The organism is Paenibacillus sp. JJ-100, from assembly GCF_948329825.1.
Classification (GTDB): Bacteria; Bacillota; Bacilli; order Paenibacillales; family Paenibacillaceae; genus Paenibacillus.
The window spans coordinates 1,051,777-1,167,119 of the sequence record NZ_CAOJCM010000002.1 but is presented as its reverse complement, the minus strand read 5'-3'; the positions used below and the strand labels follow the sequence as shown (position 1 = coordinate 1,167,119).

The window sequence follows — 115,343 nt, the reverse complement described above, 5'->3', positions numbered from 1 at the left end:
ATTGCGTAAAAGGAATTCATTCATGTCGAGTAGGATAGAAATAACCTGTGTATAGAATTTGAGCTAATAAAATGTATACCAATAAGCTGTCCCCGGTTCGTGCCGGAGACAGCTTATTTAGCGTTTAACTTCGCCAACTCCCGTATCTTCATACAACGCTAGAGTCTGGCTAGCCATGACTGGAGGAGATGAACGGGGCATCACCACCTGCATGACGCTTGCGATATTCTCCAGGGGTCAGCCCGTATCGACGCTTGAACATGCGAATGAATGAGTTAACATTCTGATAACCGACTTGTGCGGCAATGTCTTGAATTCGCAGATCCACATTCACAAGCAGTTCTTTGGCCCGCTCAATCCGCAGATTATTCAGGTATTCGCTGAAATTGATGTTTGTCTTTTCCTTAAAAATACTGGAGAGGTACCCTGGTGTTAAATTCAATTTGTCCGCGACGAGGTTCAGATTAATATCTTCCCCATAATGATGATCCAGATAGTCCAGTGCAAAGCTGATGACCGGATCACGGGTTTCCAGCTGACTGCGAACAGCCGCAAGGACGGGCTGAACCAGTTCCTGAAGCGATTCCCTGTATTGCTGCACGGAATGAAAATCGCCGAATGCCTCTCCGGGAGGAGAAGAGTGAAGTTTGACCTCAATGTGTTTTAGATTCAGCTTCATCACCGTTTTGCCGATTTGTTCCACCGCGCCAAGAGCAAAGGTGCGGAAGTCTTCTGCGGCCGCATCCTTGTGTTGCAATTGCTCCAATTGTCGATCAAGCCAGGCGAGAACAGCATCCTCCTTACCGGATTGCAGTAGGTTGAACAGCTCCTCTCCATAGGTGACCTTCACATGAAAGGCATTCGATGAAGAAGCACGTGGTTCCACAATAACCTGCGTCTCCGCATTCAGTCTGCGTTCTTTCAACAGCATGGACAGATTACTGTACGCATCGGTGAATGGAATTTCCCCCGAATATACTGGACTTACCGCGATGGTAAGATAGAGGGATTCTTCGGTAGCGAGCAATTCCTTCAATGTATCCAGTGCTTGTAGTATGCCGCTCTGCGGACCGGGATCAAACAGCAGCAGAAGCAGCTGATCCTGCTCAGGTTGAAGTGCGACACAGTTGTTTTTATTGCTGGTGAACAGGCCCTGAATCAGCTTCCACAATAACAACGTATATTGCCCTAATTCATCCGGCGGAGACTTGAAGCTGACCTTGAACAAAATGGAGACGTAGGGCTGTTCGGGTTGACGGACCTCTTCAAGATCTGCCAGATAGGAGCTAAGGGGGATATTCTTCACTCTATGGGTATAGGCATACTGGCGTATCAAAGAGTTTTTCTGCGCCATGTCACTTTGAATGTAGCGGTTATTCTCTAGTATGGAGCTCAGGCGCTCACCGATGATGGCGAATTCCTTTACACTGTTCAACTTATCTACCCCGCTGTCCAAATTCCGGTCAAGCGCGGCAATAAGGCGCTGAAGCGGTTGGTTTAATCGCAGACTGAAAAATAGGGAGGAGAGCACGCTAATTAGAATAGCAGCACCGAGCAGGACGGCCAGCAGGAGCTGCATACCGCGCATTTCCGCAGCAATTACCGCAGCTTGGGTAACCCGGACATAGGTGAACCCGGTTTGCTTCCCTTTTTCATAAAAGTAGTACTCATCTCCAATGCGTTCATATCTGCCTCCATCTTCTGGAAGCTGCGTGTGCTGGATATCCCCCTCCTTTGTGGTGAATAGCAGGCGTCCCTCTTTATCTAGAATGTAGAACGGATTATTGCCGGCATCGCCATACGTATCCTGCATATGCTGGGGGTTCAGCATCACAATGCCATACACCTCTTCGTAAGGAATGGCTTTCATCATGATGGGCATCAGTTGCCCGAGAGAACGGGAGGAATGGACGGTGTTTTCTGTAAAATTTGCGGCAGGCATCACTTTCAGGAACTGATTGTTCATCGTTTGAGTTCTCCAATAATCAGGAGGATATTCCTTACTATAGTAGTATTTCCCGAACATATCGCTGGCACTGCTAAGACCTTCCTTCTCCAGCACATAGTCTTCGTGTTTGAAATAAAGAATGAAATTGTCTATATGCAAAAAAGGATTGGTGTACAGCGTGGATAGGTCTGACTTGACCTCAGCGGGAAGATCGTACCGGCGGTTCTCCTTAAGATGGCTCAACATGCCCAAGTTAGCTGTCCAGGTATCCGATTGCGTGAGGGCCAAAATCATATTCTGGGTCAACCGGAAATGGTTCTCATATCCCTCGACGGTCTGGGCAAGGCCCAGTTCATTCTGTCTGACCATCTCCTGAAAGACCTTTTTGCTTAAGTACAGATGAGAGAACAGGTTAAATGAAGCCAGAATCAGGATGACACTGAGGAAGCTCAGCATTAGCTTGACAAACAGTCTGTTTAGCTCGAATTTGCTGATAAGCAGTCCCTTCACATGACATACCCCCTTGGATACAGCCGCAGAACATTTGGTCTAATCCTATCATAGCGGCATAAATCTGACACAAACAATATACACTTTTACTGATTTATACGCGGATATTTGGAAAATAAGCCTATGGGCGAAATGTTATATAACATGTAGATAGCGCTTTCTAAACCATATTGGCTATAATTCGGAGACTTACCCCGGAATTCGAGGGTAAGTTAGCTGACATAGAAGGGGCTTGATAAACATTTCAGCAAAAAGGGGGGCATGCGGATGGCTGGTGCTGACTTGATGCAAACCAAACTGCAACAGGAAGTGAACCAATCGCTTCATTGGAGGCCACGGATGATTAGAATCTGGAACAAGAACAAGGCGCTATGGCTGCTATTCCTGCCATGTCTTCTGTATTACCTGATCTTCCGGTACGCGCCGATGTTTGGTCTTGTCATCACGTTTAAGGATTACAATCTGTTTAAAGGGATATGGGCTAGCGATTGGGTGGGGTTCAAATATTACCAGATGTTTCTGGAGAATCCTGACTTTTGGCCCCTGATGAAGAACACGTTCTTACTGGGACTGTATAAGCTGGTGTTCGGCTTCCCGGCCCCGATCCTCCTCGCGATCCTGCTGAATGAGGTACGCAAGGCCGCATTCAAGCGTTTTGTACAGACGGTCAGCTATCTGCCGCATTTTATCTCCAATGTCATTGTAGTGAGTATGGTAATTATGTTCCTCTCCCCAACCGGAGGGCTGATTAACAATCTGCTGGCAGGGATCGGTATCGCACCGATCAATTTCATGAACGAGCCAGGGCTGTTTCGGGGCATTTATGTTCTGTCCGAAATCTGGCAGCACATCGGCTGGGAGACTATTATTTATCTGGCTGCTCTAACAGCCATTGACCCACAATTGTATGAAGCCGCGGATATGGACGGAGCAAGCCGATTACGCAAAATCTGGCATGTCACATTACCCGGTATCGCACCCGCAATTGTTATTACGTTGATTCTGAATATTGGCAAAGTGCTGGAGATTGGCTTCGAGAAGGTCTTCCTGATGCAGAATCCGGCGATCTATGATACGGCAGATATCATCAGCACTTATGTTTACAGAGTCGGTATGGTTCAGGGGAATTTCAGCTATGGGGCCTCCATTGATTTGTTCATGGGAGTCATCAGTCTGATCTTCATATACACAGCCAACTTACTCAGCCGCCGATTCAGTGAGACTAGTCTATGGTAGAAAGAGGTGTGAGCGTGAAGTCACTCCAGTTTTCCTGGTTTAACATTGTGACCTCCCTGATCCTTTTGCTCGTTGTGGTGGTTACACTCTATCCGTTCCTTCATATGCTGGCCGTCTCCCTCAGCAGCAATGCCAACGTCATCCAAAACAATATATCTTTCTGGCCCAAAGGGTTCAATCTGAGCATGTACAAACTCGTCCTGGGAGATCCTCAGATCTGGATGGCTTACCGAAATACACTGCTATACACCGTGCTTGGCACATTCATATCAATGGTGGTCACCTCGACAGGAGCTTACGCATTGTCGAGAAAGGACATGGCACTGCGCAATACGTTCACTGTATTGATTGTCATTACGATGTTCTTCAGCGGCGGGATGATTCCCACCTTCCTCGTCGTTCGTTCTCTGGGGCTCGTGGATACCATATGGGGGATGGTTCTCCCGGGGGCAGTCAGCACTTGGAACCTGATTCTGATGCGGACATTCTTCTCAGGCATCCCCAAAGAGCTGGAGGAATCAGGCCGTATGGACGGTCTGAATGATATAGGCATCTTTATTCGTATTATCGTGCCGCTGTCCAAGGCATCCTTCGCCACGATTGCCCTGTTCTATGCCGTGGGCATGTGGAACAACTTCATCTTTCCGCTGCTCTATCTAAGGTCACCCGACTTGTTTCCGCTCCAGGTGCTGCTGCGTAATCTAGTGCTGGCTGGCAGTGCAAGCTCAGGTGATGTAACGTCCATTGGTGGAGATAATCTGGTGGTTGAGGAATCGCTCAAGTATGCGACCATCATGGTCTCAACTCTGCCGATCCTGGTCATCTATCCGTTTGTACAGAAGTACTTCGTTAAGGGTGCCATGATTGGTGCTGTCAAAGGCTAGAGGCATACAAATAATGCACCGCAAATTCAGAGTAAGGGAGAGACGTTTATGGGCAAATGGAGATCGGTATTACTTCCTCTGCTGATTGCAGTAACAATGGTGGGCGGGTGTAGTGGTAGCAAAGGTGCATCTCCACAAGTGGATGACCCGGAAGGCAATGCCGGAAGTTCCGCGGGAACGGGGAAGACATTCACCGCACTGCTGTACAACAATCCCACGTTCCCTTATTCCAAGAGTTGGCCCATCTGGGACTGGCTGAAGGAAAAGACTGGCGTCACGCTGGAGGTGCAGACACCTTCCGGCAAGCTGGATGAGAGCCTGAACCTTGCGATTGCCTCCAAAACGCTGCCTGATCTGATGTATATGCCCAGTCACAAGGATTCCAACAAGTTTGGTCAGCAAGGTGCGCTGGTGGATCTGATGGAGCACATGGACAACATGCCGAATCTGAAGGCATGGATGAAGCAATACCCCGAGGAAGCGAAGGCTGTCTTGTCCGCCGACGGTAAAATGTATATGTTCCCCAATCAGGGGTTCGGCGAGACGAACCGCATGATCTGGATGTATCGCAAAGATGTTTTTGACAAAGAAGGAATTCAAGTTCCAAAGACCTATGAAGAGTTGCATGCGGCACTTAAGAAACTGAAGGAGAAGTATCCGGACAGTTATCCGCTCTCGATCCGCTACGGCCAGATTCCGGATGAGATGAATTCGAATATGACAGTGAACTATGGAACCGGTGAGGGGGCCTATTATGATTTTGACCAGAAAGAATGGCGTTATGGACCGATCGAAGACAACTATAAGTCGATGGTGGGGATGTGGAAAAGTTTCTATGACGAAGGACTGATTCCACCCGACTTCTTATCCCTGCAAACCAAGCAGTGGCAAGATATGGTATCAACTGGACGATCGTTTGTGACCATTGATTATATCAGCCGGATCGACTTCTTCAATAATGCGATGCAACAGGAAAATCCCGAGTTCAACATGCAGTTTATGGCGCCTCCGGCCGGCATTTCAGGCGGCAAACAGCTGAATCCATATTTCCATTATATGGAAGGTGGGTTAACGTTGGCCTCCACCTCCAAACACATAGATGATGTGATGAAGTATATGGACTTTTTCTATTCCGAGGAAGGACGTACGCTCAGCAGTTGGGGTGTTGAGGGGGAGACCTATGTAAAGGAAGGGGACACGATCAAGTTCAAACCAGCGTATAACGATGTGATTGAAATGCGCAAGCAGACCGGGCTTCAGACCAGCGGAACCTATACCTGGATTGATTTTAACGCCCATTTGTCGCTGTTCTCGGATGACCTGAAGCATGCCTATGAGGAAGCGGTGAAGTATGATCCTCCCGCAATGCAACCAAGACCAGCTTTTACGGAAGTGGAAAATGAGATCATCTCTATTACTGGGCAGGCGATTAAGAAGCATCGCGATGAGAGCTTTGCCAAATTCGTCACCGGCTCCCGAAGTTTGGCGGATTGGGAGAAGTATGTGGGGGAACTTAACAATCTTGGCGTAGATCAATTGCTGAACACCTACAAGGAAGCATATGACCGTGTTCAAAATATCCAACTGGGCGCGAAATGAGCGAATGGACGGCTAAGGAATCCTAGACCATTATAGAATGGCAAAAGGAGGCTTCGCTTATGAAAAAGCTGCATCTGCGTGTATGTTCCGGCTTCAGATTAGGTATGGTTCTGTTCGTGTGTATGTTAGCTATTGGAATGCTCCCTGGCAAGGCAGAAGCAGCTGGTTCAATCTCGCTGGATGCGCCTGTGGGTGGGTATCAGTCGGACGGAGGGGTAGTGGAGATTGGGGGCAGTTATACCGACCTGTACGACATCCGCTTGTTTGTGGACGGAAAGGCTCAATTCGAAGTGGTATTGAATGACCCAGATGGGGATGATAGCGGCACTTGGTCCTATATGCTGGATACCTCGGATTATAACGGGACGGTGGAACTGGTGGTTCGTGGTCTGGATACGTCCACCCGTTACGGAGTGTGGGGTGTGCCTGCGATCCTCACGGTGAATAACCCGGGCGGTGCTGTGCCTGTGGTAACCATTACGGGACCATCCGAGGGCGTGTCGCTTAGCGGTCAGGTGGATGTCGCGATCGAGACCAGCTCGCCAACTCCGGTCTCGCTGGTCGAGGTTCGCGTGAATAGTGGGCCATGGGAAGATGCTGTTCAGCAAGGCTCTTCATATATGTACACCTGGGATACGACCGGGCTTGGCGACCGTACGGTCAGTCTGGAGGCCCGAGCGACTAATGCGTCGGAGCGATACGGCTATAGCCCGACGGTGTACGCTCAGGTTGGAGACGGGACGCAGGAACCTGCTGTGTCCCTCCCAGAACAGGACCGAGCCATGTGGATCTGGGAACCGGAGAGTTACAAGTTGCTGCTGAACCCCGGTTCACGTCAGGTGCTGGAGGCATTCCTTACGGATACACAGACATTCGGCCAAAATCCAGTCAAGACGTTGTATCTTGCCATTGGCAGTTATGCCGGTTACAACGCGCTGGAAGAGCAGAAGGAGGAGCTGCGTTCGTTCATGAGCTGGGCTCACAGCAAAAATCTGCAAGTGCATGCACTCATTGCTGGGGGCACTTCTCCAGCCTACATGGGTGCATACGAGAAATATCACAGCCATGCAGTACGGGAGATGGAGAAGGTGATCAATTACAATCTTGTAGCGGGTGATATGGAGAAGTTCGACGGCATTAATGTGGATATTGAGCCTTATATCTCCCCGGAATTTAGAGATCCAAGCCGATTTTTACAGAAGGAGTACCTGGATGTTCTGCAAAAGATGATTGATCGCCGGGATGTCGCGGGTATCCGGCTGCCGTTCGGTCCTGCGGTGCCCAAGTGGTACGACACTTCGGAACAAGGAGCAAATGTCGTTTGGAATGGCTCCAGTAAGTGGCTGTCTGAACATGTTCAGGATATCTCCGACTATATCTCGATTATGGATTACCGGGATACGGCGGATGGCTCTGCTGGCATTATTGCCGGAGCTGCGGGAGAACTAGCATACGCCGATCAGATCGGCAAGCCGAATTCCGTAGTGATTGGTGTGGAAACGCTGGATATCGCGAATAGTGGCGATCCGGAGATGATTACCTTCTGGGAGGAAGGACGCAACCATATGGAAGCGGAGCTGGATAAGGTTTATGCAACATACGGGCATAACAGTTCCTTCGGAGGTATTGCTGTGCATCACTATGATTCCTACCGGGCACTTCCTTCTTATTGGGGACCGGGCGGTGTATTTTGGACAGCACCGGATGACCAGGAAGCCCCTTCAGCACTTCCGGGAGCTCCGTCCTTGGAGGCTACCGATTATCAGACTGTACAGCTGAATTATGGAATGGCTTCGGATAACATGGAGGTGGAACGTTACTTGATTTATCGGAGTAACGTTCAAGGTTTTACGCCTGTCGCTGCTGATATCGTCGGATTCGCCCGCGGCCTGAATTACCAGGACAAGGGGCTTCTACCGGAAACGACATATTACTACCGTATTGCAGCCCGAGATTTGAGGGGCAACATTGGACCACTGTCCGATGAAGTGTCAGTGACGACGGGAAGTACCACACTGAAACCGATGGTTGTAACGGACATGAATCTGGTCTATGACGGAACTAAGGTATCCGTCACCCTGAAGGTCAGGGATTCAGACACAGGCGCCGTATTACCGGGAGTAAACGTGGAGGGGCGATTCACTTATGCGGGGGGACGTTACATCGGCGGGATCACTGGAACAGATGGAAGTATAACGCTTGACTCGGAAGCAGTCGAGCCGGGAAGACAGGTTGGTTTTGAACCACGCAGAATTCGTTACAACGGTTATTACTATGCAGGAGGGCATGATCTTCCTCATGCGACGCTGCTGATGCTGAATGCCAACCATTGAAGAAGCGTGGCGAGAAGCAGTCACGATGAGGAAATGGAGGAGGAGAACTAATGAATACAAATGGCATGATGAAGCCGCTGAAGACCCACTTCGTTGAGCGTATGTCTGTACGTGTATATGATGATCGAGGTCAGATGGGCGCCGCCGCCGCCGTGGCGGTTGGTGCCCGATTAAGGCAGTTACTTCAGGATTCCGAGCGCCAGGTGCGGATCGTGTTCGCTGCTGCTCCTTCGCAAAACGAATTGTATGAGGGGCTGGTCCGAGAGCAAGGCATCGACTGGTCGCGAGTCTGTGCCTTTCATATGGATGAATACATTGGGCTGGCCGATACGGCCCCCCAGCGCTTCGGCCAATATTTAACGGAACGGTTATTCAGCCGGGTACAGCCTGGACGGGTAGAACTGTTGGATGGGTTACACGATGTGGATCAGGAGTGTCGAAGATATGGAGACATGTTACGTGAAGCTCCTATTGATATCGTCTGTCTCGGAATCGGGGAAAATGGACACATTGCTTTCAATGATCCACCTGTAGCCGATTTTGAAGACCTGCTGGATGTTAAAGTGGTAAAACTGGATGAAGCCTGCCGACGTCAGCAAGTAAACGATGGTTGTTTTGCCCGACTGGATGACGTACCTGAACGGGCGTTGACCCTGACTGTACCAGCGCTTATGGCTGGAAGGGAATTGTTTGTGATCGTGCCAGGTGCATCCAAGCGCAGTGCGCTCACTGCAGCTTTACATGATCCAATCAGCACGGTATGTCCGGCCACTATTCTCCGTACACATCCAGGAATTACAATGTTCACGGACCGGGAAGCTTACGGATTGTGAGTGTGCCGTTGATTGGAAGGCACTACCGGACCGGGGGACCTATTGAGGTGGGCGTCAGAGATGGGCGGATCACGACCATTACTGCCGTTGCTGAGCTTGAAGTATCATCTCTCGCGAAGCCACTTCCATGGATTGCACCCGGACTCGTGGATTTGCAGGTGAATGGTGGATGGGGTCTGGATCTGAATGCGGCTCCGCTGAGTTCTAAAACGGTGTTGAAACTGACACGGCTACTGCAAAAACAGGGCGTTACAAGTTATTGCCCAACATTGATTACGAACAGCCCGATCCGGCTAGCTAAGGCCGCTTCTGCTATTGCGGAAGCTGTTCGGCTGTACCCGGATGTGGCTGATGGGGTTGCAGGCATTCATCTGGAAGGCCCCTTCCTCTCCCCAGAGGATGGCCCACGCGGTGCGCACCCGAGGGAGTATATTATTCCCCCGGATTGGGAGGTCTTTTGCTGCTTGCAGGAAGCTGCTGAAGGGTTGATCCGCATCATTACCCTTTCCCCAGAGTGGCCGGATGCGGCTTCGTTTATCGCCAAATGCTGCGAATCGGGCATACTTGTCTCCATTGGTCATACGGCGGCAACGCCTGAGCAGATCAGGGAAGCGATAGCCGCAGGGGCAGTAATGTCCACGCATCTGGGTAACGGAACACATCTGACGCTTCCGCGCCATCCCAATTATCTGTGGGAACAGCTTGCAGCCGATGAGTTATATGGCTGTATGATTGCCGATGGACACCATCTTCCTCCATCCGTGCTTACCGTGATTCTCCGGATGAAGAGAAATCGCGCCATACTGGTCAGCGATGCCGTATCCCTGAGCGGCATGCCGCCAGGTTCCCATCGCCTGCATATCGGCGGTGATGTAGTACTGACGGCGGAAGGCCGATTGCACCTTGCGGGTCAGCCACAACTTCTGGCTGGCTCGGCGATGATGCTCCCAGATCAGGTAAGGTATCTCGTGGAAACGGGACTGACCGGCCTTGCCGATGCCTGGGATTGTGCCTCGGCACATCCGGCCGAATTGCTTGGGCTTGAACAGGCCAGAGGACTTGAGATCGGTGCACCTGCGGATGTGGTTAGCTTCCACATGAAGGATGGAAAGTGGAGTGTGTTGCAGTGCTGGAAGAATGGCCAGATCAGACCATAGAGCTATGAATAGGAGGAGAGCGATGCAGAGCTTGATACCACAACCGAAGCAGATTGTAGCAACTGGGGAAGGAACCTTGCGGCTGAATGAAAAGGTGAGAATAAGTCTTTACATGGAGCAAGATGATCCAAGATTGGAGATGCATTGCCGCCGTGCATTTCCGAACATGGAATATACACAATTTCGAATAGACAGAGGTTATTTACTAGTCGTTGAACGTCTTCTCGGGCAGGAGATGCAGCAGATAGTCGATGAGGTTCATAAAGTCCAAGATGCTCATGCAGTTGATGAAGCCCAAGGAGCTCCTAAAGGTCAAGAAGCCCAAGAAGATTATGAAACCCAAGCAGCCCAAACAATTCATGAAGCATCTGAAGCCAGGGGAGTACAAGAAAAGGGGGTGGTCGTCTCTGATATTAGTTCTTTGATCGGTAAAGACGATGCAGACCCTGCAGGGCTTGACGGACGCCCACAAGGGTATCGGCTAGATGTATCGCCCCAAAGAGCTGAGGTCTACGCGTTGGATGGGGCAGGTCTATTTTACGGATTGCAAACATTAATACAATTGCGCGGATCGGATGGAGCTATCCCGGCTGTAGCGATAACAGATTGGCCTGATACGGCTGTGCGGGCAATGAATTTGGATTTACGCCAGACGTTCTCGAAGCCTGAACTGTTGATTGAATACGTGGCGGAATTTGCACGATATAAGACGAATGCGATTCTGATTGAATATGAGGATAAATTTCCATTCCGGGCGCATCCCGAGTTGGCACATCCGAAGCATGCGTTAAAGCTATCACAGCTTGAAGAGCTGAAGCGCAATGCCCATGAACATTTTATAGAGATTATTCCGCTCCAGCAGAGCTTTGGACATCTGGAATATGTATTGCGTCACGAAGCTTGGCGGCACCTTCGAGAGACAGAGCATTCTACTGGGGAGATCTGCCCATCCCATCCGGAATCCTATAGCTTAATTACCACGCTCCTCGGAGAGATGATCGATGCCCACCCTCAATCGCGTTATATTCATCTCGGTTGTGATGAGGTCTATAGTTTATGCGAATGTGAACGCTGCAAAGTCGAATTTGATGGCGTACGGGAAAGAGTCTTTATCGCTTTTTTGAATCGCCTGATTGCTTTTACGGTAGAACGGGGGAAACAGCCCATCTTCTGGCACGATATGCTGGATAAATGTCCAGCAGAGGAACTTGCTCAACTCGATCAGAGAAGTGTGGCCATGATTTGGATCTACAATGGGCGTAATATCAAAGCGGAAGTTACTTCGCATGCGGATAAGTTCAGGGCGCTAGGCATCGAGGTTATGGGTGCTCCAGCAGTTCGCAGCTTTGACTGGGCAGAGCATCAGAATTATCCGGTGCTGCTGAACCGGACGGACAATCTGATCCAATGGGCAGAGACAGCCGACAAGCTAGATATGGACTGCGTGGTTGCCACCAACTGGACGGGGCCTTTCAGTCTCGGTGTTCCATATGGTATTTTCGAAACAACTTGGTACCCGATGTTGCTGCATGCGGATCTGACCTGGAATCGTAAGGCGGATGTCTCGACCTTTATAGACCGATTTTTGGAGCAGTTTCATGGCATTGATCCGGTTACCGGGCATCAAATTCTCGGCCATTACAAGGTGGAAGACTATTATGATGTGATCTGGAAGCTAATAGACGAAGTACGTGAACATAAGGAAGAAGCAGAACTGATTGCCATTATGCATGATTTTGAGGTGGCGACAGATCGTTCACGGGCTATTCACAAGTACGCCTACCGCTGGGAGCTATTTCCCGGAGACGATGCGGAGTGGCGGTCACTCCAGAACAATTATACAAGAAACCGTCGTGGGCGCGAGGATGTCCTACCCCGTATGAGGGATGCGGTGGGGCGTTACCAGCCCTGTGATATGGCGGAGCATTTTGTGAAATCCAGATTCTATCTGCATGATTATCTGGAGCGTACGCTTTATCATGAGCTGGGGCTGAGTACAGCCTATTCAGAAGCCGATCTGGCGGTACTGAGTCTGGAAGATAAAGTAGCTATGATGTGTGTAGTAGGCACACCAACTACTAGAGCCGAGCCGGAGTTTCGCGGCAGAATGGAACATCACCGGTTCGGAGGAATCGGTATCTTTCCGCATAATGTCGAAAGTGAGCAGCAGACACTTGCACTGCTGGGCGAAGTACAGAACATAGCCGGAGATCATGGAAGGACTTTGCCTTATTACGTTTCGGTAGATGAAGAGGGTGGCACCCTATCCAAATTCAAAAGCTTCTTTCCTTATATCCCTGGAAACCGGGCTGTCGGGTTAAGTGAAGACCCTGAGGTCGCCCGCTTGCTCGGGAAAGTCATCGGCAGTCAGCTGCATTCGCTTGGCATTCCGATGAACTGGGCACCTGTGCTGGATGTGAACACGAATATAGATAACCCCGTAGTCGGTGTGCGCTCCTTCGGCGAGGATCCGCAGCTGGTCGCCCAATTCGGCCGTGCATATATTCAGGGAATGCATGAAGTAGGTATCGCTGTGACGGCTAAGCATTTTCCCGGTCACGGGCAAGTGAGCGGAGATTCTCATATCGTTTTGCCGGAATGTGAGCTCACGTTGGAACAGTTGATGGAAGGGCCTCTGCTCCCCTTCATGGAGGCGATTGAAGCAGGGGCAGATTCAATCATGATGGGGCATCTGGTATATCCAAACATTCCGAAATCTGGTGGCCTTCCGGCTTCACTCAGCCCTTATTTTGTTTCGGAGTTGCTAAGGGGAGAGTTAGGCTATGCGGGGGTGATCTGCACGGATGATATTGAGATGGGGGCCATCCGTAATCATTTTAGCCCGGAAGAAGTGGGAGTGTTGGCTGTTCAGGCGGGAAACGATATGATCCTGATGTGTCATACGCCGGAGTTTCAGAGTCAGGTTATGGCAGGAATCTTGGCGGCTGTACGGGATGGACGAATCAACGAGGCGCGTATTGATGAATCGGTTCTTCGTATCCAGCAGTTATATGATAAATTCCAGCAGTATCGAGAGACTGCGCAGCCGATTCCCAGAGAGCAGTGGGAGGAGGCAGCACTGCGGCTGGCTCGTCAGACTGTGAAAATCAACCGAGATCCGCAGGGCCTGCTGCCGCTCAAAGCTTCCCTGAATTATCTGCTGATATTACCGGAGCAGGAGCAGCTAACCCAGGCCGATAATAGTGGCTCTGCTGAGATTAGACTGGCCTCCTTGTTGATGGATACAGGCGTCACTGTGGAGACACGCTATTGCACAATGAAACCTGATGCGGAAGAGATTGCATCACTGGTACTACAGGCTTCTACTGCGGACATCGTTATCCAGGGAACGCTTAATGCTCATCTGTTCACTGAGCAACTGGCACTAGCTGAGAAGCTTGCTGCGGTTAAGCCAGTATTGAATTTGGTGCTGCGCAATCCCTATGATGACGGGGTTCTGCCGCAGACAGCTGGAAGCATACTGCTGTGTTCCACCTCCGACTTTTCTCTGCGGGCACTGGTGGAGCGGTTAACAGCTCCCCAGTGACTTGTCGGTAATTTTGTATGTAATAAACTGCTCAACAGGGAAATAAATATATTCAAAAACACAAAAAGCCCGCACATTAGCGGGCTTTTCCCCGATCGTAAATTATATATTATTCACAGGTCGTTATTGGATGTCTCTATAAGCATGGTGGCACTCCGATTAAGCTGGATGTGAAGTCCATTTTATTATCTGAAGACGAAGTAAATTGAAAGGTCAGGATCAGTATAACGTTGCTTTGCCTGTCTTATATCTCGGCTGCTGCTTGCATCAGTGCATAGATTTTACGTGTAGTATTCACATTTCGGACCGTCATGTACGAATAGATCTTGGACCCAACCAGCTTGTTCATACCGCTTCTGGATGCTTCCTCTCTGCTGACCGAGTACAGAAGGGCACCAGGTACATAGATGATCTCACCGACCCCTGATTTTAGAGGGATCTTCTCCAGCACGTCAACATCGTTAATCTCATCCCACAAAAAGAGAACATCACTTTTGGCCTGATCATTATTGCTCCAATCAGAAGGCAAGGCTTGCATAAGCTTATGCATTTCTTCTAAATTACGCACCAATACTTTAATGTTTAAGCCAAAATCAGCGGCAATCGCTTGTTCCAGCAGTTCAGCTAACTCGGTGTGGGCATTGTTTCGTTCCTGATGATCAGCGAAGATGATATTACCGGAATGGATGTAGGTAACGACTTTCTGCATACCAGCCTGTTCAAAGGTTTCCTTGAGCTGTTTCATGTCCAATTTGTTCTTGCCGCCCACATTAATGCCACGCAGCAAAGCGACGTAAATCATGGATATTTCCTCCGTCCCGAGTTTAGATGACACTTCCAAACGTCAGCTTTCATTTATATGGACAAGTACTCTAGAAGACGTGCGGTGTGTTCCTGTCCAAGCAGCTCCTCTAGTTTTGGCTGTATTTGGATAAGGTATTCCGGTTTCGTCTCGAACGTCTCTTCGTCCTTCACCTCACCTGCGAATAAGCGTGCATGTTCAATCAGGATCCCGATAGCCGTAAAAAAGTCTGCCAGGGAATCCGCAGCGAGCGCCGGTTCTCCGCCCTCAAATGCAACATAGACAGGAGAATCTGGCTCTCCAGCATCGACAATCACGGGATCATCATTCAGATTAGCGATCACAATATGATGTGACGGCCATGTGTCGGATTCGTCGTAAGGTTCCTGCATACCGATCCAGCGGAACCCGAGCTGCTGACGATGCAGATGTTCTGGAGCAGGGAAGAAGAGCAGAGCGGCATCGCCGATTTCAACTGCTGCACTTTTCATTTTGAGCGTCCCTTCCGCTTTGGCATCAATCATCTCGTAGTGACTATACAGATATTGAAGCTCTGGTGAAAGGGGGATGCGCTTGTCCACTTCCGGTTGAACGGGATGTTTGCGAGGTCGAAGATCATGATTGGAGAAAAGTCCGTTTGCTTCATTGTATAAGTCTTGCTGTTCAATAAAATAAGATAAAGCCGTATTCAACGATTGCATTATCCTTCAGTCCTCCTGTTCAAGTATAGCTTTTATATTACATCAGGATGGCAGAAGCTTACACCCTCTACATACGGGTTCTTGTATAATTTAGCAAAAACGCATGCAGCAATACACAAAAACGAAAAAGTAATTATTTTTAACCCAATTCTCAACATTTTCCGCTATAATGTTCTGATAACTAATGATCTCTCTGAGAGGTGAGTGAAATGACTGTTGATGTTCTAGTGCGCAACAATGTGAAAATTTTGGGAAATGGTACCCAGACGATCGTATTTGCCCATGGCTTCGGCTGTGATCAGGATATGTGGCGATATATCGTACCTGCTTTTTTAGAACAATACCGTATTGTGCTCTTTGATTATGTAGGTTCCGGCGAATCTCAAATTAACGATTATGATGCTCTTAAATATAATAAGCTGAGCGGTTATGCACAGGATGTGCTGGAGATTATGGAAGCGCTGAAACTTCGAGATGTCATTTTTGTTGGTCATTCCGTTAGTAGCATGATCGGCATGCTTGCCTCCATCCAGGCACCACATTATTTCAAAAATATCATCATGCTTGGGCCCTCACCGCGTTATATTAACGATCTGCCCCATTATTATGGTGGATTTGAACGACAGGATATTGATGAACTGCTGGAGATGATGCAATTAAACTTTATCGGCTGGGCAAGTTATTTGGCCCCTATTGCGATGCAAAATCCGGAACGAAAAGATTTGACAGAGGAACTGGAAAAAAGCTTCTGCTCCCGTGATCCACACATCGCCCGCCAATTTGCCGAAGTGACGTTCCTGTCCGATTGTCGGATTGAGCTGGAACAAGTGTCAGTGCCCACTTTGATTTTGCAGTGCTCGGATGACATTGTTGCGCCTGTGGAGGTCGGGAATTATCTGCATTCCCACTTGAAGAACAGCAGGCTGCAGCAGATGGATGCCAGAGGGCATTATCCTCACCTAAGTCAGCCGGAAGAGACCATTCAATTCATCAAAGACTATCTGGATAGTGCTTAATTTGCAGAGGAGAGGCTGTTTTCGATGGACAATCAGTTAGATACAGCACCTTGTGGATACTTTTCGATATCAGACTCGGGTGTGATCCTGTCAGTAAATCAGACTTTTCTGAACATGATCGGGCAAGAACGGGAAGAATTGATGGGCAAGCACATTGAATCCACGATGTCGGTTACGAATAAAGTCTTTTTTCATACTTATTTTTATCCGTATATTCAGCTGTACGGTTATGTGGACGAGATGTATTTTTCCTTCCGCAATAATGAGCGACAGGATGTACCGGTATTGCTCAATGGGGTGCGCCAGAAAAGAGATGGGCAACATGTTATCGATTGTGTTGCGGTGATTATGCGTAAACGAATCGAGCATGAAAAAGACATTCTCAACACAAAAACCAAGCTGGAGGAGTTATATCAGGCAACACAAGAAGCGAATATGGAGCTAGAGCGACTGCATGAAGAATATAAAATCAAAGAGCAGGCGCTCATGAAAGTAAATGAACAGTTGGAGATGATGGCTTCCACAGATTTGTTGACAGGTCTGAAAAATCGTCGATTTTTTCAGGAGAGTATGGCAGACAATCTGTCCCTTTATCACCGAGAACAGCGTGAATTCTCACTGCTAGTCCTGGACATTGATCACTTTAAACGCATTAACGATACCTATGGACATCCCATTGGTGATCTGGTGTTAGGCAATCTGGCCGGACTACTTCAATCGATATCACGGGAATCGGATGTGGTGGCACGTTATGGTGGCGAAGAGTTTGTTATCATACTGGTGAATTGCGGAGAGCAGCAGGCTATCGACACGGCAGAACGATATCGTGCGCAAGTCGCTTCGGCAGACTGGGGAGAATATCAAGTCACGGTGAGTATTGGTGTATCAACAGTCTCGGCAACAGATACGGAGCAAACTATGTTTCAAAAGGCGGATGATGCATTGTATGCGTCCAAGACCAGCGGACGAAATCGGGTTACCCATGCCTCCCAATTAATTCAACGTTAACTATACTCAAGCTGCTAGGTATGAACCGGAGATAGGATCTGGTGTAATTTTAATCAAACGATAACTAGAGGGCATGACTTCCCTCTTAAATAAGGATCAGCAGGAGAATGAATCACTTGCTTGATCCTTTTTTGTTCTCCAGCCGATATGGAAACCATCGATCCTTTCATTTGATTGGCATAATTAACCATGGTAAGCTTTTTAGAAGGTAGGACAGAAGAGAGGAGCCTCGAAATAGATGAACAAGTTATCTGTTAGCGAATTAATCGACCGGGAAAATCATGCTTGGGGGGAACTGAGAGAGCTTTTGGATCAGGGAGAAAATACATATACTTATGTCCCGGCCCAACCAGAACGGGGAGGAGAAGCGCTATATGAGCTTCAAGTGAGTACCCGCTCCTATCTGGGAGCGGTTGTATACGAGACTCAGGGCATAGTAGTAGATCACGGATGGATTACCCTGCTGGGAGCAGGCGGGGAGAGTGTGTATGGGGGTGTAACCAGCTGGAATGGCTTGGGTGCTGAACCCTCGGTAGAAGCATTGCCGGGTATGATGGTCATTGCGTACGATGTTGCCGGAGGTTTTTTTGCGCTGGACACCGGTAAATATGGTGGTACGGGACAGGTTCATTATTATGCGCCTGATGCATTAGAATGGGAGTCGACAGAACTTTCATATTCAGAGTTTATGACTTGGCTGGCTGAAGGGGATCTGCACCAATTTTACGAAACTTTTCGCTGGCAAGGCTGGCAGGAAGATATGGCACAGCTGGACCGAGGTCAAGTGTTTGCCTATTATCCACCGCTATGGACGAAGGAAGGTAGCGGAGAGAGCAGTAGTAAGGCACCAGTTCACATTGTCGAAGCCTGGAAGATGGCGTTGGAAGCGAAGTGAGCTGAAGCTGGGCTGAAGTTAACCCTGATCCACAATTACCGCCTTCCATTTATTTGCGGCCCTGCTCCAAGCGCGGTCAGCACATGCATAAATTTCATCAAATGATAGCAACAAGTAGAAAAAAAGCTCGCAAACAGGTGCGGGCCTTTTTTTACATAAGTTGATCCTTAGTTGAATCTTTAATTTGTACCCAGGAGCTATAATGCCAGCAGTTCGCTTTATGAGCGACCAGTTGGTACAGAAGTTACATTGCGCTTTGCTAGTGAAGCAGCTTTGCTGTGCCATAAGGTCAGTCCAAGTGAAATGATACATACGAACAACAGACAACCATATACTACGTGGTAGGCTTCTTTGACAGATATACCCGGTATGGCGTGAAGAAGTAGACCGCATACGGCGACAGACACCGAACCGCCGAAAAACTGGATCAACTGCAGTAAGCCCATACCCGAGCCGATCTGGTGTTTAGGCAGTACACGTGAGGCTTCATTGTTCAGGGAGGCCATGGAGGCGGATAGTGCCGGAGAGAAGAACAGATAACCCCCAGTGATGATCAGAGCCGACCAGTCCAGTCCTAGCATGAACAGCACAAGTACAGCGGCAATCATACCCTGTCCGATCAGCATAAACCGCATATTGCCGTAACGATCAATCCATCGACCTACATAACGGGTACAGAAGGCGGAGATGATCGCTCCCGGAGCAATCAGCAGGCCAATCGCAAGGGCAGAACGATGATACAGATCGGCTAGCACTAACGGCATAAGGAATAGATTCCCGAGATTGACCACCAGCACACAGAAACCAATGATGATCAACCGGGTGAAACCTGGTGTCCGAAACACATGTGGATTCACAAAAGGCGTGCGTGCTCTGCGAATATATAGGATATGTGCCGCCAAAGATGCGAACCCGATGACAATCCATACCCATGATCGTTGCGTAATTGCGACGAGCAAGGTGGTCGCATTAATAATGGTGAGTACTGCACCGATGAGGTCAAATGGCTGTTCTTTATTCGCCGTTTCCCGTGGTAAAAAATAGAGCAGTACAGGCAGGGCTAGCAGCACCAGCACGGTAATTGCAAACAACCCGTTCCAGCCCATGTACTCGCTGATTAGTCCGCCAACAATAGGACCCAGACCAAAGGCCATCGCACTACCGGACGAGATGAGTGCCAGAGCTGCACCGCGACGTTCCACCGGAATATAACGGCTCGCTATGACCAGACCAAGGCCAGCCATAACTCCTGCCCCTGCCGATTGTAAAATTCGTGTCGTGAGTAGCAAGGCAAAGTTGTGTGCAAACAAACCTAGCAAGGACGAGCAACCGAGAATAAGTAATCCAACGGTGAGCAGTTTACGAATAGGAATGCGGTCGGACAATCGACTGTAAATCACCGTAGAAAGGGCATATCCGATAGAGTAACTGGAGATTACCCAAGAGCCGAGGTCAGATGTGATCTGTAGATCATGGATAATGACAGGCAACGAAACGTTAAACATGGTGGTGTTCATGACCACGATGAAGAGACAGCACGTCCAGAGTGGCATCACAATTTTTTCTTTCATGTAACCATTCCTGTCTTATATAGAGTATCCTAAAATATATATAGGATTTGGCTTTATCCGAGTTGGGGACAAGACAATGTTTTATTTTACACCCCATATGTATATATGGCAATATTGTTATATTCATCTGAGTTACTACATAACAGACGTAGACAGGCTTACACAAGTTTGAACCAAATACCACATTAGCACAGCGGCACAATACTCCAGACAGAAGCAGTACCACAACAGCACCACAACAGCACCACAACAGCACCACAACAGCACCACAACAGCACCACAACATGATCTTACGATGAAGGAGATTAGTTCTATGAATCCAGTTCTATTACAATCCCACAGTGTGTTCCCAACCCTTGATATGACGAGGACTGCTGCATTTTATGAACAAAAATTGAAGTTTCGGGTCGTTGAATATTTAGATGTTGCAGAGCCTCATGTCTGCCTGTATCGTGATTGCACCGAGATTATTTTAACCCAGAGTAATGGTCAGAAAGTCATCCCGAATCGAGAATTGTATGGCTATGGATACGATGCATATTTCATAACGAAACAGCAAGCAGAGCTGGAACAGGAATGTATCGATTCCGGTGTAACGATTGTTCGTTCCTTCCACCATTCCGATTATAATAACAAAGAATTTGTTATTGAGGATATTGATGGACGATGGATTGCCTTTGGAATCAAGCAGGAGGATTAGAAGCAAGGTTCAGGTATAGAAGCAAGCTGGAAGCACGAAAAGATCTTATCTATTTTGATGTAAAAATAAACATGATAAACAAGCAGCGCCTTCCAAAAGAGGGCGCTGCTTGTTTATCTAATCTATATTGCATAAGGAAGCATATGTCTGCATCCTTCCATAACTATGCCGGCACGGACTGTTTGCCGCGATTGCGAATCCATTTGATGATATCCATCAGGATGACGGCGCCGAGCGCGAGTCCGCCTGCGATTAGGAATTCATCCCAGCCAAACGTATCCGGGATGGCAAAGATACCGCGAATACCTGGAATCAGTGTAATTCCGTAGAGGCAGAGACAGACGACGATCGAACCAAGCACCAGCTTGTTGGTCAGGAAACCGACCTGCAAGATGGTCTGTGTGTTGGAGCGTGCTGCAAAAGTTTGCAGACTCCGTGCCAGAATGAGAGTGGTGAATGCCATAGCGACACTGATCTCTTCCGAGATACCGAGTCCGATATACTGGGACACGATTACCGCAGCACCGATTAGCACCCCTCGGGTAATAACGGCCTGCAACGTTCCGCCTGCAAAGATACCTTCGTTAATGTCTCGCGGTTTACGCTGCATCACATCCGGTTCAGCCTTCTCTGTACCAAGCGCAATGGCTGGTAGGGAGTCATTAACCAGATTGATAAACAGCAGCTGTAGCGCTGTGAACGGATTGACCCAGCCGACAACCAGTGCGAAGAGGATGGCGATAATGGCGCCGAGATTACCGGCGAACAGATAGGCGATAGCCTTTTTAATATTATCAAACACCATCCGTCCAACACTGACTGCATTCACGATGGATACAAAGTTATCATCCGTCAGGATCATGGCTGCCGCATCTTTGGCGACATCCGTTCCACTGCCCATCGCTACGCCGATGTCCGCCTGTTTCAGTGCAGGTGCATCGTTGACGCCATCCCCGGTCATGGCTGCAATTTTACCTTTTCGCTGCCAAGCACGAACGATTCGGATTTTATTCTCAGGTGAAACCCTGGCATAGACGGAGATGTGTTCGAGCTTCTCATCCAGCTCCTCATCCGTCATCTTATCGAGCTCAGCACCGGTAATCGCAAGATCATCTTTCTCCGCCAGCCCGATATCAATACCGATCGCCTGAGCGGTAGTTTTGTGGTCACCAGTGATCATAATGGTGCGAATACCCGCCTTCTTCGACTCCTCAATGGAGCTGTAGACTGCTTCGCGCGGTGGATCAATCATGGCGGTCAGACCTACTAATATAAGATCGGATTCGTCCTCAGGAGTAACCTCTTTTTTGTCATCAAACCGTTTGTACGCGTAAGCCAAAACCCGAAAAGCACGTTTGGAGAATGCTTCATTTTTCTCTTCAAACTGCGCTCGAATCTCGGGGGTCAGCGGCTGCACCTCACCATGAATAAATACATGAGTACAGCGACTGAACAACACATCGGGGCCGCCCTTGGTCAGCAACGCCGTTTGTCCCTCAAAGGTATGAACTGTACTCATGAGCTTGCGATCCGAGTCAAAAGGAAGCTCCGCTTCCCGTGGAAACTGGTCACGAATTTCATTGTAATCTTTGTTCACACTGTTGCTGAACGCAATGAGCGCGACCTCGGTAGGATCACCAAGTGCCTTGCCTTCCTGGTTGATGTTGGAATCATTGCAGAGCACGGCAATATGTAACAATCGACGTTCCTCTTCTGACCATTCGGCTGGATCATCAGGGAATTCGTCTTTGGTGCCATGAGGAATGTAATAATCTACGACAGTCATTTTGTTTTGCGTAAGGGTACCCGTTTTGTCCGTGCAGATAATACTCGCTGACCCTAAGGCCTCTACTGCAGGTAATCTGCGGATAATCGCATGTTGCTTGGCCATCTTGCTGGTGCCCAGAGACAGTACAATGGTAACGATCGATGAGAGAGCTTCCGGGATCGCAGCTACAGCAACGGCTACAGCGAACATTAGTGCGTTGACGAGTGATGGGCCAATATTTTCAGTGCCTTCTGTCAGCCACACACGTCCAGTTTCAATGGCGAAAATAAGAATGGACAGGCCCAGGATGAAGAAGCCCAGCTTTTTGCTGAATGATTCCAGTTTGCGCTGAAGCGGTGTTTCTTTGGCTTCCGCATTTTCAATCAATTCTGCGATTTTTCCAATTTCAGTTTGCAGGGCTGTACCTGTGATCACCATGGTGCCCCGGCCATACACAACGAGCGATCCGCTAAATGCCATATTGCGACGATCCCCAATTCCCGCTTCTTCATGGATGGCGTCGGCATGTTTCTCCGCAGCTTCAGATTCTCCCGTCAACATGCCTTCATTTATTTTCAGACTGCCGGATTCCAGAATGCGACCATCTGCAGGCACGTAATCTCCTGCATCCAGAAGTACGATATCGCCAGGAACAAGTTCCCTTGCAGGGAGTGTCTGTTTCTGCCCATCCCGGATGACCTTGGCTTCTGGAGCGGACATCTGCCGGAGGGCATCTAGTGAGCTTTCTGCCTTCTTGGTCTGGACTACGCTGATAACCGCGTTAAGCAGGATGACGAGAAATATGATTAAGGATTCGATCACATGTCCAAGCACAATCTGCACAGCAGCGGCGATGAGTAACACGATGACCATGGGATCTTTGAAATTTTCAAGAAACAATCTCCAGATGGGAGTAGCATCTTTCCCTTTTAACTCGTTATACCCTACAGTTTCTAATCTTTTTTTGGCTTCGGATGTGGACAGTCCACGTTCGGAACTCTGAACTTCCTGCAATACTTCCTCTGTGTTGTGTTTGTAATGTTGCAATGGACCAGCTCCTTGATATTGATTTATATATGTATTACCCGGGCGGACGGAAATTAGAATCGCCAAGGATGTTATTATTCTAACATCATATATAGTTTAGCGACAGATTAGGAAGTATGCGTAGTCTATGTCATTATTTATAATTCCGGTGATACTTATGCGCAGAGGCAGCATCACTGGAATTAAAGTTTTGACTTTTTGCGGTATAAGCTCAGCCTCATTGTCTGAATGAAGTCCAAAAAGGGATAATATGGATATTTGTTTGTTAAACTGTGTGTAAAATCACAATTACCATCCTCCAGCTCTGTTACGCTATTTTCTAATCAAGAGCTAATCTGGTTTGGAGGGAATTGGATATGTTTTGTTATCAATGTGAACAAACACCGAGCGGTGGATGTAAAGTCATAGGGGTATGTGGTAAAAATGAGACCATTGCTAGCTTGCAGGATACGATGATTTTTGCATTGAAAGGGATTGCCGCTTACGCAACACATGCACGTCAGTTAGGATATACCGATCCTGAGGTGGACCGGATAACACATGAAGCTTTATATATGACGCTTACGAATTCGAATTTCAATCAGCAAGAACATTTGGAGATGGCCATGAAAGTTGGAAATGCCGCCATTCGTATCATGGATGTACTGGATCGTGCCCATACGGATCGCTTTGGGATTCCACAGCCAATTACGGTGAGTCAGAATCGAATCGAGGGTCAATGTATCGTGGTTACAGGGCACAATCTATATGCACTGGAGGAGTTGCTGCGTCAGACCGAAGGCAAAGGTATCAATATCTACACTCACTCCGAAATGCTGCCGGCCCATGGTTATCCCGCATTGAAAAAGTATGCTCATCTGAAAGGGAATATCGGTAAAGCCTGGTACGATCAGCGTAGACTGTTTGAAGAGTTTCCGGGTGCCATTCTGGCAACCACCAACTGCGTCATGCCAATCAAAGGCACATATGCAGATCGTTTCTTTTCCTATGAAGTAGCTGGTTTGGAAGGAGTAACGAAGATTATTGGAGAAGACTTCTCACCTCTAATTGAGCATGCGTTATCACTGCCTTCGGCAAATGTACAATCTGAGCAGGTGTTAACGACAGGGTATCACCATGAGACGGTAATTGGACTTGCACCAGAGATTATCCAAGCGGTCAAAGACGGACATATCCGTCGTTTCTTCGTGATTGCGGGTTGTGACGCACCAGGCAAGGGCGGTAACTATTACCGGGAACTCGCTACGTCTCTACCGAATGACACCGTTATTCTCACCACGTCCTGTGGTAAGTTCCGTTTCAATGATGTAGATTACGGTACTGTAGGAGACACGGGAATTCCACGGTATATCGACCTGGGACAATGCAACAACTCAGGTTCAACCGTAAAAATTGCGATGGCCTTGGCAGATGCTTTTGGTTGTAGCGTGAATGAACTTCCTGTAAGTATCGTGCTGTCTTGGTTTGAACAAAAAGCGGTAGCGATTCTGCTCGGACTATTCAGCCTCGGCATTCAGGATATCCGGATTGGTCCTAAACCACCTGAATTTATCTCAGAAGGTGTGTTGGAAGTGCTTGTAGATCTGTTCGGGTTAAAACTGATTACGACCGCAGAAGAAGACCTGAACGCCATGCTTGCTCTGTCTTAAGTTATTAGTAACTATTGAAATTCTAATTCAAAATGTATCGGCACAAAAGGAACAGAAGTGTCTGTTCATTGGTGAGATCCCCTTCTAGTTGATAAGAGAAAAAGACATCTTTAACGATGGCTTCATCTTGTCAAATGAAGGGGATTTTTTGTGATTAATATAAACATTTTGGTAGGATTTTTTTTATTCAAGAAGAAGCGTAACGAGAGGAATAGAAAGGGGTTGCACCGTAAAATAAGTCTCTGAAAATTATAAAGGGATAGGTCTATATGCCTTGTATAAATAAACATGAAAAGTATGTAAATTTGGTTATTTTACCCTATTGAAGTTTATTGGTGGAAATGTGTATATAGATTAAGATACATCACAAAACACGGGATTACCCCATCATTAAGGAGATTATTTGTATGTTTAACAAAGAAATTGAGGAATGGTTAAGACTAGCTGGAGGTAAGGAGAATGTTACAAGGATAGAGCAAAGTTTGGATTCAACAATACTGATCTTGAAAGATCGAACGCAAATGGATCTGTCGTTGCTCGCCTCAACAACTGTAGAAGCAGATGTACAGTTCACTGGTGAACAATGCCGTTTGAATATAAAAGATGTTTCCGGTTCTATCTATAACACGATGCAGGAGTTGAAGATTGGAGACGGTGTAGAGTCCAAGCTAGAAGGGTCTACATCTAAGAGGAAGAAAAGATCCTCCCCGATTCGGTTCGTGTCTGATATATTCATACCTTTGATGCCTATCATTCTGGGTGCAGGGGTTTTAAAAATTATACTAGCATTAATTTATTTTATTGATTCTTTAAGCTCAGAGTCATCTACCCTAATGGAGAGCCAGACCTTTACGATCTTTAGAATTATTGGAGACAGTGCTTTCTATCTGATTCCAGTATTGGCCGCTGTCAGCACGGCTCGCCTGTTGAAGAGTAATGTCTACGTGGCAGCAGTACTCGGTGGATTAATGTTTCATTCAGAGGTTGCCTCGTTATTTTCCGGTGAGCAGAGCGTATATTTTCTAGAGGTTCAACTTGCGAATCAACCTGCCTTTTATTCAGCTGTCATCTGGGTCATTCTAGTGGTATGTGCAGCAGCTTATCTGGAGAGAGGGATTAAACGGCTACATCTGAAAGGCATACCAGACATCGTTGCTCCATTTTTGACGTTACTCATTCTTGTGCCAGTCATGTTACTGGTCCTGGGAACGGTTGGCGAATGGATTGAAAGTAGACTGCCCGAATTCATGGACACGATGGCCGCTGATCATCCGATTTTGGTAGTTGTATTGATGGGTGCATTCAGCTTGTTTTTAACAATGACTGGAACCCTCTATATGCTGATTCCAACTTTAATTAATGAATTAGTAATGAACGGTTCCTCTGTAATAATCGGAGGCATGTTAGTTGCCGTAGTTGGACAGGCTGGAGCCTCTCTTGCCCTCGGACTTCGTTCAAGAGATGCATCCTTCCGGAAGCTGGCATTCTGGGCATCGGGAACAGCTCTCCTTGGAATTACTGAAGCAGCCTTTTATGCAGTAAATATGAGAAAAAAATCCTCATTCTATGCGGCCATACTGGGCGGAGCAGCAGGAGGGCTCTACCTCGGATTATTATCTGTGCAAGCCTTTGTAGCGAGTGGAGGACAAAGCTTGTTAGAACTGACAATTTTCAAAGAAGAAGGTAGTCTGAATCTGTTACATGCTATAGTTGGCGTTGTGATTGCATTTGCAGTGTCTTGTGTGCTTACTTATATTTTGTATGGAAAGAAAGAGAAGAACACTCCAAACACTCCAGTGTATTAATTGAAATCTAATCCTCTCTTTGGTCATAATTCGAAATACGGAAGGCAAAAGAGGGGATAAGCCCGTATAGAGTATGAGTTAGATATGAATGTAAACAAGGAAGGACTCGATCCACAAGGAGTTCTTCCTTTTCTTTATTACATTCGTTAAGCATAAGTTCAACACATATCGGACAGGAAGGGATGGCCTGAGAGGGATGTTTCCTCGTTCGGATGAAAATAAGAATGTGAAAATTATAAGGCAACGTTGACAAAAAAGAATTCCATAGGTGATAATGATAATTGTTATCATATAAAAACATAACAACAGAATGAATACATAACAACAGAGGAGACAAGAGATATGAAAAAAGGGTTACATGCACTGCTAATTATGATGGCGTTTGTATTGGTGCTGGCGGGTTGCGGTAAAACCGCTTCAACTCCACAAGCAAGTGAAGGGTCTGGTTCGGGCAGTGCTCCTGCTGAGGAGTCTGCTGGACCGATTACTGTACAGCACAAACGTGGGGAACTTACACTCGACAAGCCTGCTACACGTGTTGTTACACTGGAATGGACCTACACAGAAGATGTTGTTGCCTTGGGGGTCCAGCCTGTAGGTAATGCTGATAATGCCAATTATAAAGTATATGTAACGGACGAAGCAGCTCTGGATGACAGCGTTACAGATGTCGGAACACGCAGTGAACCGAATATGGAGGCCATCGCAGCACTGAAGCCGGATCTGATCATTGCGAATGCAGACAATAATTCCAATGTATATGAACAACTGAAAGCTATTGCTCCAACGCTGGAGTTCGATCCATACGATGGCGACGGTTATAACCATGACAAAATGATTACGATCTTTAATACCATTGCTACAGCTCTAGGCAAAGAAGACAAGGCCAAAGAAGTATTAAGCGACCTCGATCAACATTATGTAGAAGCAAAAGATAAGCTGGCTGCGGCTGGGAAAGATAACTTCCATTTTGTACTGACACAGGCATTCACTTACCAAAATGCAGCTTCCCTACGTTTGTTCTCGGATAATTCCGTGGTGGTAGGTACGCTGAAAAACATTGGTATGGTCAATGATTGGCAGCCAGACAAACTGGAGAACTATGGTTTCTCTACAGTAGGTATTGAATCCTTATCAGCTATACAAGACAGTAACTTTATCTATATTACGCAACCAGACGATGATGTGTTTGGAGCAGCAATGAAAAATAATTCAGTCTGGAATGGATTGAACTTCGTTAAAGAAAAACGTACGTACCAACTGGACAGCACAACATGGACATTTGGCGGACCGATTTCTTCTAAAGTGCTGGTGGACGGTGTGGTTGAGGCGATTACCAAATGAGTCTGAGTCAACAAGCTACGCCAGCTAAACGCTGGCGAATCATAAGCATCTATGGGGGCGGTCTCACCGCCCTTGTCGTGCTTTTTTTTGTAAGTCTGTGTTATGGGGAGGCAGCCCTTTCTCTGCACGATGTTTGGAGCGCGCTTACAAACAGACAGGATACACTCGAGCATAATATGATATGGGATTTACGTATGCCACGTACCGTGATCGGCATTCTTGCAGGTGGTGCACTGGCTGTTGCGGGTGCGCTGTTACAGACCATTACTCGTAACCCGCTTGCTGCCTCGGATACCCTGGGGATCAATGCTGGGGCGTATTTTATCGTCGTGCTTGGTGCCATTCTTTTTCCAGGCGTACTTAGCAAGTCACCGTTTCTATTTGCTGCCGTGGGTGGTTTATTTGCAGCGTTTGCAGCTTATTTTATGGGTGGCGGGCGTACATCCACTCCAGTACGGCTAGCTTTGTCCGGTATGATTGTATCGATGGTACTTGGTTCATTTACGAGTGCTTTGCATATTTTTTTCTCGATGGAAACACAAGGTTTGTTCCTGTGGGGTTCAGGTACACTCGTCCAGAATGACTGGACTGGTGTAAACTATGCTTGGCCTTTGGTTACGGGAGTCACGTTGCTGGCTCTGATTCTGTCCAAACAGTGGGATATGCTCGAACTGGATGAATCCACCGCATCCTCCTTAGGCCAAAGAGTAGGGCTCGCCCGAACAGGTGGATTGATTATTGCGGTAGTTCTGGCTGCTGTTATTGTCAGTGTTATTGGACCGATCGGTTTTGTAGGTCTGGTTGCTCCGCACCTGGTTCGTCTGAGCGGCGTTCGTTCCAACCGTCTTTTGATTCCCGGCGTATTCGTGTGGGGAGCAGCGCTGCTGGTGGGCGCAGATGTGCTTGCCAAAATGATACATAACTCCAGTATGGAACTACCAACAGGTGCTGTTATGGCGATCATTGGTGCGCCTTGGTTAATCTGGCTGGTCTTGACCCGGATGAAAGCCGGGAATGGAGCGGGCATGACGACATCAATGAGCACAGGAGGGCGCGTGCGCCGTTTTGCTTTCGTACCAATGGCTATCCTGTTCTCAATCATTACAATCGTTCTGGTTCTGCTCAGCACAATGTTTGGTGGAATGCGTATTCCACTAGCTGATCTGTTGCCAAGTTTGTTCCAATCTGATGGTATGTTCTCTGCACTGATCCAGCTGCGAATTCCGCGCACCTTGGTTGCTGCTGGAGCCGGGGCAGCACTTGCTATCAGCGGAGTGCTTATTCAGATGGCTGTACGGAATCCGCTAGCAGACGCATCCATCGTAGGGGTATCTTCTGGCGCGGGGCTTGGTGCTATGATGGTGTTCATACTGTGGCCTGAGTTACCGATGTACCTTCTGCCCATTGCGGCTATAGTTGGAGCCGCGATTGCGGCTACACTGGTATTTTCGCTTTCCTGGAAAAAAGGCTTGAATCCATCCGCAGTCGTTTTGCTAGGTATCGCCATGTCAGCTATTGCAGGTGCAGGCATTCAGATTCTGATCGTGCGCGGAGCCGTGTACGGTAGCAGCGGTTATATCTGGTTGACAGGTAGCACCTACGCCCGTACTTGGGATCAAGTCAAGGTTATTGGTATATTCCTGCTGATTCTCGTTCCAGTAGCCTGGTGGCTTGCTCGCAGGTTCGAACTGCTCGTATTTGATGATAACAGTGCTTCCGGGCTTGGCATGAATGTACGTCGTACTCGTCTGCTGGCCATGACCGTAGGTGTATTGCTTGCTGCCGGGGCTGTCGCATGCGTAGGAACTGTCGGATTCATCGGTCTGATTGCTCCGCATATGGTTCGCTTGCTGACAGGACATAAACTGAGACAGTCTATGTTTCTCTCCGCACTGGCAGGAGCAGTTATGCTCGTGCTTGCAGATACAATCGGCAGAACAGTGATGGCGCCAACTGAGATTCCATCGGGTATTCTCATCGCTTTGATCGGTACGCCATACTTCTTGTATCTGATGTACCGCTCGAGCTGGCGCAAAGCCATGAAATAAAAGAAGCACCAAACCCAATTCCAATGGGTTTGGTGCTTCTTTTGCGTTTGTTGATTTTTGTTCACAGCAGAATTGCTGCCTTATCATCTATCAATATATCTATCTATAGACCTATGATTCAGAAATCAGGATACCACTGTTCTCTACATACTGAAGAGCTTGTTGGAGCTGATCTATCTCCTGTACCAGAGCAATTCTGATGTAACCTTCACCTGAAGGCCCAAAGGCGCTGCCTGGCGTAACAATAACACCTGCGCGTGTAACCAGATCCGTGGCGAAAGCTTCGGATGTGTCATAATGTGCTGGAATTCGTGTCCAGATGAACATAGTGGCTTCGGGTTTGGCAATATGCCAGCCCAGTTTAGCGAAGCCTTCACATAACATGTTGCGCCTTACTTCATAGATCTCTCTTACCCGCTCTACCTCACTTTGATCTCCTGTAATGGCTGCAATCGCCGCCTTCTGGATGGGGAGAAACATGCCGTAATCCATATTGGACTTAAGCTTTTTCAACATAGAGACAATCTCTGCATTCCCCATGCAAAAACCGATTCGTGCCCCAGCGAGTCCATAGGTTTTGGATAGGGAGTTAAACTCAATCCCCACATCCATTGCGCCGGGGTAAGAAAGAAAGCTGCCGCATGTTTTGTGATCAAATACAAGCTCGCTATAAGCGTTATCATGTAGCACAATAATATCGTATTTTTTGGCGAAAGCGATCAGATCTGTATAAAATGAGTCTGGTGCCATCGCCGTTGTTGGATTATTCGGATACGATACAAGCATGAACTTAGCTCGTTCTGCAACAGATTCAGGAATGTCATGGAGCTGAATGACGTAGTTGTGTTCTTCTTTTTGCGGCATGTAATATAGTTCTGCTCCAGCAAGAAGTGGCCCATCTGCGAATACGGGATAACATGGATCAGGGACAAGCACAAGATCACCTTCATCTACGATGGAGAGAGAAATGTGCGCAAGCCCTTCCTGTGAGCCGAGCAGCGAGCAAATTTCGGTTCTCGGGTCCAGTTCTACGTGATACCGCTCTCTGTACCAGTCGCTTGCTGCCTGAAGCAGCTCTTTCTGATCGTTCACGGCGTAGATGTAATTCGCGGGATCTGCGGCGGCTTCACAGAGTTCCTTCATAATATGCGGTGCTGGCGGAATGTTTGGCGTTCCAACGCTTAGATCAATCACAGGTTGATCATTCTCCAGCCGTTGTCGTTTGATGTCTAGCAGTTTGGTGAAGATCCCTTCACTAAAGTGTTCCATTCGTTTTGCAAATTTCATGATCAGTCCATCAGCCTCCAATACTCTTCGTGCACCTATCGTTTAATAATAAATGGATAGCGTACAAAAGAGAAGAGCAGGGGAGCACCATAGTTTACTCTACCTTGAAGTGACTCAGCTCTTCCTGCAGTTTGGTAGACAGCTGATTTAACTGATTCGACAGATCGGCTACCTGCTGAATACTCTCCAGTTGTTCCTGCGTACTCGCGCTGACTTCTTCAGTTGAGGCAGAATTCTCTTCAGTAGTTGATGAGATAATCTCCAGTGCCTGAAAAATCTCGTCTTTGTGTTGATGTACATTGACCGTGCTGCTTGTGATCTGTGCCATTCGTAGTTTGAGTTCTTCGAGGTCTCTGTTGATGGTGTAGAACACTTGCTTGGTGTCTTCTACGGACTTGGTGTTTTCTTCCGCTATCTTCATGCCTTGCATAATGTGTTCAACCGATAAAGATGTTTTCTCTTCAATAACGTGTACCTTTTTGTTGATTTCTTCTGTTGCCAGCGCGGTCTGTTCAGCCAGCTTGCGAACTTCTTCTGCAACGACAGCGAATCCTCTGCCATGTTCCCCGGCACGTGCAGCCTCAATGGAAGCATTAAGTGCGAGCAGATTCGTTTGAGAGGCAATTTGTTTCACTGTATCCACAAAACTGGATATTTCATTCCGGCTCAGATCGATCTCCTTAATAATCATAGAGATGGATTGAGTGGAATTATGATTCTCTGCCGACCATTTGGATAGTTGCTCGACAACGACTAGCCCCTGACCACTTTGATCCGCAGAGGTTTGCACCATGACTCCCATAGCCTGTGTATCTTCAGCAATTTCATCAATTTGTTTCGATAACGAGCCCGTTTTACGTAGAATGTTCTCTGTTTCAACAGACTGATAATTGGTTGCATTGGCGATCTCGTTGATCGCTGTAGATGTATCATTCATGGTCACAGCAGTTCTTGAAGATATCGATTGCAAGTCCTGGGAGGATTGGTTCAGCACTTGAGAAGAATTGCCCACGATTTGCAGCATGCTTTGAATCTTCTGCACCATGGAATTCAAGCCATTAGCAATTTGTCCAATTTCATTATTCGATTGAATATCCAGTTGAACCGTCAGATCACCTTGCTCAATCTGTTCAATTTTTCTGAGTAGCTGCGGTATAGTACGCAATAGACGACGAAGAGTAACATAACAGATGATGACAAGCAGAAGCGTAGCGGCTACGAATCCCCCAAGTGTAATCCATGTAAATGTTCGAAGCTCCGCCAGTACTTCTTTCTCTGAGATTGTCAGGCCTACGGACCATCCTGTGTCCTTGCTCGTTGCATACCCGATGTAACGACGTTCCCCATTGTCGTTCATCAGTTCAATGCCCGATTCACCAGCCATCATTTTTTTACCCACTTTGCCCATATCACCCGTACTGTTCACAATGTTTTCCTTCAGCACTTTACGCTCATCCGGATGATACAGAATCTCCCCACTTTTGGATAGCAACAAGGAATAGCCTGTGCTGCCCAGAGAGTAACTCTTCATAATGCTTGGAATATCGGTAAAGAGGATATCTGCTGCGGCGAATCCGATCATGTTGTTGTTATCATCCTTGATTGGATAAAAAATACCCATGAGTACTTTGCTAGCAGCAATGTCAATGTACGGATCAGAATAGTAGAGCCCGTCGGCATCTTTTATCGGCTGATAGTAAGGACGTGCCTGGATATCGAAGTCAGGAGCAGATACTACGCCGTCATTTTGCATCCAGAATCCTTTACCATCCAGACCGGCAATCCAAGCGTCGTTAAATGAAGGCTCGGCCTTCACAATTGCCGCGAGGGTATCCCTTGTTTCAGCAGCATAAGTAGAAGTGGCTGCTTCTGCTGCTGATTTGGTTGTTTCTATGTATTGCCTGAATAATTTATTAGTAGACATTTGTTTAACCAGTGCGCCCTTTTCCTTGAACAATGCGTCAAATTCACTAACAATAGCTTGTGTTTTGGTCTGGAGCATGGATTCCTGTTGTTGGACCAAGATGTTTCTTGTGCTTGCAAACATGAAAGTCCCGAGTACAGTAAACACGACAACAATGATAATCAACAGCACGATGGACAGTGTATTGGCGATACTCGATGTACGTGTCCTTTTGTTTCCCTGCTTTTTGAAAGTATTTAACATGTTTCATCTCCCCAAATTCTTAATAAGAAGTTGCAAACCCTTGAGTTATATTTCGGCATACTATGTAGATTTGTGTATATTTTTGTCGAAAAAAATATAGTGATAAACAACATACGGGTATTCCATTCAGTGAAGGTTGTTCATAATGGAATGAATAGGATTATTAGGAATTTGTTGTGAACCAGACAAGATAGGGGAGAGGGAAGATGACTCAGGGTTGGCATGCTTCCATACAAGGAATGCCATGGAATGCAGAAAAAATGAAGCAGGCAGTTGAACAGTAGCGACGCAGAGCAATCGTTCATTTTCGAGTTGGTGTGGATACGTACGAGGATTTGGCCGAATTGGATGCGAGCGTTTTCTCTCTGAGACCTGATTTGATTCTTCACATATCCAACGCGGATCTAATAGAGAAGTATGCGTCCGGAGTTCTCGGGCGATTGGCGAAGCTGAAGCATGTGTCTGTCACAAGCTGGAACAATTATGTGATTTCTCGCATATGGCCCAGCTCAGACAGCTTGAACTGGTTTACATGAAATCGCTTCGGGATATTGAATATTTATGGACGGCGAGTGCACTGGAGGTCTTGGAACTGAAAGAGATCAATGCAGCCCTCAAAGCAGAAGCTTTCGTTCGGCTGGCAGAGTTCGAGCAGCTGCGTCAGGTGCACTTTCGTTTTATTGATTTTAATAAAGGACGTATTGCTACAATGCGTGAGTAGCTCATTCAACAAGGCAAGTCACATGTAATCTACGAGCATATTCCTGAACATGAACGAGTACAGTGGATGGAGATCGAGCACATATCCCGATATTTAATATGACTGTATCAGCTGGTTTCAACAAGAACGTAGAAAGTAAGTTATCCCTTTTTTGCTATGTATTCAAATCAGTAAGAGCGGGTACGTTAATCTCTTTCACACAGGCTGCCTTGGACAGGCTCACAATACAACGGACGATCGATACCATATCTTGAAGGGGGATACGTGTCCCGTCATACTCAGAAAGTGCACGTTCTATTCCTTCTTCGTACGGAATCTCTGCTGCCAGCTCTCCCGGATTAATGCAGGTTACAGCAATACGATCTTTTCTTGTATGTTCCCGCAGAGCTTCTGTAATTCCACGTATCGCGAACTTGGATGCAACAAAAGAAACCTGAGTGCTACCCGCATTGCTTAATCCGGCTGTAGAGCCAATAAGAATGATCTTTCCTGCTGCAGACTTGCGAAGTTGAGGAAGTAAAGCTTGAATACATACAATAGTGGACGTTACGTTCACATGTATCAGGTTCTGAATATCGGAAGGCTCATCCTGGTCGAAGGTGTAGTGGTCTTCGAAGCCTTCCTTTTCCCAGATCCCCACGTTATAAATCAGTACATCCAGCTTTTCGTTACGCAGCTGCTCCGTGATCTGTTTGGCAGCCTGAAGCTCAGAGAGATCTGCCTGAATCCATATTCGCTGTACACCGTCCTTCAGTTTCAGACTTTCCGGCTTGCTGCGGGATACAACCCAGACTTTATCTCCTGCCTGCGGCACTCCACGGACGAATGCATCACCTAATCCTTTACTCGCACCAAATACAATATATTTCTTCATTCAAAAAAACCTCCTGACGACAAGGATTGGATAAAATCAAGTGCCTGTTTGCCTCGGTAAGTGAGTTGTGCTACAGGATTCATTTAACTGCATCATTATTATGATAATAATCATATTTTACTATAGAGGTGGTATTTGATAGATGAAGGTTGAATGAGGAATATTTCACATTTTGGTCTCACTCCGCTCATGAGGAAGAAGGGAGAGCGATGGAGAACTGTGAAAGAACGAATCGCCATCGCCATCGGATAACAAAACAACCTCTTCCCCTCGTTGCTGCCTAAGCGCAATATTATCCCTTCCCCAAGCACACATCACATCCACAATGGTATTTGCTGTGACGCCATATTCAGTAAGGCCGTACTCTACTTTGGGAGGCATCTGTTGGTAGACATGCCTTGTGACAAGACCATCGCGTTCCAATTCGCGTAATTGTTGAATCAATACTTTTTGGGAAATGCCGGGCATGCTACGCTCTAGTTCTCCTGTTCTTTTGACACCGGACATTAATAAACAGATGATGATGGCTTTCCACTTGCCGCCAATGATTTCGAGTGTGGCTTCAATGCCCAAACGATATTCCTTCATTCATATCACCTCGTTATTTATATATACGTGTTCACAGGGATAACTATTTATTATCTCACAGTTACAAAGCAGAAGTCCATACACACCTTGAGGTAAGTATCTTACTTCATTGTGTGTATTTTCTTTTGGGGTGACGGGGTGGATAATGATCCGTAATCAAGGGAAAATCAACCTGTTTTGGAGAGAGGAAGAAATGAAATGAAAACACTGGTTATTCTCGCACATCCGAATATGACAACTTCAAGAGTGAATCGCCGCTGGAAAAAGGAGCTGGAGCAGCACGCAGAGCAGGTACGTATTCATGAATTGTACGAAGTTTATTCTGACTGGAACATCAATATTGCTCGTGAGCAGGAGTTACTGGAGGCACATGATCATATTATTTTGCAGTTTCCGTTCTATTGGTATAGTTACCCGCCTCTGCTCAAAAAATGGCTGGATGATGTGTTCACGCATGGATGGGCTTACGGATCAAAGGGCAATCGATTGCATGGAAAGCGGATGGGGCTGGCAATAACCATTGGGGATAAGCGGGAGAATTACGGAAAAGGACGGCCGGTAGGTTTTAGTGTCGAAGAACTGATCGCGCCATTCAAGGCAAGCATGAATCATGTGGGCGTTACAACACTGCCGCATTATGCTGTCTTTGGTGCCTCATTCCAGGCAAGTGATGAACAGATTGATCGTAGTGCTACAGCGTACATCCAATATATTAAAGCGTTCAAGTGAAATGTTTTCATAAAAAATGAGAATGACCTGGCTCCGCACATGGCGGAGTACCAGGCCACAGTTTTACTTCAAGTGTACTTTATGTCGCGGTGCTGATCCACAAGATCAGCATTACGCTCATTCCGTTTACTCGACACGGAAGAAGTCAAAATCAGCATATCCTCCTGCAGACTTGGTCGCATAATTGAACAATGCAAAACGATAGCCCATAAAGTGTGGCATCGTATACGACATTTGCAACGTATTCCCAATGTTGGTCCAGTTTGTTCCATCCAGACTATAAGCAAAATAAGCTTTATCCGTTCGATTCGTGAAGTCACAGATGACTCGCAGATAGACTTTGTTTTGATTCAAAGGTACGTTTGCCACTTCGGTCATTGTGCCTGAGCTGGCATTTGTCATTACGATAGATTTGGTATTCCCTGTCACCTTGACACCGACAAAGCCATATTTCGCTTGAAAAGCAGCGAGACCGGCATAATCCCCATCTTTCATGCCTGCCGTCTCCAAGGCGGTAATGCCTGTACTTTTTGGTCCAAACGTACGCTGATTCAGTGTATTTCGGGCCTCCAGCAGATTTTTGCTGAGCTTGCCTGTCGTCAGTCGCATATAGCCAGGCCGCTGGCTTAAGGACCATTTGGTCGGATCAGGATTATGATTCCACTGCCAGACCTTCGATAGAGCCGAGTTGCCTGAAGGTACATTAAACTCATCAGAACCGAACACTTTAGCTGGCGCTTGTCCTTCAACAGGCATATTCATCGTGAGTGGGACTTTGCCATTTACCCCGAATACGGGCCAGTTATCCACCCAGTTCACAGGGACAAGATACGGAATACGCCCAACGGCTCCGCTATCGCGAAACAGCATGCCGTACCATGAGCCTGATGCGGTATCTACGATCCCGCCTTGTGCGATACCTGAATCTCTCAATACCACTTTGCCTGTATATGGCCCTGTCAATGTATTCGAGCGATAAGCGAGCTGAATTCGTCCATCACCGGATGGCCAGGCAATCAGGAAAACATAGTACATCCCATTAATCTTCTGAATGTGCGCACCTTCTGCCTTCACGATCATATTTGAGCCAGCAACAGCACTTGCATTCGGGATTAATACCTGATTAACACCGCCTGCCTTCACGGCTTTGGCATCAGGCGTCAGCTCGACGATGCTGATGTTATCACTTCCGTGTACAAGAAATGTGCGGTTCCCGTCGAAGAGAAGGGAAGGATCGTGGTAATAGCTGTTCAAAGTATATGGTGTCCACGGTCCAGTCTCAATGTTACTGGTCTGGTAGATGTACGTCTTTCCTGTGGACAGCGAACCAAAGGCGACATAATAGGTGCCGTTATTGTAGCGAAGACTGCTGGCCCAGGAACCGCGCCCATATTCGTTCTGACCATTATTCAGATTCTGTGCATCACCATTCCCAAGCGTATCATATACATAGTTCACAATGCTCCAGTTGACCAGATCATATGATTTCATAACCGGAACACCAGGATTCATATGCATGGTAGTACTGGTCATGTAGAAGGCATTGCCTACTCGAATGACATCACTGTCTGGTACATCTGCATAAATGACCGGATTGTTAAACGTTGCGGCGGAAGCCTTCTGATTAGCCAAGGGTAATGACGTTAACAGTAGAGGCAGAGTAAGTAGAAGCAACCCGATTTTTTTCCACATAACTTGTCCTCCTGACAGGTTGAAAAAATCTTGAATATCATAAATTACTGCGAAATTTCAAGATAATCGATGTAAGCATCCCAAGAACCGTTATCTGTAGTTACTACGAGCTTGATCTCCTGATCCCCTGTAGCGTGTGTAATGTTGGGCAGTGTTTGCACAGTTGGCTCGGTTCCTGTGAAGAAGAACGAACCTGCGGTGACACCACCGATTACCAGATCGACACGGGCAGTACTACTGTTGTTAGAAGCCCCGCGAAGAGAGAACTGATGTGTAGGATAGGCAAAATATTGATTGTAAGCCGCATAATCATTGTTAGCATAAAGTGCCACGCCGCTAAAAGGAGAATTAATCAGGCCAGCATACTGGCCGCCAAGAGTCATGCTTTCTGTTTCATATCGATTAGTCCCTGGATTGGGATTCGGGTTAGGATTTGGATTGGTTCCGGAACCGGAGGTGAACTGCCAGTAATCCAGATTGAATAGATTTCCATTACCTGAGCCTGTAAACACCAGATACAGATGGTGGCGTCCAGTCGTATTGGTGATGTTCGTTTCCAGCTCACGCCAGTTTTGTGCACCACCAGTAGATGTGACATTAAGTGTTCCGATCAGAGTTCCCGTAGGGCTGCCAAGTCGTAGCTCAATTTTACCATTTCCGGTAGAAGCTACATTGGCCTTGAACTTGGAAGCACCTGTTGAACCAAAATCCACATTGCTTACAGCGACCCAGTCCCCATTATTGATATTGGTTACATTTTGGTTGGCAATTGGTCCACCACTGGCTTGAGTTGGTTGTGTATTGATGCCAGCTTGCCAAGCAATTGTCTCGGCTTCTACGCGGACATACGGGTTGAGATTAGCTCGTTGGGGAACACCCGTCATGTTGCCCTGTACTTCCTGGATTGAACCATCTGCATTATGTGTAAGTTGGTTGATGTGAGTAGAACGATAGCCTTTGCCATCCCCGAGGAACGCCTTGCTCACGGTTTGTGCATGGTATGCGACATACCACTGGTTATTGAACTGGAACACGGCATGATGATTGTTACCACCAACACCGAAGAAAGTGCCCGGGTTTTTGAGGAAATGCCCTTTGTATGTGAAAGGTCCCATTGGGCTGTCACTGACCATATATCCAATTTCACCTTTTGGGTATGCTGCCGGATGATTGCCTGCAAAATTGATGCAATAGGAGTAGTAGTATTTGCCGTTATATTTATGAATACCTGAATCTTCAAACATGTAAGGTGCATCAATGGTTGTGGCGCTACCAACGACACTGGTCATGTCGGCACCGAGACGAATAACACGTGATGTTTTTGGATTCGCGATGGAAGCTGCATTATTCTCGTTCGGAATACCGCCTCCTGCATACAAATAAGCGGAACCATCGTCATCGACAAGTACAGCTGGATCAAAGAGCCAAGTTACACCCGACATACCAGGCGTCCCATGGGTAACAAGCGCCCGTCCGATTGGATCAGACCACGGCCCGATTGGGGAATCTGCTGTCAGAACACCAATTCCTGCACCTGAGTTGGCAAAATACAAGAAAAATTTATCTTTGCCGGCAATTGTTTTTTTGGCCATTGCTGGGGCCCATGATTGGCTTGCCCATTTGGCAATACCTTGTCCATTGTTCGCATTGTTCGCACCTGCTACTGGAATGTAGCCATGGTCGGTCCAGTTCACCATGTCAGACGAGGAGATTACGCTGATTCTGCCGATGGTGCCGTAGTTGTTTTCTTTCACAGAGCCATCGTTGTTGTACAAGTACGTATCTCCAGTCATGTAAACATAGACGCGATTGTTATGAACAAGCACATAGGGATCGGCTCCCAACTTGTGATCGACAAGTGGGTTGGCATTAACAGGCGTCTTCGCGACAGCCGAATTGGCTGCATGGCTTGATTCCATCGGCATCATAACAAAAACAAGGATTAACGACATTAGCAGAGCTAGTTGCTTACGAATCATACGTTCGCCTCCATTGGATTAGTGTGTTGTCGCAATTTGTTTGTAAAGAATGAGATGTTGAAGAGCGTGATGCGAGAGCTGAAACAGAAGCTTGAAGCGGTTAAGTGTTCTTCATGACACCTCCTTTATTGTGATGATTAGTGGAATCTGTAGTTCATGATGCCTTATATGGCTTAAGCTAGAAGACTTGCACGCAAGGTATTGGGTACAGTGCGACAAGTAGACAGCTATGACCCGGATCCAAAAGAAGCGTGTGGAGAGCGGACTTGTAATACGTAATGATGATAGAGTGACAACAGAGCTATAATATGTCCGGTTGTTTGTTGTAATCGCTTTCAATAAACTGAGTCTAAAGATTGTTGAGAGGAATAAAAATAGCGGAATTAATGTAATTATTTTTCATATTTGTTTTTAAATGTTATTTATTTGACGATATCATATCACAAATGCACAAGAATACAATCATTTTCTATCAAAATTTGTAAAAAAATAATGTTGCTAGTTACTGCCAACCAATATGTTCACCATACAAATCTATGTGATATGCTTGAAAAAAGAGATTTTGCTGTGCAACTCTAGAAGTTAGGCACATTACAATACATAAAGCAGGTGAGTATTATGAATACACATGTCATAATCTATGACGGATATGTAAGTTTTGAAATTATGCTAGCCATGTACCTCATGAAAACCAAAGGGGATATCATAACGATCGGAATGACATCAAACCCAGTGAAGTCCTATGAAGGCTTAATTGTTACACCACATCATTCCATGGATGAGGTAGATCACCGTGATATTGAAGTATTGATCATTCCAGGAGGAGATATCAGCGAACTTCAGCAAAATAAACAACTGATTGCACTGCTGCAAAAGTTAGAAGGTGATCGTAAATTTATTGGGGCGATCTGTTCCGGGGTAGACCTGCTCAATCAAGCAGGGATTCTGGAAGGGAAGCAATACACAAGTAATGATGCAACCCACTCTGACACGTATGTGGTGCACGATAATATCATTACAGCGAAAGCGAACGGGTATGTGGACTTTGCCTTAGCTCTTGGTCAGATGACAGGCATCTATGCTGATGAAGCAGATTATGAAGAAACCATAAGGTTTTTTAAATACTTTGAAAATGCTTAAAAGGATGAATAGATGACCGAGTATTTCAGTCTAATACTTGTTTAAGAAACCCGGCGATTTACACCGGGCTTTTTGCTTTTTTATCGGCTGGGTCTGCTAGTATGCTGAATGATCAGGGAATCTGCGTCAATCGTCACAGCATGGTATGACTTCGGCATAATTGTTCACCTCTTCTAACGCATCACTTTTTTCGTATTCTCCATTATATCTAATATGTGTTTTGCTTTGCCACGTTGTATAAATAACAATACAAGAGCAATCGTTATTATTCCAATGGTAGTTACGAGTTTAATAAATAGACGTTCGTCCATAACCCAAGAGGCGGAAAAAGCATTGATTAGACTGTGAAATAAAATACATAGCCAGATGCTTTTACTCAAGCGGTAGATGACTGCCAGTGCAAACGACAATCCAATAACCATAAGGGTAAATAGTCCGAAATTCCAGTTATATTGACTGGTTCCTTTAATAAAAAAAAGTGGGATATGCCATACAGCCCAGATCACAGATGTAACAAGGACTGCTCTAAAAAATCCAATTTTCTTCTCAAGCATCGGTTGTAGAATATAACGCCACCCCAATTCTTCCAGCCCGCCTCCGATGATCATAATTGGAATAGACAATACGGCCATATATATAGGGGAATTTGAAGTGCTACCTCCTAGTAGTGCGGGAATACCGAAATACGCAGTGGTGAATATAAACACGATAATGTATGCCATAAGCGGCTGTTTGACTGCAAAAGCTTCTTTGATGAAAGGTTTGAATCCTGATATTTTCCTATAATGTCTCAAAATAAAATATGCAGCAAGAGGTGGTCCGCTCCCACCGATTGTAAGCAGCAGCATACCCAAGGGAGTCCTTAGTTCTAACCGTCCCATCTGGCTGGCTAAGATTAGAATTCCCCATGAACAATAAGTGATGAGGAAAGTCCATAGGATATATTGCAATAATAGTTTGGTGCTGCTTTTTTTCAAGTTGATCCCTCCTATTTTAATGTAGACTCTTGTTGCGATAGGCCGTTTATTACTCTCCTCATTACTATAAATATCCTCCATATTGTCTCGCGATTGTCCTCCTGGGATTGAGTATAGAACGTGAGAAGATCTCTTGTATCAAGCCTTGGAAGGAATCAAACTAAGTCTATAGACTGAATTCTTTTTGGACGTATCGGTTTTCATTCTCTTCACTGAAGTGTGTTTTTAAGGGCTTTTGAGACAGCCTTTCTTTTGTCAATTTTCTGTATTCGTAAATTTTTTTACGTTGTATATAACCTTTTGCTGTACTTGTCCATCTAATTCTATAGAGGGCCCTCAGAAGGAGATGAAATTCGTGCATCAAACTATGGAACAAGAAGTCAAACGAGCACAGCAGGGGGATCGTGAAGCATTTATTCAGCTGTTCCGGAGGCTGGAACCCGAGCTGTACAGTTTGGCCAAGTCCATTGTGGGACGGGATGAGGACTGCGCGGATGTTCTTCAGGAAACAACACTGAAAGCGTATAAGAGCATCACCGGGTTACGAAAGACTGCTTATTTCAAAACGTGGCTTATCCGGATTCTAATTAATGAATGTAATCAAGTACTACGTATGCGCAAACGAACCATCGTCATGGCGGAGCTGCCTGAGCATACAGAGACGGGCAGCAATGAACAGCATTTTGTGAATAGTCGACAGCATGATTTGCGAGAAGCCGTGGAGAATCTGGACGAATCGTTACGTTTGGTTGTTCATCTGTTCTATTATCAGGATTTGTCGATCAAACAAATAGCAAGTGTACTTGAACTGTCAGAAGGAGCTGTCAGAGCCCGATTACACAGAGCGCGAGGGGTGCTTGCGAAGCAGATCAATGAAATTGGAAAGGGGAGAGTGGCGTATGAATAACCATGATCTTGATCAGCAGCTCCGGGAGCTAGGGAAGAAGGATGCGAGTAAGGTTCCAGACTTAATCCGACGCCGCCAAGAAGAGGTATACGCCACTCTGGAAACTCTCCCGATGCAAGAACGCAGTCAACGAGTAAAGGTTGCTCGCGTCATGCCTCAAATTCGCCGTATGATGTTGACAGCTGCAGCGGTAATGATTCTTACCATGGGCAGCTTGCTGGTCGGTGCTGCTTTATCCCCAGCCTTAGCGGCATCCTTGCAAAGCGTTCCGCTAATTGGCAGTTTGTTTAAGTTGGCCGACGACTTAGGGCTGCAAACGCTGGGAGAGCGTCGGATTGCCGATGTTGTGGGAGTAAGTGCTACGCATGATGGAATTACTCTGCGTATTCCGGAACTCATATACGATGGTACACGGCTTTCCATGGTGGTTACTCGTGAAGGAGAAAAGTTAAGCGGCAGTATTCTTGATCAGGTTTCTACAGGAAATGGAACTCAGCCGAAATATCCTAAAGGAGCCATTCATTCATTTGATGTTCAGATTAATGGTCATTCCATCCATCGGGGAGAAAGTGGATGGAATATAGGGCTGGGAGGAAAACAGACTACTGACCCCAATACAGCTATTTATGAACTTACGCCACGTTCTTCGCCCAAGCAGTCCGCATCAGAACTTCCTGATACATTTACGCTGACAGTTCAGGTCGGTCTGGAGGGAGTAGAAGAGCCGTTCGTGTTGGAACTTCCGGTGCGAGAACATCAGGCCAAAGTCATTTCGAATATTCAAAAGTCGAAGGAATGGAAAGAGCACAAGCTGACACTGAGCAAAATTCAGTTTACACCCATTACAACCAAAGTGTCGTTAAATGTAGTCTCCAGTGGTCCAAAAAACCAGAAGTGGCAGCAACAGCTCGGATTTGAGCTGTGGGATGACCAGGGGAATATACTAGGTCTCATTGGTGGATATGGAGCGTATGACACTAACCGTTTGGGAGGAGAGCTTCACTATGATCTGTTGTTTGAACGTCTCGAAGTGGCTACTCCCTCTGTCAAACTAAAAGCTTTTATACCTGAAATGGAGGAATCTTCATTCTCTTCAGGGAGCTTCAAATTTAATGAGCGCGGAGAAGTCATTAAACATTATATCAAAGAGCTGGAGATCACCCTTCCGATTGATCAAGCGACAATACAGAAACTATACGAGAATTCATCTCAATAAGAGGAGAAGATAACCATGAAAAAAACATCTAAAATTATTGCAGTATCTGCTTTGGCAACAGGATTGTTCGTTGGAGGTGGGGCTTGGGGATACCAAACAACATATGTTGATGCTGCAGCAGCCCAAGCTAGTGGAGAGAAAGGAAAAGCTGTGAGTAAAGCGAAAAACATTCGAGTCACCCAGAGTGGCATTACCCTTGAGATGACAAAAGCAAATTTCGATGGAAACCTGATTGATATTTCCCTCGACCGAAGCGGCAAAGAAGTAAATGGCAGTTTCGTATACAGTGGTACAAAAGATGAAGGGAGTGCCCAAATTGAACACGGAAGTCTTCAATCCATTGACGTATTTATTAACGGGAAATCGATCATGGAGCTTGGCGGGAAAGCACTGGGGAAAAGGCCAAATCTGAAGTGGGGACCTGGAGATACTCCGGAGAGTGTTCGTGTTAACGTTACGGATGCCTCTTGGTTGGGTGGTAAAGGTTACGCTTTCCCAGAAAAGTTCCAGCTTAAGTTAAAAGTAAAGTTGGAAGGCGTGGATGAACCTTACATCATAGAACTTCCCATGCAGAAGGCAGCAGGCAAACCAGTAGTAGTAAACAACACGCTGACCAAACAGGCCGGTAATATAACCCTTGAGCTTGGTAAAATGAATCTTACATCATCATCCTCTCGTATCCAACTGATTGAAAAGGGCAATGCTTCAGAACAATACTCCGGAATCATGTACGAGTTTGTAGATGACAGCGGGCGTCGACTAGATTACTTGACGGCCTTTGGTACTGATCAAAATAACCAATCAAAAGCATTTTACCATGACATTGTATTAAGCCCGATTCATAGCAATGCTAAATCTATAACGATTAAACCATTTTACCCTGAGATGGAAGAACCCGGTGCAGCGAATGGCTCGTATAAGATGGATGCCAATGGGGAGATCGTTAAACATTTTATTGAAGAGTTAGAAATGAAGGTTTCGCTAAAATAAAGTCAAATATGTTGTGTGATAAGGTCAGCTATTTTACGAAGGTATTCAAGAAGGTAACGGACATGACGCCTGTTGAGTTTAAAAACGGAATCTCTTAGGTCAACAACCTGCTTACAGCTTGCTTATCATTAAAGTTTATCCTCCTCGACACCGATAAAGATAGAGGTAAAAACAATTGTTGTGACAATACTGGAGGATGAACATCATGAGCAAAAAATCAGTTAAGCAAAAGACACTTTATTTCGCAACAGGCTTTATGGCAGCCACGTTACTGACATCATCGGTTACGACGTTCGCTGCGCCGATCAAAAAGCAGATCGATGCCTATTTCAACAACACAAAGATTTATGTGGACGGCAAGCTGGTGCATGCCAAGGATGAGAAAGGAAAAACCCTGGAGCCGCTGGTGTACAATGGAACGACCTATCTTCCGGTAAGAGCCGTGGGTGAAGCATTCAATAGTAGTGTAAAATGGGATGGCCCCCAAAATAGTATCTACGTCGGTAAAGTGAACGCAGGTGATTATAATGTTGCCTTGAGCCGTTTGGATTACTTCAGCGAATCCCAGCGTTATCAGTGGGGAAGAGAACCATGGAAAAATTACACGGGCAATGTCATTAAGCCTTGGAACGAAGAGTCTGACAAGGATAGTACAGGTTCCAATTACGCTAATGGTTTATTGTTTGAGTTGAAAGGGTCAGGGACGGGTGCGACTTACGGACTGGAATCCGATCGCGAGTATTTACTTAATCAGAAGTATAAAGATTTCAAAGGAAGCTTTGTGCTACATTATGACAGCCGTTCTTCCGTTCATGCCCATGCCGTGCTGAAGGTTTACGGTGATGACAAACTGCTTTATACCTCTGAGGTTGTAGAAAAAGGAACATTGCCCATTTCTTTTGACGTTAATGTAAAAGGGGTCAACAAGCTTAAACTGGTAGTGACGAATACGAACATGGATATGGATTATTCCGACAAAATTCAGTTTGGTATTGTGAATGCCGGGTTTTTGAAATAAGACAGGCCCTCTGATGTTAGAGCCATCAGGTGAAATTGTTATGCCATCTGTTAGGGAACACCAAAAGCGGCACACGGCGACAGCCACTAAAAATATAGTCACAAACAAAAGAACCCGCAAATTCGCGGGTTCTTTCACGTTATTCTTCTCCGGATTCTTCTCCGGTAACCACCGGATTCTCATCATAACTGATCCAATCGCTCCAGCTTCCGGAATACAGCTTCACATTCGAGAATCCCGCTTCTTCGAGGGCAATGACGTTCGGGCAGGCCGATACGCCTGAGCCGCAGTACACAATAATGGAACCATCCTTGTCCAGCTTGCTGAACCGCTCATCCAATGCCTCAACACCAGACCAGCGTCCATCTGCACTCAGCACGTCTTTCCAAAAATAGTTCACCGCCCCCGGAATATGTCCGGCCTTGGCGTCAATGGGTTCCTCAAGTCCCGCATAACGGCGGACATCGCGAGAGTCGATCAGCACGGCGCTCCCGTTTGCCGAAGCCTGCTGTACATCCTCTACACTTGCCAGCATCTGCGGCTGCAGATTCACGTCAAACGAAGACGGAATCTGTACAGGTACATCTGTGGTCACTGGGAACTTGGCATTCTGCCAAGCAGAGAAACCCTCATCCATGACATAGACTTGCTCATGTCCCATATAACGCAGCAGCCACCACAGACGCGAGGCGTTCATGCCGCCTTGATCATCATAAGCAATGATGCGACTATTAGAGCTGATTCCTGCTTTGGCAAGGCGGCTCGCGAGTGCAGCTGGATCAGGGAGTGGATGGCGTCCGCCATGCTCTGTGACCGGAGCAGAGAGATCTTTTTCGAGATCAAGGTAGACCGCGCCTGGGATATGTCCAGCTTCATAGGCTTGTCGACCGGCATCGGGCTGTCCAAGTAAAAAGCGACAATCCACGATAGCTACGTCCGGTTCATACATTCTGGCGAGTAGCCAGCGCATGGATACAATATTTTTCATAACAATACACCGCCCTTAAATAATATATTTCTTCATATATACTGCCCGAACCTACTTAATGTAGGCTACAGTGCACTTTTTTTACTTAACAATGGTGGATACGTTAGCGATCTATCACGACTAGATTAGACGCCGCTATATCATGATGTCACTATATCGAAATGCTGCAGTGTCGCTATATCTCGCTATCTCGCAATATCGCTATACCGTCTTAGGTTCAACTGGAGCTGGAGCGACGAGTGGAGCATCATCCGGGATGAGCTGAGGCTTTGTTTTACCGTAACGGATAAATACCCATACCCCGAACAGAATGACGACACCTGCCGACATTTGGAGCGTACTCAGTGATTCACCGAGCAACACCCAAGCTAGCAAGGAAGAGAACACTGGCTCTCCGAGAACACCCATAGATACCGTCGTAGCGTTCATATATTGCAGCAACCAGTTAAAGAGATAATGCCCGAAGATCGTAGGAACGATGGCAAGTAACAGGAAGATTCCCCATTCAGATGCCGCATACCCGCCGAACGGATGCCCCATAGCCAGATTGTACACGGCGAACGTGCAGGCGGCGACGAGAAACACCCAGAAATTATACGAAAATGCACTTAGACCTGCTCGCAAAAATTGACCCAGTAGCATATGCACGGCCACCGCCATGGTGCCAAATAAAGAGAGAATATCCCCTTGCAGCGCAGTGCCTGCCACCTGAAAATCTCCTGCACCAATGATGATTGAACCGAACAGGGCGATGCCCATACCGATCAGCATCATGCGATTGATTTTGGCTTTGAACAGCCATACCGAACCTGCCAGAATCAGAATTGGCTCCAGGGCGAGAATCACAGTTGAACTAGCGACACTCGTTAATCTTAGTGAGCCCATCCAGAGCAGGAAGTGCAGTGCAAGCATTATGCCGGAAGCAAGTAGCAGAACCCATTGACGAAAATTAAGGCGCATCATCTCATGCGTGTGCGGCCAGACGAAAGGCAACATAAGCAGATTGGTTAAGAACAGGCGATACATCGCAATGACCGCAACATCTGCGTCAGACCAGCGTACAAAAATAGAGGAGAATGAAATGGCGATAATGCCGACAACAAATAACAAATAGATCGATCTGCCGGCACGGATTGTGCTTCTCATAGGTGTAGCTCCTTCTCAAAAATAAGATAACCTAAATCACCTCATTATACAGGAGAAGACCCAAGCAGGGAAGATCATTACGAAGTAAGACAATTTAGATGAAAAAGGGACAAGAGATAAGCAGATTGTAACCGGGCTTGTAACTATTCTGTCATTCACAGGGCGCGATTTTCTATTAATCTTCTATATATAGACATGATTCGAGAGAATATTCCATTCATCGGGAAAAAATGAAAGTTAGGAAGTGGCCAGTTCGTGAGAGTACAACAAGAAACAACGCGAGATTATGGAAATGTTATTCACAGCGTAAGTCGCAAACAAACCCATCAAAGAAGACGGAAAATCCGCTACGGCAGGTTAAGTGTGGCTCTTATGTTGCTGGTGCTGCTTGTTGCGGGATTGACATATGCATTCATCGGTATGACTCATTGGATTAAGACACTGATTGCTCCGCCACCTATTGCAGTCATTGAACAACCTGCCAAACTGGGCATGATCCAGCTCACTCCTGAGGCGAAGGAGGAGCCTGCGCGGTTTCTCGGACAGGTTCGTAAAGTTGCATACATAACATTTGACGACGGGCCAAGCAAATATACACATCAGTTGCTGGATATTTTGAAACAACATGAGGCGAAGGCGACGTTCTTCATGGTTGGACATCAGTTGTATGAATACCCGGATGCCGTGAAACGCTTGTACAAGGAAGGCAGCTATCCAGGGCTCCACAGCATGACACATAACTATAACAAACTATACAAGAGCGGAGGCTCTGCTGGCTTCGTGAATGAGTACAAAAAAGAGCAGAAGATGGTCGAGAAACTGCTTGGATTCAAGCCGAATCTCATCCGTGCCCCATATGGAAGCAGCCCGCAGATTGGCGAAGCTTTCCGAGGAGATATTGCGTCAGCAGGCTTCAAATTGTGGGACTGGACGACGGATTCACTGGACTGGAAATATGCAGGTCAACCGGACAAAATTATTGCTCGGGTGAGCAACAGCGTGCACAGAGATAAAGAAGTTATTTTGATGCACGAGCGGGAACAGACGGTTCAGGCACTGCCCAGTATTATGAAACTATTGGAAGACCGGGGTTATGAGTTCGAAGTGTACGAGCCGAATGCACACTGGGTTGTTAATTTCAGCGGAGATACCCGTCTGTAAAGCATCATAGTAGAACTTTAACCGGTTTAGGCAAGAGAGGAAGAATATATGGTGATGAGTGGTAAAAAAGTGGCGCTAGCAGCATGCAGTGTACTGCTGATGATCCTGCTTAGCGGGTGCGGAGAGCCTCAGGAACCTGCGGCTAACCAGATTAACCGATTGGTCGAGAGTGACCAGGAGATCGGCAAAAGTCTGAAGGAATTGATGAGTTATGAAAAAGAAGACATGGCATTATACAAATCAATCTTAAGCAATGGCAAAAATAAAAACAGTGACATCGAAGCTCTGCTTGATCAAGCAGAAGCTCATATACAGCAAAGAAGAACGTTGCTCGGGCAGGCCAGCAAAGCCATGCAAGAGACAAGGCAGCAAACGGAAGTGCTGCGCCACTCCCTGAAAGAGCTTACGATTGAAAAGGAAGAGACGCTTACACATGCGGAAAAGGTGCTGGAGCAATATGAAGCAAGAGCCAAAACATTTGAGCTGTTTGTGGTTTCTTATGAGCATAGCCTAGATGCTGAAGAGCAGTTATATAGTCTGATGCGGACAAGCGCGAATCCGAATCTCGTTAAAATTAAACGGGCCATTCGGACACGGAATGAAGAATATGCCAAGCTGGCTGAAGTACGAAAACAATTCAACCTGCAGACACAAGCGTTCAACGCTGCTCATGCACAGCTGGTGAAGCTGGATCAAGTGGGATAAGCCAGGAAGGCTGGTGGGTGGATACCTGCGTGATGTGATTGAGCTGTCTGTCTTCCGTGTAAGTATAATTAAACGATGGGAAGTAACATGGACAAGCAGCATTGCGTATAAGCTAACGGAGGTGTTCATATGCGAAAAAGGAATACATTAAAGGTCAGCACCACATTACTGGTGCTGCTTATGGGATTCTCGCTTGTGGCTTGTGGGAATAGCGCACCTGCGCTCCAGCCTACTGTGGACAACACGAAGGAGACGGCACCAGCGCCAGAGCCACAGCCGGAAGAAAAAGATGTCATTGAAGCAGAAGGCATTCTGACCGGTTGGGCCGATCCCCATACGATTGAGATTCGGGTAGATGGCGAAGCGATGTCATTTCAGGTGAGTGAAAATCTGCAGAGGTCACTGGATGATATCGATGACGAGGATTCTGTTCGATTTAAATATGTGGAGAAAATCCTTGATGCGTCAACCAAACAGCTTGTACTTACTGAGATTACCAAGATTGCATCTGATGCTGACGATGGTAACACAGGTGCTGGTGGGAGAGACACTGCTATATCAGATCGTCCAACAACGTCAGAGCTTGAAGTAACCGTGGAAGGAATAACTGAAAAGCGGCCCGTAACCTTGGCGCAAGCCAAAGGATATTCACTATATATTTTTGAGCCCATGGCATTTGATGCGGAAGATCATGAGTTAACGATGAAGATCGATCCTGCGTATAAGGTTGAGATCGAGAAGTTGTCTTCAGACTTCAAGCGGGATGAACTGAGAATGGATGCCAAGGAAGAGTTATCCCAGATCGGAGAGGTTAAGGAATTAACGTCTGAACAGCTCAGCAACGGACCGATGAACGAGGCAAAACTGTTCATGATGTCTCAGAACGATAAGAAAACGCAATATTTCATCGTGAAAGAACTGGACGGCACGGATTTCATTTTCCACATTGATGCACCTGTAGGTGAGCCTTCCGAAGGCTTTTTGCCGATGGTGTACGCATCGGTGAACTCCATTATGAATGAATCGTGATACCTGTGAACAGCGTGTTTCCTGACAAGAGGAGAATACGCTGTTTTTTGTTTTGGTAAGGCTCAGGAGGGAGTGTATGGTAAGCATAAGATTTGGGTTGGCGGCCTGATATTGAATTCACTTTACGCCCGATGGATGGATGTGGGAAAATAAGTGAATACGTTCGTGAAGTCATGAAAGAATGTGCTGAGTGTAGTTCATGAGTTAAGGGGTTTGGGAAATGTTGTGCAATAGTGCAATGGAAACATATTGAAGACATGAGTTGTAAGGATGAGGAGTGAAAGATGAATGAGCATGCTGCAACAAGATCGTTTTGATGGATGTCTGATTGGACTTGCTGTAGGAGATGCGTTAGGCACCACCGTTGAATTCAGCAGTCCGGGGACTTTTGAGCCTGTTACAGATATGGTAGGCGGTGGAGTGTTTGGATTAAAAGCGGGGGAGTGGACTGACGATACTTCTATGGCTCTATGTTTGGCAGAAAGTTTGGTGCGACAGCAGCGTTTCGACCCTGACGATCAGATGCGCAGATATACGAATTGGTACAGAGTCGGATATATGAGTAGTACTGGAGACTGCTTTGATATTGGCGGAGCTACGCGAAGTGCACTGGAACGGTTTGTTCGCACTGGCGATCCCTATAGTGGATCAACTGACCCTATGGCAGCGGGCAACGGCTCTATTATGAGACTTGCTCCGATTGCTATGGCTTATGCGAATGAACCGGCGGAGGCGATTCGCTACGCAGGCCTAAGTTCCCGTACAACACACGCCGCGACAGAAAGTGTGGAGGCCTGCGAAGTGCTGGCAGCCGTACTTGTGGCGGGATTTCATGGAGCCGATAAGGCTACAATGTTATCCCCGGAGACGATGAAGCGGTGGCGGTCGAGTGCAGGAGCCTCTTTTTCACCTGCTATTGAAGAGGTAGTCATGGGATCCTATCACCGTAAAGAACCTCCTGAGATTCAAGGCAGTGGTTACGTCGTGCGTTCTCTGGAAGCCGCGCTCTGGGCATTCGCGAAATCCTCCAGTTTCTCGGACGGAGCACTGCTAGCAGTCAATCTAGGCGATGATGCTGATACAACGGGTGCTGTATATGGGCAAATGGCAGGTGCGTATTATGGACGGAGTGGCATTCCTTCACATTGGCAGGACAGGCTGGCGATGAGAGATACCTTTGACCATCTCAATGAGGCATTATGGCTGAAAGCAACAGGTGGCGCTACGCAATTGGATTAACCAATTCGGAACTGGAATGAAGCAACAGAAATATGAAAGACATAAAAAAGACATATGACGGATAGGAGAATAGAAATCATCATGAGCAAGACAAACTTCGACCCTTCAACGGGTCAACTAGCAGAGCGCAAGCATACTGCACAGACTTTAGAACCAGGTCATAGAAAGGCGTTTCCTTTATCGTTGTTATGTTTGACGATAGGGGCATTTGCCATTGGCATGACTGAATTTATAATCATGGGTTTGTTGCCTAATGTGGCTAATGATCTGAACGTAAGCATTCCGCAAGCGGGTCAGCTAATCACGGGCTACGCTCTGGGCGTAGCTGTGGGTGCACCTATTCTAACGGTGTTCACACACAAGATTCCGCAGAAAAAACTGTTAGTACTGCTGATGTGTATTTTCATCATCGGCAATGCGTTGTCCGTTATTGCGCCTACTTACGGATTGCTGATCTCAGCGCGTATTTTGACAGCATTTGCTCATGGCACATTCCTCGGAGTGGGTTCAATTATGGCTACTAAACTGGTAACGCCGGATCGGAGAGCTGGAGCTGTGTCGGTAGTGCTCGCCGGGCTTACCATCGCTAATATCATTGGTGTTCCGTTTGGTACATTTATCGGCCAGCAGCTTGGCTGGCGTTCTTCTTTCGGGGCGATCACTATTTTAGGTGTGATTTCTCTGTTTGGTATTGTTCGTTTCATTCCGGTCATTCCGCAAGGAACACCAGCTAACCTGGGACAACAGTTCCGCAATCTGATTCGTCCACAGGTATTACTGGTGCTGCTCATCGGAGCTATGGGTTGTGGTAGTCTGTTTGCTGTCTTTACTTACATAACACCGATGCTGGTGGATATTAGTGGTTTTGCTGAACAGAATGTAACCTGGATTCTGGTGCTGTTTGGTTTTGGTGTCACATTAGGCAATATGGTTGGCGGCCGTCTGGCCGATTGGAAACTCATGCCTTCACTTATCGTTAATTTTGGTATTCTTGCTGTGCTCTTGGCTGTATTAACGCTGACACTGCACAATCCGGTACTAGCAGTAATCACCATATTTTTATGGGGGGTTGCAGCCTTTGGGATTATGCCAGGACTTCAGATCCGTATTATGAATATGACGCGTGAAGCACCATTGCTGGCGACGACATCCAGTCACTCTGCGTTTAATCTAGGGAATGCGGCTGGCGCTTATATTGGTGGGTTTGCGATTACGCATACTGGGCTGATCTCGGTGCCGATCTACGCGGCAGTGATTGCGGCTATTGGCTTAATAGGATTGTTACTCAGCTTGTTTATGCATGATAAGAAGTCTTCGTTCGATGATGCGGAGAACATCCAACCCGTGTCAGCTCATTAGCGTATAAAATTGTCCGTAAGTCTCAGTTTCTCCAAAAGAGAGCTGGGGCTTTTTTGGGATAAATGTAATAGCAGGTGCCACCAAAGGAAAACCATGGGAGGAGTCGAATAGTACAGGACATCCTAAAATAAGATATATTTTTCGAAGTAAAAGGTATGATTATTGAAGTTTTTTGATGATGTATATCTTTTATGAGGTGTTATAATGGAGATGTAATTGGAATTGTTTGTAAAATTTATGCGATTCATGTTTGTTTATGTTCTTGCCTAAACAGTAAGGTAGGAACTTCATATGCATGGAAGGGAGGAACTTCATTTTATTATGTAAGGGCTTTCAATCTTGAGTTAAAGTTGAAGAGCTACACTGCAAGATCGTGCACGTTTTATAATTCAAAGTTAAAGGAGAATGATATTGATGAAAAAACGGATGTCCCGTATTGTGAGCCTTTCCATTACTGCTGCGCTTCTTGTACCAACGATGGTGTCGGCTGCCGACTTGAATGAAGGTGCAGCTCCTGCCCCAGCTCCCATACAAGCTGTCGTAGATCTGGGGACAGAGAGTACTGCTGTTCAGGAAGGACAAAATGCTCTTGCTAACAGCCAAGTTGTGCCTGCTCCTCCAGGTTATGATGGTTATCGGAACAATATCCCGCATGGCAATATGAGTCTAATTACGTATAATTCTACTACCGTTGGCAATGCACGTAAAGCAATGGTGTATACGCCGCCAGGCTACTCACCGAACAAAAAGTATAACGTTCTGTATCTCCTGCATGGAATTGGTGGGGACGAGTATGAGTGGGCAAATGCAATGAAACCGAAAAACATACTGGATAACCTGTATTCCGAAGGCAAGTTGTCTCAGATGATTGTGGTTATGCCGAATGGACGCGCAATGAAGGATGATCGTCCGGTAGGGGATATTTTTGCACCAGACAAGCTAGCCGCGTTTGAACGATTCGAACAAGATCTGCTGAAGGACCTCATCCCTCATATTGAGGCGAACTATCCGGTGTATAAGGATAAAAATAACCGAGCACTGGCTGGTCTGTCCATGGGTGGTGGACAATCCCTTAACTTTGGTTTGAAGAATCTGGATACCTTTGCTTGGGTAGGAGCCTTCTCGGCAGCTCCAAATACGAAGCCTGTGAACCAGTTGATTACAAATCCTGCACAGGCAGCAAGCAAACTGAAGTTACTCTGGATCTCCTGCGGAGGAAGTGATAATTTGCTGTATGTTAGCCAGAACTTTAAAAATGGCCTCAGCAGCATGAATGTACCGCACATCTGGTATCAAGATGTAGGCGGACATGAGCCATCCGTTTGGAATAGCGGTCTCTACCAGTTCTCTCAACGCATTTTCAAATAGATTCATCAGCCTCAGGCCTGGCGATTACAGAGTCTGAGGTTTTTTGTATTTTAATGATGATCCGGATTCAGGGAGGGTAAATAGTATAGTATACAATGAAATGTAGATGTAAATGTAGATGTAAATCTGGATGTACATAAGCATTTTCGTGAAAGAGAGGGAAACGATTACGATGTTTTATTATAAAGGGGCATTTCGTGGAATGGATAACGTCATCTATTTTAAAAGCGAGGTTCCGCTGGTGCAGCATGATGTGATTGTGTTAGGTGAGAAAACGTATTTTATTGAAAGTGTAGAGAAAGAGTTTTTGCTGTTGGAACGAGTAGGTTCGATCGTTAATGTGAGTGTATAAAGAGGGAGATTTTCGAGATTTTCTGACGTAAGATTCTCTCACTGAATGTGTTTTGAAAGTTTGGTTTAAAAGTTTGGTTTATTTGATGCCGAATTAATGGTACGTGCACATCTGGGCCCCTGCCCACATACAATAGATCGACCCTGTTCCCTTAGGTGCTCAGGCCAGATCGTTGTAAAACTGCAGGAGGTGTCATCTGTGCCCGGATTGTTTACCGCAATAGCTCTGTTCATCAAAGAATTAACGTTACTCGTTTCATATGTCAAAAACAATGCGTTTCCCCAGCCGCTCGCTGAGGATGACGAAGCCAAACACCTGCGCCTCATGGCTGAAGGCAATGCCCACTCGCGCAATCTGCTTATAGAACACAATCTGCGTCTTGTGGCACATATCGTGAAGAAGTTTGATAACACGGGCGAAGATCAGGAGGACCTGATATCGATTGGAACGATTGGTTTGATTAAAGCCATAGAAAGCTTTCAGCAAGGCAAAGGCACGAAGCTGGCGACATTCGCCGCAAGATGTATTGAAAACGAAATCCTGATGCACTTACGTTCCTTGAAAAAAACACGTAAAGATGTATCCTTACATGACCCCATCGGTACGGACAAAGAGGGGAATGAGATAACACCCACATCATAGACGTGGGTGTAGATATACTTCAAAGTCCGCCCCTTGCTGGGGTTTTTCTTTTTTATAGACGACTTTATGCAATACGGATTTTAACAGCTTATTACGTTTGACTGGATCGTCTGTTTCATAATATGACTTGACCACGGACTCAGCAATTGGGATTACATTATGCTGAGCCTTCTGTTTTCTTTGCTCCAGATTGATCTCTTGTATAGTTCGTTCAATAGCCTGTTCGGCTGCTGAAATGCGCTGAGACAAGCTCTGCGATCGTTCAAGAAAAACATCCTCTGTATATATGCCTCGCTCCAAAAAATCATAAAGCCGTTCTTTCTGAGTTTCTAATTCCTTCATCTCTTTCTCAAGAGCATCGAGTGCCGTTTTCCTGAAATCATTAGATTCGTCTGGTGCTTTCTTTTCCCGTTTACTCCACTTTACTTTATAATCGGCAAGCCATTCCTTCAAGCCCTCAATGATCTTGGCTTCAACGAGCCTATACTGACTACTCCGAGTGTTGCAAGATGGGGTATTGCAGCGCAAGTGTGCGGGCTGACTCGTATAAGGGCGATAGACCATCGTCATACCACAGTTCTCACATTTCACCAGACCTGCCAAAGCCGTTGTTATTTTCGGTTTACCATTTTCGTCGAGCTGATAGGGGGCATGGTAGCTGCCCGAGATCCGTTCTTGAGCTTTGGCAAAGGTGACTTCATCAATAATAGCTTTGTGCTTCCCTTGCACACTGATCCAATCTTGTGTATCACGCGTGCGTACAGTTCGCCGTTTGCCAGGCTCTGTACTTTTTTTCGTTTGCTTCTTTTTCCATTGTATCTTGCCAGTATAAACGGCGTTCTTGAGTATATTTAGTACCGTCGAAGGAATCCAATCTTTCCCTGTTGCAGAAGGGATCTTCAGGGCGTTCAGAGCAGTGGCAATCTTGCTGGAACCTTTCTGATGTTCGGGATCAGAATGCACGTACCATTCGAATATTTGTCTAACAATAGGAGCCTGAATCGGATGGGGCTTCAAGGTTCTACCGTTCGTTAAATCTTCAATCTCATAACCATAAGGCGGGCGCGTTCCAAGATAATTACCTTCTTCCACGGATCGCACACGACCACCTTGCATCCGGCGTGTAATAATCTTGAGTTCCTTTCGCGCCATAAAGGCTTCGAACTCACTGTATTCCTCGTCAAATTCATCGTGCAGATCGTATGTCTTACGAGGGGTGATGATTTTGGTATCGGCATTCCGAAAAGTCTCCAGTATCAAGCCTTGTTCTTGCATGTTACCGCGTCCAAAACGGTCGATGTCCATAACTAGGACCGCATCATACAGTCTGGCTTCCACATCTTTCAATAGTTTAAGCATTTGAGGGCGGTGAACCAGGCTTTCCCCACTCACAATCTCCTCGTAAATCTCTATGATATTCGCATTAACATAACGCGCGTGCTTCAGGAGAGCTTTTCTATGCTTGGCTAAGGTTTCACCTTCTCCACGGCGTTCTGCTTCTTCATCTGCACGGGATTTTCTTAGATAAATGGCAGCTTTCATTTGTACCTCCTGTAAGACTTGTTCCTACATAGTTTACTGTATGTTTGTTGGTTTCACGACAATATCAATCCACAAAAAAGAAAAGCCCCGAAGGGCTTGATATTATTATGAATTATCATCTAACCATTGATTAGCCCAGATGTGAGCTCCGCTATTTTTCAAATAGACTACCTCCCTTGGGGTTATTCTGATGAAACTGCAACTTCTAAATATCCAGATGAAAAGGGATTAGCATCATTATTGACTGGCTGTTTCACTTTTCGCATAGCAAGACTTTCTCTGTATTGTTCTGCATCTGCGTTTCTTATAAATTCGGCAGTATTATCATGATTTTTTAATACAACATCTTCAATCTCTTTTAGAGTAACACGGAAAAACTCTCTTCTTGAATTGACTAGATTAAGTTTGCGATCATCAAAGGCTCTATGCAAAGTTGCTTCTAATTTCGGGGCATCGTTTGAAAATATCATTGCATGCACGTCGAAATTAAACGGAACTGAAGCGTCTCCTAACTCGTGAACTCTATCGTACGGATCAAGACGGCGAGTCATGCCAATCTTGTAAACATTCTCTCCGAAGGAACCAATATTTGAAATTACATAAACATATCCGGCGCGTTGGTTTGCTTCGCGATAATCTATATCAGCAGTTTGTTTTTCAATTTCAGTAAGACTCTCTGATAATTCAGAGATCTTAGCTCTTAAAAGGGCAGCTTCGGCTTCATCGGAGCAATTTTCTAGTTGTTTTTCAACTTTTTGAAGCGCGTTTGAGTAATGTTTTCTCTCTTTCTCAATGTTTTTCCTTAAATCTTCTATCTCTTTTTGGAGTTTGGCTTCTTCTCGCATTTGTTCGCGGATTTGCTTCTGTTCTTCTTTCTCTTGTTGTTTTTTCTCTTTATATTCATGGGCGAGATAAAGCTCTAAGAACTTCAATTTGAGATAGTATTCAGAAATACAAACTTGCATTATTTTTCCCAGTTTATTTAAATTATCAAACGAACTATTAATACGTTTTTCGCAGATTTGTATATTGTTGAATTTTACATTGCTGATACAGGAATCACACTCATTATTGAAAGAGCGTAATACAATTTTAACCATATCATTAACCATTTTTTTGCCCTGAGCTTTACTATTATTTACTGACCAATCTGTACTACCTACGCATGCAGTTCCATTCTTTATCATTTCTTTCTGTTCGTTTCTTATTAACTCCAATTTTTCTTTGTAGAGAGCGCTATTCTGGAAGTCATATCTAGGTTCGTATAGTGAAAATGATTCTAGGAGTATTTGATCATCCATAGCAAGTAGAGAGTTTTTCTTTTCTTCATAAATTCTTTGAATTAATGATAAGTGTTCTTCATAATCCATAATCGTAGTATGTAAACTTTCTTTTTCTTGGGACAATTCTCTGATTTCTTTCTGAATTTCTATCAACTGAACGTGCTCAGGACGAAGCAAATCTTTTAAAGAGTTGTTTTCTTCTTGAGTAATTCGGAGTTCCTCTTTTATTTTTTTTAATCTGAATACATCAAAAATGCTCATAATAGATCTCCTTATTATTGTATTTTGAAAGCAATTGTATTGTCTCACCTCGTAATTTTCAGAAACACGAGGTGAGGGAGGAAAAGAAATAACATCACAAATAAGTCATTTTACCGCCAAATCTCAGTCTTATTATCTACCTAAATTCTTCCTGTCAGCCATTTACCTCCTACATAACAAATGCTAGAATTTTATGGGTACACTTGTTCTTGTGTAACCTATAAATGGGGGCGGAAGTGATAGTATGAATGAAGACAAATTAAAAGAGGAAATATTTATTGTTTTCAAGGAACTAGGATGGGAGATCCCAAAGTCTATTCTTGATTTGCTTTATAACGTGCATAAGAAATGATCTCTCTTATTGTTTCATCAGAAAGTTCTTTACCATGGTGAACAAAATTATCTTTAATAAACTTGTGAGCTTGCTCGTCAGATAGTTCAATAGCTTTTAGAAAATTCTTAGTATTAGTAGAAATTTTATTAGTGGTTTCTGTGTTTCCATATAACCAGTCAATTGATACCTCATACAGTTGAGCTAAAATTTTTAACGTATCCATATCAGGTTGACTTACTCCGTTTTCGTACCCACTAAGAGTTTTATTATTTATCCCTGTTTTTTCCTTAACTTGCGTTTGACGCAAGTTTTTTTTCTCTCTCGCTTCTCGCAAGCGTTCTCCTATTGAAGACATAAGAACACCTCCTAACCTACAAATTATACCGGAATTCCTAGTAACAAAGATTTTATTCTTGAAATATAAGAATATTTGCTTGACTTCTCATATTCTAAGAATTAGTATGTAAATATAAAGTTCTTAGAAATTAAGAAAATGGTGGTGATACAGGTTGAGGATTAACAAGAAAATTCGAGCATTGATTAAGCAACGCGGTTTGACTTTCACTTATGTTGCCGATAAATCGGGCATTCAATTTAAGAAATTTTCTCGAATGATGACAAGTAGACAAAAAATAGGTACTGATGAATATGAGAGAATTTGTACGGTGTTAGGTGTTGCTCCAGGATATTTTTTTGAAGAAAAATTCTTAGAAAATAAGAAAGGGGCAAGCTGATGGACCAGTGCCCACGATGTGCTAGTAACGAAATCGCATCGACAGATAACTTTTGTAAAGTCTGCGGAATCACATTATTTCAAATCACTCTGGAGCAAGTTGAGGTTATTCCAGAAACCGCCGCGGCTACGGCAGCTTCAGAACAACCTAAATTGATTATGACGAGTAGATTCTTCATCTTTCCTGATCTCAGTGACGAAGAGATCGACATGTTACACATGGCTTTAATGAGAAGAGCTTTTGAATGGGTAAGGGCTAATGGGTTTTCGAATAAGTAACTGAAACTGGTAAACCACAAAGAGTGCACTTCTCATTATTTGAAGGGAAATAGCCTTCTGGAAACTGGATTTCCTTGTTATAAGGACAAGAAAGTATGTAAAAACTCACTTTAATTTCAGATGGAATGTGATTTGGAGAATGAGCCATAGATGCTTCTCCACCAATTTTCCACCCAAATCTTTCAAGGTCGTTTTTCATATTTAACTTATCTTCATCAGAAAGTTGTCTGAAATAAATGTAATGATCCATATCTTTTCACCTCCTTTCTACAAAATGGTGCGACAACTCCATTTTAGCAGAAGGAGGAAGGACGAACAGTAAGGAGGTTTAAAAAAACAATGGCCGTCCCACAACGAGGTTCGCATATAAATAATCCCGGGAGGGATGCAGGCATGATCGTAGCAGCTTATCAGTTTGGTGAAACCAAGGTCTTTATTTGTAACGATCATATCGCAACAGAACAAGATGAACTTGATCGTATTGATCAAGAAATAGCAACAGCAGCTTGGGCTTGTTTACAAGATGCAGTTACTAAAAACGACGAGGAAGCTTAATAGGCTTCCAACGGAGGACAAGCTTATGAGATTCCACTGGATCAAGCCAACATCCCGAGCATGTTTCATTGCTGGTGTAGTTACCCGAGTCCATATTGGAAAAATGACAATGGATCAGGCCATTGATTTCACGTTGTCGCTCGAACGGCAGTGTAAAAATCCACATCTTATTTCAAAGCGAGAGTTGCAGTCATTGAAACGCGACAGCGATGCCGAGCTTATTAGAATAAGAAAATCCACCGGAGCTGTACCGGCAGCCGGCGGACGATGAAGGGATCTAAGGGAACAACTTATAACCAAATAGTACCCCTCAGAGATGTCACATAACAATTGAGGTTGTGAGTCATTTTGTCCCATATCCCTCCTAATTAAACGAGGGGAGACGAGTCTATTGTCAATAGGTGAATTGCTTCATAACTACCGAAAGGAGCAAGGTTTAACACAAAAGGAATTTGCGGATCAAGCGTTTATTGAGAGGTCATCCATAGCAAAAGTGGAGACTGGAGAACGGCCTGCACCAAAAGGGTTGATTACTCAAGTGGCAAGGTCGTTCGATGATCCGCGGTTGTACTTAGCGGCTCAGGAAGAAGTAACAGGTGGTGCAATCACGCCTTGGTTGGACAACGTGGATTTACATAGAGCAAGTGTCTTATTTAAAACGGTCGAGGAAATGAAGGAAGTCCTGGCTTTAACAACGGAAGCGCCGATTAGCAAGACAGCCGACCAGCTCACAGAAACAGATCGTGCAGTTTTGAAACGGCTGCTGATGGAAACGGTGGAGGCAATCACAGCATTAACGCACTTTGCCGCAGTGTTGTGTAAGGAATATTCCTTCAGCTGGTTCGCTACCTGGAAAGAACATCGAGCGGATCTGAAGGCAAAAAAATATATGAAATGAGGTAGGTTGAATGTCACGGGAAGAGTTGGCGAAAGAAGCATTGCAGGCTGGAAGAAATTCAAAGCATAACCTGAAGCTAATTAGGAAAGAGCCTGGAAGAATGCTGCCTGGAAAGATGACGAGCGCAGAGGAGTATCTAAATCGGATGATTCGATTTGCGGAAGCAGAAATGAAAAATGCCCGCCTGGCAGGGCGGACACTTGGTCTGAGAACTCGTCTAAAGTCTCTTCTGCTGCTCATTTTATCTTCTCCTGAGCAAAAGCGCAAGGGGGAATCGGTATGAGTGATCAATTGGCACGTCAGATCATCGACAATTATGTTGCTTCCACACTTGCTTTGAGAGCGAGTAGTTCGGTTCCAGCAACGGAAGCCGCTCGTGGTATCAATGCCTACCGATCAGAACGGCTGGACATTTTTATCCGTTGGGAAAATGCAAAGTTCAGTCTGCAGGAGTTGCCTACTGAATATAAGCTTCAAGCGATTGAAGCAATAGAACAAATTACCGCCTGATGAGTCCGCTGCGGTAGTGGACGAAACGCCGTGAGGCGTCGCGGGCAACCGCAACTAGATATGAAGGGAGGAACCAAGTATATGGCAATTCATGAATCAGTGAGTAAGGTTCTGAACCTGCTCTGCAGTCTTGCAGATGACACAAACGATGCCATTAATAACACACCTTACATTCTTCGGAGACTATCAGAATTTACTGAAGGTGAGCTCAATGATGTGATTACGCAACTGGAGACAATCCGTGATCAGGCAGAAGAGTTGGAAGAGGCACATGAAAAAGCGCAAGAGGCGCTTGCTGAATTGCAAGAGGAATTAAATGAAAAATAGCCCGTTGCAGCGGGCTATCTCAGAACATTGAAAACTAAATATGGATACACGGTCATCTTACCATGGGTGGGCGTGTCAAACAAGGAGGACGTTATGAGTAAAACGACTGCTATCACTCTCGACTTATCCGCTCAAACCATTGACGCTGCTGTTAAACCAGCGATGCATTACACGCCTGCGATCCTTTCTGTTTCGGGGTCTTTTGGATCTGTTGAGCTAATGGCCGATGACGATCAACTTTCAGCAGTAGCTGAAGCGATCAGCCAACATCTCAAATCAAAGGAGCAGAGCGCATGAAACAAATCACATTGATATCCCTGACCCTCCGCAATTTTAAAGGGTTGCGGGATTTTGTACTGGATGCTGACGGAAAGAACATTTCTGCTTACGGCGATAACGCTACAGGCAAAACAACTTTGTTCGATGGTTTTTTATGGGCACTGTTTCATAAGGACAGCCAGAATAGAACATCGTTTGAAATCAAAGGCCTGAACGATTTGGGACGTGTGGCTGAACACGGATTGCAGCATGAAGTCGAAGCTGTTTTGATGGTTGACCGCCGCCGGCGTTCCTTCAAAAAAGTGTACTACGAGAAGTTCACCAAGAAGCGCGGATCTGCAGTTGCAGAATCAAACGGAAATACCACGGATTATTACGTGGACGGTGTTCCCGTCAAACTCGCCCAATACAATGCAGAAGTCAATGGGCTAATCAATGAAGAGATTTTTAAACTTCTGACAAGCCCTTCGTATTTTAACGAAGTGTTGAAACCTGATGCACGGCGTAAAGTGCTACTGGATGTGTGCGGAGATATGACGGACAGCGAGATTATCGCAGGTAATAAGCAACTTGAACCGCTGACGGACATCCTGGGCGACCGTAGTCTTGAGGATCACCGCAAGGTAATTGCGGCCCGCAGATCTGAGATTAATAAGGAATTGGAGAAGATCCCAGTTCGCATCGATGAAGCACGCCGAAGCATGCCAGATGTGTCTGACCTGGACGCTGAGCTGTTGCAAGAGGACATCGATACGATGCGCAGCAGGGTGGATGCCAAAACCGCTGAGCTTCAACGGATTCAATCAGGTGGAGAGCTTTCAGCCAAGGAGATCCGCTTGCGTGAGATCAATGCTTCACTTGCTGAACTAAAGCAAGTAATTCAGGCAGAAGGCTTGAAGGCAATTCATGAGCAACAAACAAGACTATCGCAATTGCGCGGTGAAGCTTCTGAATTGCAATCTCGGCTCTCAGCTGGGCAGCACGAGGCAGAACGTTATACAAGCCAGATTGTGCGTGTTGATAGCCAAGTTAAAAGGCTACGGGAAGAATGGACGTCACTTGATAGCCTTCAGTATCCGGTGCATGAGCATCAGCATGATGCTAACTGCCCAACATGCGGACAAACACTTCCCGAAGATCAGTTGCAGTCAGCACAGGCCAAGGCACTTGAAGCATTCAATTTGGACAAGTCGAAACGGCTTGAAGCGATTAGCACTGATGGCAAGCTGGCCGCTGCAGAGAAACGTACTCTCGAAGAAGAACTGCAAAAACTTGAAAAAGAACTAGCAGCATTGCGAGAGAAAATCGCATCGAAAACAGCGGAAGTTATGGCTGCCGAAGCTACCCTGCAGAACTTACAAACCAACATTGCTGACCCTGCTGACAACACAAAGTATCAATCCATACAACGAGATGGGGATAAAGTGCGTGCTGAGATTGAGCAGATTCGTTCTTCTGCTGCTGATGCCATTGGAAAGGTCCAAGCGGAGATCAGATTACTTCGTTCGCAGGTAGACGATCTGGAAGCGGACAAAGCGAAGCTGGTAAGTGTAGCGACTACAGAAAAGCGGATTGCTGAACTGACTGAACAAGAACGTAAGCTTGCAGCAGAGTTTGAAAAGCTTGAACACGAGTTGTTCTTGACTGAGGAATTCACGCGGACGAAGGTCAGCATGTTGGAATCAAAGATCAACAGCAAGTTCAAATATGCAAGGTTCCGGTTGTTCGAAGAACAGATCAACGGTGGTCTGAAAGACGTGTGCAAGACATTGTTCAACGGTGTTCCTTACGAGGGCGGTTTGAACAACGCTGCTCGGATCAACGTAGGATTGGACATTATCAACACGCTGGGACAGCACTATGGGTTCAGCGCTCCGATCTTCGTGGACAATGCCGAAGCTGTCACTCAACTCATTCCTACGGATGCCCAAGTGATTCGATTGGTTGTATCTGAAGGCGACAAGAAGCTCCGCTTGGAGCATAACGACTTCCAGGAGGTTATCTGAATGTACGACAACCCTAAAAGTATTGAAGCACAGAAAAAATACTGTGAGGACAACAAGGCTCCACACTTCGCCCCACAAACTGGACGTTGCTGGAGTTGTAATCAGAATATTTACGCTCCAATCGAAAAGCCGGCTTGGAATGGTGGTACTCGTACCAGTGGGATTTCAGTCGAAAAAGCGGGTTCAGAACTGATTACGGGTTGTCCCCATTGCAATAGATCATACTGCGACTAACACATTCAGGAGGCGAACAAAATGAGCGATTATTCAACAACACTCACTAAGGTAAATGATAACTACTTCCCTATGATTGAGCGGCAGCTTACTGGGAATGGCATCAAAATGGACGAATATGCGAAATCTTGTGTCTTGAACGCTATTTCATCAATCAATGGCGCTTTAGATGCAAAAGGCATTAGTTGGAACGATGATCAGCTTGATAAAAGCAACATTACACAAATCCTGTTACAAACCGCTTCGCTAAAACTTAATGCTGCAGCGAGTCCAAGAGAAGTTTACTTCCAGGTACGCAACACGAAAGTAAAAGTGGGCGGTCAGGATGTTTGGAAGAAAACCATTGAAATGGGAATTGAGGGGGATGGCAATGATGCCATTCTCGCCCGCTTCGGACGCGATGTGAAAAAGGTAGGGCAGTTCTGGCTTGTTCGTGAGGGGGATGACTTCACATATCCGCAGTACACAGGCTTTGATGTTGTGCCGCCGACTTGGATTCCAAAAGGTAAAGGTGACGTTGTAAAAATCGTCTACCCAATCATGAAGAAAGATGGAACGGTCGAATTTCACATTGCTGAGCGTGACGATGTGGCTCGCAACCTTATTGCTCATATGAACAACAACATGATGAATGAAACATTCGGTGTGTGTGCAGATCGTTTTAAAGCGACAGCTGATCAAAGGAAACAAATTGCTGTGAAGAAGGCAGAAATCCTTCAAAAGGCTAAGTCATTGGGACTTGGTGCGTTGGATGATCCTGAGCTTCAGCAATACATCAGCCCTGCATGGACTGAGCCGCAGAGCCGTGAATCCATGATAATCCGGAAGATGCGTAATAACGTTGTAAAGAAGATCCCAAAAGACTTCGGGAATGCACTTGTTGAGTTGTCATACACCGAAGCAACAGATGAATCCTATGTTGAGGTACAACGAGAAATCGCTGAGCACGCCAATACAGAGCCGATTGATATTTCACAACCGTCTGGACAACCAAACGACGATAACGACCTAACACCTGAACCAGAGCAACAAGAAGAACAACGGGAAATGGAGTTTGGTGATCCAGGAGCCGTGGGCGCAGAAAGCCCTGATCAGTGGTGATAGAAATCACTTCCCTTGGTTCCAGCAGCGCGGGTAACGCCTACCGAATTACGGACGGGAAAACCCCGCTCCTACTGGACGCAGGGCTTCGCTACAGGGACATTCAGCGTGGTCTTGCCTTCCAAGTTTCATCACTGGCCGGATGCTTAGTAACTCATGAACACGGCGACCATTCGGCAGCCGTAAAGGATTTAATCAAGGCTGGCGTGGACATATACACCAGTGCTGGTACCGCAGAAGCTTTGCGTATAAACAGTCATCGTGTGCATCACATATCTGCCCTGAAGCCTTTCGACATCGGTACCTGGTCGATTCTACCGTTTGACGTCCAACACGATGTAGTGGAGCCTTTGGGCTTCCTTCTCGCTAATACGGCGGGGGACAAGCTTTTGTTTGCTACAGACACGTATTACATCAAGCATCGTTTCACGGGTTTAACTCACATCATGGTGGAGTGCAATTATTCAATCAATATACTGAATCAAAATATTGCCGCTGGCCGTGTGCCGGCGGTCATGAAACATAGATTACTTCGTTCTCACTTTTCGCTCGAGAACGTCAAAGAGTTCATCAGAGCTAATGACATGCGTCGTGTGCAAGAGATTCACCTTTTACATCTATCAGACAACAACAGCGACGAAGCATTGTTTAAACGGGAAATAGCAGCCCTCACTGGCAAGCAAGTCTATGTAGCGGGTAGGTGATGGCATGGACGATCTGACAGGCAAACCGCTACTAATGAGCATGATGGGTAAGCGGATCTGGCAGCTGTTCGACACTGATAAGGCAGCATTTCAACGTGAGACGCTTGCATATTTCGAACGCGGATACCCCGATTGGGAGGTCAAGCGGGCTAAATATCCGCACGTATTCTTACAACACCGAAAGGGGCATTAAAAATGCCGAAAGTAAAACAAATCTCAGTCGGTGCTTCTTTCACTAAGAACCTCGGAAATTTTCAAAGTTTGAAGGTAGAAGCGAACATCGTTCTGGAGTTAGATGACAGAGACGATCCCAGCGCCGCTTATGAGGATGCTTGGGCGAAGGTACAAGAACAAGTCAGAAATGGACTAGGAAAGGGGCAACCAAGGTGAACAATACTGCACAGACTAGCAGGAAAGCTACATTCAACCAACTCCAGAAAATGTTCGAAGAAGCCGCTGTTGAAGGGCCAGAGGCTATTCAATCCCATTTACGAGATGTTGCTTTTTCGCTCGGAGCACAGGCAGCAATTATCACCGAACCGAATCAAATGCCACAAGCCATTAACGACTTGGTTACTCATTTCGGACGTGGAATCGGGACGGTAATTGAAGAAGTAACAGGTAAAGAAAGCAAGTTAGATGTCGCCGTTTACGCCGTAAGTAGTTCAAAGCACTAACAAGGGGATGAGCAGCATGCCCGAAGGCAGTTACCCGTTTCCGATCTATTCCGGCATCTTGGAGCCAGACCACTACAAGAAAATAGGCAACGCGATATGGCTATTCCTCTGGTGCATCAGTTCAACCACGAAGGAGATTGAGGAGGAAGGGACTGTCTGGGGCGTTGTCCTCGGCGGTAAGCCAATGAAGCTGTCTGAGATAGCCGAGTATTTTGGAGTTAACGACAAGACAGTTAGTCGCTGGTTAAATGACCTGGAAACCAACAAGTACATTGAATTGACCAGGGCACCAAGAGGATTGATTTTGAAGGTCCGAAATTCAAAGAAGAGATCAGACAAAAGTGTCCGATCAGTCGAAAGTGAACGGACAAAAGTGTCCGATCATGACACCAGTGATAAGACAAATATGTCCGATCACAATCACGGTGATCAGACAATATTGTCCGATCAGTCGCCTAGTGATCAGACAGAAATGTCCGATCACACATCAAATCTGGGTAGTGATCAGACAAAACTGTCCGATCTAAAAGATATTAAAGATCTTATTACTACTACTGCTATTACTACTAGCGAGTCATCAGATTCATGGGATGACATCTTGAATCCTAATCCTCCTGATGACGGGAGAGATGGAATGATTGGAATACTGAATGCCTATTGCAAGATGCACAACAAAATCGATATTAATGTTTCTCAAAAAGAACGTTTAGCCATGGGTAAGATGGTCGCCGGAGGTACGCCTAACCCTTTTACCATCCGAACTATGGCAAGCCTGCTTCAGGCAAAACGTCAACGTGAGGGAGAAGCATTCAAGCTTCCAAAGAGCTTTTTATATTACGTCGAAGGGATCGAGGAAGCTTGGAAAATTCATCAAGCATCGGGACAAGAGCAGCCATTTAAACCTGCATTGCTACCGAACGGACAAGCCTCAGCGGCTACTCAGCCGCGCAGATTAAGCCGTCAGCAACAAGAACTTGCGGATTTAAGACGGAGAGCGGAGGAGGAACGTAAGCGTGGATAGAGCTGAAATTTTTGACTTGCTAATCGAGATCAAGGAGAACTATCCCAATTTCGATGTGAGTGAGGAAAATGTGGATCGCCACATGAAATATCTGCATGATTTATCGTTTGAAGCAGCTCAGCAAAACCTGCAGGAACATGTGCGGACGGGAAAATGGCCACCGAACATTGCAGAGATACGCGGAAACTTGGGTGATCAGGAAGCTCGTCAACGCGAGCTGGCAGAAACCAGAGCTTACTTGGATCAACGAGAAGCAAATCGGGCGAAGGCAACACTGCCACCGCCGGGATGGAAGGATGGTTTGATTGAACGGCTTCGACATAGAAAATAACCTGCCCTACAGCATGGAATTTGAACAGGCAGCCTTGGGCGCGTTGTTACTCAAGCCAGATGAAGCACTGGAACACGCTGAGTCACTTACGGTTGATGCGTTTTACAACAAGGCACACAGCCTAATATACAGATCGATTGCAGACTTAGCGGAAGGTCAACAGCCTATCGATCTGGTGACCGTGACAAGCAGCCTGAAAGAAAAGGGCGAACTGGAAGACATCGGCGGGGTAAGTTATTTGTCTAAACTGGCGATGGGAGTGCCGACTGCTGCTAATGCAGGATATTACTTCGAACAGCTTCAGGACATGGCAATCCGTAGAGAACTGATCCGAACGAACATGCTGTTGATTCAGCAAGCGGCTGCCGGAACAGAGATGTCGCAATTGATGTCCAGTGTCCAGCAAGCTCAAATCAAGATTGCAGACAGAGCAGCGCCAAAACGAGATTTCAAACGCATCGATAATGTTTTGATCGAGGTTGTAGAATCCGCAGAGATTCGTTCAGACAATTTTAAGAATGGAACGGTCACAGGCATTCAGACCGGGTTTACCGACCTTGACAGTATCACTGCAGGATTGCAAAAAAGCGATTTGATTATCGTTGCAGCGCGCCCATCGGTTGGTAAGACTGCATTTGCCCTGAATGTTGCACAGAACGTAGCCATTCGAAACACCGAACCTGTAGCCATATTCAGCTTGGAGATGTCGGCAGCACAACTTGTACAGCGGATGGTATGCGCTGAAGGAAATATTGATGCCAGTAACATGCGGATGGGTGATTTTGCTTCGGAGGACTGGACTAAATTTGCTCAAGCAGTTGGAATCCTGGGAGCTACGAATATCCGAATCGACGATTCACCAGGTATTACTGTTCACGAGATCCGCGCGAAGTGTCGCCGCCTGAAAAAGCAGGAAGGCTTGGGGATGATCGTTATTGATTACCTGCAGCTGATTGCTGGGCGAAGTGGAAAGGGAGCGGAGAATCGGCAGCAGGAAGTATCTGAGATATCCCGGACATTGAAGCAGTTGGCCCGTGAATTGGATGTGCCAGTAATTGCGTTATCCCAGCTCAGTCGGGCAGTCGAACAACGGCAGGACAAGCGTCCAATGATGAGCGATTTGAGGGAATCTGGTTCCATTGAGCAAGATGCCGACATCGTAGCCTTCCTGTACCGGGACGACTACTACAACCAGGATTCCGAGAAGAAGAACATCATCGAGATAATCATAGGGAAGCAGCGTAATGGCCCAGTCGGCACAGTGGAACTGGTATTCATGAAGCAGTTCAACAAGTTCGTGAACTACGAGAGAACTCATAACTACGGACCAACGCCGCCAGAGCTGCCTAAAGATATTGAACAACGCAAATATGCATAAGGAGGAATTGACATGAAACAGGGGAAACGGCCGACAAAGCGCCAGAAGATGGAGATCAAAGAAAACGGATTAAACATGGAAAACTGGCTTGTGGAACGGGATGTGCCGAGCATGATGGTCATCATCCATCGAGTATCTGGTAAGACGCGGACGATCCGGCGATGAGCACGAATGAAACTCAACAGACGCGCTGGAGTGTCTACGAATACATGAAACATCGCTTTCTCCGGACGGGACAGGTTCCTGATTGGAATGAACTGCAGGCAGAATTCACGGGAATTGATCAAACTGAGCTCCACGAAGGGATCGCTGAGTTTGATGCAATTGTCGGAACTGGAGGTGCAAAATGCGAAAGCTGATTGATTCGCACCATCAGACACATTTAAGTTACGTTGTCCGTGGCGATGATGGTCGCAAGCTGGCCGAGGTGTTTGTCATTCGGCGTGACATGTTGCCGGCGCGCCAAAGGCGCAAGCAACGAGCAGGGGGGGTACGGCGTACATGATTATCAATTTTACGGTTTACGGGGAACCGGTAGCGCAGGGACGGCCCAGGGCATCGACACAGGGTGGTTTCGTCCGAATGTACGATCCAGAGAAGTCGAAGGACTACAAGGATTATGTCCGATTAGCAGCTGCTGAACATGCACCAAATGCGTTGCTGGAAGGACCGCTTGGAATGATGTTGACGGTGTACAGGTCGATTCCCAAGTCCTTCAGCAAGAAGAAGGCAACACTGGCTGAGGCAGGGGAGATCAGACCAATTAGCAAGCCGGACGTGGACAATTACTTGAAGGGCGTTAAGGATGCGCTAAAAGGCGTGATGTGGAAGGACGATAGCCAAGTGGTCGAGGTATTTGCTCAAAAAAGATACAGTTTCCGGCCACGAATCGAAGTGAAAATCAAGGACTTATCACAATTATAAAATTTGAGGAGATGACTGGAATGATTAAAAACTTTGCAAAATTCAGCGCAACTATGGGAAAAGGATTCAAAGTCGGCGAGTCTGATGTGGAGATTAAACTTACTTTGCCGTTGAAGGTTGTTCAGGATAATTTCATGTTCTTGTCCACTAACCAAGGAGAGAAAATCAATGTATTTCTTGGAGATCCGCAAGCTGCATTTGAGTTCGAAGAGGATGAACGGGACGCTATGTACCGTACTTGGAACGGCGGGCGCCGCGTAACAACTGATGCGTCCGGTGTGGTTACACGGATTGAAGGCCAAGGTGAAGAGAAGGACGAGAACCAGGCGGAGTTGTTCAACGGTGAAGGAAGCTCTCCTGATCAGCAGGAGGCTGACGGAGACAGTGCCGAGCAAACTGAAAGCACTACTCAAGAACAAATGGAAGGAGAGGGATCAGAAACGCCTGGTCAAAAACCTGCTGAAGACCACGTTACTGATCAGGACGATCCTTATGGTGATAACGATGACAATGAAATGCCCGACTGGATGAAAGAAGGCGGAGGGGATCAATCGGGACCAAAGGAAATGGACTTTACTTCTGAAGGTGACCAGCAACCGCCAGCAGCTGAGAATCCACTTACAGACGATAAAGAGATTGTGACTACTGAGATCGATAAGGAGCAACTTGAAAAGTTCATCCTTGCTCAGCGACCCATTTTTGAAGATATCAAACTCGCTGATGCACCTGCTGATTTCCCAGCACTACTGCAACAACGGAACGAGGGCAAGACGTGGATGGAGATATCTAAGGAGATCAATGTCCCGAGTGGTCAGATCAGTTCCAAATACGGTGTATACAAAAAGCGCGTCACTAAAATGATGCAGGATGGCGTAGCAGTCTAATCCTTCAATAGCAACACCCCCGGCCAGAAGTTGGCCGGGGTGAAGAGTTAAATCTATGAAAAAGAACATACGTACTACTAAACTTTTAATCTTCAGTGATTTTTAAGTCAATAGTATGTCTACAGTTGGGACACTTTTTAGTAGCAGTAAAAGTCTTCTTTTGATTGATTTCAAGGAGTGAGAGTAATTGAACTAACAAATTAGGTAGAGACGCTATTGCGAGTAATAAAGTAATTGTGCTCATCGTGGCAGTGTCAATTAATACTTGTTTGTTTTGGAGCATTCCAGCCATGAAGAATCCTAACACTATTACAAATATTACAACAAAACCTATATACGTTAGTCCCCAAGTAATCTTTGTCCATCTCCATACTGTCTTTATTTTCATATTATTGAAGCTCCTTCTGTGCAGCTTGCCACTGCTTCCAGTGCCATTTGAGAGCTTTTTCATGAGGTAGCTTCTGAAGATGGCTCAAATCTTGACGAGTGATTTGTATGCTCTGCATGGTGGTTTTAGTCGAGACATGAATCTTTAATGTATCAGGGTCAAAAGAAAACAGTCCTGAATCGTATGCCAAATGATGATTTCCACACAAGACAAGTCCGTTACGTGGATCGTCAGAACCATTTGATTTTTTTGGGATAATGTGAGCAGCTTGGAGCAGTGGTAGTGCTTGCATTGCACATATCGCACAGCAGGGACCATAACGTTTAACTACATTAAATTTGAATCTTGGCTGACCAGTTCTGTTACTCACTGTAACGGTCCTGGAAGGTGCACGAGGAACAGTTGGTTTAAAAGGGATATCATCCAAGTAATCTGTCTCATTTGGCCTGGTTGAAAAGTCTAGAGGGTTCAATTCAACAAGGAAAGTTTTTGCTAAATCATCCCATGAAACAACTTTGCCCGTCTGAACTTTTCTCATGTTACCTACTTCGGAAATCACAAATATTGGTAGGTTAAAGATAGCAACATTCTTAACAGATTGTATTTCATTAATATCAGTTGAGCCTATTCTTTTAGTTTCTGGATAATGATAAATTATTTCGTTTTCTGAAATTTCATCCGGATAGTGCCTACCTGTATGTAATATTGAAACTGCTATTCCAGCTTTATCATCTGTGTAACTCTGAGTGGTTGTGGCATCTCGATATATGCCAGCTTGTCCTGAGAAGAAGCGTAGCCGACGAAGTATTCCTGGTTCTACATTGTTAGGGTCGTTCTCGCTTACTAAACGATTCCACATTGAATCTCTTCTAGCTAATTCAATACTTATTGATTCTGTCATATAACTACCACCTAACTCTATGTTTAATTCATATATTTTTACATGATTTCGCCTTATAGGCAATTAGTCTTTGAAAGGAGATAGATATGAAGGCAGTCACCATCATTCAACCATGGGCGACACTTGTTGCATTGCGCATCAAGACATTGGAGACCCGGAGTTGGGCGACTAAGCACCGCGGCCCGCTTGCTATTCACGCAGGACAGAAGGTGGATAAGGAAGCTTGCCTGATCCCTCAAATACGTGAGGCATTGCTGAAACATAGCATTAACGATTGGAGCGAGCTGCCAACAGGGGCAGTGATTGCAAAAGCGGTCCTTAATGATGTCTGGTCCATAAATCGTCCATATGGAGCTTACGGATTGGTTGAGCGTTTAAGTTTAGATTCCGGTAGGTCGATTTGTTGGGGCGGCTATATGCCCGATGAGTACCATTTCGGGGATTACAGTGATGGTCGCTATGCCTGGCAGCTTGACGAGGTGGTTCAGCTGCATGAGCCGGTACCAGCGAAAGGTCAGCTCAGCTTATGGAATTGGGAGGAACCGCGATGACAAAGAATTCAATAATGGACAAGCCTCTCAGCCGCAGGCAACAAGATATTTATGATTATGTTCGGATGTTCATTGAGGACAACGGGTACAGTCCCACGATCCGTGAAATTGCTGAAGGAATCATGCTTTCATCTGCTTCTACGGTTCATTCACACATTAATTCACTTATTCGCAAAGGGTATCTTACACATTCTTCCGGTGGGGTTCGCACCCTGGCATTAACCAAGAAGGGAAAACGGCCAAAGGTCGTAACTCAGGCAGGAATCATGAAGTGGATTCAAGATCAAGGAATTGAAGAAACACATGATGCAGCTGTATATAACTTGCTTACTGATCTACAGGAAGGAATTCAAACAGGGAGGATCTGCTGATGGTAGATTATCGCAAAGTTGAAAAGACAACATGGACACCGGAGCAGATAGCAAGTCACCTGAAGGCAATCGGAGCTGAGCATCCACCTAAACGGCCTGACAAGCTACAGAAGTCCGTTACTGCTCCGCAGCAGCGTAATGGTAACAGCAAGTATCACAAACGTGGGGGTGAGTGGTAGGTTTGGAAAGAGACCATAGAGCACTATTGTTGGAATACGGTTATCCGCAGGAATTAGTAAACGGCTGGAGCGCAGAGGATTGCGCAGCTGAATGGAATGAATTTTGTAGTGAAGTGATTCCAGAATAAATAAATATCCCCCGCAAGCTTGGCGGCCAGGCGGGGGACACATCAAATAAACCTCACCCAAATTATAACACGGTGAGGGGATCAAAATGGGGAAACGCCGAAAAAACAACTTACAACTGACATTCAACATACTGCCTATCGATGAAAAAGCTACCCGCCACGCTGTGGAGGAATATCTTGAAACTGTTCGTCAGTACCGCCAGATTGGTTTTCAAAGACGCGAAGCGGCAGTCACGCAGGCTTATGTATATAGAGAACATCAGTCCACCAATGCAATCAGCAAGCAAACAGAGACAATTGCTGTGTACAACGTGGATAGAGAAGCACAGCTCATCAGTATGGATGAAAGACTCACCTTCGCAATGAGTAGACTTTCCAGCATTCAGCAAGATGTGATCCAACGCAGCTACCTGGACCACGAAGGGGAGTTTGATTACATTATTGCAGGCGAAATGCATATGAGTGACAGACGGTTACGAGAAATTAAACAAGCGGCATTAGACACGTTGGCCACGATCCTGCATTTGACAGTTTATCGTAATGTGGCGAGTTCAGTTGTATAAAAAGGGGTTCCGGTTTTTTGCCGGAATCTTGCCGCTTTGTTGCCGTTCATTGGACTTTAGACGTGATATATTTGTATTGTGGAAATCGGGCGAGAATGAAACGCACAGCCGCACATGCGGCATATGACTGGGGCGTTCCTCTTCTCGCCATTTCTGTTTGATTTAATAAAAAGGGTTACTTAATGCAAATTGTGAACATATAATGGATATAAGAAGGGTTATATGTAAATTTTATGTAAAATTTATATGAAAACCATTGTTTAATTAGGATAATTATGGAACAATTGTAATTGATCGTTGAGATCAATATTATTGCGGAGGTGGATGTATTGTCGAAGGCAAGAAAGATTTTGTCAGTAGGGTTGAGTCTGGTGCTCTTCCTAACAATCGTTGGTTTCCAACAAGCTAAGGCATCAGAGGTAGAGATTACGCCTGATGATCAAAGAACAAATTTGGTCGAATCTGATGAATTTCTGATTAAAACATCAGAAGGAATTAAGGGTATTGAAGTTAAGACTCCTGATGGAAAGATAGAGGTTAAACGAGCTATCGTCACAGAGTATGTCCCAGTTAACTCGTCTGCATATTTGCTGGCAACGGGACAAGATCCAATCGAAAATGATCTAGTAAAAGTTATTGATGTTACTTATTTAGATGAAGTGAAAAACGATAACTGGGATCATGAAGTAGCACCTGCTGCAATCGGTGACTTGTATGCTAAAAATCCAAGCGCTGAATATGCAACTGTTGACCCTAACTATGTAGTTGCTTCTGTAGAAGAGACCGGAAGCTCTGGCGGTACACTAACACTGTCTCAATCTGTAACGGTTGGTAACTCTTTTAATACTAGCATTGGTATCAGCGCATCAGTTGTATCTGCAACTGTTGGTTATAATGTGTCTCAAAGTTGGACTACAACAGCATCCTACAGTGAGAGCATTTCGAAAGACAATCACAAGACAGTGATTAATGCATACAATCGTTACATGACAAGACACTTTGAAGTTTGGAAGAAAGGTCTTTTCTCTGATAGCTTGCAAACTCACAGTGCTTCAGATCGTCATGTTGGTTTCAGATTTGATGTACTCCGAATTCCTGGATATCCAAGTATGTAATGAAATAGTGAGTAAATTAAAGAAAACGACGGGTTTGTTCCAGATCATCGGGACTCACCCGTTTTCTGTTCCTTGACCCGATTTTGGTAGCTTCAGTAAAATGGTCTTGTTCTTCCTCTGTAGTTACAAAGTATGTATGCTTTTAAAGCAAAGAGCGCAGCGTTTTTGCGGCGACCGTTTCGGGCGCATGCTTTTAGGACGTAACACCAATATCATACATATCACATTTAAGTCGTTCCTTAGGGATCGGCTTTTTTTATTGGAGGAATTGAAGTGATTAGCAGCAGAAGACGTAAAAGGAAACGGGAGCGACCCAATAAGCAACCGGAAAAATGTAAAAATTGTGTATGGGGTAGATGGGATGGAGTGAAACAGTTCTGTAGTAGACCTATCACATGTATTAAAGAGGGAAAACCTTCCTAATTATCGAATATTGCTCCATACAAAGGGAGGAGTGAATAGGAACATGATAAAGGAGATTTTAATAAGAGCACTAGAGGCCATAGCAGCCCGAATTAAAGAACCTGTTCACAGAGATATTGAGTCAACTGCACAGAGGATACCAAAAAGTTCTGCACTTGTTGAATCATCATTAAGAGTTTTAAACGACTCGCTAAGAACCGAATTACTCCAACTCATAGAAGATATATCACGCTCTGAAATAAAGCTTAGAGAAGTTGATTACTTCCACGAAAGTCTAATCGAATTTATTGATGACCAATATAATAAACACATCAGCTATCTCAAAAGGATCAATTTATACAATATTGGCGATAGAGATTATTCAGGTCTCATCAACGAGTTGCAGAGCGATTTAAAATCTAAAATCGAAATAAAGCTAGCTATTATAAAACAGGACATAAAAAGAAAAATACGCAAGGGAATTCTTGAAGTAGGCAGAATGGTATTATCGGCAATAATTGGGGGATTAATCGGATGGGGAATTAAAGTGTGGACAGGTTAATAATTTACTCGACCTGTTTGTCCCGAAGAGGTAAAATATCCCTAAACACTACAAAGAGGGGGATGTTGAATGTCAGATCGCGATATTGTTTACGAAATCCTAAAGATTATTCAGTCAGGTAAGGAACCCAAGAAAGAAGATATTGGCGCTGATAAGGAATCGTTCTATGAATGGATTGAACAGATACATGATGATAAACTAGTTGAGAATATTTCGTTTTCGAGGGGCGGATCGGTTAACAAGATTTTAATTGTATTTGCCAATGGAGCTAAGTTGACTAAAGCTGGAAGAGATTATATTGAATTTAAAGAGGCAGGGAAGATTTAATATTGTGGAGGGATAAAATGGAGTTTAAAATGCCAAACTTTGATTTACCAGATTTCAAAGTAATTAAACCTGTTAACACGCCAGCAGAAAATACAGCGAGTGAGTTCTACAAAAAAATCGTTAGTATGATCAATAAATTTGATCAGAGTTTGGATGATTCAAAAGAAGTAGGGGTAAGGTTAGTTTCTTATGGTCAAGCTCTTACATTCCACATCACAGATGTAAGTTATGAAAATCCTAGCTTAATAATGTTCAGCGGAATTTTAGAGAATGGTGACCCTGTGCATCTAGTACAGCATGTTACCCAAATTAGTTTCTTGCTTACTGCAATGCAGAGAAAAGAACCAGAAGAACCAAAGAGGCAGATTGGATTTAATACCACAGCACCTTAACGGGTGTTTTTCTTTTGCTCTCATATGACGGAATGTGATCCGTTTTAAGCTTGACTAGGTGTGAACGTCCGGGTTTGCAGGAATCAGTTCTTTGAGGAGTGGAGAACAGCATCTGAGTGAGCGTACGCACGAATATGAAACTTGCCCAATCGTTGAAACCAACTCAACACAATTGTTAGCCCATTTAAGTCCACTCAGAAATAGGGCAAACAAAAAGGACTAGCCCAAACAGTTAGTCCTTTTTGCATTGTAAAAACTAAGTATGTTTTTTAAAGAAGTGGAGTAATGTTTGACCTAGTGCAGTTAAAATAACGCCTTTTCCATCGCATTTCGAACAAGTCACTCTCTCTTCATTGATAATCTCAAGTTTTTCTCCATTGCAGTGAGGGCATGTGAGTTCAAGATCATCTGTTGCAATTATAACCGACATAAATATCCTCCTTACATGCTTATATGAGCTCATGCGTATTTGATTCAACATATCAAAAGTACATTACTTATTCAACTAAGGTGGGACTATACAATGAACATCAGAATCGTACCAATCGATCAGATTAATGCAGCAGCCTATAACCCTCGTGTTGACCTTCAGCCTGGAGATCCAGAGTATGAAAAGCTGAAGCGTAGCATCGAAAAATTCGGTTATGTGGAGCCGATCGTCTGGAATGAACGCACAGGAAACATGGTCGGTGGCCATCAACGTTATAAGATCCTGGTTAATGAGCAGGGCCATACTGAGCTGCAGGTTTCTGTTGTGGATCTCGACGATCAACAGGAACGGCTCCTGAACATCGCTTTAAACAAAGTGTCAGGGCGCTGGAATGATGAGGCATTAGGTAGATTGTTGGAAGAGCTGCAGGAGGGCGGGGCAGATTTGACACTGTCTGGCTTTGACCAAGAAGAATTCGAGGATCTAATCGCAGAGTTTGGGACGATTCCGGATACAGAGATCGATGAACCCGTCGTTGAGGATGACTTTGACGTTCAAGGTGCTTTGGATAAGATTCAGGTTCCTGAGACGCAGCGGGGGGATATATGGCAGCTTGGTCCTCACCTTCTTATGTGCGGGGACTCTACCAGTGAAGAGGATGTCGGTTGCTTGATGGATGGAGAGAAGGCCGACTTGGTAGTGACGGACCCACCTTATAACGTTGCTGTCGAGAGTGATTCTGCCCGATTAGCCGCTGATGGCCGCAGCAGGATACAAAATGACGACATGCATGCAGAGGAATTTGTGGGCTTTTTGCATGCAGTATTTGAACGTTATGCTAGTTTGATGGATCTGGCAGCAGGTATTTATGTTTTCCATCCTTCGTCTTATCAGAGAGAATTCGAAGATGCCATGAATGCTGCAGGTATTGTTGTTCGGAGTCAGTGCGTGTGGGTTAAGAACGCGGCATCGTTCGGCTGGTCGCAGTATCGTTGGCAGCATGAACCTGTTTTCTATGCTCACCTGAAGAAGAAGGCTCCTTCCTGGTATGGGGATCGACGGCAAAGCACAGTTTGGCGAGCTGGCCTACCAGTTGAAGAAGCTGAACCATCAACGGTTTGGGAAGTATCCCGTGGGGATGTTAGCAAGTACGTTCATCCTACGCAGAAGCCGCTGGAACTATTGGCCATACCGATTAAGAACAGCAGCCGACCTGGAAATATTGTCGTGGATCTCTTTGGAGGAAGTGGATCAACGCTGATGACTTGTGATCAGATGGATCGTCTTTGCAGGACCATGGAGATTGATCCGAAGTTCTGTGATGTAATTAAACAACGCTACCAGGAGGCAACTGGCATTAAACCAGTTTTGATAAAAAGGCTTATTGATATGGTATAATTAAACACATAGTAAAGTTCACTATTGAAAACTATAGGAGAAGATTATGGATAAAGAGTTTATACCTTTAATAAGTGCAGCTATTGCTGCTGCAACGACTTTAGTTGTTTTAATTATTAATAAAGTCATAGATTATTTCATGTGGAAGACCAATTCAATTAGAAAAGGTGAAGAAAAATATCTTGAAAGAAAAATTGATACTTTGCATTTAACTATCGTAGATATATTTGAATTGACAGCTGAAACATTAACTCTCATAAATCAATCAAAATATGGAATCAGTTCAACAATAAAAGAAGGTTTTAAGAGTGTGGATAGTACTTTTAGAAAAGTAATAGCAAAAGCTTCACCTTTTTTGGATAAAAGAATAATGGAAGAGGAAGTAGACCACGTATACATGCTTACAGCATCCATTAGGGAACTTATGAGTCAACATGAGAAAAAAGGAAACGCTCAACTTTCTATAATTGAGTCTCAAAATTTCGGATACAAGGAAGCGAAGACGCTAGATGATATAATAAGAACTCATATTTTATGGTTAAATGAAGCTCTCCATGAACTCAATGATAAATTGGCAATACTAGTGAATCCTGTTCACAGATCGGAACCAGAATGGAGAAGTCTTGTTATGGTTTCAAGTATTATCTTTAACTGCTTACTTGTTATTGCTTTAATCATTTCATGGGTGTAACGGGGTTTCCTTAAAAAACATAGTGCGACTTTACCACCTATTCAATAGGTGGTTTTTCTTATGTAACTCCCATTTAGACAAACATTGCGGAAATAAAAAGGAGGACGCTGTAACGTCCCCCTGATCACCCAGGGTATCCCCCGGCTGAGATAGCGGCCCGCCGCGCGCGGCATTTATCGACACCGCCGCTATCTCGCATTCCATCATACAGGAAAGCCGAGGGGTACGCATGAGAACGCCAGATGAAATTTTGTTGCAGCATGAGCTTGAAGTCATGGAGGGCATCCTTGAATCAAAAGAACAGTATCGTAAAATCGTCAAGGCAGCAATTGCCCAATGGGTTAAAGACCTACAGGCTGGACATATAAAGATGCAGACGGTTCAGGATCTAGAACGTCTCATCGAGTTGGATATTAAGCTTCAGCAGGACGAACTAATCTGATTTTTTTAATACTCGTTCAATTATTGTCAAGTGAAGTGAAATTATGTTGTCTATCTTCCGATGTTCTTTTTCTAGAATTTTTTTAGCTTGATGAAATGTGTAAATGATAAATATCAACCTAAGTGCAAAGAGAATTAAGTTATTAATCATAGTTAAGGATGTTTTAATATACTCAACATCCTTAGAGCTATTATACATTCCAACTGATATAGGAACTAGACTAGTAGTTGTAGCTAAAATCAAGCTAATTGGAATTGAGTATTGACCTATAATGTCTGGAAAGGTAGTAAAACTATTTAGATTACGCTTCTCTAATAGCTCTATGTGTGTATATTCAAACTTGTTAGGAGATTGTTTTTTAAGAATGCTATATGCCTCATAATATTTTGGTATATCTTTCTTTTTTCCTAACATGTTTTCACTAATAATATCTTTTAAGTATTTATTGATTATCCGGTATGTTTTTTTAATATCTTTACCTGAGAAGATTTTAGCTGCAATTCTAATAGATAACAGAATAACTATTGAAATTGCAGCACTAAATAATCCTTCTTTTCCAATGTGTTCGAGTTGTAACAATTGTAGACTCCTCCTTTGATTTATATATCGTCAAATTTAAGATAAATATTTGGGGGTGGTGATGAATGTAGATGGCCAGAGAGAGAAGTCCTGAACGGGACAAGGCTAAACTGATGTGGCTGGAGAGCGGCGGGACGATGAAGCTAAAAGACATCGCCGCCGCTCTTTCTGTTCCCGAATCCAGGGTCCGTAAATGGAAGTCCATGGATCGTTGGGAAGACGAATTGAATGGGAGCGTTTTGGGTGAATCCAAAGGGAGCGCTCCAAATGGAGCGAATGGGAGCGTTCCGAAATCAAGGGGAGCGCCCAAAGGCAACAAGAATGCAGTTGGCAATAAAGGCGGCGCTCCCCGAGGTAACCAGAATGCTGTGGGGAACCGTGGCGGTGAAGGTGGTCCATATCGAAACAAGCATGCGCTCAAGACTGGCATGTATGAAACAATTTTCCTGGATGCGTTAGAGCCTGATGAACAGGAAATGTTTGTGCAGATCGACACGTCGCCACTTGTACAGCTTGAGGAACAACTAATCATGCTAACTCTTCAGGAACGCCGGCACATGAAACGGGTCAAGCTACTTGAAGAAGGTCTGACTGACGAGGAACGTAAGACCAAGCAGGAACTTATGGAACGTCAGGACAAGGTTTCTATGTTGAGCCCTAAGACGGGAAAACAAATCACAGTGCCTGTTACCACTGAGGGAATGAAGGTCACCGAGATCACTACCGTTGTCACGTCTAAGCTGGATAAGATCCTCAAACAAGAGGAAGCCCTAGTGAAGACGAGGGATAAGAAGCTGCGGGTCATTAATCTGATTGCCAGCCTACAGCAAAAAGAAGAGAAATTGAGAATCGCCCGTGAACGTCTTGAACTGGACAAGTATAAGGCGTTGGGTCATGGCGGTGATGAGGGAGAAGGTGATGACGATGAAGATGAAGACGATGGGGATGATTTAGATTGGTGATCGCAATAGCAAAGGAACACCGTCGTCGAATCAAGCGTAAGCTGCAACAACGACCGGACAAGTTGGCCGAATTGAAGGCGATCCTGCTTGATTTCGAACAGTTTTGTTACCGCATGCTCAAGATTAAAGACAAGTCCGGGGCCATGGTTCGGTTAATCCTCAATGATGCCCAGCGGCGTTATGCTGCCAAAGTAATTGAGGATCTAGAAGCAGGGAAGCCCGTTCGAATTATCATACTTAAAGCCAGACAAATGGGATTTTCCACTGTGACAGAGGCGTTAATCTACTATTTCACGTCCCTGCAGGAAGCAAAGAATGCATTTATTGTTGCTCAGTCCTCGGATGCTTCAAGTAACCTATTCGACATGTTCCAGCTTTACTATGAAAAGGTGCCTTCGGTTATCCAGCCAATGACTCGAAAGAACAATGCCAAGAAGCTGACTTTTGAGAATCCCGCGATCCGGACAGCAGACCGCCGAAGGAATCCAGGGCTGAAATCAAAGATCACTGTTCAAACAGCGGAAAGCCGGGTACTTGCCCGTTCGGATACGATTCATTACCTGCATGCATCCGAAGTGGCGTTCTGGCCTGCGAAAAAAAAGAAACGTCACTTGTTGTCACTCTTGGCCGCACTGTCCAAGGAAGCTGGGAGTATTGGAATTATTGAATCCACAGCGAATGGTATGGAAGAGTTTAAGCAAATATGGGATGCAGCCGTCAAGGGCGAGAATGATTTTTCTCCGCTCTTTTTTGCATGGTTTGAAATGCCAGATTACCGCAAGCCGTTACCGCCTGGCTTTGAACTGACCGAAGATGAATTGGAGCTAAAAGCAAAATTCGGTTTGGATGATGAGCAGTTGCAATGGCGACGGTATACCATACGGAACGATTGTGGTGGCGATCCGCGGCAATTCGATCAAGAATACCCTTCCGAACCAGATGACGCATTCTTATTGTCTGGTGAAGGAATCTTCGATAACAAATTCATCAAGCGATTGCGGGATGCGATTGAGCTTAAAGGTAGCCGTTACGAAGTGGATTTTGTTAAGGAGAAGGTTAGCCCAGCACACGCAGGAGAACTGGTCATCTATCGTCAGCCGGAGCAGGGGAAACGGTACATTCTGTCCGCAGATACGGCCAAGGGAACCGAGGATGGCGACTATGATGCAGCTTATGTGATCGATGCACGTACAGGTGAAATGTGTGCCGCACTTTACGGCAAATGGGATACCGACTTATACGGTAAAAAGCTAAACAGGCTCGGTTTGTATTACAACACAGCACTGCTGGCAGTTGAGAATAACAACACCGGGGAATCTGTTCTCAATACGTTGTTCAACACATGTCATTACCCGCTGCTGTTCCTGCACAAGAAGGGCAAGCTTGGATGGGAAACCAATAAGGCAACCAGACCTGTCATGATATCCGACTTCAAGGAAGCCATTCGGGATGAGCTGTACGATATTTACTGTCCTGATCTGTACAGTGAGTGTATGACGTTTATTGATAACAAAGGGAAGGCCGAAGCGGATAGCGGTTGTCACGATGACCGTATCATGGCTTATTCCATTGCCCTGCAGGTGCGTCAGGTAGCTGATAAGTGGTTCGAATGGTTCAAGAGAAAACAACAGCAACAGGAGGAATCGAAGCATGAAGAACACAATGGGGGAGCGGGGTGGATTTAATTGAGTGATGGCAATGCGACATGGGTTTCATTTGCAAAGGAAGAAGGGAAGCACATTCCATCGAGCGCCCAGCTTCCCGATGTATTCGACAGCTTATACGATCAGCACGGCCTGTTGCCATTCGAACCAGGTAACGATCCGACCAGCTGCAGACAACTTGTGAAGAACAGCAACATCATTCCTCAGTGCATCGAGGCCTATAGGCGGAACATCGCTGGACATGGTATCGCACTGGAATATTTGCCGGGTGAGAGTGACGATACAGCCAAGGAAGAATGGAACCTCGCTGAACGCTTCTTGGAGACTTGTAACCTTCAAGACAATCCTGAGGAAATAATCGGTGAGCTTATTGAGGACTTGGAAAGTACAGGGATGGCTAATTTGGAAGTTGCTTGGCCGAGCGGGAGTGAATTCCCGACGATCTTTCGGATGAATCCGAAATTTGTACGGTACACCAAGGAAAGCAAACAGGCAACAATTAAACGGAAAATCCGAATCAGCTCCACAAAAAAGATTGAAGAATTCTCACAACAAATCTATGCCCGGCGGTATGCCATGAAGCGTGGTACATCAGTAGTGTGGTTTCGACTATTCGGGACTGAGGGTGAGGGCAATCAAATCATTCCTTTATGCATCGGGGACGATGAGGGTTATGGTGAACCCCGTTGGTTCGGCAACGCCCCTGGTGTAGTTGGTTCCCGGGAAGCTGAGGAACTGAACGTGTCCTATTTCAGCAATGGCCGTATGCTCTCCATGATCTTAACGGTCACAAATGGACGCCTTACGAAGCAATCCATGGAGCTGCTGAAGAATGTGAAAGGTTCACAGTCCCAGGGGGGCATTTTGTACCTCGAAGCACAAGGCAAAGAGACAGGCGGGCCGTTGGATGAAAAGGTGGAGAAGGTATCTGTCAATTTGGACAAGCTGAATGACCTTCTGCAGCAGGATGCCTTGTTCCTGGAGTATGGAAAAGAGAAGAAGGCAGATATCCTGTCATCCTTCCGCTTGCCGCCGATTCTTGTCGGGCAAAGCTCAGACTATAATCGGGCGACAGCTCAGGCAGCGTTGGCATTTGCTGAAGAGCAGGTCTTTGAGCCGTATCGCAAATGGATCATGAACGAGATCTTCAATAAGCGTCTGTTCCCAGCCATGGGAATCTTTCGAGTGAAGGCAGTCCTCCGTGCACCAAGCATTATTGATCCTGAGGACCGCAAGGCAATGTTGGACTTTATTGCTGATCGTGGCATTATGCTGGTTCGTGACTTGATTCCAATCGCAGAGGATGTCCTTGGTACGACAATCGATGAAAGCAAGTACAGCCCGGAATACCTGGATACGCCGATTGCCCAACTGGCAGGAAGCCAGCCGGCTATTCTTGATCCTGAAGGCGAAGGCGATACTAACGATCTGCAGGAGCGTGTTTCAATCATCGCCAAGCGTCTATTACGAAAGGGATCTGCTGAGGTGGGCGTCCATGTGTGAGTCTTGTTGGAAACTGATTGCTAAAGCAGATGATGATGAGTTTCTGGATAGTCTGGAATTGTCATACGTGGAGCGTAAGCTGCTGGAAGAGTTGTACAAGCAGGGTGAGGACCGGATCATGGAAATATTGGAGCTGCAAGGTCAGGCACTCCAGAATGCGATAGCTGAACTGAGCGAGGAATCGCTTGGTGACATCGGTGAGCTGGGAAAGGTTCTCCTTGCATTGCACACATCCGATGTCTTTAGTGATCTGTTTGAAACAGCGGTGCAAGAAGCGTTTGAACCGTTATTCGATCTAGCAGGAGAAACGGAACTGCTGCAGCTGGACGAGGAAAAGATTTGGAGTACGGGGAATAAGGCTGCTAAACATTTTGTTAAGGAGATCCGTGACCTGGTACCAGATATGAACAAAGCTTCCACGGACACATTACTGCGAAGCTTTGAAAAAGCGATTGAGGAAGGAAAGACACCATCGGAACGTGCGTTGTTGGTGCAAGAGATCAGCGCTATAGCTGCCACGGGTGAAGATGGACCTTTTACCATGCAACGAGCTCAGCGGATCTCACGAACCATGAGTACAGCAGCAGCCAACGGTGGTAAGTTGGAAGGTTGGAAGCAGTCTGAGGTTGCTAAAGGAAAGAAATGGCGTTCGGCTGCCGGTACGAGAACCCGAAAGACTCACCGCAAGGCAAATGGTCAAACGGTGGATCTGGATAAGCTCTTTAAGGTTGGCAGAAGCAAGTTGATGTATCCTGGTGATCCTGCCGGATCTCCTGAAGAAATCATGAATTGCCGCTGCTCGATGCAGCTGGTACTTGATTAGTGAGGTGAACTGAATATGAGAAGTGTTGGTATGGTGCTGTTGTGGTCATGCCTGTTTGCTATGGAGTTATATATGAGAGGAGGTGAAAGAAGAAATGACTTTCAAAATGAAGGACGCAAAAATTACGCACTTGTCGCTCGTGGATAAGGGGGCCAACGGTGTACCGTTTGCTATTATCAAGGCGGCAGGCAAAAATGCCATTCAGAAACAGGTCCAGATCGCAAAGGTGGACGACACAAAGCACATCGTTATCGGTGTGGTGTATCAACCAGATGTGGAAGATGCCCATGGTGACATGATGGATGCTGTGGAGATCGAGAAGGCAGCTCATTTGTTCATGGAGAATCAGCATACCTACAACATCGATAAGCAGCACGACCTGGATGCTGACAAGGGGTATGTGGTCGAATCCTATATTGCTCCGTGTGATATGGAGATTGGTGATCAAGTGATTTCTAAAGGATCATGGGTCGCTGGCGTTAAAGTCACTGACGATGATACATGGGAAGACATACAAAAGGGTGAGATAACTGGATTTTCCATGTTTGGCGTTGGTAAACGTGAGGAAGTCGAGGATACAGAGGTGTCTAAAGGTCTCTTGCACAACATTAAAAAGGCGATTACTGCAGCAGTAGCACCGATCATCAAAGGGGTTGTAGCTGACAAATACAATAAGAACCGGAAGAACCGCGAATTTTGGGCAGCGCAAGACGCCCTGAACGCGGTTCTTTTTCGTTGGGACTCATGGGAATCAGGTATGGAAACAGATCCCGAGGTTATTCGTGATGCCTTACAGGATTTCGTTGAGATTGCCCAGGACGTATTGGTGCAGGAAGACATCGTGAAGGCCATTGGTACCCCGCCCGAGCAGATCGCCAAAGCTGGGAAGAAAATTTCCGCAGGTAATCTCAAGCATGTTGATGACGCCATTGCTGCATTAACCGAATTAAAAAACAAGACAGCTCCAGCAGATGATGAGGGGCAAGAGGAGGAAGAAGATTTGAAAGCAGATGACATTGTAAAAGCCGTACAGGCTGCCGTTGGACCTATTGTTAAACAAATGGAAGTATTGGCTGCTGATGTGACTGAATTAAAGAAACAGGATGGCGAAAGCGATCCAGATCCTAATGCTGGAACACCCGATGCAGGGAAGGATGCAGATCCTCAAGCAGATGCGGTGACCGACGCTATTGCCAAGGCTCTTGAACCATTGACCCAGCAAATGAACACGCTGGCTGCTGACGTACAGATCGTCAAAAACAGCCGTGGTGGATCTGCTCAGGGTGGCGCGCAAGATGAAAATATTCAGAAGTCAGAAGAAGCTGTAAGCTTCAGCGGCTTACTCTAATTTTCTTAAAATCGAAGGGAGATTATTAAACATATGAGAACCAATGGACAGATCGTTAAATCGACTACCGTTACAACCATGGATACACCGGCACTTAACTATCAGCAAGTGGATGCATTTATGGCTATGGCTTATGAATCGACGGAGTTCTTGAAAGGCATTCGCACGATTACCCGCACAAGTGCCAAGGGTACAATTGACAAAATTGGGGTAACTGGTCGTAATCTTCGTGGCAAGGTGGAGAACAACATGGCCACCAATATTACAGGACCTACGTTCCCGCAAGTTCCTTATGCGGTTGCACCAGTTGTGTTGCCGTTCGAGATTACGGAAGAGTTTATCCGCCAGACGCAGCGCGTTCGCGGTCAAGATGCTGAAGCTATCATCATGACGGCAATGACGAAGAACTATGGTGATAACATGCAGGATCTCGGATTTAATGGTGATACAGCAACACCAAACACTGATCCAGATTACGACTTCTTGAAAATCAATGATGGCTGGTTGAAGGTAGCAAAAGAAAAAGGCAACGTCATCGACTGGTCAACACTTCCAACCGATAAGAAGGTCGGGATTTTCTTTGAACTGGAACGTTCTATTCCGACGCGTCTACGCGCAGCGGGTGTGTTCAAATATTTCATGCACCCTAACACGTTCTCCGAACGACTGCAGAAACTGGCTGAAAAAGATACCAGTGCATCGATCCAATTGCAAATCATGGGCGGCGTGAAGAAAATTAATTCTTATGATGTTGAGGAAGTGGCACATATGCCAGAGGGTGCGGTGATCTTCACGTATCACCAAAACTTTGCTTTGGTAAACACCTATGACATGCAGATCCGCAAAACGACAGAAGGTAAAGAAGCCATTTATGCGGATAAACGATTCTATGCTATCCACTCTGACTTGGATTCTATTTTTGAAGAGCCTGCAGCAGTAGGTTATGCAGAAGGGGTGACGTTCTAATGCCGTACATCACATATCGCGGGAAAAATGCCTCATTGATGCTGCATGGAATCCGATTTCCGGCTAAGGTTCCCGTTTTGGTTGAAAGCGAGACAACGGCCAAGCATTTTCGTGAGCGAAATGATTTCGAAGTTAATGATGAAAAGGTCATTCCCTTGGAAGACCTGACTGTACCACAGCTCAAAGATAAGGCTAAAGACGCCAAAATTGAAGGTTTTTCGGATATGAAGAAGTCCGAATTGATTAAAGCCTTGAAAGGCGAAGACTCACTGCCGCCTGTAGGCAAAAATGCGGAGGGAGCTGACGGTCAAGGTGCTGACAGCAACGATCCTCCAACAGCGTAGTCGAGTTTCTCCCGTTCAGGAGGCAACACCTGAGCAATTGGATCAGTATATTGATGACGCCCAGGTTCGAATCGAACTCTATTTACCCATTCCCTTTCCTGAAATTGTGGATCGGCAGCTCATGCTTGCATGGGTGAAGTTGGCTGAAGGGCTTGCCCTGCAGGACAGTGAGGAATACTTGGCAGCTGTCGCCCGGAACTATGCTTCCGAGAGCGATGGGGCTTGGACATACACCCGGCAGGCCATCGCAGGTAAGACCACGGGGAACCCGGATGTGGATGCGATCTTATTCTTGTGGGTGAAGAAACAACAGGAAGGGCCGGATGATGGTAACATCACGGCCTATTTGCTGTGAATCATCGGTTTAAAACGCCGCTTGCTGTGTACCGGGTAGGAAGTAAGCGGGACGGTGATGATCTGTTCAACGATAGAAAGACGGGCAAGGTGGCAGACCTAAAGTGTCATATCATAAAGACGGAAACCTCAGACAAGGCAGATGTTAAACCGGTTATGTACATCGTCAAGAAGACGGTCGGTGTTCCAAAAATGGCTGACGTGAGAATCAGCGACGAGGTTGTTCTGATTGGTCGCCGATATTTGGTGATCGATGCAAATCCACGCAGGTACTGGATGGAATTGCTGCTGACATGTGAGGTGAAGGGCAATGATCGTTAACGACTTCGATGGGCTGGCCAGACGATTCAAGAAGCTGGCTGATCAAGGCATGAGGCGAGTCTTGACCAACGTTGCTGAAGCGATGGGCGAAAGCCTGCTGAATCACATCATCGATGAGATAAACCGTCAGGATCTGATTGATACGGGTCTGATGTGGAACTCGTTTACTCGCGGTGGAGAAGGAAACGTATGGGAATGGGACGTTGATCGTAATGCCATCACATTGGAAGTCGGTTCCGATCTCGGATCTGGTTCGTCAAATCAAAACGACTGGGGCTATCCTCGGTTGATCAATGAAGGGTACACAATCCATAAGGCTCACTTTGTGCCAGGCTACTGGAACAGTGGTGGGTCTTTTGTGTATGACCGTAATGCCAAAGGGGGATTTATGGCAAAGCCGCGTAGCTTCATCGGTCGTAAGTATTTCGATATTGCGGTGGCTCAATTTGAAGGCGGTATGAATCAGCTCATCATACAACGCCTAGAGAAAGAGTTAGAAAGGGTGTTGCGTTGATGGATGCGGGTTTAAAAGCTTGGGCTGAGATTGTTCGTACAGTGTACCCGGATCTGACCATCCTACGGGATCGGGCGCAGTGGCTGGCGGGGAACTTTGAAACTCCATCCGTATTTATTGAAACGGATCTCGTATCTGATAAGGTCAGTACCCCGCGTGCTAACCGAATTATGGAGGACGCGGGTCTGGTGTTCCATTTTGACAAGGAACGAGTGACGGAAGAAGACGAAGGGGAACCCATCCCCTTTGATCTGACGCCATTCTTCATGTTCTTACGTCAGAGGAAGTACCTCTACGCTTCGAAACGCTTTGGTATTGCAATGATTATGGAGCCACCGCGTAACCGTCCCGAAAAGGATCGGATTGAGGTCACCTGCAGGTATTCATATCTGCTTAGCGTTCCGAAGATCCCGGTACCGAAGATTAATGAATTCCACATTGGATATGGAAAGGAGCTCACCCCATGAGCACAACACGCAAGGACAAGCTTGTGCCCGCAGCTCAACAAGATTTGAACAAGCGGACCAAGCAGGAATGGATTGAGGGTGCAGCTATCTTGAAGCATGAACGCTTTGAGGTAGCAGGTGCCCTTTTTGACTGTAAAGAAGACGTGTTGCTATCTCAGCAAGACGTACAAACCCGACTGGTTGCCTATTTGCGTCCAGCGGTAAAGAAGGAGGAAACGTTGAATGTCGATTCAGAGAGTTAGGCCAGGGGCATATATCGATTTAATCGCACTGGCTAAGGCCAGAGTGGTGCCGGTGACAGGGCGTGTGCTGATCCCGTATCAAGCTGAGTGGGGTGCGGTCAATCAGGCTGTTGATATGGCGGACATGTCTGAACGTTTGAAGGAAAGCGGTCTGCAGGTGGATGAGCTAGAGCTGGCATCCGAAACAGGCGCAACCGTGGTCGGGTACCGGGTGACGAATGGATCTGAAAAGGCTGCTGCTGTCACGGTTAGCGATAGTTATACCATTGAAGCGCGTTATCCTGGATTACGCGGTAATGATTTTGAGTACATGATCCGGGCCAGCTTGGTAGACGCCACTAAAAAAGAGATTATCATCCGAGATACCAAAGGGATTTACGATACAGAGACGTTCTTGCTGGCTGATAAAGCTGCAGCAGAGGAAGCCCTGAAGAAATCCAATATGGTCCGACTTAAATCTACTGGTGCGGTGGATCTGGCAGATGTGGCATACACACCACTGACAGGCGCTGTGTCTGGAACGGCAACAATCACTGCAGCTGATTGGAGTCGAGTCTTTAATCGGGTGGATGGTCTGACATTCGACGTGTTCTATCTGTCGTCCACAGATGCTGCAGTTCAAGCGGCTGCCAAACAGTGGCTCCTTGATCGCCGTACGAAAGCCCGTAGACTTGCACAATTAGTTGTTGCCGGAATTGCATTGGACGATACTGACATTGAAAAGCACAATACGCGTAGCCGAGCCATGAACGCCCGTTTCATTGTTAACTGTTCTCTTGCTGGTACACACATCAACGGCAAGACATACAACTCGGTTCAATGGGCAGCATGGGTGGCTGGTCTGATGGCTGGTACGCCTGCGAACAAATCATTCACAGGTACGAAGGTGCCAATGACACAAGCGGCTATAGACTGGAGTCATAGCGAAGTCATGAAAGGTCTGGCCGAAGGTACGCTCATGGCAACGCGTGATGGATATGACTATATCATCGAATCAGCGATCAATACGCTAACCACGATGGGTCCAGGTGAACGTGAGGACTTCGGGAAGATTCGTGTATCCATGACAATTGACCAGGTTTTAAATGACATCTACAGCACAGCTAAGAAGTGGAAGGCTAGGCTTGATAACGACAAGAATGGTCGGGGGATGTTCATCGCGGCAGTTCTTGAATACTTGGCAATCCGCAGGAGTCAGAAGGCAATCGATGAGGGTTATACTTTCACGGAAGATCCGAATAACGTGAGTGACTTCGATTACGCCTATTTCAAACTATATGCCAAACCGCTTGATGCCATCGAAGCATTTTATATCACATGGGAGGTGGCATAGTAGATGGAACGCGAACTTATTGGCCGAAATCTCTCGGTAGAAGATGATAACGGGGATGCAGTTCAGACTATCAAGGAAATTGAAGTCACACTGAACCCTGAAACATTGGATGTTGTCCGAGCTCGACGGATGGCGAAGACAAAACAAATCGTAGGTTATGAGATCCCTGTGAAACTGGTCATGTCCAAGTTGGAATCCAGGATGCGTTATCGTCTGTTGGAGGACTTTAAAAAAGGTAAGACCATGTTCCTCGATCGCATCACTGGTTCCTTGGAAGATATGCAAACGGGAAATACTGAACGGGTTCTTTTGACCGGGATTCACATTCACGGCAACATGGATATTTTGGTTGCCCAGATCGACAGCAATACAGGTATCGATATCACGTTGGAGGGAACAGCTACAGACTTCGAGTTTGTTGAACAATTCCCGGAATACATGGCATAGGAGCGGGCAACCGTTCCTTTTCTTTCTTGTCAAACAACTTATAAAACATTGGAGGAATTAATAGTGAGCGACAAATTACAGAAATATCTTGCTGCCGGCACAGCTGCAGCTGAACCAGAACAGATTGTTGTTGAAGTTGATGGAGAGGAATGGTCTGTCCGTCGTCTGACTACCATGGATTTACGTCGTGCCTATGAAGTGGCATATAACGATGACGGCACACCAAAAGGGAATTTTAACGACATCGACGCGATGATCGTGAAGGCAACTGAACACGAATTTGATTGGAAAAACATCGAACTCCTGAAGGCTTACAATTGCGTGACTAAAAATGAACTGCCACCCCGTATGCTTAACGACCCAGATCATTATGCGATCTTGGCAAAAGCTGTTCGGAATTTTAAAGAGACGAAGGAAGAGCTGCTGAAAGAAGCAAAAAACTCATCCGGCGAGACGGCGAAGCAAGCTGGGTAGCATCCTTTTGGATCAACCAGAAGAAACTGCCTGCAGACGTCTTGCCGTATGAAGTCAATAAGAACAGGCAATATCATTTTTGCTTGGCAGCATCGATGTTGGCCGAAGAAGAAATGAAGAAGCTTAACAAAAAATAGGCCGGGAAGGGGGTGCACATTATGGCTACGGCCAGAAGAATAACGGTACCAATAGAAGCAAGGGATCTCGTATCTGGTACGCTGCGACGTATGCAGAGTGGACTAAGAAACACGCAGGACGATGTTGGAGGGCTTCGCCGCGCTGCAGATCGGATGGGGCAAGAATTTACATCATCAATTCATCGCGCTGGGGAGTCAGCCCGAGATCTGGGGGCCAGAGTCGGACAAGCAGCTGATGAGACTAGACAACTCGGACGTGCAGTCGTTGGTGATTTGTTTCGCCGGGCTCGTTCAAGTGCTGAAAACTTCCGTCGTTCCGTTTCCCGTGCTGATACAGAGGTTAGGGGTATATCTGATGCTCATGTAAGATTGCGTGCAGATGACCAGATTAGTCCGCTGATCGATAACATTTCCACCAAGATCTCGGGGCTTGCAGCATTAGGAAGTGGTCTGGTGCTGGGAGGCGGTGTGTCTGATTCCTTGTTTGGTGGGGTTACAGACTACTCTTCCGCTGTGGCCAGGAGTGCAGCGTTCTTGCCTGAGGATATTCGTTCTCAAGGAATTAATGATTTAAATGAAATTTATAAACAGGCAATTACGTCTAATAGAGCTGAGACAGTAGCCTTGTTGGCGGATGCAGCTCCGTTAATGAATGATAGGACTCAATCAAGTAGTCTAGCTCAAGAAGTTGCAAAAGCGATGTTTGTTCGACCAGACTCTAGTAAAGAAGAGAATCTGAGGGCCATCTCACAAGTATCTAATTTATTTGGAGAAACTCCTGCTCAAGCCAATGACAGCATTAACTATACCTATTCTATTGCAGGCGATAAACAACAAGATGTAGCAGACTCGTTTTGGGAATACTCTGGATTCTTTAAAAATGCAGGCAGAAGTTCTGGGCAAATGGCAAATTATTTTGCAAAGATGGCTCAGGATGGGGCATATAACTATGATAAGCCAGGGGACTTTTTCAAGGAAGTTTTCGGAGTTAAAGCTCTTAATACTGACGACATGACTAAATATTTTGAAGATCGAGGATCTGGGAAAAAGGATGCTGCTTTGCAAGCTCAAGCCTTTACAGCAGATATAAATTCATCAAATGAGCAAATATCACAAGGGGCTATCATGGCTTTGATAGCTGACTTAAAAAGTCAGGATGAGAACGAGTTAAAACAATCACTTACATCATTGGGGTCAGCGACTGCTGAAGATAATGGTGCAGCTATACTTAAAAACTTTGCTGTTCCATTCGAACCAGCTCCAGCAGAAATTGCAGGAACAACGGATAGAATGATTTCCGCACAACAGAAAGCCGATCCATTTACAGAATATCGACAAACCCGAAATCAAATGAGCGATCAAATGCAAGACATAGGCGGCACTATCATGCAAGCTTCAGTCCCTGCGATGAAGGAATTTAACGCCCTTTTGACCGACAACAAGGCTCAAATTGAAGCACTGGGATCAGGGATAGCAACGGGGATTAGTAAGGTGGTCAACCTATACAAAGAATTTGACACCTTTTTTAATTTCCTCATTGTCGGTATGGGTGGTCTTTTGGCCCTTAAAGGGACTGCGAGCATGGTGAAAGGTACAAAGAATCTTTACGGGGATGTTAAAAGTGCAGGAACTTGGGCATGGAATAAGATTCCTGGTACTCGTAAGATTGGCAACGGTGGTCCATCTCCAATCGGTGGTTCTGGTCTCGTATCCAGCATGCAGGTTAACGCCACAAGGGTTTACGTGAATGGCTCCGTCGGCGGTAGTGGCGGAAACGGCAAGAGCAAAGGGAAGGGAAAGGGAAAGGGCAAAGATAAAGGTAAGAACAAATCCACAGGTACCAGTAAAACTTCTGTTGTCAGCAGTAAAACTAAACAAGATAACAGTACTAGCGGTAAGAATAAAAATAAAGATACGAAGACCACGACCAAGCCACCAAAAACGAACTACAAAACGGATGCAAATGGTTTGTTAACTGATGCGACTAAAGGAGTAGGAGGCACCACTAAGGGAGTTTTGAAAGGTCTCGGCGTTTTAGGTACAATCGCAAATGTTGGAATGTCTGCTTATGATCTCTACGGAGTGGCAAAAGAAGAGGGTTGGAAAGAAGCACTTTCTACCAATGGCGGCTCCACTGCCGGTAGTTTGATAGGCGGGGGTATTGGGGGTTTCCTTGGTTTAGTCGGCGGCCCGCTGGGATCTGCCTTAGGAACAGCTGCTGGAAGTTGGATTGGTGAAAAACTTGGTTCATGGGCCGATTCAAGCGGCATTACTCGCGACATCGTGGATGGTGTATCAAATCTCACGAGCTCTATCAAGGATTGGATGGGATTTGGCCCCAAAAAAGAACCAGTTTTACCCCAGCTACCGAAGGAAGCATTCATTACCACAACCGCTACCACTACCAAGGAAGGCGAGCAGAAAATCAAGGAGACGATGGATAACATCGTGTCACATGTGCAGAAAAGCGGCCTAAAGCAAGGGATAAAAGATGCAATGGATGATAGCGACATTGTAAAGTCTGCAGATAAATTTAAGGATATCGTTGTAGGTATGTTTAAGGGATCTGATTCCAAAGAAGCTGAAAGTAACGTCAAAGCGGTTGGGAAAGCGGCCAAGGAAACGGAAAAACAAGCGAAAGATATGGGAGTCACCTCAAAGAACAGCACAAGGGATATAATCAGTGCCAACAGTCAGGCTGCATTAAGTTTCAGCGGTATTAGTTCATCGGCCAAGAGCGCAATCGATTTAACTCGTCGGCATCTAGAGTCGTTGTCCACAATATCCAGCAAAGGAAGCACTTGGGGCAGCAACCTCATCAGCATGATGGCATCCGGTATGATTAGCCAGATCCCGTCCTTAACCTCTGCCGTTTCTAACGCTGCCAAGATCATGCAGAACTATCTCGGATTCGCATCACCAACTGACGAAGGACCAGCTAGCAAGTCAGATAAATGGGCTCCTAACTTTGTTTCGATGTTCGCTGATGGATTGCGGCCGGATTCTATTCGAGAAAGAATGAATGTTATTGCGGGAACAATGCGTGACGGTGTAGACGGTATTGAGGGGCCGAGTATGGCCAGTAATGCAATCCCTGTCCGCACAACCCCGCTGTCTGCAGAAGCATCGAGTGGAAACAAGTCGGTAACGATCGGCAGCGTCACCATTGATCTTAGTGGAGTTGCTGCAGGTATTACGGACTTCAATTCCTTTGCAAAAGCTTTGACGAGCCCTGCAGGTCGTGCCCTGATCCGTGACGTAGCTGGCGAAGAGATTTACAAAGCATTGGAGACAGGGGGTTAAAGCATGTTGGCGATGTCACAGGGAGCTATCCGGTTGACCTTCCCGATTACTCCTGCAGAAGTGCAAATTACAACGGGTAATGATGTGGACTCGTTCACCGTAATTACCGGACAAGAGCGCACAGGGAAACCCACTGCCAAGTTGCAGCGGGTTTCTTTTACGACCATTTTGCCCCGCGAGTGGCGGGAATTATGGGAAACGGATAAGAAACAAACCGTCACGTACAAACGGCCAGAAACGACGTGGCAACTGCTGGAGAAGTGGAAACCCAAGCCGATAGTAATAAATTTTGAAGAATTGTTTTCCCAGACCATGTTAATTGAAAACATGGAGATCGTTTATAAAGATGGCCAAGGCAATATACACATCACTATGAGTCTGGTACAACATAAGCCGGTCAAGATTGTTTCATACAGCAACACAAAGCAACTCCTGAAGCCTGGTGTAATTATAACGAAGTCCTCTAAGAGCCGGCCCAATACAACGGCCAAGTCCAGTAAAAAGGACAAGAAGAAGACGACCAAAAAGAAGAAAAAATCAGAGGATAAGAAAAAAAGCAAAGCCGCTGCCAAGGAAGCTGCAGATAATGCAACAGGTGCATTTGATTACACGGGTCGTAAAAACAAAATTGCTGCAGCCAACAACAAAGTGAAGTAAGGAGGGGGACCATGGATAAATTTGCAGTTATATACGGTAAGCAGGATGCCAGGTCTGCCCTGACTCCTGCTATAACGGACATATCTTGGTCATCGCAACGGGATGAAATCGCGCGCAGTTTGACGGTTCGGCTGCGTGACATTCCAACGGTTAGTGTGGCCGGTATGCTGATGTGCTTTTCCCACCGGATCGGTAAGGCCCTCCTGCATCACAAGAACCAGTTCTTTCATGGTCCGATCATTGACTATGAAAAAGATGAATTTACAGGTGCATGGGAAATTAAAGCTCGCGAAATTGGTTGGTACCTTGCCAAGAACAAAGGGACTCGGCCGTATTTGAAAGGTGAAGCAGGAGCTGAGTTGCAAAAGTACATTCAGACGACTGGCGTTGACTTCCGATGTCCCAAACTCGGTTTTAACATAGACGAGCGCTATGGGACGATGGCGCACTCTGAGATTATCTTGGATGTGTTGCAAAAAGCATATGAGCGTAGCGGCTACCGGTATCATATTGATGTCATTCGTACAGAGAAACATTTTTATCTGCAGGTTGTGAGGGAAGGCACCAATGAGAAGGTGCCTATTTTTGTGCCTGAACAGATGGAAGCTAGCAGTGCAGGGTACAACATCGAAGACACATACACGGTCGTCACCGCGCAGAAGTATAAGGATGACAAGCTATCTGCATCAGTTACGAAAACCGATGCTAGTGCATTGAAGACATTTGGTCGCATGGAAGAGATCATCGAAGTGGAAGAGGAAGAGAATCCAACTACCATTGCAACCCAGCGGCTAAAGGCAATGGCCAAACCTAAGCAGATTAAGAAAATTACAGTTCGTCATGAAGATTTCACACTCGCTGGGCTTCGGGCTGGTTGGCTAGTACTGATCAAGACAACGGTCGTCACTAAATGGATCGTAGAGAGTGCCGACACAAGCTGGAGCAACGGTATATTCACCGTCAAAATGGTGCTGGAACGGAGGGAAGCATAATGATGGGTGATGCAATGCAGTTATTGAAAGAGAAGCTAACGGGCCACATCGATGCGAGGGATACAGAACGTGCAACTCTCCTGAGCTGGCCGAATGCGAAAATTAAAGTTGATGGAGATCCGCACCCTTATGAATCAGGAAGCCTGGTCTTCGCAGATTATCTACAGGAACGTGAAATTGAAGTCACGTTTGATGTGATAGAGCCAGCTCCAACAACTCTGAAAGGGAAGCTGCTTATCCCTAGTCCGTTGGAGGTCGGTGATAGGCTGCTTGTTTCCCGCATGACTGGTCAACGCTATTACGTTTTAGGGAAGGAGCGATAACCTAAGTGGATGAGGAAGAATCAATGTTCCCTGAAATGGATCTCGAAGAGGTAGACGTCACGGATCTGGTGGACAGTATCCCATCCGAGACCAAGTGGACCTACAAAATGGATTACCGTAATCGCAGGGCTGTTCTGGATGAGTATGGGCGTCCTGTTCGAACGAAAAGTTATGAAGAATTCTTGGTTGAGACGGCTATGAAGATCCTCTGCACTGAACGCTTTCAATATGTTGTATATGGTGAGGATATGGGCGTTGAAAGATCAGAGTGGCCGGGATGGGAAGACACGGAAATCATCCGCGACATTGAAGAAGCTCTAGCAGCTCATCCGGAGATCGAGCAAGCGGAAGTGATATCAATGACGCGTGTTGATCGTGGCATGGATCTGACTATCCAGATTACAGGTTTGGTGGGAAGCACTGAATTGAGTGAGGTGATTGATGCGTGAGTTTGACGATTAACGATCTGCCTAAGTTTCCAGCAATACCAGTTTTGGAGGAAACACCTGAAATGATCTATCAACGATGGGTCAATCGTGCTATAGCATTAGCGAATGAACGTGGAGATCCACCCCCACCTATGGGGGAAGGTGAATTCTTTTACGACATGTGGTATCCAATCGCTCAGGAAATTGCTGAGCAGCAAGAATTGTGGGGCTATGGTGTACTGCAGGCTACGCCGATCTGGGCAGATGATGAATTTCTAGACGCGCATGGTTGGGCAGATGGTATGGTTCGTAAAGATGGTGAGTCCAACGATGATTACCGTTTGCGCATCCTGGATCGCGCTTTTGTTGAGGAAGGGAACGGCCGCCGTAAGGACTATGAACTATGGGCCAAAGAGATTCAGGGCGTAGGCGGGGCCGTTGCAGTTGAAAAGGAACGTCATGATAATTCTATTGATTTGTACCTTACTGATATGGATGGCCAGCCGATTACGTCTCAGTTTGCGGAGACAGTTAAAGAATTAATGTGGGAGGATTACCGCATTGCAGGCCACGACTTGGCAGTGCATCCAGCCCCGATTTTCCTTGTCACGGTGAAAGCGACCCTGCAGACATCGGAAGACCTGCAGCAGCTAGGTGAAACGATCCGTCAGCGTGTGATAGCGTACGCCAACGGTCGGAGTAAATTGCTATATAACTACATTGCCGCTCTCTTGCTTGTGCCAGGCGTGGAGAATTATAGTGGTTTCACCTTGAATGATGATGTTCAAGACGTAGACATCCCGCCTGTTTCGCTCCTGCAGGTTGAGGTGATCCTTTCATGATTCCAATTCGGTACCGTGAAGTATTACCGCCATACTGGTACGAAAATGAGGTAGCAGGCTGGCACTTTGGCGTGATGGAGGAAGAGATCGATCTTCGCGGAAAGAAGATGAATGAGCTCGTAGATCAGTTCTTGCTGCAGCGGGCGACCTGGGGACTGGGCCTATGGGAATGGATTTATTTCCGGGAGGATCAGATCGGAACGATTACCCAACGCCGAGAAGCGATTCGCAGGAAGCGTTTGGCCAAGAAGCCATTCAAGCTGCCGATCCTTCGGCAGCTCGGTTCACAATATGGAAAACTCCTGCAGGTGAAAGAAGAGTTTTTGGCCAAAGAGATCCACTTTGAATATGACAGCAGCTTCCCAATTAACATGGCGGGGCTATTTGGCGATTTCGAATACATTCGCCCTGTTCATATCAATCGTGCTGTTCCAGTTCTCCAGGCCCCTGAATCAACTATTACATTAGGGGCTAAAGCCTACGGACACAGTGTTGATTATCCAATTTGTGGTCTGGAAATGCCTGTTGAACTTGGGACAAGCGGAACTTTGGCACAAAGGACAATCACAGTGGGATCAGTAACTTCGGCCACACGTCTCGATAGTCCAATCACAGGATTTGAAATACCCATGCAAGGAGGGACAGCGTAATGGCTGCTGAAGTTATTCAACCATTGTTACTTGATAATGTAGTCAACAGCGTAGATTCATACTTCGACCATGCGTTGGTCAATGTTGGCGGTGAACTCGTCCGTTATCCCATTCACAACACAGTTATTTCCGGAAGAAGTATCCGCAAATATGTGTTTCTCGCTGACACTGAACTAATAGGAAAACAGATCCTTGGAGCATCTCTCATGGACGACCAAGGGCGAACACTAGCCCATCAGGCCCATAATGTGGTTAAGAATAATCTCGGTTTTCTCATTGGTTTTGAATTTAATATCAAACTGGAGGTGAAGACAAGTGTATAACAAGCAAGAATGGAAAGATGAGATCCCTGATCTAACTAGGCCGATCATGGACTCTGGTACAGGCAAGCAAAAGACTGATCCGCAGACTGGCCGTCCTCTTTTTGAGTTAGTCCAAGTAGGCACCCGGATCACATCAACCCGCCTTAACAATATGGAAAGTGGTATCGAAGCAGCTCATACACTGATTGAGCAATTAGCAAAGGAGCTGGGCGGTAATTTTGTTGTACCTGTTGATGGTATTATGGGGCTACTGTGTACCGCTCAAGGGCTTGAAGTCACATGGACAGCAGGGATTGCCTATGTAGGCGGTCGTCGATACCAGGTACCTGCAGGTGAAATGCAACTGAATCCAACCCAGGGACAGTACTTGTATGTGGACATTGATGGCGTGGTGAAAAAGACAACATCACAAGCAACGGCCAAAGCTGGCTTGCCGCTTCTTTATGTTGCTACGGATACGAGCGGAGTTATCTCCACTACAGATCAGCGGGTTAATGTAAGTCTGGAAGAGATTCTGAAACGTTTGGACAATGTTCAGATTCCAAATGCATCCCTAACTACAACTGGCATTACTAAACTAAATAATGCAACAACATCTCTATCAGAAACAGAAGCAGCTACACCAAAGGCGGTCAATGACGCAAGAAAAGCGGCAATGGACGCAAGCGTTCCACGTACAGGTGGCGTCAACATGACAGGTAGGATGATTATTGGGAATTGGGGAACCTTTTCATCCAATTCGAACGGTTCTGTGCTTTACGGTAACAACTGTTTCCTGCACCCTACAGACGGGACGATGCGTTTCGAAAACTCTCACTCAAATATGGGCGCACGTGGAATTTATATGACGTTTACTAACAACGAAAAAAATAAGATATATGTATTCGACACCGGGCAAATTCCCACAGTGTCTAATGGAGTGTTCAACCCTGTATTTCATAGAGTCTTAAGCACAGATGATATCATTTTCCCTTTTGAAAACCCCACATCAAACCTGATTTCAAATTCCTCTGGATTATTAGGACTGGATGGATGGACTAACAACGGCGGCGTACCTTTTGCAACTTCTGTTAATGGAGATGTAACTTCATTTTTCTTTGCTCAGAACGTTGCAAGAAATCAATATGCAGTATTGGACAGCAATGTAATTCAAACAACTCCGGGGGCAAAGTATCATTTACAATCTCTTTTTCATACCTCTGGAAGCTATACTGATACTGGCGTGTTAATCGAAGTCAAGGATTACGACTCAGGTAATACGTTGTTCAACTTATCTGCAAATACCCAAAGCTGGTGGCATCGCAAGAGGATATTATTTACCATACCTACTGGGACAACAAGATTCTTTTTGAGGCTTGTTGTTACAAATGCGCCTCCTGTAGAAGTTATGGCGTTTAGCCGGATACAACTCAATGCCGCTAATAATGGCGAAAAAGATGTGCCGTTTGCTTATACCGGAGAAATGGCAATGATTGGGCAACAATTGAAAGATTTAAAGCAATCTGGCGTTAGTGCAAAGCAGTTACTGGTGGATGCCATTAACGCCAACGGAGGAAGTGCATCCACATCTGATACGTGGGCGGTGCTTGCCCAAAAGGTACAAACTGTATCAAGTATTAAACCTGGCGACTACCTATTGTACAGAGACCCTAATTCGATAGGTGGTACGAGCAGTACAACTTGGAGAAAAGTAAAAAGTTATACACCTAACATTGGAGGGACATACAGAATCGACTACACTATTGCTGTAGATTACAGCATCGCAGGCGCGGGTGGATATGCCAGGTTATATGTAAATGATGTCCCCGTAGGTGTAGAAAGGCATATTCCCGACAACGGAACACGAGCGTTTTCTGACGATATAACACTAAAAACAGGTGACGTGTTACAGCTTTATATGAGGTCAACAACCAGTCAAAATAATGTTTATGCAACTGGTCTAGCTTTTAAAATCGCATTTGGGATGACAGTATACTAGGGGGGGATTTCAATGGAATGGCGTTATCAATACGAATCAGATGCCGAAAGAGATGAATTAATTAAAGAGTACAAGTCTATGCATCTAATTCGTGAAGAAAATATATCGGAAGGCAATTTTTTGATCTTTGCTGAAGAACCCTTACGAGAGCCGGCTATATACGTATCGGTGCCACAAGAAGAGTTTGAATCTCTGAAGCAAGAAAGCACACTCCTGAAAGCTCAAAGCAGTGCATTGTCTGAACGTGCAGATTTTGTAGAGGATGTCATCGCTGAAATGGCGACTCAGCTTTACAAATGATCCGGCGATTCATAACTTGGCTGCTCCTGAAGGGAGGTGACGAAAGCATGATGGCAATGTTCTTTGCTCAACGCGTGATACTGAACAAAACAGAATTCAAAGCAGTGCCTGCATCATTGCAGGAAGGTGTTAAAGAAATTCTGATCGAGAGCGGTCTGGAATTCCTGATCGTTGAATAACAAGCGTACCCAAGGGTGCGCTATTTTTACGCCCTCTGGAGTGGTCAGGGGGCTTTTCCTATTATATGAGAGAGATGAGGAAGCGGGATGAACGAGGGGTTAGCTAATGTCATTAAAATGGTATCAGCAGCCGTGGGGGCTGGCACTGGGTACCTGTTTGGAGGATGGAACATGTTAATACATTTACTTTTGATCTTGGTGATAGTGGATTGGTTGACTGGATGGGCTGCCGCATGGATCAAGCATGAGCTGCGTAGTCGTGTTGGCTTTGAAGGGATTGCAAGAAAAGCTGCAATTTTCTTAATCGTCACTATTGCCCATTATATTGATCTGGCATGGGGTGACACTGGGTACATTCAAGACGCGGTAGTCTTTTTCTATATTGCCAACGAGCTATTATCCGTCATTGAAAACGCTGGACGTATGGGACTCCCTATGCCGGACGCATTACGTAATGCCGTCAAGATTTTCGAGTCTAAGAGTTCGGTTCCTCCTAATCCGAACCTACCAGACGATCAAGATCCAACGAATAAAAAGCCTGCAGTTTAAGGAGCGATACACATGCAAGCACGTAAGGATAGCAACGTTCAAGGGATCGATGTCTCCAGGTACCAGGGCAAAATTGATTGGCAGCAGGTTAAGGCGGATAAACGTGAATTTGTGTTCATCAAAGCAACCGAGGGGCAGACGTACACTGATCCGAATTTTGTGACCAATGTGAAAGGGGCGCTGTTGGCTGGGTTGCTGGTGGGTACATACCATTTCCTGCGAGCTACCTCTGCCGATGTAGCAAAAGCTGAAGCTGCTCACTATGCCAAATCACTCGAGGCAATTGGCGGAGCAAAAGCCCTGCAGCTACCGCCGGTAATGGATTATGAGAACAACCCTGCAGGGATCAGCAAAGCACAGATTAATGTTGTGGCCAGAACGTTTTTGTTGGAGCTAGAACGGCTGACGGGTATCAAACCGATCATTTACACGGGTAATTCGTTTGCTGGAAACTTCGATGCATCCCTTGGCTCATATGACTTGTGGATTGCGCGTTATAGCGATACCCGTGTGCCTGACGATCAGCCAGCATGGAAGTTCTGGGACGTTTGGCAATACAGCGAATCGGGTAGGGTGCCAGGCATCGTGGGCAATGTGGATCTGAATGAGTTCAATGGATCGTTGGCGGATCTCAAGAAACGATATGGGAGGGAACAAGACGTGAGTAATCCATTTAACGGGTACCGCATTACCAGTCCATTCGGCATGCGTAAGCATCCAGTTAGTGGCGTTAATAAGTTTCACAGGGGCATCGACCTGGTTGTATCTCCTGCAGATGGACCCATTTATGCGTTTATTGCCGGTGAGGTTATGCACGCTAAAATGGGTGTGTCCGGATCCGGCTTCGGAAATTATGGAATCACGGTTGCAATTCGAGATGACAAGGGATATCTGCACGTCTATGCTCACTTGTCAGCGGCTGCCGTTAAGGTTGGTCAACAGGTAAAACGTGGTCAGTTGATCGGCAAGCAAGGCAGTACAGGCATTAGCAGCGGGGCACATTTGCATTATGAGGTGCGCAAAGCCTGCACCCCGCAGTACGGATACACAGCCACGGAGTCGGGAGTCGTTGAACCTACGCAATATCTAATTAACTACTATGGGCAGACGCCCGTTAAGGAGGACAAGCCATTGTCACAAAGGGATATTAACGTCGTGAGTCCATGGGCAGAAGCGACATGGGCAGAAGTAACGGCCAATGGATACTATGATGGCACACGTCCAGGAGCGATGATTACACGAGAGGAATCTGGGATCGTGATGAATAGGCTCAGGAAAAATATCCTGAAGCTGATCGCAGGGATTAACGGAAACGTGGCTGACATGGATGAGCGACTGAAGAAGATTGAAGCAGAAGGATAATTATGATAATATAGTTGCAAATCCGATGGCATCGGTAAAAAGGGCACTGTTGGCATAATGCTGGCAGTGCTTTTTTTTGTTGATATGCTTATGATAATATTGACCACAATAAGGGAGGAAACTATTATGGCTGGTTTTACAAAATTTGAGCCGATTAATGTGAAAACTAAATTTATTAAAGTAGATTTGGAGACTAGTGAAGTCAAAGCAGAAGTCATACATCAAGGTAAACTGATAGTATATATCTCTCTAAACATTGAAAAAGACGAATTAATTCAATTGGGTACGTTTGAACCAATTTCTCACTTAGAGGAATATGGGATTGACGCTCTAACTATTATTGACACTATAAAGGATCAAGCTAAGTACTTTGTTGATAACAAAATTTCAGATGTGCAAAAGTATTTTGACACAGGGCATATTTAATTAAAAAGCTGTTTCACATGTGCGAATTTTTGAAACAGCTTTTTTAAGGCACGTTAAATGGAATTGAATATGTAAATATGTAATATAGGTACATATACCTGTATATAATTGTAAAAATAGATCTTTTTTCTAGTTACGATTCGACATGTTTCTAGCATCTTGAGTGTTATATTGTTATTAAATAGCTGGCCAGCTGTTTAATTATCAAAATAAGGGAGAAACATGATGAAAAAAATTCTATCTTTTGCATCAGCATTTTTGTTGATCTTCAGTATTTTGTTTGCTTCAGGGATATCAGCTGAAGCAGTGCAACAACAAGATTTGCCTACTGAAGAAATTAAACCAGGCAATACAACTTTCACACCACAAGATGAAATAATAAACCCCAATAAACAAAGTCAATTTGCTTCAAATGGTGAAATAGGAACTTTTGGAACAGGTTTAGGAATAATTGAATGTGAGACTAATGCTGTTGGAGGTGCGGTGTGTAACTGGGGTATCAGTGTGGTGGGTGATAAAATTAATTATTCCAATGTTGCTGTGAAGTTTGAAAAATGGAATAGTAAAATTTTTAAATGGGAGTCAATAAGTACTCAAAATTTTAAATATGGAGTTACTCCACCTAAAAACTTTATACAGGATCAGGCCGCTATCGGAATGGTCACCCCAGGTTTTTATAGAGCCACACTCGGTGGGACATTTACTTGTGTGGAAAAGGGAGTCTACGGGGCAAGCGCCGATCATGCAGCAACATTTACTATTGAATAAAAGACTGATAGACACTGCTGATATAATGTCGGCAGTGTCTTTTTTGTTTACATATATAGTTTTATCACACAACGTGTTCGACTCTTATTTGACTGCAGATCAGCGACAACCTTGCGTCCTAGCAATCGTTTAACTATTCGGACTACTTGAAGATATTTGTCTGTACCGGTCACATAAATGTATGAGATGTCCCCAACGCTGTTGTACCTCCATGGTAATTTCAAGCCCCAATCCAACCCTTCGTTATTTTCTGAAATTTCTGATCGACAGTATTAAAGCAATGACTGAGGTGACTAGCCCACCTAAAGCAATGGTCCATATAACGATGTTCATCCTAAGCCCTCCTAGTGGAAATTTAATTGTCGTTTATGATAAGATTGGGGTGAGCAGGCGCTTTATTAGCCGCCTACTCTTTCTGGAATCCCTTAACGCTTGCGCCGTTTACGCTTGTTTCGGGTTCCTTTTTTCTTGCTCTCTTTCAGCGCTTTTACCAATCCGATAATGGCCGTTATCAGGTTAGTGAGTGCTGTTAGGAGCAAGACCCAATCCAATGTTTTCATTGCTGTTGTTCACCTCCTTATATATATATATATATAACACAACGAAATTCGTTGAATGTCAACGATAATCGTTGAATTCTTTTATATAAATGTGTATGATGTATTTGAGGTGATAACAATGATTAGATTGAAGTTAAACGAACTTATGGAAGAGCGGGGTCTTAATCCTCGACAAATCAGCAACATGACAGGGATTAGATGGAATACTGTTTCGGATATGGCAGAGAACAAATCTAAAGCCTGGTCGCCAGAAAACTTGAATAAAATTATGATGGCATTGGAACTTACAGACTTATCGCAATTGATTGAATACGAAAAGGAGCAGCAGGGTTAATCCCGTTGTTCCTTTTTTTAGTTGTTGAACAACGAACGTATATTCGCATATAATAACAAAAAGCAAACAAATGTTCTGTTTATGGAGGGATGAACATGCCAGTAAAATACTTGGGTTGGTTAGTGGAAATCATTTATCAGGATCAGTCGGGAAAGATTACGAAGCGTCGCATTCAGATCAAAAGCATTCGATCCGGAATGATCAAGGCTGATGACTTGTTATCTGGCCAGCCGCGTACATTTAAAGAGTCAGGCTTGCTGGCATGGCATCCTATTAAAACAGGGGAAGGGGCATAAGTATGTTGACTGATTACCAGCGCAAAGTACTTCGGATTTTGTATAACTATAAGAGCGGCCGCAGACGTTTCCCTACGATTCATGAACTGACCATCAAGACAGGCAAACATAAAGCAGATGTTCTGGTCGCACTGGATATCCTTGTGTCTGCGAATTACATACATTGGGAGAACAAGTCAGACACGGCCAACATCGTGATTCTGGAGGGCTGGGAGCGAGAATCTGAGAAGCCTCAGCTTTCTAAAGCCCCAAAGACGATTAAGCCGAATAACACGGATTATTGGACACAATATTAGGGGGTATTACTTTGGCAAGTAAATTAACGGACAATGGAGTTTTCGAGGGCTCTCGCTTTATCCTTCCTGAACACCGGGACGCACACTTAAATGAAATGAGAGAACAAGAGAGAAGAGGAAAGCCGGTACTGGACGAACAGGAAATGCAGCTTATCGAGGAAGCGATCTTCGAATCGTATCAGGAACGCCACTCCGTTACGCTTACGGTATTCAATCCTTTTGACGATGAAGAGATAAAAGGAGTCGTAGCATCGATCGACAGACAGAGCAGGATAATCAAACTTGTTCGTGGCGAAGAGGACTACAGCTTAATTAAAATAGAAGAAATTATCAATGCGAGCATACAATAATACCGAGAATGCGGAATGAACATTCGATAATTACATTATGTCTATAATGAACATGTTATTGAAATTACATTAATTGATATCCTCGGCACGGAAGCCGATGATGTAGTTGACCGTGTGCAGCTCAAAATTGAAAAAAGCAAAATTTATCGCAACCTCGACATTTTGGATGATCGGGAGAAAGAAGTCGTTATTGGTCGCTTTGGCCTTGAAGCTGGTGGAGAAGAGCGCACCCAGCGCGAGATTGCTAAGGAGCTTGGCATTTCACGCAGTTATGTCTCGCGGATTGAGAAGCGGGCGTTGATGAAATTGTATCATGAGTTTTATAAGCAGAAATAGTAAGGAAACAAACTGAGGAAAAGTATATGATGAAATAAATAAAGGACTACACAGAGATCAACGAAGCTAATTCTTGACTTCTGCGTAGTCCTTATTCGATATTTTTTACAATTTAATTGATGGAATACGTGCGAATGAAAAATTCCCTAAAATCCATCATTTATACTGTTCCGTAGTATGGCAGTACGAATGGTTGGGATCCACTGAACATCTATCCCAAGTTCTTCTGCTATAAAACGCAGGGAGACATAGGTTCTATTTTTTTTTACATAGGGCACTGTGTCTATTTCTTTAGTTGTTTCTGTTCCATTTACCTCTTTAAATTTGATGTTTTTAGAACCAAGAAATAGTTGTATGAAGCGGTTATCTTTCTCTAGATTAATAGTATTACCGTCCGAAGAAAATGTTATCTCAAAATCAAGAGCTTCAGCAATTTGCCGAACAGGTACCATAACTCTTCCTGTATTCATCTCTGGAGAAGTGTCGAATTTAAGCTGTTTATTTTCAAGAACAACTTTAATCACAGATTTATTACCAATAATGTTCGCAGGCAGTGCATAGGGATCGATTTTTCTGATAACGTTATTTCCCATATCTGCCACATAGATGGTTCCATCTGATGTGATGGCTACATCCTGAGGTGCGTTGAATAGAGCTAGCTTCTCCAAACCATTCTGGGTGCCTGCTTCTCCTGTTTGGCTACCAGCGACTGTAGTTACAATTCCGTTTTTTAGATACCTTATAACATTATTTAAAGAATCAGCAATTAGAAGACCACCTGATTTATCTAGAGTAATACCTCTAGGGAAATGAAAGGTTGCAGATTGAGAAGCCCCATCCTTATAATTTCCCGGTGCATATAACGCATTTTTGCTATAAATTGAAATACCATCCATTTTAGATTCACCAGCTACAGTGATGACCTGATTAGTGGAAAAATCAATGTAACGAATTCGTTGATTTCCAGAGTCACTGACATATAAATTCTCTCTGTTATCAAGTGCAAGGCCAGTTGGTTCATTAAATAACGCCTGATGGATAGGACCATCCTTATAATCACCGGCTGGCAAAACGAAACCAGGGTGATCCTCAACAACACGATCCGATGCAGCAGTTATAGTAGAAGTTGTTCCATCTGGCATAATCTTACGAATAACATGGTTTAATGTATCCGCTACGTAGACAATGCCGTCCTTCGTCACAGCAATACCCTGTGGGTGGTGAAATAAGGCAGTTGCACCCTTTCCATCAGTATTACCAATGCGCCCACTTCCGGCAATAGTGACAATATCACCATTTGAAGACACTTTACGGATAGCATTGTTACCACTATCGGCGACATAGAGGTATTTGTCTGTACTATAAGCCAGGGCGGAAGGAGACTGGAACAAGCCAGTTCCTTTATTCCCGTCAAGAAGTGCACCCAAGGGCTGTCCTCCCGAATCTCTATAGAGAGTAGATGAAGGACCGGCATACGTGCTTATGTTATCAGAGCTAAAGGTACTAATTTTGTGATTGCCAGTATCTGAAATAAACAATTCATCTTTTGCGCCAACCGCCAAACCTGTTGGTTGCCTGAAAGAAGAAGTAGAAGCAACTCCCTCCTGTTCGCCATAGATCGCGTTACCAGCGATTCTTGAGATTGTAGCGATAATACTCCCTTTATCATTATATAGCGGAGTGACATCCGCAGCAGAAGCTACGTTCGTACTAAATCCAATGATTGCAGCACTGAAAGTGAGAGCTAGTTTTTGTAATAGTGGCATAGAAACTCCTTGTAAACAGTATTTGAGAACATTGTATTAGTCATTTATTTAGTGAAAGTAAAAGCTGCTGGCAATCCAGCATTTGGTTCGTTTAACTCCAAAATGGTTCTACCAGTACTATCAACGATCTTAACATAGAACAGTTTGAACGTTCCGTCCCCAATCACAGAGAAAGGAATCGTAGCCAAAATCCCGTCAGAAATTGCAGTGTTTGATGCAGAACCGAATTGAGTTGCAGCGTAGATTGTTTCCTTTTTCGTTAATCCAGAGTTATCCATAGTTCCAAGATAAGTTTTTACGATATCCACACTGTTGGCAGGAACGAAGAATGAGTTGTTTAGAAATCGATTTTCTGGGCCAATGACTTCAATGGCGTTATCACTGATAAAGTGAAACTCGGTACCGTAGATAGCATTGGAACCTGTAAAATTCTTTAAATGAATAGCCAGATTGAAACCTTGTGCTGTTTTGATCTGCTCTAGAGTAATTTCGGGAGTACTTGGAGTATTAGGAGTACTTGGAATACTAGGCAAATTAGATTCTGTAACTACTTGTTCGGTAGAAGAACCTGGGTTATTGATTCTAAGTAGTTGTTTGTTTTTTTTGAATTTTGTAAGTTCCTCAGGTGATAATTGAGTGGTGTATAACATTTCAGCATGACTCTGAAGCTGTTCAAGAATAGAATTATTAGCAATATCAAGGATTCGTTTGTTATCTAGAATTTGTTGCAAGGATAGACTCAATCTAGCTTTGAAATCCGACTGAAGGAGAAGTTGCTTCTTCTCGGCATTCTTTTGAAATGTTTCTAGACGAGATTGTTCTTTCTCCCTATTATGGGCATTGGCTGGGTCAAGTCCTCCCAATGGATGAAGGGATTCAATATTTTGTGTACGGATTTTATGATCTGGATCGTTTATTTGTTGGTTGGTAGTAGTAAGAAATGCATTCATTTCATTAAGATTTATCTTATCTTGCTGAACGGATTCAAACGCGATATTCGACATTAATCTGTTGAGATTTTCTAAGTAAGTAACAAGATTTTCTTGGGTTTTAATACTTAAGTCAGATTGTATTCCATCTCGTTGGAGCAAGGGTTGAATTTTTTTACCCAAAGAATCCTTCAGCTGTATTTCAAGCTTTTTATTCTCTGCAATAATGGCAGGAGAACTGGTAATCATCGCTTTTAAAATGAAAGGATCCACTTGTGCCACTAATTCAGCTACATCCACAACAGTTAGAGCATTCTTCATATTGTCAGGAAGAGCGGCAGGATTTACGTGTATCTGCTGTGTTGGTGCTACTAAAAAGGGTACACTGGAAGAAGTGCGATCAGTTGAAGATACAGCCACAAATCCAGAAGCAACGAACATCGATAACGTGCCATCTGATTGAACCATAACGTTAAAGTTAGTGCCTTGAACATGTAATTTGGAACCTGGGGTTTCGACGAAATCTTCATCAGCGTCCCTTAAGCTTGATACGGAGCTCCACATTGATCCTGCCCACAATTTGATAGAGAATCTATTTCCTGAAGCGCTTTGCTTTAAGTTAGAAATTACAACATTAGAATTTTTTCCTATATATCTTACCGACTCGGGGTGACTGACTTTAATGGTTACCGAACCATTATCTCCAGTAATTATTCGATCACCTTGATAGAGCTTCATGTTGGCAAAAGCAGAAAATGATTTGATTCCCCCTGCTCGAGTAACGCTTACTTCACCTTGAATTGCTGTAAGATATGCACCGCTATTCTCTGGTGTAGATGCCGACACGCTATAGGAACTTGTTATCATAGCCAAAAAGGCAAGGAAGAGCGTTAAAGTATAAATCTTCTTAACCAAAGTAACATCCTTCTTTCCGTGTTGAGCGTTTAAGCTCTGTTTTTTAATAACTGCTGTACTTGCTGTTCGATGAATTTTAATTTTGAATCTATAATGTCCAAACTTGGGATCTCAGCTTGTAATGTTTGTAGTATGGATACCGCTTCGGAAAAATGACCATTGAGAACAAGAATATCTGAGCGCAGCAACTCGGCTCTCCACAAATGAATGCTCTGATCTGGAGAAACAGTACCACGATAAGTATGAAAACCGTTTGCAGCTTCATTCACATGTTTGTAGGCACCTTCTAGTAATTTTTGAGCCTTAGATACAGCCATACTTGCCAATAAGAAATGAGCATCAGGATAATCAGGGTGGAGTGCAAGAGCTTTAGAATAACAATTTTCAGCTAACTCAAGTTTGTTTTGAGAACGATAGATTTTTCCCATCAGCATATGAATCTCTGCGATTCGTCCGAAATAACGATTAGACTCTCCCAATTCGATAGCCTTAGCAAAGTAAGACAAGGAGCTCTGCTTGTCTTCAGTGTTCAGTGTTTCACGCCCAAGAAAGTACCACCATCCTGGATTCGTCGGATCTTCCTTCGTCATCATTTTTAAAAGGTTGATATTACGGTTTATTTTATTTTTATTGGCTGTAATTTCAGGTTTATAACCATCGTGATGCAGACGAATGCCGATAGGCTTATGCAGAACATTGGAAGTGAAGATCCCTTCTGTTTCTGTCGCAATCTGCTCATGAATCCTTCCACTATAATAAATTCCTTTGTTTGTCTGAAAGAGGCGAGGAACGGAATATTCCGTGACATGACCGTCTTTTACATAGTTAATTAAGCAAGGCTGCAGCGCGGGAATATAAGTATTCATGCTGCTGTAAATTCCCGCCGCAAGCCGAATAAGTCCTCTATCATCCTCGTGAAGCCACTCATCTGCATCCAGCCAGAACACCCAATCTGATGTGACATGTCGCAATGCTTCATTGCGTAGTTCTGCGAAACTGTCATTCCATTTCAACAGATGAACCTGGACTTGAGGGTATTTTTGTAGAATTGTCAATGTTAGGTCTGTCGAGCCTGAATCTATAACGATGATTTCATCAACAGCATCTATAATGCTTTCAATGCATCTTTCAATGCTCCGCTCTTCATCTTTAATAATGAGAGCTGCAGAGACAGTAACCTTTGGAACGGACAGGAGATTTTCTATGTCTTCACTTACGATTTCATCGCGTGGATATTTTTGCAACTCGCTCTGCATAAATTGCATCCATTTCCCTTTAGGATCAAGAAACAATGCGCGATCGAATAGGAGTTGAGCTGTTTTTCCTTTACCTTGATTCATTAAGGCTTCACCAAATAAGAGCCAACCTTGACCATCTATAGGGAACTCCTGTACATGTTTTTTAGCAGCTAACTCAGCTGAGTGGTATGAATGATTTAATAATAAGTCGGTAATGTGCTTATGCCTGGGATCCATGACTTCTCCTTTCGTGTAAAAGCTTTTTGATTATTTTCTGTTGATTAAAAACGGATAATATTAGTGGCTGAAAAACCATACCCATCCCTGGCCTTAATGTTTAAACTAAATGGAGATGTGATAATACCTGAGATAGATAGAATATTTCCATTAATTGAAGCAATAATTGCGCCACTACTAGACATAGCGTCAATGGTATAAGAAAGTGGATCGTTGTCTCGATCTGTGAAATAAGTATTTAGGTCAACCTGAGTGAGTGTACCGCTGGACTGAATCAGGCCATGCGATACAGGTTCAGGTACGAAATTCAGCGTGCTGGTTAGATCCGTGTACAGTCCTTGTGAATCTGTGGCCCGCAGAGTGAAGGACGCCGGGATCGTTGGCGATCCGCCGAGGTACAAATCATGTCCCCATAGACCGACAGTCAGCCCGCTGAGGGGATCCGGCTCTTGCACCAAAGTAAAGGAGAGCGCATCTCCATTGGGATCGTGGAATAAGTAAGACACATCCAAAACGGGTGGGTCAAATTTGTTTCTATTGGGATCGAACGAAATCAAGGGCGAGCTTACAATCAGTGGTGCCAAGTTCTCGCCCTGAATTTGAACTACATTATAAGCATACCGTCCGTTAGGATCGGTTGCGGAGACCCAAAGTTCGATGGGCTGACTAATCGACCCGCTATACGACCCGCTATACGTTAATATGTTGTCATTGATGTAAGCATGACCGGTGGCGTAGCTGATACCTTCCAA

124 protein-coding genes and 2 pseudogenes are annotated in these 115,343 nt (G+C 45.4%); 99 read left to right on the top strand and 27 right to left on the bottom strand.

Annotation, left to right across the window (positions count from 1 at the left end; all coding sequences use genetic code 11):
• Positions 1–169: 169 nt before the first annotated feature.
• Positions 170–2,458 (bottom strand): helix-turn-helix domain-containing protein, encoded by a 2,289-nt coding sequence (locus PQG66_RS11990; RefSeq protein WP_272037894.1) that lies wholly within the window; start codon positions 2,456–2,458, stop codon positions 170–172.
• A 339-nt stretch (positions 2,459–2,797) separates the two neighbouring features.
• On the opposite strand from PQG66_RS11990, the gene PQG66_RS11985 reads away from it, so the two are divergent.
• The 7 genes from PQG66_RS11985 to nagZ are packed head-to-tail and all read left to right on the top strand — an operon-like array spanning position 2,798 to position 14,047.
• The gene (locus PQG66_RS11985) at positions 2,798–3,694 is read left to right on the top strand and encodes an ABC transporter permease (RefSeq protein ID WP_272038150.1); all 897 of its coding nucleotides are present in this window, start codon (positions 2,798–2,800) and stop codon (positions 3,692–3,694) included.
• Positions 3,688–4,578, top strand: coding sequence for a carbohydrate ABC transporter permease (locus tag PQG66_RS11980; protein ID WP_442955079.1), 891 nt, complete (start codon positions 3,688–3,690; stop codon positions 4,576–4,578). Before PQG66_RS11985 ends, PQG66_RS11980 begins: the two co-directional genes overlap by 7 nt.
• Positions 4,579–4,626: 48 nt before the next feature.
• Complete coding sequence (locus PQG66_RS11975) at positions 4,627–6,177, top strand: extracellular solute-binding protein (protein WP_272037892.1); 1,551 nt, start codon at positions 4,627–4,629, stop codon at positions 6,175–6,177.
• 59 nt (positions 6,178–6,236) lie between these two features.
• The gene (locus PQG66_RS11970; protein ID WP_272037891.1) at positions 6,237–8,510 is read left to right on the top strand and encodes an Ig-like domain-containing protein; all 2,274 of its coding nucleotides are present in this window, start codon (positions 6,237–6,239) and stop codon (positions 8,508–8,510) included.
• 50 nt (positions 8,511–8,560) lie between these two features.
• The gene (locus tag PQG66_RS11965) at positions 8,561–9,343 is read left to right on the top strand and encodes a glucosamine-6-phosphate deaminase (RefSeq protein ID WP_272037890.1); all 783 of its coding nucleotides are present in this window, start codon (positions 8,561–8,563) and stop codon (positions 9,341–9,343) included.
• Positions 9,340–10,500 (top strand): N-acetylglucosamine-6-phosphate deacetylase, encoded by a 1,161-nt coding sequence (locus PQG66_RS11960; protein WP_272037889.1) that lies wholly within the window; start codon positions 9,340–9,342, stop codon positions 10,498–10,500. The genes PQG66_RS11965 and PQG66_RS11960 overlap by 4 nt, the downstream gene beginning before the upstream one ends.
• A 22-nt stretch (positions 10,501–10,522) precedes the next feature.
• Positions 10,523–14,047, top strand: a complete 3,525-nt coding sequence (gene nagZ, locus PQG66_RS11955; protein WP_272037888.1) for a beta-N-acetylhexosaminidase — start codon at positions 10,523–10,525, stop codon at positions 14,045–14,047.
• A gap of 244 nt (positions 14,048–14,291) precedes the next feature.
• Here nagZ and PQG66_RS11950 read toward each other — a convergent pair whose 3' ends face one another.
• Complete coding sequence (locus PQG66_RS11950; protein WP_272037887.1) at positions 14,292–14,849, bottom strand: DUF1697 domain-containing protein; 558 nt, start codon at positions 14,847–14,849, stop codon at positions 14,292–14,294.
• A gap of 53 nt (positions 14,850–14,902) precedes the next feature.
• Positions 14,903–15,550, bottom strand: coding sequence for a hypothetical protein (locus PQG66_RS11945; protein ID WP_272037886.1), 648 nt, complete (start codon positions 15,548–15,550; stop codon positions 14,903–14,905).
• 209 nt (positions 15,551–15,759) lie between these two features.
• Between PQG66_RS11945 and PQG66_RS11940 the strand changes: the two genes are divergently transcribed.
• The 3 genes from PQG66_RS11940 to PQG66_RS11930 all read left to right on the top strand — a co-directional run bounded on the left by PQG66_RS11940 (position 15,760) and on the right by PQG66_RS11930 (position 18,469).
• A complete protein-coding gene (locus PQG66_RS11940; protein WP_272037885.1) occupies positions 15,760–16,566 on the top strand; it encodes an alpha/beta fold hydrolase in 807 nt (268 codons plus the stop codon).
• Positions 16,567–16,590: 24 nt separating this feature from the next.
• Entirely contained in the window at positions 16,591–17,574 is a 984-nt protein-coding gene (locus PQG66_RS11935; RefSeq protein WP_272037884.1) for a sensor domain-containing diguanylate cyclase, read from the top strand.
• A 238-nt stretch (positions 17,575–17,812) separates the two neighbouring features.
• A complete protein-coding gene (locus PQG66_RS11930; RefSeq protein WP_272037883.1) occupies positions 17,813–18,469 on the top strand; it encodes a DUF2625 family protein in 657 nt (218 codons plus the stop codon).
• A gap of 218 nt (positions 18,470–18,687) precedes the next feature.
• On the opposite strand, the gene PQG66_RS11925 is transcribed toward PQG66_RS11930, so the two are convergent.
• Complete coding sequence (locus PQG66_RS11925; RefSeq protein ID WP_272037882.1) at positions 18,688–20,040, bottom strand: MFS transporter; 1,353 nt, start codon at positions 20,038–20,040, stop codon at positions 18,688–18,690.
• A gap of 313 nt (positions 20,041–20,353) precedes the next feature.
• Between PQG66_RS11925 and PQG66_RS11920 the strand changes: the two genes are divergently transcribed.
• The gene (locus PQG66_RS11920; protein ID WP_272037881.1) at positions 20,354–20,740 is read left to right on the top strand and encodes a VOC family protein; all 387 of its coding nucleotides are present in this window, start codon (positions 20,354–20,356) and stop codon (positions 20,738–20,740) included.
• Between the two features lie 163 nt (positions 20,741–20,903).
• On the opposite strand, the gene PQG66_RS11915 is transcribed toward PQG66_RS11920, so the two are convergent.
• Positions 20,904–23,555, bottom strand: coding sequence for a cation-translocating P-type ATPase (locus PQG66_RS11915; RefSeq protein ID WP_272037880.1), 2,652 nt, complete (start codon positions 23,553–23,555; stop codon positions 20,904–20,906).
• A gap of 356 nt (positions 23,556–23,911) precedes the next feature.
• On the opposite strand from PQG66_RS11915, the gene hcp reads away from it, so the two are divergent.
• The 4 genes from hcp to PQG66_RS11895 all read left to right on the top strand — a co-directional run bounded on the left by hcp (position 23,912) and on the right by PQG66_RS11895 (position 30,401).
• Positions 23,912–25,204: a hydroxylamine reductase gene (gene hcp, locus PQG66_RS11910; RefSeq protein ID WP_272037879.1), complete on the top strand. Its 1,293-nt coding sequence runs from the start codon at positions 23,912–23,914 to the stop codon at positions 25,202–25,204.
• Between the two features lie 407 nt (positions 25,205–25,611).
• Complete coding sequence (locus PQG66_RS11905) at positions 25,612–27,009, top strand: PTS transporter subunit EIIC (protein WP_272037878.1); 1,398 nt, start codon at positions 25,612–25,614, stop codon at positions 27,007–27,009.
• 342 nt (positions 27,010–27,351) lie between these two features.
• Positions 27,352–28,353, top strand: coding sequence for an ABC transporter substrate-binding protein (locus PQG66_RS11900; protein ID WP_272037877.1), 1,002 nt, complete (start codon positions 27,352–27,354; stop codon positions 28,351–28,353).
• On the top strand, positions 28,350–30,401 hold the full coding sequence (locus PQG66_RS11895; RefSeq protein WP_272037876.1) for an iron ABC transporter permease: 2,052 nt from the start codon (positions 28,350–28,352) through the stop codon (positions 30,399–30,401). The genes PQG66_RS11900 and PQG66_RS11895 overlap by 4 nt, the downstream gene beginning before the upstream one ends.
• A gap of 111 nt (positions 30,402–30,512) precedes the next feature.
• Here PQG66_RS11895 and PQG66_RS11890 read toward each other — a convergent pair whose 3' ends face one another.
• The gene (locus tag PQG66_RS11890; RefSeq protein ID WP_272037875.1) at positions 30,513–31,688 is read right to left on the bottom strand and encodes an aminotransferase class I/II-fold pyridoxal phosphate-dependent enzyme; all 1,176 of its coding nucleotides are present in this window, start codon (positions 31,686–31,688) and stop codon (positions 30,513–30,515) included.
• Positions 31,689–31,782: 94 nt separating this feature from the next.
• Positions 31,783–33,855 carry a methyl-accepting chemotaxis protein gene (locus PQG66_RS11885; protein WP_272037874.1) on the bottom strand — a complete coding sequence of 691 codons (2,073 nt, stop codon included), beginning with the start codon at positions 33,853–33,855 and terminating at the stop codon, positions 31,783–31,785.
• A 499-nt stretch (positions 33,856–34,354) separates the two neighbouring features.
• Here PQG66_RS11885 and PQG66_RS11880 point away from each other — a divergent pair, with 499 nt between their 5' ends.
• Positions 34,355–34,576 carry a hypothetical protein gene (locus PQG66_RS11880; RefSeq protein ID WP_272037873.1) on the top strand — a complete coding sequence of 74 codons (222 nt, stop codon included), beginning with the start codon at positions 34,355–34,357 and terminating at the stop codon, positions 34,574–34,576.
• 154 nt (positions 34,577–34,730) lie between these two features.
• On the opposite strand, the gene PQG66_RS11875 is transcribed toward PQG66_RS11880, so the two are convergent.
• Both PQG66_RS11875 and PQG66_RS11870 read right to left on the bottom strand, forming a co-directional pair.
• Positions 34,731–35,450, bottom strand: coding sequence for an SDR family NAD(P)-dependent oxidoreductase (locus PQG66_RS11875; protein WP_272037872.1), 720 nt, complete (start codon positions 35,448–35,450; stop codon positions 34,731–34,733).
• A 165-nt stretch (positions 35,451–35,615) separates the two neighbouring features.
• Positions 35,616–36,038, bottom strand: coding sequence for a winged helix-turn-helix transcriptional regulator (locus PQG66_RS11870; RefSeq protein ID WP_272037871.1), 423 nt, complete (start codon positions 36,036–36,038; stop codon positions 35,616–35,618).
• A gap of 198 nt (positions 36,039–36,236) precedes the next feature.
• Between PQG66_RS11870 and PQG66_RS11865 the strand changes: the two genes are divergently transcribed.
• Positions 36,237–36,767 (top strand): NAD(P)H-dependent oxidoreductase, encoded by a 531-nt coding sequence (locus PQG66_RS11865; protein WP_272037870.1) that lies wholly within the window; start codon positions 36,237–36,239, stop codon positions 36,765–36,767.
• Between the two features lie 126 nt (positions 36,768–36,893).
• Here the strand turns inward: PQG66_RS11865 and PQG66_RS11860 are convergent, their stop codons facing one another.
• Together PQG66_RS11860 and PQG66_RS11855 are read right to left on the bottom strand one after the other, a co-directional pair.
• Positions 36,894–38,459 (bottom strand): glycoside hydrolase family 43 protein, encoded by a 1,566-nt coding sequence (locus tag PQG66_RS11860; protein ID WP_272037869.1) that lies wholly within the window; start codon positions 38,457–38,459, stop codon positions 36,894–36,896.
• A gap of 44 nt (positions 38,460–38,503) precedes the next feature.
• Positions 38,504–40,438, bottom strand: a complete 1,935-nt coding sequence (locus tag PQG66_RS11855) for a carbohydrate-binding protein (RefSeq protein WP_272037868.1) — start codon at positions 40,436–40,438, stop codon at positions 38,504–38,506.
• 618 nt (positions 40,439–41,056) lie between these two features.
• On the opposite strand from PQG66_RS11855, the gene PQG66_RS11850 reads away from it, so the two are divergent.
• Positions 41,057–41,578, top strand: coding sequence for a DJ-1/PfpI family protein (locus tag PQG66_RS11850; RefSeq protein WP_272037867.1), 522 nt, complete (start codon positions 41,057–41,059; stop codon positions 41,576–41,578).
• A 173-nt stretch (positions 41,579–41,751) separates the two neighbouring features.
• Here PQG66_RS11850 and PQG66_RS11845 read toward each other — a convergent pair whose 3' ends face one another.
• Entirely contained in the window at positions 41,752–42,555 is an 804-nt protein-coding gene (locus PQG66_RS11845; protein WP_272037866.1) for a CPBP family intramembrane glutamic endopeptidase, read from the bottom strand.
• A gap of 346 nt (positions 42,556–42,901) precedes the next feature.
• Here PQG66_RS11845 and PQG66_RS11840 point away from each other — a divergent pair, with 346 nt between their 5' ends.
• From PQG66_RS11840 to PQG66_RS11825, 4 genes are all read left to right on the top strand, one after another.
• Entirely contained in the window at positions 42,902–43,462 is a 561-nt protein-coding gene (locus PQG66_RS11840; RefSeq protein WP_442955078.1) for an RNA polymerase sigma factor, read from the top strand.
• Positions 43,455–44,678, top strand: a complete 1,224-nt coding sequence (locus tag PQG66_RS11835; protein WP_272037864.1) for a DUF4179 domain-containing protein — start codon at positions 43,455–43,457, stop codon at positions 44,676–44,678. The genes PQG66_RS11840 and PQG66_RS11835 overlap by 8 nt, the downstream gene beginning before the upstream one ends.
• A gap of 15 nt (positions 44,679–44,693) precedes the next feature.
• Complete coding sequence (locus PQG66_RS11830) at positions 44,694–45,668, top strand: DUF5643 domain-containing protein (protein WP_272037863.1); 975 nt, start codon at positions 44,694–44,696, stop codon at positions 45,666–45,668.
• Positions 45,669–45,873: 205 nt separating this feature from the next.
• Positions 45,874–46,686 (top strand): stalk domain-containing protein, encoded by an 813-nt coding sequence (locus tag PQG66_RS11825; RefSeq protein WP_272037862.1) that lies wholly within the window; start codon positions 45,874–45,876, stop codon positions 46,684–46,686.
• Between the two features lie 139 nt (positions 46,687–46,825).
• On the opposite strand, the gene PQG66_RS11820 is transcribed toward PQG66_RS11825, so the two are convergent.
• Together PQG66_RS11820 and PQG66_RS11815 are read right to left on the bottom strand one after the other, a co-directional pair.
• A complete protein-coding gene (locus tag PQG66_RS11820) occupies positions 46,826–47,674 on the bottom strand; it encodes a sulfurtransferase (RefSeq protein WP_272037861.1) in 849 nt (282 codons plus the stop codon).
• Positions 47,675–47,875: 201 nt separating this feature from the next.
• Positions 47,876–48,820 (bottom strand): DMT family transporter, encoded by a 945-nt coding sequence (locus tag PQG66_RS11815; RefSeq protein ID WP_272037860.1) that lies wholly within the window; start codon positions 48,818–48,820, stop codon positions 47,876–47,878.
• Positions 48,821–49,075: 255 nt separating this feature from the next.
• Here PQG66_RS11815 and PQG66_RS11810 point away from each other — a divergent pair, with 255 nt between their 5' ends.
• The 8 genes and pseudogenes from PQG66_RS11810 to sigK all read left to right on the top strand — a co-directional run.
• Entirely contained in the window at positions 49,076–49,981 is a 906-nt protein-coding gene (locus PQG66_RS11810) for a polysaccharide deacetylase family protein (RefSeq protein WP_272037859.1), read from the top strand.
• A 54-nt stretch (positions 49,982–50,035) separates the two neighbouring features.
• The gene (locus PQG66_RS11805) at positions 50,036–50,686 is read left to right on the top strand and encodes a YkyA family protein (protein WP_272037858.1); all 651 of its coding nucleotides are present in this window, start codon (positions 50,036–50,038) and stop codon (positions 50,684–50,686) included.
• 129 nt (positions 50,687–50,815) lie between these two features.
• A complete protein-coding gene (locus tag PQG66_RS11800) occupies positions 50,816–51,715 on the top strand; it encodes a hypothetical protein (RefSeq protein ID WP_272037857.1) in 900 nt (299 codons plus the stop codon).
• 294 nt (positions 51,716–52,009) lie between these two features.
• On the top strand, positions 52,010–52,954 hold the full coding sequence (locus PQG66_RS11795) for an ADP-ribosylglycohydrolase family protein (protein ID WP_272038149.1): 945 nt from the start codon (positions 52,010–52,012) through the stop codon (positions 52,952–52,954).
• An 81-nt stretch (positions 52,955–53,035) separates the two neighbouring features.
• Positions 53,036–54,313, top strand: a complete 1,278-nt coding sequence (locus PQG66_RS11790; RefSeq protein WP_272037856.1) for an MFS transporter — start codon at positions 53,036–53,038, stop codon at positions 54,311–54,313.
• Between the two features lie 414 nt (positions 54,314–54,727).
• A complete protein-coding gene (locus tag PQG66_RS11785; protein WP_272037855.1) occupies positions 54,728–55,681 on the top strand; it encodes an alpha/beta hydrolase in 954 nt (317 codons plus the stop codon).
• 130 nt (positions 55,682–55,811) lie between these two features.
• Complete coding sequence (locus tag PQG66_RS11780; RefSeq protein WP_272037854.1) at positions 55,812–56,033, top strand: hypothetical protein; 222 nt, start codon at positions 55,812–55,814, stop codon at positions 56,031–56,033.
• 198 nt (positions 56,034–56,231) lie between these two features.
• A pseudogene (gene sigK / locus PQG66_RS11775) lies at positions 56,232–56,663 on the top strand (RNA polymerase sporulation sigma factor SigK); the annotation flags it as partial.
• Between the two features lie 6 nt (positions 56,664–56,669).
• Here the strand turns inward: sigK and PQG66_RS11770 are convergent.
• The 3 genes from PQG66_RS11770 to PQG66_RS11760 all read right to left on the bottom strand — a co-directional run bounded on the left by PQG66_RS11770 (position 56,670) and on the right by PQG66_RS11760 (position 60,450).
• Positions 56,670–58,217, bottom strand: coding sequence for a recombinase family protein (locus PQG66_RS11770; protein ID WP_272037853.1), 1,548 nt, complete (start codon positions 58,215–58,217; stop codon positions 56,670–56,672).
• Positions 58,218–58,399: 182 nt separating this feature from the next.
• Entirely contained in the window at positions 58,400–59,761 is a 1,362-nt protein-coding gene (locus PQG66_RS11765) for a DUF4041 domain-containing protein (RefSeq protein WP_272037852.1), read from the bottom strand.
• 314 nt (positions 59,762–60,075) lie between these two features.
• Entirely contained in the window at positions 60,076–60,450 is a 375-nt protein-coding gene (locus tag PQG66_RS11760; protein ID WP_110896479.1) for a helix-turn-helix domain-containing protein, read from the bottom strand.
• Positions 60,451–60,604: 154 nt separating this feature from the next.
• On the opposite strand from PQG66_RS11760, the gene PQG66_RS11755 reads away from it, so the two are divergent.
• Positions 60,605–60,829 (top strand): helix-turn-helix domain-containing protein, encoded by a 225-nt coding sequence (locus PQG66_RS11755; protein WP_272037851.1) that lies wholly within the window; start codon positions 60,605–60,607, stop codon positions 60,827–60,829.
• 255 nt (positions 60,830–61,084) lie between these two features.
• Here the strand turns inward: PQG66_RS11755 and PQG66_RS11750 are convergent, their stop codons facing one another.
• The gene (locus PQG66_RS11750; RefSeq protein WP_272037850.1) at positions 61,085–61,357 is read right to left on the bottom strand and encodes a hypothetical protein; all 273 of its coding nucleotides are present in this window, start codon (positions 61,355–61,357) and stop codon (positions 61,085–61,087) included.
• 143 nt (positions 61,358–61,500) lie between these two features.
• Between PQG66_RS11750 and PQG66_RS11745 the strand changes: the two genes are divergently transcribed.
• The 21 genes from PQG66_RS11745 to PQG66_RS11645 all read left to right on the top strand — a co-directional run bounded on the left by PQG66_RS11745 (position 61,501) and on the right by PQG66_RS11645 (position 72,936).
• Positions 61,501–61,662, top strand: coding sequence for a hypothetical protein (locus PQG66_RS11745; RefSeq protein WP_272037849.1), 162 nt, complete (start codon positions 61,501–61,503; stop codon positions 61,660–61,662).
• Between the two features lie 25 nt (positions 61,663–61,687).
• The gene (locus PQG66_RS11740) at positions 61,688–61,933 is read left to right on the top strand and encodes a hypothetical protein (RefSeq protein ID WP_272037848.1); all 246 of its coding nucleotides are present in this window, start codon (positions 61,688–61,690) and stop codon (positions 61,931–61,933) included.
• A gap of 120 nt (positions 61,934–62,053) precedes the next feature.
• Positions 62,054–62,560, top strand: a complete 507-nt coding sequence (locus PQG66_RS11735; protein WP_272037847.1) for a helix-turn-helix domain-containing protein — start codon at positions 62,054–62,056, stop codon at positions 62,558–62,560.
• Positions 62,561–62,570: 10 nt separating this feature from the next.
• Positions 62,571–62,843 (top strand): hypothetical protein, encoded by a 273-nt coding sequence (locus PQG66_RS11730; protein ID WP_272037846.1) that lies wholly within the window; start codon positions 62,571–62,573, stop codon positions 62,841–62,843.
• Positions 62,840–63,070: a hypothetical protein gene (locus tag PQG66_RS11725; RefSeq protein WP_272037845.1), complete on the top strand. Its 231-nt coding sequence runs from the start codon at positions 62,840–62,842 to the stop codon at positions 63,068–63,070. The genes PQG66_RS11730 and PQG66_RS11725 overlap by 4 nt, the downstream gene beginning before the upstream one ends.
• A gap of 81 nt (positions 63,071–63,151) precedes the next feature.
• Positions 63,152–63,397, top strand: coding sequence for a hypothetical protein (locus tag PQG66_RS11720; protein WP_272037844.1), 246 nt, complete (start codon positions 63,152–63,154; stop codon positions 63,395–63,397).
• Positions 63,398–63,490: 93 nt separating this feature from the next.
• Entirely contained in the window at positions 63,491–63,694 is a 204-nt protein-coding gene (locus PQG66_RS11715; RefSeq protein ID WP_272037843.1) for a hypothetical protein, read from the top strand.
• Positions 63,691–65,682 carry an AAA family ATPase gene (locus tag PQG66_RS11710; RefSeq protein WP_272037842.1) on the top strand — a complete coding sequence of 664 codons (1,992 nt, stop codon included), beginning with the start codon at positions 63,691–63,693 and terminating at the stop codon, positions 65,680–65,682. The genes PQG66_RS11715 and PQG66_RS11710 overlap by 4 nt, the downstream gene beginning before the upstream one ends.
• Positions 65,683–65,916: a hypothetical protein gene (locus tag PQG66_RS11705; protein ID WP_272037841.1), complete on the top strand. Its 234-nt coding sequence runs from the start codon at positions 65,683–65,685 to the stop codon at positions 65,914–65,916. It begins immediately after the preceding gene.
• Between the two features lie 21 nt (positions 65,917–65,937).
• Positions 65,938–67,017 carry a hypothetical protein gene (locus PQG66_RS11700; protein ID WP_272037840.1) on the top strand — a complete coding sequence of 360 codons (1,080 nt, stop codon included), beginning with the start codon at positions 65,938–65,940 and terminating at the stop codon, positions 67,015–67,017.
• The gene (locus tag PQG66_RS11695) at positions 67,014–67,721 is read left to right on the top strand and encodes an MBL fold metallo-hydrolase (protein WP_272038148.1); all 708 of its coding nucleotides are present in this window, start codon (positions 67,014–67,016) and stop codon (positions 67,719–67,721) included. Before PQG66_RS11700 ends, PQG66_RS11695 begins: the two co-directional genes overlap by 4 nt.
• A 4-nt stretch (positions 67,722–67,725) precedes the next feature.
• Entirely contained in the window at positions 67,726–67,914 is a 189-nt protein-coding gene (locus PQG66_RS11690) for a hypothetical protein (protein WP_272037839.1), read from the top strand.
• 139 nt (positions 67,915–68,053) lie between these two features.
• Positions 68,054–68,398 (top strand): hypothetical protein, encoded by a 345-nt coding sequence (locus PQG66_RS11685; RefSeq protein WP_272037838.1) that lies wholly within the window; start codon positions 68,054–68,056, stop codon positions 68,396–68,398.
• A 16-nt stretch (positions 68,399–68,414) separates the two neighbouring features.
• Positions 68,415–69,419, top strand: a complete 1,005-nt coding sequence (locus PQG66_RS11680) for a hypothetical protein (RefSeq protein ID WP_442955077.1) — start codon at positions 68,415–68,417, stop codon at positions 69,417–69,419.
• Positions 69,412–69,750, top strand: coding sequence for a replicative helicase loader/inhibitor (locus tag PQG66_RS11675; protein WP_272037836.1), 339 nt, complete (start codon positions 69,412–69,414; stop codon positions 69,748–69,750). The genes PQG66_RS11680 and PQG66_RS11675 overlap by 8 nt, the downstream gene beginning before the upstream one ends.
• A gap of 13 nt (positions 69,751–69,763) precedes the next feature.
• A complete protein-coding gene (dnaB, locus tag PQG66_RS11670; protein ID WP_272037835.1) occupies positions 69,764–71,128 on the top strand; it encodes a replicative DNA helicase in 1,365 nt (454 codons plus the stop codon).
• A gap of 12 nt (positions 71,129–71,140) precedes the next feature.
• Positions 71,141–71,293 (top strand): DUF6906 family protein, encoded by a 153-nt coding sequence (locus PQG66_RS11665; RefSeq protein ID WP_272037834.1) that lies wholly within the window; start codon positions 71,141–71,143, stop codon positions 71,291–71,293.
• Positions 71,290–71,487 carry a hypothetical protein gene (locus PQG66_RS11660; protein ID WP_272037833.1) on the top strand — a complete coding sequence of 66 codons (198 nt, stop codon included), beginning with the start codon at positions 71,290–71,292 and terminating at the stop codon, positions 71,485–71,487. The genes PQG66_RS11665 and PQG66_RS11660 overlap by 4 nt, the downstream gene beginning before the upstream one ends.
• On the top strand, positions 71,475–71,633 hold the full coding sequence (locus tag PQG66_RS11655) for a hypothetical protein (protein ID WP_272037832.1): 159 nt from the start codon (positions 71,475–71,477) through the stop codon (positions 71,631–71,633). The genes PQG66_RS11660 and PQG66_RS11655 overlap by 13 nt, the downstream gene beginning before the upstream one ends.
• Positions 71,633–72,052 (top strand): RusA family crossover junction endodeoxyribonuclease, encoded by a 420-nt coding sequence (locus PQG66_RS11650; RefSeq protein ID WP_272038147.1) that lies wholly within the window; start codon positions 71,633–71,635, stop codon positions 72,050–72,052. Before PQG66_RS11655 ends, PQG66_RS11650 begins: the two co-directional genes overlap by 1 nt.
• Positions 72,053–72,072: 20 nt before the next feature.
• Complete coding sequence (locus tag PQG66_RS11645) at positions 72,073–72,936, top strand: hypothetical protein (protein ID WP_272037831.1); 864 nt, start codon at positions 72,073–72,075, stop codon at positions 72,934–72,936.
• An 85-nt stretch (positions 72,937–73,021) separates the two neighbouring features.
• On the opposite strand, the gene PQG66_RS11640 is transcribed toward PQG66_RS11645, so the two are convergent.
• A complete protein-coding gene (locus PQG66_RS11640) occupies positions 73,022–73,324 on the bottom strand; it encodes a hypothetical protein (protein ID WP_272037830.1) in 303 nt (100 codons plus the stop codon).
• A 1-nt stretch (position 73,325) separates the two neighbouring features.
• On the bottom strand, positions 73,326–74,225 hold the full coding sequence (locus PQG66_RS11635) for an HNH endonuclease (protein ID WP_272037829.1): 900 nt from the start codon (positions 74,223–74,225) through the stop codon (positions 73,326–73,328).
• An 86-nt stretch (positions 74,226–74,311) separates the two neighbouring features.
• Between PQG66_RS11635 and PQG66_RS11630 the strand changes: the two genes are divergently transcribed.
• From PQG66_RS11630 to PQG66_RS11590, 9 genes are all read left to right on the top strand, one after another.
• Entirely contained in the window at positions 74,312–74,776 is a 465-nt protein-coding gene (locus tag PQG66_RS11630) for an ASCH domain-containing protein (RefSeq protein ID WP_272037828.1), read from the top strand.
• Positions 74,773–75,147 (top strand): hypothetical protein, encoded by a 375-nt coding sequence (locus tag PQG66_RS11625; RefSeq protein ID WP_272037827.1) that lies wholly within the window; start codon positions 74,773–74,775, stop codon positions 75,145–75,147. Before PQG66_RS11630 ends, PQG66_RS11625 begins: the two co-directional genes overlap by 4 nt.
• The gene (locus PQG66_RS11620; RefSeq protein ID WP_272037826.1) at positions 75,147–75,326 is read left to right on the top strand and encodes a hypothetical protein; all 180 of its coding nucleotides are present in this window, start codon (positions 75,147–75,149) and stop codon (positions 75,324–75,326) included. Before PQG66_RS11625 ends, PQG66_RS11620 begins: the two co-directional genes overlap by 1 nt.
• A 2-nt stretch (positions 75,327–75,328) precedes the next feature.
• The gene (locus tag PQG66_RS11615; RefSeq protein WP_272037825.1) at positions 75,329–75,454 is read left to right on the top strand and encodes a hypothetical protein; all 126 of its coding nucleotides are present in this window, start codon (positions 75,329–75,331) and stop codon (positions 75,452–75,454) included.
• A gap of 86 nt (positions 75,455–75,540) precedes the next feature.
• A complete protein-coding gene (locus PQG66_RS11610; protein WP_272037824.1) occupies positions 75,541–76,017 on the top strand; it encodes an ArpU family phage packaging/lysis transcriptional regulator in 477 nt (158 codons plus the stop codon).
• 290 nt (positions 76,018–76,307) lie between these two features.
• Positions 76,308–77,132: a hypothetical protein gene (locus tag PQG66_RS11605; RefSeq protein WP_272037823.1), complete on the top strand. Its 825-nt coding sequence runs from the start codon at positions 76,308–76,310 to the stop codon at positions 77,130–77,132.
• A 466-nt stretch (positions 77,133–77,598) separates the two neighbouring features.
• Positions 77,599–78,096 carry a hypothetical protein gene (locus PQG66_RS11600; RefSeq protein ID WP_272037822.1) on the top strand — a complete coding sequence of 166 codons (498 nt, stop codon included), beginning with the start codon at positions 77,599–77,601 and terminating at the stop codon, positions 78,094–78,096.
• Between the two features lie 69 nt (positions 78,097–78,165).
• Positions 78,166–78,423 carry a hypothetical protein gene (locus tag PQG66_RS11595; RefSeq protein WP_272037821.1) on the top strand — a complete coding sequence of 86 codons (258 nt, stop codon included), beginning with the start codon at positions 78,166–78,168 and terminating at the stop codon, positions 78,421–78,423.
• Positions 78,424–78,440: 17 nt separating this feature from the next.
• Positions 78,441–78,815, top strand: coding sequence for a DUF6173 family protein (locus PQG66_RS11590; protein WP_272037820.1), 375 nt, complete (start codon positions 78,441–78,443; stop codon positions 78,813–78,815).
• Positions 78,816–79,071: 256 nt separating this feature from the next.
• On the opposite strand, the gene PQG66_RS11585 is transcribed toward PQG66_RS11590, so the two are convergent.
• On the bottom strand, positions 79,072–79,245 hold the full coding sequence (locus tag PQG66_RS11585; RefSeq protein WP_272037819.1) for a tryptophan RNA-binding attenuation protein: 174 nt from the start codon (positions 79,243–79,245) through the stop codon (positions 79,072–79,074).
• 93 nt (positions 79,246–79,338) lie between these two features.
• Between PQG66_RS11585 and PQG66_RS11580 the strand changes: the two genes are divergently transcribed.
• The 3 genes from PQG66_RS11580 (at position 79,339) to PQG66_RS11570 (ending at position 81,776) form a co-directional block, all read left to right on the top strand.
• Complete coding sequence (locus tag PQG66_RS11580; protein ID WP_272037818.1) at positions 79,339–80,643, top strand: site-specific DNA-methyltransferase; 1,305 nt, start codon at positions 79,339–79,341, stop codon at positions 80,641–80,643.
• 46 nt (positions 80,644–80,689) lie between these two features.
• A complete protein-coding gene (locus tag PQG66_RS11575) occupies positions 80,690–81,334 on the top strand; it encodes a hypothetical protein (RefSeq protein WP_272037817.1) in 645 nt (214 codons plus the stop codon).
• A gap of 229 nt (positions 81,335–81,563) precedes the next feature.
• Positions 81,564–81,776, top strand: a complete 213-nt coding sequence (locus PQG66_RS11570; protein WP_272037816.1) for a hypothetical protein — start codon at positions 81,564–81,566, stop codon at positions 81,774–81,776.
• On the opposite strand, the gene PQG66_RS11565 is transcribed toward PQG66_RS11570, so the two are convergent.
• A complete protein-coding gene (locus PQG66_RS11565; protein WP_272037815.1) occupies positions 81,768–82,355 on the bottom strand; it encodes a hypothetical protein in 588 nt (195 codons plus the stop codon). The two genes, PQG66_RS11570 and PQG66_RS11565, sit on opposite strands and share 9 nt — an antisense overlap.
• 71 nt (positions 82,356–82,426) lie before the next feature.
• Here PQG66_RS11565 and PQG66_RS11560 point away from each other — a divergent pair, with 71 nt between their 5' ends.
• From PQG66_RS11560 to PQG66_RS11415, 30 genes are all read left to right on the top strand, one after another.
• Positions 82,427–83,317, top strand: coding sequence for a phage terminase small subunit-related protein (locus PQG66_RS11560; protein WP_272037814.1), 891 nt, complete (start codon positions 82,427–82,429; stop codon positions 83,315–83,317).
• Positions 83,314–85,002 carry a DNA packaging protein gene (locus PQG66_RS11555; RefSeq protein WP_272037813.1) on the top strand — a complete coding sequence of 563 codons (1,689 nt, stop codon included), beginning with the start codon at positions 83,314–83,316 and terminating at the stop codon, positions 85,000–85,002. Before PQG66_RS11560 ends, PQG66_RS11555 begins: the two co-directional genes overlap by 4 nt.
• Positions 85,003–86,484, top strand: coding sequence for a phage portal protein (locus tag PQG66_RS11550; protein ID WP_272037812.1), 1,482 nt, complete (start codon positions 85,003–85,005; stop codon positions 86,482–86,484).
• A complete protein-coding gene (locus tag PQG66_RS11545; RefSeq protein ID WP_272037811.1) occupies positions 86,477–87,307 on the top strand; it encodes a phage minor head protein in 831 nt (276 codons plus the stop codon). The genes PQG66_RS11550 and PQG66_RS11545 overlap by 8 nt, the downstream gene beginning before the upstream one ends.
• A 94-nt stretch (positions 87,308–87,401) precedes the next feature.
• Positions 87,402–88,655, top strand: coding sequence for an XkdF-like putative serine protease domain-containing protein (locus tag PQG66_RS11540; RefSeq protein ID WP_272037810.1), 1,254 nt, complete (start codon positions 87,402–87,404; stop codon positions 88,653–88,655).
• A 33-nt stretch (positions 88,656–88,688) separates the two neighbouring features.
• The gene (locus PQG66_RS11535) at positions 88,689–89,621 is read left to right on the top strand and encodes a phage major capsid protein (RefSeq protein ID WP_272037809.1); all 933 of its coding nucleotides are present in this window, start codon (positions 88,689–88,691) and stop codon (positions 89,619–89,621) included.
• Entirely contained in the window at positions 89,621–89,965 is a 345-nt protein-coding gene (locus PQG66_RS11530; protein WP_272037808.1) for a Rho termination factor N-terminal domain-containing protein, read from the top strand. The genes PQG66_RS11535 and PQG66_RS11530 overlap by 1 nt, the downstream gene beginning before the upstream one ends.
• Positions 89,934–90,320, top strand: coding sequence for a hypothetical protein (locus PQG66_RS11525; RefSeq protein WP_272037807.1), 387 nt, complete (start codon positions 89,934–89,936; stop codon positions 90,318–90,320). The genes PQG66_RS11530 and PQG66_RS11525 overlap by 32 nt, the downstream gene beginning before the upstream one ends.
• On the top strand, positions 90,317–90,640 hold the full coding sequence (locus tag PQG66_RS11520; RefSeq protein WP_272037806.1) for a hypothetical protein: 324 nt from the start codon (positions 90,317–90,319) through the stop codon (positions 90,638–90,640). Before PQG66_RS11525 ends, PQG66_RS11520 begins: the two co-directional genes overlap by 4 nt.
• Positions 90,630–91,154 (top strand): HK97 gp10 family phage protein, encoded by a 525-nt coding sequence (locus PQG66_RS11515; RefSeq protein WP_272037805.1) that lies wholly within the window; start codon positions 90,630–90,632, stop codon positions 91,152–91,154. The genes PQG66_RS11520 and PQG66_RS11515 overlap by 11 nt, the downstream gene beginning before the upstream one ends.
• Positions 91,154–91,621, top strand: a complete 468-nt coding sequence (locus PQG66_RS11510; protein WP_272037804.1) for a hypothetical protein — start codon at positions 91,154–91,156, stop codon at positions 91,619–91,621. Before PQG66_RS11515 ends, PQG66_RS11510 begins: the two co-directional genes overlap by 1 nt.
• Positions 91,618–91,863, top strand: coding sequence for a hypothetical protein (locus tag PQG66_RS11505; RefSeq protein ID WP_272037803.1), 246 nt, complete (start codon positions 91,618–91,620; stop codon positions 91,861–91,863). The genes PQG66_RS11510 and PQG66_RS11505 overlap by 4 nt, the downstream gene beginning before the upstream one ends.
• The gene (locus tag PQG66_RS11500) at positions 91,844–93,196 is read left to right on the top strand and encodes a phage tail sheath subtilisin-like domain-containing protein (RefSeq protein ID WP_272037802.1); all 1,353 of its coding nucleotides are present in this window, start codon (positions 91,844–91,846) and stop codon (positions 93,194–93,196) included. The genes PQG66_RS11505 and PQG66_RS11500 overlap by 20 nt, the downstream gene beginning before the upstream one ends.
• Positions 93,197–93,199: 3 nt before the next feature.
• Positions 93,200–93,643, top strand: a complete 444-nt coding sequence (locus PQG66_RS11495) for a phage tail tube protein (protein WP_272037801.1) — start codon at positions 93,200–93,202, stop codon at positions 93,641–93,643.
• 63 nt (positions 93,644–93,706) lie between these two features.
• Positions 93,707–94,117: a hypothetical protein gene (locus tag PQG66_RS11490; RefSeq protein ID WP_272037800.1), complete on the top strand. Its 411-nt coding sequence runs from the start codon at positions 93,707–93,709 to the stop codon at positions 94,115–94,117.
• A gap of 158 nt (positions 94,118–94,275) precedes the next feature.
• On the top strand, positions 94,276–97,557 hold the full coding sequence (locus PQG66_RS11485; protein ID WP_272037799.1) for a hypothetical protein: 3,282 nt from the start codon (positions 94,276–94,278) through the stop codon (positions 97,555–97,557).
• 3 nt (positions 97,558–97,560) lie between these two features.
• Entirely contained in the window at positions 97,561–98,214 is a 654-nt protein-coding gene (locus PQG66_RS11480) for a hypothetical protein (RefSeq protein WP_272037798.1), read from the top strand.
• An 11-nt stretch (positions 98,215–98,225) separates the two neighbouring features.
• On the top strand, positions 98,226–99,206 hold the full coding sequence (locus tag PQG66_RS11475; protein WP_272037797.1) for an XkdQ/YqbQ family protein: 981 nt from the start codon (positions 98,226–98,228) through the stop codon (positions 99,204–99,206).
• A complete protein-coding gene (locus tag PQG66_RS11470; RefSeq protein WP_272037796.1) occupies positions 99,206–99,529 on the top strand; it encodes a hypothetical protein in 324 nt (107 codons plus the stop codon). The genes PQG66_RS11475 and PQG66_RS11470 overlap by 1 nt, the downstream gene beginning before the upstream one ends.
• A gap of 23 nt (positions 99,530–99,552) precedes the next feature.
• Positions 99,553–99,978, top strand: coding sequence for a DUF2634 domain-containing protein (locus PQG66_RS11465; RefSeq protein WP_272037795.1), 426 nt, complete (start codon positions 99,553–99,555; stop codon positions 99,976–99,978).
• Complete coding sequence (locus PQG66_RS11460) at positions 99,975–100,799, top strand: baseplate J/gp47 family protein (RefSeq protein WP_272037794.1); 825 nt, start codon at positions 99,975–99,977, stop codon at positions 100,797–100,799. Before PQG66_RS11465 ends, PQG66_RS11460 begins: the two co-directional genes overlap by 4 nt.
• Complete coding sequence (locus tag PQG66_RS11455; protein ID WP_272037793.1) at positions 100,796–101,449, top strand: hypothetical protein; 654 nt, start codon at positions 100,796–100,798, stop codon at positions 101,447–101,449. Before PQG66_RS11460 ends, PQG66_RS11455 begins: the two co-directional genes overlap by 4 nt.
• Positions 101,449–101,772 carry a hypothetical protein gene (locus PQG66_RS11450; protein ID WP_272037792.1) on the top strand — a complete coding sequence of 108 codons (324 nt, stop codon included), beginning with the start codon at positions 101,449–101,451 and terminating at the stop codon, positions 101,770–101,772. The genes PQG66_RS11455 and PQG66_RS11450 overlap by 1 nt, the downstream gene beginning before the upstream one ends.
• The gene (locus tag PQG66_RS11445) at positions 101,765–103,750 is read left to right on the top strand and encodes a phage tail protein (RefSeq protein ID WP_272037791.1); all 1,986 of its coding nucleotides are present in this window, start codon (positions 101,765–101,767) and stop codon (positions 103,748–103,750) included. The genes PQG66_RS11450 and PQG66_RS11445 overlap by 8 nt, the downstream gene beginning before the upstream one ends.
• 12 nt (positions 103,751–103,762) lie before the next feature.
• Positions 103,763–104,050, top strand: a complete 288-nt coding sequence (locus PQG66_RS11440; RefSeq protein WP_272037790.1) for a hypothetical protein — start codon at positions 103,763–103,765, stop codon at positions 104,048–104,050.
• A gap of 47 nt (positions 104,051–104,097) precedes the next feature.
• A complete protein-coding gene (locus tag PQG66_RS11435) occupies positions 104,098–104,229 on the top strand; it encodes a hypothetical protein (RefSeq protein ID WP_272037789.1) in 132 nt (43 codons plus the stop codon).
• Positions 104,230–104,316: 87 nt separating this feature from the next.
• Positions 104,317–104,778: a phage holin family protein gene (locus PQG66_RS11430; RefSeq protein WP_272037788.1), complete on the top strand. Its 462-nt coding sequence runs from the start codon at positions 104,317–104,319 to the stop codon at positions 104,776–104,778.
• A gap of 12 nt (positions 104,779–104,790) precedes the next feature.
• Positions 104,791–106,140, top strand: a complete 1,350-nt coding sequence (locus PQG66_RS11425; protein ID WP_272037787.1) for a GH25 family lysozyme — start codon at positions 104,791–104,793, stop codon at positions 106,138–106,140.
• Between the two features lie 126 nt (positions 106,141–106,266).
• Positions 106,267–106,566 (top strand): hypothetical protein, encoded by a 300-nt coding sequence (locus PQG66_RS11420; protein ID WP_272037786.1) that lies wholly within the window; start codon positions 106,267–106,269, stop codon positions 106,564–106,566.
• Positions 106,567–106,788: 222 nt separating this feature from the next.
• Positions 106,789–107,334 (top strand): hypothetical protein, encoded by a 546-nt coding sequence (locus PQG66_RS11415; RefSeq protein WP_272037785.1) that lies wholly within the window; start codon positions 106,789–106,791, stop codon positions 107,332–107,334.
• 425 nt (positions 107,335–107,759) lie between these two features.
• Here PQG66_RS11415 and PQG66_RS11410 read toward each other — a convergent pair whose 3' ends face one another.
• Positions 107,760–107,894, bottom strand: coding sequence for a hypothetical protein (locus PQG66_RS11410; protein ID WP_272037784.1), 135 nt, complete (start codon positions 107,892–107,894; stop codon positions 107,760–107,762).
• 55 nt (positions 107,895–107,949) lie between these two features.
• Here PQG66_RS11410 and PQG66_RS11405 point away from each other — a divergent pair, with 55 nt between their 5' ends.
• The 5 genes and pseudogenes from PQG66_RS11405 to PQG66_RS11385 form a co-directional block, all read left to right on the top strand.
• A complete protein-coding gene (locus PQG66_RS11405) occupies positions 107,950–108,228 on the top strand; it encodes a helix-turn-helix domain-containing protein (protein ID WP_334220769.1) in 279 nt (92 codons plus the stop codon).
• A gap of 95 nt (positions 108,229–108,323) precedes the next feature.
• Positions 108,324–108,524 (top strand): hypothetical protein, encoded by a 201-nt coding sequence (locus PQG66_RS11400; RefSeq protein WP_272037782.1) that lies wholly within the window; start codon positions 108,324–108,326, stop codon positions 108,522–108,524.
• A 2-nt stretch (positions 108,525–108,526) separates the two neighbouring features.
• Positions 108,527–108,820: a hypothetical protein gene (locus PQG66_RS11395; RefSeq protein ID WP_272037781.1), complete on the top strand. Its 294-nt coding sequence runs from the start codon at positions 108,527–108,529 to the stop codon at positions 108,818–108,820.
• A gap of 11 nt (positions 108,821–108,831) precedes the next feature.
• Positions 108,832–109,170, top strand: coding sequence for a YolD-like family protein (locus PQG66_RS11390; protein WP_272037780.1), 339 nt, complete (start codon positions 108,832–108,834; stop codon positions 109,168–109,170).
• Between the two features lie 60 nt (positions 109,171–109,230).
• Positions 109,231–109,506, top strand: a pseudogene (locus PQG66_RS11385) (sigma-70 family RNA polymerase sigma factor); the annotation flags it as partial.
• Positions 109,507–109,652: 146 nt separating this feature from the next.
• On the opposite strand, the gene PQG66_RS11380 reads toward PQG66_RS11385, so the two are convergent.
• The 4 genes from PQG66_RS11380 to PQG66_RS11365 all read right to left on the bottom strand — a co-directional run.
• Positions 109,653–111,272, bottom strand: a complete 1,620-nt coding sequence (locus PQG66_RS11380) for an NHL domain-containing protein (protein ID WP_272037779.1) — start codon at positions 111,270–111,272, stop codon at positions 109,653–109,655.
• Positions 111,273–111,316: 44 nt separating this feature from the next.
• The gene (locus tag PQG66_RS11375; protein WP_272037778.1) at positions 111,317–113,116 is read right to left on the bottom strand and encodes a FecR family protein; all 1,800 of its coding nucleotides are present in this window, start codon (positions 113,114–113,116) and stop codon (positions 111,317–111,319) included.
• Positions 113,117–113,145: 29 nt separating this feature from the next.
• Positions 113,146–114,591: a glycosyltransferase gene (locus PQG66_RS11370; protein ID WP_272037777.1), complete on the bottom strand. Its 1,446-nt coding sequence runs from the start codon at positions 114,589–114,591 to the stop codon at positions 113,146–113,148.
• A 44-nt stretch (positions 114,592–114,635) separates the two neighbouring features.
• A partial coding sequence (locus PQG66_RS11365; protein ID WP_272037776.1) for a hypothetical protein occupies positions 114,636–115,343 on the bottom strand: 708 nt, incomplete at its 5' end.

What these genes read in the sequence shown, in the direction of transcription:
- PQG66_RS11985 (WP_272038150.1), top strand. Translation starts at nt 2,798, where the DNA reads ATGATTAGAATCTGGAACAAGAACAAGGCGCTATGGCTGCTATTCCTG.
- PQG66_RS11980 (WP_442955079.1), top strand. Translation starts at nt 3,688, where the DNA reads ATGGTAGAAAGAGGTGTGAGCGTGAAGTCACTCCAGTTTTCCTGGTTT.
- PQG66_RS11975 (WP_272037892.1), top strand. Translation starts at nt 4,627, where the DNA reads ATGGGCAAATGGAGATCGGTATTACTTCCTCTGCTGATTGCAGTAACA.
- PQG66_RS11970 (WP_272037891.1), top strand. Translation starts at nt 6,237, where the DNA reads ATGAAAAAGCTGCATCTGCGTGTATGTTCCGGCTTCAGATTAGGTATG.
- PQG66_RS11965 (WP_272037890.1), top strand. Translation starts at nt 8,561, where the DNA reads ATGAATACAAATGGCATGATGAAGCCGCTGAAGACCCACTTCGTTGAG.
- nagZ (WP_272037888.1), top strand. Translation starts at nt 10,523, where the DNA reads ATGCAGAGCTTGATACCACAACCGAAGCAGATTGTAGCAACTGGGGAA.
- PQG66_RS11950 (WP_272037887.1), bottom strand. Translation starts at nt 14,849, where the DNA reads ATGATTTACGTCGCTTTGCTGCGTGGCATTAATGTGGGCGGCAAGAAC.
- PQG66_RS11945 (WP_272037886.1), bottom strand. Translation starts at nt 15,550, where the DNA reads ATGCAATCGTTGAATACGGCTTTATCTTATTTTATTGAACAGCAAGAC.
- PQG66_RS11940 (WP_272037885.1), top strand. Translation starts at nt 15,760, where the DNA reads ATGACTGTTGATGTTCTAGTGCGCAACAATGTGAAAATTTTGGGAAAT.
- PQG66_RS11935 (WP_272037884.1), top strand. Translation starts at nt 16,591, where the DNA reads ATGGACAATCAGTTAGATACAGCACCTTGTGGATACTTTTCGATATCA.
- PQG66_RS11930 (WP_272037883.1), top strand. Translation starts at nt 17,813, where the DNA reads ATGAACAAGTTATCTGTTAGCGAATTAATCGACCGGGAAAATCATGCT.
- PQG66_RS11925 (WP_272037882.1), bottom strand. Translation starts at nt 20,040, where the DNA reads ATGAAAGAAAAAATTGTGATGCCACTCTGGACGTGCTGTCTCTTCATC.
- PQG66_RS11920 (WP_272037881.1), top strand. Translation starts at nt 20,354, where the DNA reads ATGAATCCAGTTCTATTACAATCCCACAGTGTGTTCCCAACCCTTGAT.
- hcp (WP_272037879.1), top strand. Translation starts at nt 23,912, where the DNA reads ATGTTTTGTTATCAATGTGAACAAACACCGAGCGGTGGATGTAAAGTC.
- PQG66_RS11905 (WP_272037878.1), top strand. Translation starts at nt 25,612, where the DNA reads ATGTTTAACAAAGAAATTGAGGAATGGTTAAGACTAGCTGGAGGTAAG.
- PQG66_RS11900 (WP_272037877.1), top strand. Translation starts at nt 27,352, where the DNA reads ATGAAAAAAGGGTTACATGCACTGCTAATTATGATGGCGTTTGTATTG.
- PQG66_RS11895 (WP_272037876.1), top strand. Translation starts at nt 28,350, where the DNA reads ATGAGTCTGAGTCAACAAGCTACGCCAGCTAAACGCTGGCGAATCATA.
- PQG66_RS11890 (WP_272037875.1), bottom strand. Translation starts at nt 31,688, where the DNA reads ATGAAATTTGCAAAACGAATGGAACACTTTAGTGAAGGGATCTTCACC.
- PQG66_RS11885 (WP_272037874.1), bottom strand. Translation starts at nt 33,855, where the DNA reads ATGTTAAATACTTTCAAAAAGCAGGGAAACAAAAGGACACGTACATCG.
- PQG66_RS11880 (WP_272037873.1), top strand. Translation starts at nt 34,355, where the DNA reads ATGGCCCAGCTCAGACAGCTTGAACTGGTTTACATGAAATCGCTTCGG.
- PQG66_RS11875 (WP_272037872.1), bottom strand. Translation starts at nt 35,450, where the DNA reads ATGAAGAAATATATTGTATTTGGTGCGAGTAAAGGATTAGGTGATGCA.
- PQG66_RS11870 (WP_272037871.1), bottom strand. Translation starts at nt 36,038, where the DNA reads ATGAAGGAATATCGTTTGGGCATTGAAGCCACACTCGAAATCATTGGC.
- PQG66_RS11865 (WP_272037870.1), top strand. Translation starts at nt 36,237, where the DNA reads ATGAAAACACTGGTTATTCTCGCACATCCGAATATGACAACTTCAAGA.
- PQG66_RS11860 (WP_272037869.1), bottom strand. Translation starts at nt 38,459, where the DNA reads ATGTGGAAAAAAATCGGGTTGCTTCTACTTACTCTGCCTCTACTGTTA.
- PQG66_RS11855 (WP_272037868.1), bottom strand. Translation starts at nt 40,438, where the DNA reads ATGATTCGTAAGCAACTAGCTCTGCTAATGTCGTTAATCCTTGTTTTT.
- PQG66_RS11850 (WP_272037867.1), top strand. Translation starts at nt 41,057, where the DNA reads ATGAATACACATGTCATAATCTATGACGGATATGTAAGTTTTGAAATT.
- PQG66_RS11840 (WP_442955078.1), top strand. Translation starts at nt 42,902, where the DNA reads ATGAAATTCGTGCATCAAACTATGGAACAAGAAGTCAAACGAGCACAG.
- PQG66_RS11835 (WP_272037864.1), top strand. Translation starts at nt 43,455, where the DNA reads ATGAATAACCATGATCTTGATCAGCAGCTCCGGGAGCTAGGGAAGAAG.
- PQG66_RS11830 (WP_272037863.1), top strand. Translation starts at nt 44,694, where the DNA reads ATGAAAAAAACATCTAAAATTATTGCAGTATCTGCTTTGGCAACAGGA.
- PQG66_RS11825 (WP_272037862.1), top strand. Translation starts at nt 45,874, where the DNA reads ATGAGCAAAAAATCAGTTAAGCAAAAGACACTTTATTTCGCAACAGGC.
- PQG66_RS11820 (WP_272037861.1), bottom strand. Translation starts at nt 47,674, where the DNA reads ATGAAAAATATTGTATCCATGCGCTGGCTACTCGCCAGAATGTATGAA.
- PQG66_RS11815 (WP_272037860.1), bottom strand. Translation starts at nt 48,820, where the DNA reads ATGAGAAGCACAATCCGTGCCGGCAGATCGATCTATTTGTTATTTGTT.
- PQG66_RS11805 (WP_272037858.1), top strand. Translation starts at nt 50,036, where the DNA reads ATGAGTGGTAAAAAAGTGGCGCTAGCAGCATGCAGTGTACTGCTGATG.
- PQG66_RS11800 (WP_272037857.1), top strand. Translation starts at nt 50,816, where the DNA reads ATGCGAAAAAGGAATACATTAAAGGTCAGCACCACATTACTGGTGCTG.
- PQG66_RS11795 (WP_272038149.1), top strand. Translation starts at nt 52,010, where the DNA reads ATGCTGCAACAAGATCGTTTTGATGGATGTCTGATTGGACTTGCTGTA.
- PQG66_RS11790 (WP_272037856.1), top strand. Translation starts at nt 53,036, where the DNA reads ATGAGCAAGACAAACTTCGACCCTTCAACGGGTCAACTAGCAGAGCGC.
- PQG66_RS11785 (WP_272037855.1), top strand. Translation starts at nt 54,728, where the DNA reads ATGAAAAAACGGATGTCCCGTATTGTGAGCCTTTCCATTACTGCTGCG.
- PQG66_RS11780 (WP_272037854.1), top strand. Translation starts at nt 55,812, where the DNA reads ATGTACATAAGCATTTTCGTGAAAGAGAGGGAAACGATTACGATGTTT.
- PQG66_RS11770 (WP_272037853.1), bottom strand. Translation starts at nt 58,217, where the DNA reads ATGAAAGCTGCCATTTATCTAAGAAAATCCCGTGCAGATGAAGAAGCA.
- PQG66_RS11765 (WP_272037852.1), bottom strand. Translation starts at nt 59,761, where the DNA reads ATGAGCATTTTTGATGTATTCAGATTAAAAAAAATAAAAGAGGAACTC.
- PQG66_RS11760 (WP_110896479.1), bottom strand. Translation starts at nt 60,450, where the DNA reads ATGTCTTCAATAGGAGAACGCTTGCGAGAAGCGAGAGAGAAAAAAAAC.
- PQG66_RS11750 (WP_272037850.1), bottom strand. Translation starts at nt 61,357, where the DNA reads ATGGATCATTACATTTATTTCAGACAACTTTCTGATGAAGATAAGTTA.
- PQG66_RS11745 (WP_272037849.1), top strand. Translation starts at nt 61,501, where the DNA reads ATGATCGTAGCAGCTTATCAGTTTGGTGAAACCAAGGTCTTTATTTGT.
- PQG66_RS11740 (WP_272037848.1), top strand. Translation starts at nt 61,688, where the DNA reads ATGAGATTCCACTGGATCAAGCCAACATCCCGAGCATGTTTCATTGCT.
- PQG66_RS11730 (WP_272037846.1), top strand. Translation starts at nt 62,571, where the DNA reads ATGTCACGGGAAGAGTTGGCGAAAGAAGCATTGCAGGCTGGAAGAAAT.
- PQG66_RS11725 (WP_272037845.1), top strand. Translation starts at nt 62,840, where the DNA reads ATGAGTGATCAATTGGCACGTCAGATCATCGACAATTATGTTGCTTCC.
- PQG66_RS11720 (WP_272037844.1), top strand. Translation starts at nt 63,152, where the DNA reads ATGGCAATTCATGAATCAGTGAGTAAGGTTCTGAACCTGCTCTGCAGT.
- PQG66_RS11715 (WP_272037843.1), top strand. Translation starts at nt 63,491, where the DNA reads ATGAGTAAAACGACTGCTATCACTCTCGACTTATCCGCTCAAACCATT.
- PQG66_RS11710 (WP_272037842.1), top strand. Translation starts at nt 63,691, where the DNA reads ATGAAACAAATCACATTGATATCCCTGACCCTCCGCAATTTTAAAGGG.
- PQG66_RS11705 (WP_272037841.1), top strand. Translation starts at nt 65,683, where the DNA reads ATGTACGACAACCCTAAAAGTATTGAAGCACAGAAAAAATACTGTGAG.
- PQG66_RS11700 (WP_272037840.1), top strand. Translation starts at nt 65,938, where the DNA reads ATGAGCGATTATTCAACAACACTCACTAAGGTAAATGATAACTACTTC.
- PQG66_RS11690 (WP_272037839.1), top strand. Translation starts at nt 67,726, where the DNA reads ATGGACGATCTGACAGGCAAACCGCTACTAATGAGCATGATGGGTAAG.
- PQG66_RS11680 (WP_442955077.1), top strand. Translation starts at nt 68,415, where the DNA reads ATGCCCGAAGGCAGTTACCCGTTTCCGATCTATTCCGGCATCTTGGAG.
- dnaB (WP_272037835.1), top strand. Translation starts at nt 69,764, where the DNA reads ATGGAATTTGAACAGGCAGCCTTGGGCGCGTTGTTACTCAAGCCAGAT.
- PQG66_RS11665 (WP_272037834.1), top strand. Translation starts at nt 71,141, where the DNA reads ATGAAACAGGGGAAACGGCCGACAAAGCGCCAGAAGATGGAGATCAAA.
- PQG66_RS11660 (WP_272037833.1), top strand. Translation starts at nt 71,290, where the DNA reads ATGAGCACGAATGAAACTCAACAGACGCGCTGGAGTGTCTACGAATAC.
- PQG66_RS11655 (WP_272037832.1), top strand. Translation starts at nt 71,475, where the DNA reads ATGCGAAAGCTGATTGATTCGCACCATCAGACACATTTAAGTTACGTT.
- PQG66_RS11645 (WP_272037831.1), top strand. Translation starts at nt 72,073, where the DNA reads ATGATTAAAAACTTTGCAAAATTCAGCGCAACTATGGGAAAAGGATTC.
- PQG66_RS11640 (WP_272037830.1), bottom strand. Translation starts at nt 73,324, where the DNA reads ATGAAAATAAAGACAGTATGGAGATGGACAAAGATTACTTGGGGACTA.
- PQG66_RS11635 (WP_272037829.1), bottom strand. Translation starts at nt 74,225, where the DNA reads ATGACAGAATCAATAAGTATTGAATTAGCTAGAAGAGATTCAATGTGG.
- PQG66_RS11630 (WP_272037828.1), top strand. Translation starts at nt 74,312, where the DNA reads ATGAAGGCAGTCACCATCATTCAACCATGGGCGACACTTGTTGCATTG.
- PQG66_RS11625 (WP_272037827.1), top strand. Translation starts at nt 74,773, where the DNA reads ATGACAAAGAATTCAATAATGGACAAGCCTCTCAGCCGCAGGCAACAA.
- PQG66_RS11620 (WP_272037826.1), top strand. Translation starts at nt 75,147, where the DNA reads ATGGTAGATTATCGCAAAGTTGAAAAGACAACATGGACACCGGAGCAG.
- PQG66_RS11610 (WP_272037824.1), top strand. Translation starts at nt 75,541, where the DNA reads ATGGGGAAACGCCGAAAAAACAACTTACAACTGACATTCAACATACTG.
- PQG66_RS11600 (WP_272037822.1), top strand. Translation starts at nt 77,599, where the DNA reads ATGATAAAGGAGATTTTAATAAGAGCACTAGAGGCCATAGCAGCCCGA.
- PQG66_RS11595 (WP_272037821.1), top strand. Translation starts at nt 78,166, where the DNA reads ATGTCAGATCGCGATATTGTTTACGAAATCCTAAAGATTATTCAGTCA.
- PQG66_RS11590 (WP_272037820.1), top strand. Translation starts at nt 78,441, where the DNA reads ATGGAGTTTAAAATGCCAAACTTTGATTTACCAGATTTCAAAGTAATT.
- PQG66_RS11585 (WP_272037819.1), bottom strand. Translation starts at nt 79,245, where the DNA reads ATGTCGGTTATAATTGCAACAGATGATCTTGAACTCACATGCCCTCAC.
- PQG66_RS11580 (WP_272037818.1), top strand. Translation starts at nt 79,339, where the DNA reads ATGAACATCAGAATCGTACCAATCGATCAGATTAATGCAGCAGCCTAT.
- PQG66_RS11575 (WP_272037817.1), top strand. Translation starts at nt 80,690, where the DNA reads ATGGATAAAGAGTTTATACCTTTAATAAGTGCAGCTATTGCTGCTGCA.
- PQG66_RS11570 (WP_272037816.1), top strand. Translation starts at nt 81,564, where the DNA reads ATGAGAACGCCAGATGAAATTTTGTTGCAGCATGAGCTTGAAGTCATG.
- PQG66_RS11560 (WP_272037814.1), top strand. Translation starts at nt 82,427, where the DNA reads ATGGCCAGAGAGAGAAGTCCTGAACGGGACAAGGCTAAACTGATGTGG.
- PQG66_RS11545 (WP_272037811.1), top strand. Translation starts at nt 86,477, where the DNA reads ATGTGTGAGTCTTGTTGGAAACTGATTGCTAAAGCAGATGATGATGAG.
- PQG66_RS11540 (WP_272037810.1), top strand. Translation starts at nt 87,402, where the DNA reads ATGACTTTCAAAATGAAGGACGCAAAAATTACGCACTTGTCGCTCGTG.
- PQG66_RS11535 (WP_272037809.1), top strand. Translation starts at nt 88,689, where the DNA reads ATGAGAACCAATGGACAGATCGTTAAATCGACTACCGTTACAACCATG.
- PQG66_RS11530 (WP_272037808.1), top strand. Translation starts at nt 89,621, where the DNA reads ATGCCGTACATCACATATCGCGGGAAAAATGCCTCATTGATGCTGCAT.
- PQG66_RS11515 (WP_272037805.1), top strand. Translation starts at nt 90,630, where the DNA reads ATGATCGTTAACGACTTCGATGGGCTGGCCAGACGATTCAAGAAGCTG.
- PQG66_RS11510 (WP_272037804.1), top strand. Translation starts at nt 91,154, where the DNA reads ATGGATGCGGGTTTAAAAGCTTGGGCTGAGATTGTTCGTACAGTGTAC.
- PQG66_RS11505 (WP_272037803.1), top strand. Translation starts at nt 91,618, where the DNA reads ATGAGCACAACACGCAAGGACAAGCTTGTGCCCGCAGCTCAACAAGAT.
- PQG66_RS11500 (WP_272037802.1), top strand. Translation starts at nt 91,844, where the DNA reads ATGTCGATTCAGAGAGTTAGGCCAGGGGCATATATCGATTTAATCGCA.
- PQG66_RS11495 (WP_272037801.1), top strand. Translation starts at nt 93,200, where the DNA reads ATGGAACGCGAACTTATTGGCCGAAATCTCTCGGTAGAAGATGATAAC.
- PQG66_RS11485 (WP_272037799.1), top strand. Translation starts at nt 94,276, where the DNA reads ATGGCTACGGCCAGAAGAATAACGGTACCAATAGAAGCAAGGGATCTC.
- PQG66_RS11480 (WP_272037798.1), top strand. Translation starts at nt 97,561, where the DNA reads ATGTTGGCGATGTCACAGGGAGCTATCCGGTTGACCTTCCCGATTACT.
- PQG66_RS11475 (WP_272037797.1), top strand. Translation starts at nt 98,226, where the DNA reads ATGGATAAATTTGCAGTTATATACGGTAAGCAGGATGCCAGGTCTGCC.
- PQG66_RS11470 (WP_272037796.1), top strand. Translation starts at nt 99,206, where the DNA reads ATGATGGGTGATGCAATGCAGTTATTGAAAGAGAAGCTAACGGGCCAC.
- PQG66_RS11465 (WP_272037795.1), top strand. Translation starts at nt 99,553, where the DNA reads ATGTTCCCTGAAATGGATCTCGAAGAGGTAGACGTCACGGATCTGGTG.
- PQG66_RS11455 (WP_272037793.1), top strand. Translation starts at nt 100,796, where the DNA reads ATGATTCCAATTCGGTACCGTGAAGTATTACCGCCATACTGGTACGAA.
- PQG66_RS11450 (WP_272037792.1), top strand. Translation starts at nt 101,449, where the DNA reads ATGGCTGCTGAAGTTATTCAACCATTGTTACTTGATAATGTAGTCAAC.
- PQG66_RS11440 (WP_272037790.1), top strand. Translation starts at nt 103,763, where the DNA reads ATGGAATGGCGTTATCAATACGAATCAGATGCCGAAAGAGATGAATTA.
- PQG66_RS11435 (WP_272037789.1), top strand. Translation starts at nt 104,098, where the DNA reads ATGATGGCAATGTTCTTTGCTCAACGCGTGATACTGAACAAAACAGAA.
- PQG66_RS11430 (WP_272037788.1), top strand. Translation starts at nt 104,317, where the DNA reads ATGAACGAGGGGTTAGCTAATGTCATTAAAATGGTATCAGCAGCCGTG.
- PQG66_RS11425 (WP_272037787.1), top strand. Translation starts at nt 104,791, where the DNA reads ATGCAAGCACGTAAGGATAGCAACGTTCAAGGGATCGATGTCTCCAGG.
- PQG66_RS11420 (WP_272037786.1), top strand. Translation starts at nt 106,267, where the DNA reads ATGGCTGGTTTTACAAAATTTGAGCCGATTAATGTGAAAACTAAATTT.
- PQG66_RS11415 (WP_272037785.1), top strand. Translation starts at nt 106,789, where the DNA reads ATGATGAAAAAAATTCTATCTTTTGCATCAGCATTTTTGTTGATCTTC.
- PQG66_RS11410 (WP_272037784.1), bottom strand. Translation starts at nt 107,894, where the DNA reads ATGAAAACATTGGATTGGGTCTTGCTCCTAACAGCACTCACTAACCTG.
- PQG66_RS11405 (WP_334220769.1), top strand. Translation starts at nt 107,950, where the DNA reads ATGTCAACGATAATCGTTGAATTCTTTTATATAAATGTGTATGATGTA.
- PQG66_RS11400 (WP_272037782.1), top strand. Translation starts at nt 108,324, where the DNA reads ATGCCAGTAAAATACTTGGGTTGGTTAGTGGAAATCATTTATCAGGAT.
- PQG66_RS11395 (WP_272037781.1), top strand. Translation starts at nt 108,527, where the DNA reads ATGTTGACTGATTACCAGCGCAAAGTACTTCGGATTTTGTATAACTAT.
- PQG66_RS11380 (WP_272037779.1), bottom strand. Translation starts at nt 111,272, where the DNA reads ATGCCACTATTACAAAAACTAGCTCTCACTTTCAGTGCTGCAATCATT.
- PQG66_RS11370 (WP_272037777.1), bottom strand. Translation starts at nt 114,591, where the DNA reads ATGGATCCCAGGCATAAGCACATTACCGACTTATTATTAAATCATTCA.